Origin of the sequence: Undibacterium sp. Di26W, assembly GCF_049340265.1 — a bacterium.
In the GTDB taxonomy this organism is placed as follows: Bacteria; Pseudomonadota; Gammaproteobacteria; order Burkholderiales; family Burkholderiaceae_D; genus Undibacterium.
The window spans coordinates 1-115,343 of record NZ_JBMPOR010000019.1 but is presented as its reverse complement, the minus strand read 5'-3'; the positions used below and the strand labels follow the sequence as shown (position 1 = coordinate 115,343).

Below are 115,343 nucleotides of genomic sequence, written 5' to 3'. Positions count from 1 at the left end.
GGTGACGCCAGCTTCATCCACCAGTCTGGCACCCATGCCGACTTTTTGTACCGAGTCACCGATCAGTTCCTTGATTTCCTTGGCGGCCGATGCCGAGCGCTGTGCCAGGTTGCGCACTTCGGAGGCGACCACGGCAAAGCCACGACCCTGCTCACCGGCACGGGCGGCCTCTACAGCGGCGTTCAGCGCCAGGATATTGGTCTGGAAGGCGATGCCATCGATGACGCCGATGATGTCGACAATTTTCTTCGATGATTCATTGATCGACCCCATGGTTTCAACCACCTGTTGCACCACGCTGCCGCCTTTGACCGCCACATCTGATGCTGAATTGGCCAGCACATTGGCCTGGCGTGCATTGTCTGCGTTTTGCTTGACGGTGGAGGTCAGTTCTTCCATCGACGATGCGGTTTCTTCCAGCGAGCTAGCCTGTTCTTCGGTACGCGATGACAAATCCTGGTTACCCGCAGCGATCTGTTTTGATGCCGTGCTGATGGTGTCGGTGCCGGCACGCACTTCGCTGACGATGGTAGCCAGGCTGGTCGTCATGGCCTTGAGTGCCTCCAGCAATTGACTGACTTCATCCTTGCCCTGCACTTCAATATGACGCGTCAAATCACCGGCGGCAACGGTCTGGGCGATGCTGACCGCTTCATTGATGGGGCGGGTAATCGAGCGTGTGATCGACCATGCCAACGCCGCTGCTGCCATACAGGCAAACAGGGTGGATAGCAACAGGAAGTTGACTGCGAAATTATATTCGGCATGCATTTTCTCAATCAATTCCTGGTTCTGTTTTTCCAGCAATTGAATCATTTCGTTCAGCACGGAAAATGTGCCATCCTGCTGTTTTTGTACCGTATTCTGTAAAAAAATCGTTGCTTCGTCCAGCTTGTCGGCGCTGGCCAGTTCAAGCACCTGATTCGACAGCCGCAAGATATCAGGTACCTTGGTTTTTATCTCTGCATGAAGTTGTTTGGCCTTTTCGCTACGTACCATGCCGCCAAGGCGTTCTACATCAGCGATCAGGTTTTTGGAAGCGTCATTGATGCGCCCGCGCAGGGTAGCCTGCAAATCCTTGTCTTTGTAGATGATGTAACTGCGCACCGAACGGGCAACCAGACTCACATCTGTCAGCATGCGATTCGACAACGCCATCTTGACATTGTTTTCGCTGACGACAATATCCATGCGCGTCTTGGTGGCAGACAATGAAGACCAGCCTATAAAAGCGATCACCATCAGCATCAGCAACATGGTGCCAAACGCCAGATTAAGACGAAAGCCGATTTTTAATTTGTTCATATGATACTCCTCGACTGCAGGTACGTTTGAAGTAAAGTCAATCTGACTATGAAGCGACCTGGCGATGCCGCGGGTGGCGGCATTCTGTCATGGTGAGAATTCAGCGCTCTGCTTTGTGCAGGCCGTCCGGCAAGAAACCGTAGACTGGTACGAGAACGGCACCAGCCATCAGAAAGCAGCATGCCTTCGAAATAATAGTACAGGAGCGCAATAAAGCAATGTGTTAACATCAGTTAAATAAACTGGTGAAAATCCGGGGTAAAAATCCGGGATGACAGGCGGAGTGCAATACCGCTCATGACAGGATTGCGCTGGCAAGTGCACATGTTTAACAATCACGGCCTGAACAATCACGGCTTGATCTGCACTACCCTGACACAAGATGGTACGAAGACAGGGTAAAGAGAGTACGCCACGCCCCCTCTTTACCCGCAACACCACCCTTTACTTCGCTATTCCCCATTGCTTCAAAATCGGCATCCAGCGCTGCGCCACAATTTTGTCAAAGCCGGATGAGGTGGGATGCAGTTCATTCGCCCAGTCTTTCTTATAGTCAGCACCACTGCTGAGTGTGCCAAGCGAATCGATGTAGACCACGTTATTGGGCCAGTCGTCAAAGGTTTTGAACAGTGCATTCAGGCGGGCTATCAGTTCATGCACGACTGCCAGACGAAAGATCGGGTCATTTTTTACCTTGGCCGCATCCAGGGCGGGTTTTAACCAGGGGCCGGTGATGAGAATGTCGAGTATGTCAAAACCGCGCCCATCAGGTGTTGGATAGTCATAGCCGTGAATAAAGATGGGGCGTACCTGCTTGGCGGCATCTTTGTATGCCCAGCGTATTTCATGTATCAGCCCGCCCATGGCAGTGGCGACCTTGCGTAAAAAATCGTCGATACCAACCGGGTCCAGACAGGCTTTGGGGTCTGTCACACCGCTGCAGTCTGGCTTCAGGGCCAGCTTGTAATCGACAGCATCATTGCCGGCACCGCTGATCATGAAGACGTTATAGTATTTTCTGGCATCCGGTGTCAGGTTGCGCTCGACCGCTGCTGCATACTTGCCGGCACCTACATATTCCTGCAACAGCGCGCCATTATTGCCCACAGCCTGGATATTCGAATAGTCGGTGCGCAAGGACTTGTTGCGGATCAGGGCTTGCAGAATATTATTGCCCGGATACCAGAACCATGAATCACCTATCGCCAGGATGGCGGGGTATTCCCCTTCTATCCATTTATCACTTTTCTGATACACATGCATATCGTATTCCTTTGCAAAAAAAGCAGAGAAAAGTAGCGCGCCTGCCTGCCTTGTCAGGCAGGTGGGCCGTGCTGGCATTGAAGTCAAGGTTCAATGTCGCGGTTCAATCTCGCAGTGGGCCTGGTGACATCGTTTCGATTATAAATTAATTATTAAAATAACCACCAAAAAAATGATTAATTGATTTTGGATGTGCATTTATTTCTGTGAGTCAATATGGAAATAAAAAACTTCAAACGACAAAAATCCACCTCGGCGTCATTTGAAAAAAGTATGCGCCGGTTCAATTTCAGGGTGATGAAAAAATAATTCTTTATGTGTGTTATCGAACCGAAACATGAGGAAGTTCCAGACATACTGAAGTCTCGACTCAACGTGAAGGATTTAAAATGATTAACGAAAATTTGGATGGTTACGGCAGCAATGGCAGCAGTGGTGCCACCCCTGACAAGGGTCCGGGTCCTGAACTGATGGGTGCACAAACCTTGACTGGCGACAATGTCGTCAATCATGCAGATGAACATCTGGGTGACATCAAGGAAATCATGCTGGACATGCGTACTGGTCGTGTAGCGTATGCCGTGGTAGCGCATGGCGGCTTGCTCACCATCGGTGAAAAACTGTTTGCCGTGCCTTGGTCTGCACTTACCCTGGACACTGTCAACAAACGCTTCGTGCTGAATATCGACAAAGAACATTTCGAAAATGCGCCTGGCTTTGACAGTGACCGTTGGCCAGACATGGCTGACCAGACCTGGGTCAATGAAGTGCATGGGTATTACAACCCAAAAAACTGAACAGGGATGTGATTCAGGCCTGGTGAAAGCCTGCTTGAAACCCCATCAGGTAGCACAGATGTATAGCAAGGCAGAGTGAAGCTGCGGCCAGAACGACTGACTGTAATGGCCGCAACATCAACCGCAAGCAATAACCAGTTACGGAGTGAATCATCATGGACTATACCGAAATGCATTTCGCCTTTGAAGTATATGAAAAGGCTTTAGCAAAACGTAGCAGGCATTTGTTCAAGACACCAGAACCCCTGCGCAATGCCGAAGAACAAGTGTACACGCTGGAAGTAGCAGTCAATGAAGTGTTGGCCGATACCCGCAAAGTCGCCATGATGATACGGTCCAGCCCGCAAAAATCTTTACCAAGCTATGTTCACAGCGTGGCCAGCAAATAGTCCGATGGTTCTCAGGGGCAGTGTGCAGGCCTGTTCCTGATACCCCATCTGCCGTCACCGGCTTTTGAACCGATCACAGGAAGAACATCATGCATGAAGTCAACAAGGCACAGGCCCAGCACAACGGTCTGGATATAGCCGCCATTCGCGAAGCAGCCAAAAATATGGGCGAAGGTGCCGTCACCGCTGGTTACCAGGGCAGCCGCGAAGAAGTCATCGCCATGCTGAATGGTGCACTGGCAACCGAACTGGTCTGCATACTGCGTTACAAGCGCCACTACTACACCGCGTCGGGCATACATAACAGCCCCATCAAGGCTGAATTTTTACAGCATGCGGCAGAAGAACAGGCGCATGCCGATTTGCTGGCAGAGCGCATCGTGCAATTGAACGGAAAACCTGATTTCAACCCGGCCACCTTGATGGCACGCAGCCACGCTGAATATAACGACGCCGACGACATCAGGGGCATGCTGACCGCCAATCTGATCGCAGAAAGAGTGGCTATCGAATCGTATCGACAGATGCTGGAAAAGATAGGTGAAAGTGATCCGACCACGCGGCATATGCTGGTGGGAATTATGGCGAAGGAAGAAGAACATGCGGATGATATGCGGGATTTGTTGGCGTAGCGTTTAGCGCTGCGCTTGGCTGGGGTGTTGGTGAACCGTGCGCTGGCGGAGTTGAAACAGGTTGCTTAAGCATGGTTTTACTCCTTCCCTTTCAAGGGGAAGGTTGGGATGGGGATGGGTTTCGATCGATAAGCAGTAATCATGTTTACGTCGCTGCAGCGAAGGCGGGAGCCTAGTGTCTTTCGTGGCATATCGTGTTGTTAATTAAAACGATTGCCCTTCGTAGAGACAAGCCGGGTCTCGGCCCGGCGGCCGAATTCCTTTCTTTGCTTCGCCAAAGAACGGAATCAAAGAAAGGCGACCGCAGACTCGCCATGCGGGTGCTTACGCTGCGCTTCAGCATAATTTGTGCATCACAAAAAATGGGAAGAGCCGCAACTCGCCTGCGGCTCAAACATCGGATCTTCTTTTTCCATTTTCTGTGACGCACAAATTACATCATCCCAAGCGGATTAAGGTCAAAAGCAACTTCAAAAACAACAGCAACACAGATCAAAACCAACAGCAACGTCAACACCAAAAACAAAAGCAGCACCAGCTCCAAATTTAATAGTTCCCTAACCAACCCAAAGGAAGACCATCATGCTCGAATCCAACATCAAAGCTGTCAACAAAGATATCAAGGTATTACTCAAAGATGCGCAGGCGCTGTTTAGTGCGGCCGCTACGTTGAGTGGTGAAAAAGCCGACGAGGCGCGGGCGCGGGGGATGAAATTGCTGGATACGGCCATGGTCGCGGCACAGGATGCGCAGGCGTCGGCGTTGGCTGCCGGCAAGCAGATGGCCGATTGCACCGATACCTATGTCAGGGAAAACCCATGGAGCACCATCGGCGTGGCCGCCACGGCGGGCTTGCTGGTGGGTTTGCTGTGCTGTCGCAAATCATGAACCGGTAAGGTAAACCGGTAGGCAGGCATCAAAAAAAAGCAGCCCGGTTTTCCAGGCTGCTTTTTTCTTCTTAAAACTGCCCAGCTTACTTGACCGGCCCTACCTGTTCCGCACAAAATGCCGTCAGTTGCTGCAGGGCCTGGGTAACGGCCTGGTTGCTGGCCAGGACGCCGCCATAGGCGTCTTCGGTAGGGGTGGCAAGGTTGACTTCGAATTCACGCCAGGCGGTGATTTGCTGGTTTTTGGTGTCAGACAAATGCGCGCGCAGGACGAAGTGGACACGGCTGGGTGTGCTGGTGAAGTCTTGTTGCAGGCTGCGTATTTCCAGGTCCAGCCGGTAGGTGGTCTGCAGGGCAGTGGGTGCCTGCAACACCACCTTGAACAAGCCGCTGGATTCCAGCGCGCTGGTGACCAGCGGCATGAGCATGGCTGCCGGTGGTTTTTGCCACTGGCTTTGCTGAAACTCTTCAATCTGATGTGGCTGGCGCATGAATAGCATGTGGTTGCTGTCAAAACCGGCAGCAGCACGGATGTTGCCTATCAGGATACTGGCCGCCGGAGTACCAGTTGCCCTGGCAGGCGCAGTGATGTTGGGCACCGTAGCCACCGTAGCCACAGTATCCAGCCGGTACACCGCCGCCACTGGCACATTGGCCGGTTGCAGGGCGGAACAACCGGCCATCGACAAGGCCAGCACCGGCAGTAGTTGGGCTAAGTGGACAGGCTTCATGGCGTTACTCCTTTTGATTCCCCTGGCCCCGGTGGGGCTGCCTGTCGACCTCTGATCAGGCTGCTGGGATTATGTTCGGTCTGTTCAATCAGGCGGGTCAGGGATGCCGACAAGGTCGCCAGTTCAGCCATCAGTCTTTGTATTTCTGGCAGCGTGTCAGTACTGATCTGACGCACACCGCCACCCAGTTGATCCACGGCAGTTTTTGCACTGTCACTGGCCTTGCCTGCCTTGTCTGCCATGGCGGCAACGGCATCCGCACTCTTGCCTATGCGCTGGAACAAGGCATCCATTTTAGCGCTGGCCTGGGCAGTGTTATTGGTGGTGATGGCGGCATTGGCGATCGCGGCACGCATGGTGGCCTTTTGCGACGCCAGTGCATCCATCACGGCAGACGTGTCCTGCAAGATCTTGCTGAAGGCTGCGCGATTATCTTCATTCAGTATAGCATTCAGGTTGGCGGCGGTGCGGTCCAGATTGGCCAGTACGGCGCTCAGGACATTTTCCAGCCGCGCGCTTAACGACGGCTTGGTGCGTATCTGTGGATAGCTTTGTCCGGGCAAGGCCTGCAATGCCGATGCTGCGGGTGAGCCGCCGCTCAGTTCCACATAGGCGATGCCGGTCAGGCCCTGGGTTTTCAAGACGGCCTGGGTATCGGTCTTGATGGGGGTGCCGGTGGCAATCGCAAACAGCAGTTGCACCTGTTGCGGATTGGCCGGGTCCAGGCTGATCGCATGGACCTTGCCGACATTCACCCCCTGGTATTTGACTGGCGCATCCAGATTCAGGCCCGCTACCGATTCATTCACCACGGATTGATACAGGACCGTCTGCGTGCGCTTGCCCAGACCGACTGACAGCCACAGCACGGCAGCCACAAACATGGCCCCAAGCATCAATACAAAGGCACCGACAGCGGCGTAATTTACTTTGGTTTCCATGGGCTGTCCTTGGTTTTCAATTGTTCTTGTTGTCCGGCTGCTTGTGCTTGTGCCTGTATTTGTGTCTGCGCCTGTTCCTGTGCCGCCCTGCCCCGCGCGCCATCAAAATAATCACGGACGACGGGGTGCGGCAGGTGTGACAGTTCTTCCATGGAACCAATCGCCAGCACCTTGCCCTCGCCCAGTACCGCCACCCTGTGGGTGACTTGCCACAACAGATCAAGGTCATGGGTAATCATCACGATGGTAGGCTGATACAGCGCGTGCAAATGCCGCACCAGGGCATCGATACCCCCGGCGCCGGCCGGGTCCAGGCCAGCGGTGGGTTCATCAAGAAACAACAGTTCCGGGTCCAGCGCCAGCGCCCTGGCCAGTGCGGCACGCTTTAACATGCCACCGCTGAGTTCAGCCGGGTACAGGGTGGCCGCTTCTGGCTTGAGGCCACTCAAAGCCAGTTTCCAGGCGGCGATGTCGTTGATGCTGTCCTCATCCAATTCACTATGCTCACGCAGCGGCAAGCCTATGTTTTCGCTAACGGTCAGCGTGCCGAACAAGCCGCCTTTTTGAAACATCACACCACAACGCTGGCGCAATGCGGCGGCGTCTTCATCGCTGATGCCTGCCAGTTCCTGCCCCAGGATACTGACCGAACCTGAATCTGGCGTATGCAGCAAAATCATTTCACGCAGCAGCGTCGATTTGCCAGAACCGCTGCCGCCAACGATGGCAAATATCTCGCCACGCCGGATATCCAGATCCAGGTTCTCATGCACGACCTTGTCGCCAAAACGGGTACAGACCTGGCGCATTTGAATCACGAAGTCATCGCTAGCTGAAGCGGGCGTAGGTGCGGGCGTAGGAACGGGTGCGGTTGCGGGCTCGGCTGCTGTCATTACAATCCCAATAAATTAAAAATGACAGAAAAACCGCCATCCAGCACGATCACGATAAAAATTGCCTGCACCACACTGCGCGTGGTCTGGCGACCGACACTGTCGGCATTACCCTTGGTACGAAAACCCTGATAGCAACCTATGGTGGCAATCACCACTGCAAATACGAGCGACTTGCCAATACCGATCAACAAGGTCTTGAGTGGAATTTCAGTCGCAAAACGGGTCATGAATTCATGCGGGCCGACACCCAGTTGATTGCTGGCCATCAGCATCCCACCCATGATGCCCAGCAAATCAGCAAACAGGGTCAGCAATGGCAAGGCCAGTATCAGCGCCAGCAGCTTGGGGATCACCAGCAAATCAACCGGTGGAATGCCGACGGTCTGCAAGGCATCAATTTCTTCCGTCACCACCATGGTGCCTATCTGGGCCGCATAGGCTGAACCAGAACGGCCAGCGATGATGATGGCCGTAATCAGTGGTGCAAATTCACGCAGCATGGCGTAACCCACCAGCTCCACCACAAAGATATTCGCGCCATAGTGCTTGAGCTGGTCTGCCCCCTGATAGGCAATCACGATGCCGAGTAAAAAAGAGGTGACGCCAACGATAGGTAGAGCTTCAAAACCAGCTATCTGGATATTGTGCAAAATGGCGCGGCCACGCCAGCGCCGCGGGTGTCGTAGCAAACCCAGCATGCTGACCGCGATGGTCCCGACAAAACTCAGCCAGGCCAGATTGTCATGCCAGACATTGACAGTCGCCTTACCAATTTTTTCCAGCAAGCCGGTGGGCTTAAGCACCGGCACCGCAACAGTGGGAATATCACCCAGGCCATCCAGCATATGCTGGTAAGCATCAGGCCAGCCCTGCATGCTGATCTGGGTACCGCTGTCACGCAGTTTTTGCAGACGTGTATGCATGACCCAGGCTACGATGCTGTCTATCTTTTGGATTTGCTGGCCGTCCAACTGCACTACCGCCGGGTGGCGCAGCAGCAAGGCATCCAGTTGACGCATGACATTACCCAACTGACGGATAGTCCAGTTGCCTGACAGTTGCAAGACGCCTGGTGCGGTTTGCTGGATGCGCGCAGGCATGCGGGTAACGTGGAAAGCGGATTTAGCAATATCGGCAGCAGTGCTGTCGGCAGGCTTATTGGTAACGTCAGATGTGGCGGTGGGGCTAGCTGGCATAGTGGTTTATCATGAGAAACTGATGACATGTAGCTTGCCATTTTGCGGGCGTTTTATCTGTACGCTAGCGTACTCAATCCGCCACCTTACCTGGTGCCGGATTGCGCCCCCTGCCATCCCCCACCCAAGGCCTTAAACAAGCCGATTTGCGCCTGCAATCTGCTCAAGCGTATTTGTGTCAACTGGTCTTGCGCCTGAAAGCGGCTGCGCTGGGCATCCAATAAAACCAGTAAATCGTCAGCACCGGCGCGATAGCGAATTTCAGATAAATGCAAGGCTTGTTCGGTTTCTTGCAGATAGGCTTGCAACAAACTTTCCTGCAACTGCATGCGGTGGCTGGCGGCCAGGGCGGTATCGACATCGGCCAATGCTGCCAGCACGGCTTTGCGATAGGCCAGCAATAGCTCGCGCTGGCGTGATTCGGCGATGTTGACCTGGGCGCGCAGGCGACCACCGTCGAAGATAGTCTGCGTCAACCCTGCAGCCAGGTTAAAGCTGGTGACTGGTGCATTCAGCAAGCCATGCAGGCTGTCGCTGGCAATGCCCAGCGATGTACTGAGACTGATGCTGGGGAACAAGGCGGCACGGGCGGCGCTGATATTGGCATTGGCGGCGGCCAGTTGCGCTTCGGCGCTGGCCAGATCAGGGCGACGGTGTAACAGACTGGCAGGCAAACCCGCAGCAGCAGCAGGCAAGCTGACTTGCCGGAGTTGGTCACCCGCCACCTGAAAGCCAGGCGGCACCTGCCCCAGCAAGATCGCCAGTGCGTACAAACCTTGCTGCTCTTGCAATTGCAATGGGGGAATGGTGGCTTCTTGCGTCAAGACGGCGGCCCGCTGGCGCGCCAGGTCCAACTGGCCAGAGGCACCATAACGGACGCGCGCGTCCACCACTTGCAAGACACGACGGGCGATAGCCAGATTGTCTTGCGCCACGGCCAGCCGTTCACGTACGGCCAGAATTTGAAAATAAGCTGTGGCAATACCACCCACCAGCGTCAGGCGCAGCGTGTCGCGATCATAACTGCTGGCTTGTTGCAGGCTGTCAGCGGCACGGCGGGTGGCGGCATTTTTGCCCCAAAAATCGAATTCATAACTGGCAGCCAAACCCAGACTCAGGCTGGTGTTACCGCCATCAGTGCCACTGGTTCCAGTAACTCCATTAGTACCATTGGTGCCGGTATCCCCCGTGGTGGTACTTGTCTGGCTAGTTGATTGTTTGCTGTTGCCATGGGTTTCACGCCGCGATGCACCGGCATTGGCTTCCAATACCGGAAACAGCGACGCCCCCGCGATGCGGGCCTGTGCCTCTGCCTGTACGATGTGTTCAGCTGCCATGCTCAGGTCGGGATTATTCTTTAAGCCCTGTAACATCAAGCTGTCCAGTTCGGCAGAACCAAAGCCTTGCCACCAGGTCGCAGTCGCCTGATTGGCGACTGCGGTACTTTCTACATCTACTGCTGCCCACTGGCTGGGCATATCAGTCAGCACAGTAGCGTTATCCGGGGTGGCAGTCTGACTGGCGCAGCCAGCAAGCAGGATGACCGCTATCAACATCGACAGGGATGAGATGGGCAGGTGCTTCATCATTTTCCCAATGCAACCACAGGATCAACCTGGGCCGCCTTGCGTGCCGGGAAGTACCCAAATACCAAACCAATTGCCAGCGCACAGCCAAATGCCAGCACCACGGGTGCAATGGAAAACTGTATCGGCGTGCCAAACACGCTGATGACGACTGCCGCCAGCATACCCAGTGCAATGCCCAGCACACCGCCCAGCACCGACACCACCAGCGCTTCAATCAGGAACTGTTGCAAGATATTGCGCATGCGTGCACCCGTGGCCATGCGTATGCCGATTTCACGCGTGCGTTCTGTCACGCTGACGAGCATGATATTCATCACCCCTATGCCTCCCACCAGCAAGGAAATAGCAGCCACCGACGCCAGCAACACCGTCAGGGTGTTTTGGGTGTCGGTGGCGGTTTCCAGTATGCTGGCCATATTGCGTATTTGGAAGTCGATACTGCGATGGCGCGCTTGCAGCAGACCAGTAACTGCATCCTGAGTAAGGTCGATGCCATCCACATCATCCACAGCCACTGTGATGGTGCGCAAAAACCGCTGACCAAACAGGCGCAGGCTGCCAGTGCTCAGGGGGAGCAGCATGACATCGTCCTGGTCTTGCCCACCTGGTGCCGCGCCACGTACTGCCATCACACCGATGACCTGAAACAGCACATTATTCAACACGATATATTCGCCCACTGGTTTGCTGTCATGGCCAAAAAGGTTGTCAACCACGGTCTGCCCCAACACCACCACGGCGGTATAGCTGCTGACATCTTCTGCCGAAAAGAAAATACCCTGGCTGACACTCCAGTTGTGTGCCAAGGGATAATTGGCCGAGGTTCCGGTGGCCTGGGTCTGGTAGTCGGCACTGCCAAAACGGGCGGTGACACTGCCCCCCAGTTCTGGTACGGCGGCCTGCACATTTGGCAGGGCTGCGATGACTTCAGCATCCTCTGGTATCAAGGTCGCCACGCTGCCGCCAACGCCGCGCCGGTTGGGCGCACCGGGGCGTACCACCAGCAAATTGCTGCCCATGGCACTGATACGTGTCAGCACTGCCTGTTTGGCACCATCACCAATCGCCAGCATGGCCACCACCGAACCGACACCTATGACGATACCCAGCAAGGTCAGCACGGTGCGAAACAGGTTGGACCGCAACGCCCTGAGCGCCGTTTTGGCGGCTGCCAGCAAGCCACTGGCAAAGGCTTCGCCACGGTCATTGGTGGTGGCGGCATCCGTAGTAACGGTACTGTCCAGCGTGGGGTTATCTGCCTTGGCTGCCTTAGTCACTACTTGCGCGGCGTCGGCGGCGAGATCGGTTTTCTTGCTGGATTCGGTCGCAAAATCGGCCACGATCATGCCATCCTTGATCTGCAAAATGCGCTGTGCCTGTTCGGCCACTTCACGTGCATGGGTAATCAGGATGATGGTATGTCCACGACGTGACAAGTCTTTCATCAGCGCCATGACCTCGATACCGCTTTGGGTATCCAGCGCGCCCGTTGGTTCATCCGCCAGTACGATACGCCCACCATTCATCAATGCGCGGGCAATAGACACCCTTTGCTGCTGACCGCCCGACAACTGACTGGGGCGATAACGCAAGCGTTCGCCCAGCCCCAGGGTGGACAGCAATGCACGGGCACGCTGATGTCGTTCTGACGGGGGAACACCGGAATAAATGGCCGGCACCTCCACATTTTCGGTAGCGCTGGCGGTGGCGATCAGGTTATAACTCTGAAACACAAAACCAAAAGCTTCACGTCTGAGCCTGGCTAATTCATCACGCTCAAAGTCAGATACGTCCAAACCTTCAAACAGATATTTACCCGATGTGGCCCGGTCCAGACAGCCAAGTATATTCATCAGCGTGGTCTTGCCCGAACCAGACGCCCCCATGATGGCAACAAATTCACCCGCATAAATGGTCAGGCTGATGCCATGCAAAATCTCTACCTGCAGATCACCGCTCTCATACGATTTTTTGATATCGCGCAATTCGATCAGCGGCTGGCGTTCGGCACTCATCTCGGGCCACCGCTGCGCTGATTGCCCGTCAGTGCGCCACCGCTTTGCTGTGCTGGTGCGACCGCTGCCTGCACCGCAGATTTGCTACCGGTCACTACCGTTTCCCCAGGCTGCAGGCCAGACAATATCTGCGCCGATACCCGGGTCATGACACCAACCTGCACCGCACGTTCTGTCAGCTTGCCATTCTTGTCCATGACAGTGACCATGGCCTTGCCATCTTTAAACTGCCCACGCGGGTCTTGCGCTGTGCCAGTGTGCTTACTCGTTTGCTTACTTCCCTTACCGGCTTTTGCCTCATCGCTAGCCGGGTGCAAGGCCGTCAACGGTACAAACACGGCGTCTTTGGCGCTGGCCAGTACAAAGAACACCTGGGCTGTCATTTGCGGCAACAAATTCTGGCGGCTATTGGGTACCTCGAACAGGGCGTCATACAAAACCACATTATTGATGACTGTGGGCGTAGGCGAAATTTGTCTGAGCTTGCCATAATAACGGCGTGCACTGCCACCCAGGGTGGTGAAGTACACATCCATGCCCAGTTTCAATTTACCGACATCTGCCTCTGACACTTGCGCCTGTACCGTCATGATGGATAAATCAGCGATGCGCATGACGATAGGTGCCTGCTGATTGGCGTTCAGGGTCTGGCCTTGCCTGGCAGTTTGGGACACCACGGTACCAGCTATTGGTGCATAGATTTTGGTATAACTGAGATTGGCATCATCACCACGCAGAGTCGATTCAGTCTGCTCCATTTGTGCTTTTAGGGAAGCGACCTGGGCCAGGGCCGAGCGTTGCACTGCCTGCGCCATCTGCAAGGCCTCGGTAGTACTGGCCTCTTCGTGCATGAGCTGGTTTTGCCTGGTCAACTGCAGTTCTGCAAGTTGCAGTTGCGCTTGCTTGTCGGCCAGTTGCGCGGTCTGGTTGCGCAGTTGTGCGCGGTCAGCATCAGCTTTCGACAGGTACACGGTAGGATCAATTTCTGCCAGCAAATCTTTGGCCTTGACGATGGCCCCGACTTCTACCAGCAAGTGCTTCAATTGACCGGACACCTGGGTGCCGACATCGACATAATCTTTCGGCTGCAGACTGCCTGTGGCAGTGATCACGTCTTCAATATCCGCTTTTTGCACGGTGGCGGTCAACCACTGATTCTTGCTGTCTGCACTGTCCATCACCAGCTTGCGTATATAAAAACCACCCGCCACAAACAGCATCAGGCCGACGATGATCGCTGTCAAGATGACGGGACGAGTCCAGCGGTTATGCGGTTTGATTGGCGGTTTGAGTGGCGGCTGGTTGGTATTGTTGTTGGTATTGCTGCTGGTGTTGGCGCTGTTACTGCTTGTGGTCGTGGCGTCCGCATGTTCCGTCGTGCCGGTACTACCTGCGGTTTCAGTTGATGGCTTAGCAGATGGTTCAGTCAATGGCTCAATTCGCGGCACTCCATCTGTTTCCGGCGCTGGCGTCTGGCCGGGCGGGGTGGTACCTGTCAGCATGGCTAGAACTCATTTCATCATTAAGGGCGAGATGCGTTTGCCTCATCACGTGGACCAGCAAGACGGGCCAGGTAATCAATAGCAAGTTCGAAGCGTCAGCGCCTGCAGTCCGGCACTGGGCATGAGACAAACTCTGCAGGAACTGACTATTTGGGTGTACTTCCCTTAACAAATTTCAATCCAGAAAAATACTTACGCAAAACCGCTCCAGCAACGACACAAAAACTGTAACTACACTGTATGGATGCCGCTGCCGAAACATGCTGGAGCGATTTTGCGTAAATATTCTGTCAATCCAGGCACTGACAAACTTGCGCACCGTTTCCACGGTAGCCACGATGCCGCAATTGCCCTACCCAATGTCGCCAGCATGACAGAAATAGCAGGCACGCTCTGTGCGCTAGCTAACAGACCGCAACAAGCTTTTCTTTCAAGCTAAGGCCATCGTCAAAGCAGTAAGCCGGTCCAGTTTTACCGGCCTGCCGGGCGTGTTGACTTAACCCACTTCAAGAAAGAAACATCATGCTTTATACCATTGCTGTCATACTGATTATTTTGTGGTTGTTGGGTATGGTGTCGGCCTACACCATAGGTGGCTTTATCCATGTCTTGCTGGTGATCGCCGTCATCATGATCTTGCTGCGTTTGATCAGCGGCAGAGGCGTTTGACGCTGCTGTATCGCGTACTAAGACCATGGCTGACTAAACAGCGGGCCATCCCTGGCCTGCTGGTAGCACTGGCCGGCATGATCGGTCGTGCCGTGCTGGAATGGATACGCCATCGTGCTGCCAGCAAAGGCGCTGCGCTGGCATTTTATACGCTGTTTTCCATGGTGCCGGTCCTGATATTGGTGTTGGCGATTGCCGGTTTCTTTTATGGCGAACAAGCCGCCCGTGGGCAATTATTCAATCAGTTGCATGGCCTGGTAGGTCAAAGCGGGGCGGCAGCGATACAACTGTTGCTAGCCGGTGCCCACAATGACGATGCAGGGCGTATCGCTACCCTGATTGCCAGCGTGTTGCTGTTGATTGGTGCAACCAGCGTGTTTGCCGAGTTAAAAGAAAGCCTGGATGAAATCTGGCAAGTGCCGCCCAGCCGCAGCAACAGTCTGTGGCAGTTTTTACGCACGCGCCTGCTGTCGTTTGGCTTGATACTGGTGCTGGCATTTTTGATGCTGGTGTCACTGGTCGTCAGTGCCGTGCTGGCGGCACTGGAACATTACTGGCAAGGCAGCCGCACTGCCGTGGCACTGATACTGCTGCCGCTGTCGTCAGGCATAGGCTTCGCGGTGATTGCGTCCCTGTTTGCCGTCATCTTCAAGATGCTGCCGCAGGTGCGGCTTTCGTGGGGCGATGTCTGGGTTGGCGCGGCGGGCACGGCAAGTTTGTTCTATGTGGGCAAATTGCTGATCGGCGTGTATATCGGCAATAGCGGTGTCGCCAGCAGTTTTGGTGCGGCGGGCTCCATTATCGCCTTGCTGTTATGGGTGTACTACTCTGCCCAGATCTTTTTGCTGGGTGCAGAATTCACCCGCCAGTATGCCTACAGCCTGGGCAGCTTGCGCACCACCGGACTTGCTTCCCATGCCCAGGCCCTCCCTTAGAACCTGTTTACGATCTGTAGCGAGCGAGCGTCAGTGGGAGTAAGGGTAACAAAAAATGCAGCGCAAAAAGCGGAATGGTCTTAAGACCATGAGCATTTTGAGCAGCGCATGAGCCCCGCGTGGACTCCGATTGCGCTCGCGCAGTAAGATCGTAAACAGGTTCTTAGACGGAACGACACGGGTAGTATATTTACGGCAGCAGTGCGCCTTCAACGGCTTCAAGCTTGCCGTCGGATGGCAAGGCCGGAACATGGATCAGCTTCATGATCAATGGATAGACATGCACATTGTCGAACGGCGGCAGCACTGTCGCCTGCCTGAAGGACGGGCCGTTGGCAATAAACAGTGCCTGCATTTCTTTACTCAGATTATCGTAGCCGTGCCCTCCCTTGCCGGCCTTTGCTGCAGCCTTGGCATCGGGTTCCACCAGCCAACTCACTTCCGCCAGGCAGATAAAATGCGGCACACGCTGGTTTTGTCCATATTCAAAACGCGCTGGCAGGTTTTCTTTTTTCCAGCACTGCATATGTTCGTGGGCTTGCAGCAGCGCTTTGGCCACTGCTTCTTCTTGTCCCTCTTCAGGATTGATACCGGCATAGCTGCCATAGGTCACCACATTGGTGAGCGAGGGATTGACGATCTGGTCCAGTTGCACAGTACGTTCAGGACTGGTCGCAGCCATGCCGTGATCGGACACGATAATCAGGTCGGCGTCAATATGTCGCGCACGCAATCCCTCTGCCAGGCGGGCGATAGCGGTGTCGGCACTGGCTACCGCAGCTGTCACTTCTGCAGTATCAGGTCCAAATTCATGACCGGCGTGATCAACATGGTCAAAATACAGCGTCAAAAACTGTGGGCGGCTGGCACCTGGTTTGTCTATCCAGCCCAGCACGGTATCGACACGGTCAGACGGGCTCAGCTTGTCATCGAAGGGGCGGTATTCCGACGGACGCACGCCGTGTATGGCAGCTTCGGAACCTGGCCAGAACATGATGGCAGAGCGGACATGATTCTTTTCTGCGGTAACCCAGATTGGCTCTGCCTGATCCCACCAGCGGCGGTCACGCACCGCGCTGCTGTTGCTTAATTTAAAGCGCACGCCAGCAATCCTGGCGTCATCCATGGTATTGGCGACGATGCCGTGATGGTCCGGACGCAGGCCTGTCACCAGAGTGTAATGATTGGGAAAGGTAATCGATGGAAAGGACGGGCGCATGGCCTCTGCCCGCACACCACTGGCGGCCAGTGCATTCAGCCGCGGTGTCACGCCCCGGTTCAGGTAATCGGGCTTGAAGCCGTCTATCGATATCAGGATGACGGGATGGTAGGCGCGGTTGTCGCTGCTGGTACCAGCAGCAGTTTTTTGCGCCACTGGCGCACAGGCGGTTAGCAAAACCACTGTCCAGGCCATTGAGCAAGCCATTAAGGCACAAGCGAAAGTCTTTACGGGCAATGATTTCATAATGTATTGACAAGAAGACGAATGACATTCAAGTGAATGGAATAATTGGCAAGCGCGCCTGGTGCCTATTATGCGGCGAATAATAATGCTTATGAGAAAGATATTTGTATCTGAAATGTTAAGCCAAGTGACTTCCACGTGACCGGATAGTCAATTGTGACATTGGTGCCGATGGCTGGTGATAATATGGACAATAAATCCAACCCCACCTGCTGCTGCCTGGCACGCCCCGATCTTTGCGCAAGACCGGCAGTGCCATCCGCAGGTCTGGATAGCCCGGTTCCAGTTGTAAAGGATTGCAAAACATGCAAAATGGACGCAGACAAAGGCTTGCATACCGTTTATGATAAAAATTGCCTTGAAGCATGATTTATTTATAGGACTTACGCAAAATTGTCCCAGCAAGGCTATCGCTTTTAGGAAACCGCCCTTGCAGGGGAGGTTCGTTTCGTCGGCAGACAGCATGCTGTCTGAAACCCCGACTACACCGTAGCGACGAAGACAGTACGAATAGTACGCGGCTCCTAGGAGAGGAGCTGCAACGCAGCTGGGGCGGTTTTGCGTAAGTCCTCATTTAAAAGCTTGCCAAGGAAATGCAATGCACGGGTACTCCCCCGGCTATCTGAAAACAAGGCTTGTGTTCCCATCGGGACTACGGAAAAAGCACCATGACAGCGCACCGTGAAGAGACTGTAAGCAATTTACCACCCGTGCCGGCAAGGTCTATCCGCAGCTATTTGCTGATGCTGGTGTTGCTGGTATCGATGCCGCTGATGGCGGCGGTCGGCTTTGGCATCTATCATGATTTCCAGCAATCCACGGCCAATACCAAGACAGCCCTCAAGACCATGGCCAGTGTCATGATCAAAAATACCAAGGGCAAGCTGGCACAGGCACACCAGGTCATGGCGGGCATCGCCAGTTTGCCAGCGGTACGCCAACTGGCCCTGGCAGACTGCCCGGTGAAACTGGGCAACCTGGCCAACCTTGACCCTGCCTTTGCCCGCATCACCCTGGCCGATTTGCAGGGCAATATTCTTTGCGCCATATCGGGCAAAGACCAGGCGCAGGATGCCGCCACCCCTGAACTGATCAAGTCAGAATACATACAGGGTGCCATCCGCAACCGTGGCCTGAACATTTCCGCGCCGCACCGTAACCATAGCAACCATAGCAACCACAGTGACGACGGCAGTAGCAGCCCCTGGTCTACCACACTGAGCCTGCCGATCTGGAGCATGGAACAGCAAATAGTCGGCGTGGTCATGCTGTCGGTGGATGTCGGGTTTTATAACCCCAACATCCCGGGGGAGTTTTTGCCGGAATCCAGCCGTTACGGTTTTTTCCGTGATGACGGCATCCTGATCTGGCGTAACCTGGACCCGGACAAGATCATCGGTACCCGCCCCACTTCAGAAGCAGCAAAACATATCGTCGCATTGAAAAGTGGTGAGTTTGAAAGCCAGGCCGTGGACGGTGTGGTGCGCTTCATTTCGGTGGTCGCGCTGCCGGAATATGGAATGGTGGCCTTTGTCGGCGTACCGGCGCACACCGTCTTTGCTGAATCCAGGGCCAGGGCCGTCGAGTCCATCCTGCTGGTGTTATTGATGATCGCCCTGCTGTTGCTGGTTGCGTTTAGTTTTAGCCAACGGATTACCGACCCGATGATCGCGCTGGCCGACGTAGCGCGTGCCGCCAACAAGGGGGACCTGGGTGTCAGGGCACGCGCTGACGGCCCCAGTGAACTGCTGGCAGTGGCGCATGAATTCAATCGCATGCTGATCGCGCAACAGCATAGCGACGAACAGTTTCGCGCCTTCCTGGGCAATAGCGCCATCGTTGCCTGGGTCAAGGATTTCGACGGGCGCTACCAGTTTGTCAGTGACAATTTCTTGCGTCGTTTCAATACATCCATGCAAGATGTCCTCGGCAAGACCGATCATGAACTCTGGCCTGCCAGCGTCGCCGATGGGTATCACGATAATGACCTGCTCTTGCTGGAAAGCCGTCAACACAACGAAGCTGTCTGGCCATCCACCAATATCGATGGCAGCCTCAGCTGGTGGCTGGTGAATAAATTCGTGTTCACCGGTTTTGATGGCACGCCACAACTGGGCGGGCTGGCGGTGGATATTACCGAACGCAAGCGCGTCACGGATCTGGATGAACTGATCCTGCAAACCGCAATGGATGCCTTCTGGCTCATCAACAAAGACGGCGACCTGAAAGCCGTCAACCAAACCGCCTGTACCATGATGGGTTATACCCGTGAAGAAATGCTCGCCCTCAATATCAGCGATATCGATGTACTGGAAGGCACCAGCGGCATGACCTTGCATGAACGCGTCGACATCCTGCGCAAAGAAGGCAGCCAGCAGTTTGAAGCCCGGCAAAGGTGCAAGGATGGCCGCATCATCGATGTCGAAGTGTCGATACGTTATCTGCCCGGCCAGGAACTGTTTCCTGCCTTTGTGCGCGACATCACCGCGCGCAAGCAGGCAGAACAGAGCCTGCATCTGGCCGCCACCGTGTTTGAATCCCATGAAGGCATGTTCGTCACCAATGCCCAGAGGGTGATACAGCAGGTCAACCGCGCCTTTACCGAAATCACCGGCTACTCGCGCGAAGATGCCATTGGCCAGACCCAGGATTTATTGAAATCCGGCCAGCATGATGACGTTTTTTTTGCTGGCATGAGCCGCCGTCTGGAAGCCGAAGGTAGTTGGCAAGGCGAAATCTGGAACCGCCACAAAAATGGCCAGATCAGCCCGCAATGGCTGACCATCACTGCCGTGTATGGCAGTAACCATGAATTGCTGCACTATGTCGGCACCCTGACCGATATCACCACCCGCAAAGCTGCAGAAGATGAAATCAAGAACCTGGCCTTTTACGACCCGCTGACCAGGTTGCCCAACCGCCGTCTGCTGACAGACCGCCTGCAACAGGCACTGGCATCTTGCGCCCGCAGTGGCCGCAAAGGCGCGCTGATGTATATCGACCTGGACAATTTCAAGACCCTCAATGATACCCAGGGCCACCACAAAGGTGACCTGTTATTGCAACAGGTATCGGCACGCCTGATTCATTGCGTGCGCGAAGATGATACCGTGGCGCGCATAGGCGGCGATGAATTTGTGCTCTTGCTGGAAAATTTGAGCGAGGCCCCCAACGAAGCCGCCACCCAGATCGAAATGGTCGGCAAGAAAATCCTCGTTGCCCTGAACCAGGCGTATGACCTTGCTGGTTATGAATGTCACAGCACGCCCAGTGTAGGCATCACCCTGATTAGCGACCATGACACCAGTTCTGATGAATTGATGAAACAGGCTGACCTGGCCATGTATGCCGCCAAGACCGCCGGTCGCAACACCCTGCGCTTTTTTGATCCGGGCATGCAGGCCGTCGTCACCTCCCGCGCCGCCATGGAAAAAGAATTGCGCGAAGGCCTGCGCAATGAACAACTGCAGTTGTACTACCAGGCACAAGTCAACCATACAGGTGAGCTGATCGGTGTCGAAGCCCTGGCACGCTGGCAGCATCCGCAACGCGGCATGATTTCCCCGGCTGAATTCATCCCCCTGGCAGAATCCACCGGCCTGATACTGCCCCTCGGTTATTGGGTCTTGCAGACCGCCTGCAGGCAACTGGTCAGCTGGTCGCAGCAAGACCAGCGCGCCCACCTGACGATAGCCGTCAATGTCAGCGCCCGCCAGTTCCGGCAGGCAGATGTGGTCGAGCAGGTATTGGCCATCATCCACCAGACCGGTGCCAATCCGCACCTGCTGAAACTGGAACTGACCGAAAGCCTGCTGGTGGATGACGTTGAAGACATTATCCGCAAAATGGAATTACTGAAAGCAGCAGGCCTGTGCTTTTCGCTCGATGATTTTGGTACCGGCTATTCATCGCTGACGTATCTGAAACGCCTGCCGCTGGATCAGTTGAAGATCGACCAATCCTTTGTGCGTGACGTACTCAGCGACCCCAACGACGCCGCCATCGCCCGCACCATTGTCGCCCTCAGCCAGAGCATGGGCTTGTCCGTCATTGCCGAAGGCGTGGAAAGCGCCGAGCAACGCGACTACCTCGCCAGCCAGGGCTGCCTTGCCTACCAGGGTTATTATTTTGGCCGCCCCATGCCTATCGCCGATTTTGAAGCAGCACACCCGATCCGGCATCACTGAATAGGACTTACGCAAAATTGTCCCGGCAAGGCGCTGCAACGCAGCAGAGGCGGTTTTGCGTAAGTCCTATCGAACAATCATTCGCATGACAAAAACTATAATCTAAAGTAAATTATCATCTCCCGACGCCCCTCTGATTTGAAAGCGCCACAAGATGAAATCTGGATTAACGTTATTGTTATCTGTCCTGTTTTGCCAGTTGCTGGCGCATGCCGAGGTTGGCATGGCAGCGGTAGCCAAAGAAGCCAAACCCACCGCCCCCACTTCGGCCTCCTTGTCCAGCTTTGGCTACCGTGTCGGCGAACGCCTGGCCGATGTCAAGTTCAAGGACGTCAATGGGCGCGAGGGTGTGCTGTCGCAACTGGCTGGCACGCGTGGTGCCGTCATCGTCATGCGCGATGCGGAATGCCCGGTATCGCAACGCTATGCACCACGCCTTGCAGAATTTGAAAAAGAATACACCTCGCAAGGTTTTAATTTCGTGTATGTCGATGTCAGCCCCTATTCAGCCGCCGAAGCAAAACAAAGTGCTGCCAGCAGCAACTTGCAGGGCCGTGTGGTGCTCGACACCAATCACACCATCAGCAATGCCTTGCGGGCAGCATCCACTTCGGAAGTATTTTTAGCCGACCAGCACGGCACCCTGCTGTTTCGTGGTGCCATCGATGACCAGTACGGCATCAGCGTACACAAAGACGCTCCCGGGCAAACCTGGCTGCGCAAAGCCATCGCCGAACACCAGTCAGGTAAAGATATCGTCACCACACAAAGTGAAGCCAGCGGTTGCCTGTTGCCCGACCATGCAGGCGACATAATGCAGAACCGGCCCGTCACCTACCACAACCGCATCAGCCGCCTGCTCGCACAAAAATGCGAGATGTGCCACCGTGCTGGCGGTGTTGCGCCCATGCCCCTGCAGACCTATGCGCAAGTCACCGCCCGTAAAACCATTATCGACTACATGACCAGCAAGCGCCTCATGCCACCCTGGAATGCCGACCCCAGCGTGGGTCACTGGGCCAATGACAGGAGCCTGTCAGAACAGGAACTGGCCGATCTGTCCAACTGGTTTAAAGCCGGCAGCCCGGCTGGCAACGCCAAAGAAGCCCCTGCCCCACGCACCTATGTGGCTGGCTGGGACATGCTCAAGCCAGACGCCGTACTGCAAATTGCCGAGCCGCATACGGTACCGGCGCAAGGCGTGGTCGAATATCAGTACAGCTACCTGAAAACCGATTTTGACACAGACAAATGGGTCACCGCGATGGAAATACGGGCATCTGCCCCCAAGGTGGTGCACCACATACTGGTGTTTCTGGAAGAACCCGGTGCCAAGCGGCGGGCTGGTGGCATTGATGGTTTTTTTGGCGCGCTGGTACCCGGCACGCCATTGACGACCTTTCCCGAAGGTGCCGCCAAGAAAATCCCCAAAGGAGCCTGGCTGAAATTCCAGATCCATTACCAGCCGAATGGAACCGAGCAAATCGACCAGGCCAAAATCGCCTTCCAGTTTGCTAACGATGCGACCAATACCGACGCCAGATTAAAAGAAGTCAAAAGTGAATCTGCCTTCAACGCCAAGTTTGAAATACCACCCGGTGCCGCCAACCACCCAATAGAAGCCAGCTACCTGTTTCGCAAGCCAGGCAAACTGACCGCCTTGATGCCGCATGCACATCTGCGCGGCAAGGCCTGGAAGATAGAACTGGTAGACCCGGATGGCAAGCGCAGCCTGTTGCTGAATATTCCCAAATACGACTTCAACTGGCAAACCGCCTATCAGTTAAAAGAAGCCATTCTTGTGCAGCCTGGCATGCGCATTGCGGCCACGGCCTGGTATGACAATTCCAGCGACAACCCGGCCAACCCCAATCCCAAAGCCGCCGTGCACTTTGGTGAACAGACCTTTGAAGAAATGATGATCGCTTATTTCGACTGGATACCAGATTAAGCGCCATTGGGCCTGACCTGTCATCGCGGCTGCGGCAAAGCCAAAGCCCCTTTGACACCCAGGCCCAGCAAGACAAAATTCAATACCCCTATCAACAACGCAAAAAACACAAAGGCCAGCCAGGGCAAGGCTTGCGCATCAAAGGGCAAGAACAGCGAGGCAAATACCCGCGCATCAGAATACATGCCATTGCCCAAGGCTGCATATTGAAAGATATAGCTGGTGTCACTAAAGGCTGAATAACACATGATGATGCCCAGCACTTGCAAGGCCAGCCTTTGCCAGGCATCCGCAGCGCGCAATAAAAACAGACAGGCCATCATCATCAACACTGGCAATAGTAAAGCCAGCAAATGTGTCGTATGCCATTGTGCCAGCAAGGGGTAATCGGCAGTGCTCATCCATACCGGCTTGATCATGTAATAGCCGCCACAGGCAAAAAACAGCAACAAGACCAAGTAAGGAATCCACAATTTCGACGCCCTGGTCGATACCATCAGCAACACGCTGCCACACACCGCCGGCCCCAGCAAACCACCCAGCAAGACCAGGCTTTGCCAGCCACCACCGGTGATCGCCACACCACCATCCGCATCCATCTGGAACCAGTAAAACGATCCCCCGGGTCAGCAAGCTGGCCAGGCCATGCCCCATCTCATGCACGAACACCCCCACATAGCGCAGCGGTGCCGTCAACAAATACACTAGGTAGGCCAGATTGGGAAACAGCAAGGGCAAGACCACCCACAGCAAGAAAAACCCCACCATCAAAGACAGCAACATCCGCCGGTGACCAAGACCGTGATTGCTGCTTGTGCTGTGTGAATAAACCGATGGATGATTGACAGGCATGTGGTTTCCCGGGGTAGAAAATTACTGGCATAGTGTAAACCAGCTAACTGGGGAGTGTATATGTCGAACCCGATGAAGAAGAAAATTGGTGCGCACAGCGCACCCTACGCGGCGTCAAAATATTGACCGGCCATGCCCCAATTCATGATCATTTTGTAGGGTGCGCCGCGCGCACCAAATGTCTGGAAGTGGAAAACTTCCTGCTAACAAAGAGATATTGGTGCGTATGGTGCCCCTTATCTTGAGCCTGGACGCAGGTGAGTGCTATGCTAGCCCCTACCAACTCAAACACACCGAGGTCAATTTGCAGATCGCTTTCATCCAGGAAAACCACTACGTATCGGCGGTAGACTTGCTGCACGATATGAGCGTTCACTATAACGGTGAAAATGCTGTGCCCAGACAGATCATCCAACAACATTTTATGCAACACCTGCTTGGGCCTGATTCATCAATACGTATTGTGGTCGCCACGCGGGATGATGGCGTGGTTGTCGGGCTGGTGGCGATCACGATATTTCATTCGCTGGTCAACGCGACGGTCGGTGAAACGGGACAGCTTTTTGTGAAAGAACTGTATGTCTTGCGTACAGAACGTCGCACTGGTGTTGGTGAGGCACTGATGCAATGGGTGGCAACGTATGCACTGAGCAAAAATTGTGTGCGGGTTGACTGGCATGTCAGGGCAGATAATCAAGCCGGGCTGCGTTTCTACCAACACCTGGGGGGCGTACCTGTCGATGATAGATTGTGCTACCGCCTGTCTGGCAATGCCCTCACCCAGGCGGCAAAAACCGGCAGGGAATGAAGCATCCTCTGCCGGCAGCGCACCGGGTATTACTGAGCGGTTACCCGCCAGATGATATTGCCGACATCATCGGCCACCAGCAAGGCACCTTTGCTGTCGACGGCAACCCCGACGGGGCGCCCTTTGGCCTTGCCGTCTGCGGTTAAAAATCCGGTAAGTATGTCTTGCGGTGCGCCGGCTGGCTTGCCGTTTGCAAAGGGCACAAAAATCACCTTGTAACCACTGTGGGGCTTGCGATTCCATGAACCATGCTGGCCAACAAAGGCACCGCCGGCATAACTGGCTGGCAGCATCTTGCCATCATAAAACGTCAAGCCCAATGACGCCGTGTGCGCGCCCAGCGCATAATCCGGCACCAGGGCAGTGGCAACCAGATCAGGCCGTTGCGGCTTTACCCGCACATCCACATGCTGACCAAAATAACTATAGGGCCAGCCATAAAACCCGCCGTCGCGTACCGATGTCATATAGTCTGGCACCAGGTCGTTACCCAGTTCATCTCTTTCATTCACGGCAGCCCACAACTGTCCGCTTTGGGGTTGCCACGCCAGGCCATTGGCATTGCGCAAGCCACTGGCAAACAGTCGCATGCGGCCTGTCGCGATATCAATTTCATGAATGGCGGCGCGGTCTTTTTCATTCTCCATGCCGTTTTCTGCGACATTGCTGTTCGATCCCACTGACACGTACAGGCGCAAGCCATCGCGGCTGGCCACCAGGTCCTTGGTCCAGTGATGATCGATTTTTCCTGCCGGTAAATCCACGACCTTCACACCAGGCTCGGTAATGCTGGTTTGCCCGCGCTTATAGGGGTAACGCATGATGGCATCGGTGTTGGCCACATATAAATAGTCTCCCACCTGGGCCATGCCAAAAGGTGAATGCAAGCCTTGCAAGAATATGCTGCGGGTGCTGGCCACGCCATGTTCATCCAGGCCACGCAATAAGATGATGCGGTCGGGGCTGGGCATGCTGGCACCGGCTGAACTTTTAACCTTACCTTCCACCCATTTGCGGACGGCTTTTAAACCACTGGTGGTATCGTGTATTGCTGGTGCATTGCTTTCTGCGACCAAAACATCGCCATTCGGCAAGACATGCAACATGCGTGGATGATCCAGCCCCACTGCAAATGCTGCCACCGCCAAACCATTGGCTGCCTGCGGTTTTTCGCCCTTGGCCCAACCAATGGCGGGCGCGATGTTTATCGTCGGCACGATGGATTTTTCGGGGTCAGGCAAATGGGGTTGCGCACCAAAGCCCTGGGCTGCTGGCAGGCTGCTTTGTGCGCTGCATGCCTGCATCGTTGTCAGCAACATGAAGACAGGCAAGCGTGCTCTGACAAGCACATGGCCGAGGGTATCTCTCAGGCTTCCCGTCAGGGTAGCGGACGCGACAGGTATCATTATTTCTCCAGGCAGTAACAGGAAAGTGTTCCCCCATTACATCCCCCTGCAACCGTCCAGTCTGTTCGTTAACGTACAATGTCAGGAATTTTTTCAGGCTGTCACGGCACCACGGTGGTGAACAAATACACCGCAAAGATCACGCAATGGATGGTGCCCTGCATGATGGTGGTACGGCCGGTACCCAATGACAGCGAGGTAATGATCAGCGACAGCAACAGCAGCACGCTGGATTTGGCATCAATACCCAGCGTCAGCGACCAGCCGGTTGCCAGTGAAATCACGGCGACCACCGGTATGGTCAGGCCGATGCTGGCAAGCGCCGACCCCAGAGCCAGGTTGATACTGGTCTGCAGGCGATTGGCACGGGCCGCACGAAAGGCAGCAACCCCTTCCGGCAATAACACCACCATCGCAATGATGATACCGACCAAGGCATTCGGTGCACCGGCGGCCAGCACGGCATGTTCCAGCGTCGGCGCCAGCGACTTGGCCAGCAAGACCACGGCCCCCAGGCACAACATCAGCAAGCCGGCACTCATCCAGCTCATGGTATTGGATGGTAAAGGTGCGTGTGCTTCTTCATCCGTGGATACATTTTCAGGCAAGAAATAATCGCGATGGCGCACCGTCTGCACCAGCACAAAGGTTCCATACAGTACCAGTGAAACGATGGCGATAAAAGTCAATTGGCTGGGGCTGTAATACGGGCCTGCCACGGTAGACGTAAAATTGGGCAAGACCAGGGTCAGTACCGCCAGTGCTGCCAGTGTCGCCAGCGAGGTGCTGGCACCATGCAGGCTGAAGCTTTGTTCCTTGTGCAGGCTGGCACCGGCCAGCAGACAGATGCCGACAATGCCATTAAGGATGATCATGATGGCCGCAAACACCGTATCCCGCGCCAGGCCGGATGTGGCTTCCCCGCCCGCCAGCATCAGGGACACGATCAGCGCGACTTCAATCAGCGTCACCGCCAGGGCCAGCAGCAGCGTACCAAACGGCTCACCGATGCGATGCGCCACCACTTCAGCGTGATACACCGCCGTCAACACACCGCCAAACAGCGCAGCAGTCAGCACGATGGCATACCAGGGACCAGATATCAACAATGACCCCGCCAGGATGATCCAGGCAGCAAAAGGCGTAATAACAGACCAGGGCGGTAAGCGTGTGGGAATTTTCATAGTAAGACATGGCGGATCACACCAGCAAGATGAGTCAGCACTAAGTGGGTCAGCACTAAGCATAGCCGAAAAATGCTGCTCACATTCAATGAATTACAAGCCAGCCCATTGACGACTGCGTATCGAAAGGTGAACGAGGAAAGTTTCGCAGGGCGCGCCGCACACATCGTCGTCAAACAATCCCCCAAATTTCAGAGGATGGTGCACGCGGCACACTCTACATGCTATCCGTCAAAGACCCAGCATCGCTCGCAACACATAGCCGGCAATACGCGGGTTCTCTTTCATGCGCCGGGTGCTGTACCCATACCAGTCTTCACCATACGGCACATAGATGCGCACGCAAAATCCCATCTCTCGTAGCCAGTCACGCAGCGGCTCGCAGACGCCTAGCAACATTTGAAATTCAAACTGTGTCGGCGCGATGTGGCGTTGTCGAATCATCGCAACAATTTGCCGGACCAGCACCTGGTCGTGCGTAGCAATGGCAATGAACGTCCCGGCGTCAAAGCAACGTGATACATGATGCAAAAAATGGGCGTTGATAGCACTTCTGTCCCGCCAGGCATCCTTCACCAGATGGGATTGATCTTCTGCATAAATGCCCTTGCATAGTCGCAAGCTGCTTTGTAGATGGATAAGCTGTTCAATATCTGCATAGCTGCGTTGCAGATAAGCCTGCAAGGCCAGACTCAGTTTGTTGCTGTATTGCTTCAAGCGAATGAACAATTCAATTTCCATCTGGGTGCAACTAACATCTTCCATATCCATACATACAGGCAATGCATGGCCTTCAGCGACGTCCACGATTTGCATCAACATTTGTTCACACTGCGCCGGGTGCAGTAACAACCCCAGAGCAGTAGGCTTGACTGAGATACCTGCGTTTAATCCATGCGCATGGATAGCGTGCAGCAGACGGATATATTCATTGGTCGTATCGGTTACCTGTGACAAATTGCCAGCCGATTCCCCAAGCACATCGACAGTGACTTGAAAACCAAGGGCGTTCAGTTCATGAATACGAACCAGGGCATCTGCCAGCTTGTTACCAGCGATATAGCGACGAGAGATGCTTTGTATCAGGGCGCGAGGAAGCCAGGGAATGGCATGCGCCACCAGGGTGTTAATTAATTGCATGTAAACTCCAAAACGAATAACTGAATGCCGCAGCCAATCCGATGCGCTGATCGAAAAGTCATGGGCAAAGCAAGAATGCCGACAAGTGGATTACCAGTCGGCGCAAGGCAGCATGCAGACGACACGCTTCTCAGCACGTGTCAGCGAAGTGCGTTCAGTTAAATGATGTTGGAGGCCAGGCAGCGCGTTGCATTAATTTTTCTCAGGTAAGCTGAAATTTTACGTTTTGCGTTCATCTTTCAGGTGAAAGCAAAACGGGAAGCCATAAAAGCGGCTTGCTAAGCATACCTTAAACAGGGCATTCTTTGTCAAGAAAATTCTTGTTTCCGACCACGTATCGGAAGATGGGCAAGGGATGTTTGGTAGGGCGCGTCGCGCGCACTTTTTTTAAACACGTCACACCCATATAACGAAGGCGGTGCGCATAGCGCACCCCACAGTTTCGCAGCTTTATCGACCACCATCACAAGGGCGTTTCTGCCACCGAATTCACTTGCTCAACAGTTGGAAAATTCTTGACCAGATAGCGTGCGGGATAGCCCTCCACTTCCTGCATCAGGTCGGCGGCAATGCTGATGGCGGCCTCCCAGGTAATGATCTTGGTTTGATGCTCACTCTCTGTGTCGCCGGGCATCAACAAAGCCACCAGGTCGGTTTTGGGTAATAGCGATACGACGCCACGGGTCCAGGTGCACAGCGAGGTCAGCAGGCCGGTTTGATTGTTCTTGAAGACGGTAAAGGTCGCCACAAAAACGTCTGTCTTGTTTTTTTCGTACAGGGCTTCCAGCAATTCTTTTTGCGAGCTATAGTCTTCTGCCATGAAAGACGTCTGCAAGGATTTCAAACTGGCCAGTACATCAGGATCTTCTGGTATATAGCTGACGATATGGCCATTCTTGATTTTATACATGCCGGCAGACACAACCCGACCTTCTTTTTCGCTGCATTCCTGCGAGTGGGCTATCATGCACAGTTGACCGGCGATATTCGCTGCGGCAGTCAGCAAGAAACGCCCACGTGTGGGCACCATCATGACCGGGTCGCTGCCGCAATTGGCGCGATAAGCCAGGTCTGGCATCAGAATGCGCGATGAGTCGTAGGCATCCTCCCACACGCCCGCCACCACGCCAACGCCTATGTCTACAAATTTATCGGTCGTGCGATCACGCAGGTTGGCCAATGCCACATCCATCGCATCCTGCACGCTGACACCCCAGGTTTCAAAATTGGAGCGATTGACCAGGGCCATCGAATGTTCGGTGTCATAAGCCAGCATCAGCACGGCGTCGTCGCTGAAGCTCAGTGACGCTTCATCATAGGACATGGGCTTATCCTGGATCAGGCTGGTCAGGCGTAAATATTCGCCCTGTCCGCGCGGTTTCACGCTGGGCATGAGATGGGCTTTGGCACTGGCAAAATCATCCGGTATGCCTTCCAGTTGCAGGCCGGCAGTATATTTCAGCAAGACCGTATCACGATGGCTTTTGGGCGAAGCACAGTAATCACGATAGGCATTGTGCAGATTCAGTACATGGGAACCAGCGTCCCCCACCAGCAGGCGGAACTCGGTTTCATCAAAACGGATGAGCTGATCCACCCCCTGCCGCCGCGCAAAATTGATGACGATCTGTCCAAATTTTTTGGCGGATGGCTTGCTGCTGAAAAAATCAAAAATGCCCATGGCTGTCCTGTGCGATTAGTAAGATTAATTACCGTTACTGTGCAATTCGTAGGTGGAGGTGACCTGCCAGCTTATTTTACCAAGCTTTATGACAAATTTAGGGCGTGTTGACCTACCCGTGCCATTTTCCCGGTTATTCAACAAAACAAACTCAACAAAACAAACAATCACCCCCTTGAGCAACAGCGACCATCGTATCCGATACCAATTTGCGTATCATCATTCACAGAAAATTGATTGGCTGTTTTCCTGCATACCTTTTAGCATGCACCACGCGGTCGTGAATAGCGCCCTTCCAACCAGCCGAATGCAGAGCGAATACAGAATGAGCACATTGTCCAGGATCACCCTCGGGGTATTGATCAGCAGCGCCTTGCAGGCACACGCCGCCGGATTGTCAACCCTGTCAACCCTGCCACCGCTGCCACCCATGCCTGCCATCCCCCCCGCGTTACCCATAGACAGCGTACCACTGGGTGACAGTAAAACCGCTGCCGAGGTCAAGCTGGGCATACCTATCACACCCGGCCCCTTCCAGCCCACCTGGGAATCAATCGAAAAAAACTACCCCGGCACGCCAGCCTGGCTGCGTGAAGCCAAATTTGGCATCTGGGTACATTTTGGCCCACAGGCGGCAGGCAAAAGTGGCGACTGGTATGCACGCAGGCTGTATAACCCCGACACCCCCGCATACAAAAACCACCTCAAGGACTATGGTCACCCGTCACAGACCGGCTACAAGGAAGTCTTGCGTGACTGGAACCCGGTGCAGTTGGACCCTGCCAAACTGACTGCCATATACAAGGATGCTGGTGCCCGCTTCCTGATCGTGCAAGGCGTGCATCATGACAATTTTGATTTGTGGGATTCGCGCTACCAGCCCTGGAACTCGGTACGGCTAGGGCCAAAACGTGACCTGGTCGGCGAATGGGCCAAGGCCGCCAAAGCGGCGGGCATCCGTTATGGGGTGGCGTTTCACCATGAATATTCATGGTGGTGGTGGCAAACTGCCTTTGGCAGCGACACCCAGGGTGAACGTGCCGGCATCCCTTACGACGGTCAGTTAAACCTGGCAGATGGCGTCGGCAAATGGTGGCAAGGACTGGACCCCAGGCTCTTGTATAACATCGATCTGCGCGAATACCAGGGTGTCAGCAAAGCTGCCTATTCGCCCTGGAACCCGCCACCCGATGGCCTGTTCAGCCGTCATCAGGATTTTGCCAAATGGTATGCCACACGCTGGGCCTTACGTATGATGGATGTGGTGGATCGTTACGACCCTGATTTCATCTACACCGATGGCACCGGCCCACAACCCTTCAGCGGCGACCATACCGGTACCGGCTTCAAGGCCGATGCCACCCAGACAGTCATCGCCGATTTTTATAACCATGCGCTGAAAACACGGGGCAAGATTGATACCTTCAGCATCATCAAGTTTCGGCCCAACACCAATGGCACGGTGAATACCGAAGAAGGCACCATCCCCCGCAACATCAAGACCGACCAGGCCTGGATAGCCGAAACCCCGGTCGGCGACTGGTACTACCAGCCGGGCTTTACCTATGATTCTGGCGCGATGATACGTTATCTGCTGGAAGAAGTGGCGCGTGACGGCAACGTCGCCATTTGCGTGTCGCCCCTGCCGGATGGATCACTGGATGAAGGCAGCACCCGCATGCTGCAAGAAGTCGGCAACTGGCTACGCCTGAACGGCCAGGGCATTTATGGCAGCAAAGCCTGGGTGCGTCTGGGGGAGGATGAAAAGGCGGGTGAAGGCGGAGGCGACAAACTGCGTACCCTGCCTGGCCATGCATTGGGCAAGAAGCAGGCTGAATTTGCGTTTGGCCCGCATGACTTCCGCTTCACCAGGGGCAAGGACGGGTCGCTGTATGCGTTCAGCATGGCGGTACCGACAGCCAGTACCGAAATCAGGATACGGTCATTGGGCAGTGCAGAAAACCTGCTGGGCAAGCCCGTCACGTCCGTCAGCCTGCTGGGTCATCAGGGTGCGCCGCTACAGTGGAAGCAACAGGCAGATGCGTTGGTCATTACCGCCCCATCTGCCATGCCGTATGCCACGGCGGTCGCCTTTAAAATCGATTAACGTTCTTTGACCACGCCACGGTAAATCAGGAAAGTCGCCAGCAAGCCAAAGCTGCCGGCCATCGCCATCCAGTAACCAGGCGATGCCTTGTCGCCAGTGGTTTCTATCAGCCAGGTAGAGACCAGCGGTGTCAGGCCACCAAACAAGGCCGTGGCCAAACTATACGCCAGCGAAAAACCGGTGGTACGAATACGCACGGGGATAATCTCTGTCAGCGCAACGATCGTCGCACCGTTATAGCTGCCGTACAGGAAAGACAGCCACAACTCCACCACCAGCATATGTTGAAAGCTGGGGTTGGCGATCAGCCATGACAGCAAGGGATAAGCCGTCACCGCAGTCAGGCCAGAAAACAGTGCCATGATGGGCCATCTGCCGATGCGGTCAGACAATGCACCCATGACCGGCAGCCAGATAAAGTTGGATACACCCACGCACAGCGTCACCAGCAGGCTTTCCACCGTAGTCAGTTTCAGCACGGTTTTGCCAAAGGTCGGTGTGTACACCGTGATCAGGTAAAAGGATACCGTGGTCATCACGATCAGCATGGTGCCGGTGACGACCAGTGGCCAGTTGAGGGAAATGGTTTTCAGCATTTCCTTGAAACTGGGGTGGGTTTTTTGCGCCAGGTATTCTTCTGTCTCTTGCAGCGAGCGGCGGATGTAAAACACCACCGGGATGATGGAACAGCCGATGAAGAAAGGAATGCGCCAGCCCCAGTCAGCGATGAATTCCTTGCTCAGGGTTTCATTCAAAAAGTAACCCAGGCCCGCCGAAAAGATGATGGCCACCTGTTGGCTGGCTGATTGCCAGCTGACATAAAAACCTTTGTGGCCCGGCGTCGCCATTTCTGACAGATACACCGATACGCCACCCAGTTCCACCCCGGCAGAAAAACCCTGCAACAGGCGGCCAACCAGTACCAGGAAAGGTGCCAGCAAACCGATGGTGGCATAACCTGGGATGAAGGCAATCATCGCGGTACCCGACGCCATGATGCCCAGCGTCAGCACCAGCCCCTTGCGACGACCGATGCGGTCAATATAACTACCCAGGATAATCGCCCCCAGCGGTCGCATGAAGAAACCGGCGCCAAAGGTGGCAAAGGTCATCATCAGGGCGGCATATTCACTGCTGGCCGGAAAGAATGCCTTGGCGATATAGGTGGCATAAAATCCAAACAGGAAAAAGTCATACATTTCAATGAAATTACCGCTCGTGACACGGATCACGGTAAAGAATTTCGATTGGCGTGGTGCAGGTGCACTGCTGCCCTGTTCAACACCGCGGGCGGCTATGGTGGTTGCGCTAGACATATTATTCGACCTTTGTACTTGGTGGCTGACTTTCCAGCCAGCGGGGTCTGTGAGAATTGAATCTGGATGAAAACAGATGAATCGGGATAAAACTATATCAATTACTTTTTGCCTGCCACTGGTTCAAGCCCAGTCTCTGCAATCACGCCGGCATTTTTTTCTGAGGACAAAAAATTCAACAAGGCCTGCGCCTGGGCCGGCACCTTGCTGCCGGTGACGATGGCGGCAGAAAAAGCTGTCGTCAATTGCACTTCCTGTGGCAGCAGGCCGACGATGTCTATGCCCTCTACCGGCAATAGTTCACTGCGCTGCTGGCAACCAAAATCGGCTTCGCCATGGGCGATGATTTCACCAACTGGCGTGGCGGGGATTTGTGCTGCCTTGCCCTGCATCTGGTCGGCGATATCGAGTTTTTTCATCAACTGGTGTTTGATGTATTCGCCACTGGCGCTGTCAGAATAAGCGACCTTGCGGGCTTGCAAGAAGGCACGTTTCAAACCGTCAATGGTACTGATGTCCGGTTTGGCATTGCCTTTTTTTACTGCACAGGCAATCGGTGAATTGGCCAGCACCACCTTGCTGCCAGCGACCAGCTTGCCTTCTTTCATCAGGGTGTCGAGCGAATCGCCGACCATGATGACGACATCAATTTCTTCGCCGCGCGCCATGCGCACCGGGATGGCATTGGTGGTCGTCCCCATCGACGGGCCCCAGCCGGATACCAGCTTGTCGCCGCTGGCCTGCTCATAGGCAGGTGCCAGGTTTTTGTAAGCCTGGGCAAAACCGCCCGAACTGACCACCTTGATGTCGGCCGCCATCGCCTGGCTGCCAGCACACAGTGTGGCGACGGCGAGGGTGATGCCGACGGCACAGTGGGATATACGTTGGGACATGCGCTGCATACTCTGTGACCTGCGGTGGGACGTAAATAGGGACATGATTTTTGCTTCCTTGATGAAATCAGAATTTGTGCATCAGGCCCAGCGTCAGCCCAAGGCCGTTGCTGTTGTTGGCCTGGCCGCCGGTGACACCGGCGGCATTGCCTTTCCAGTTGGTATAGTCAGTTTCGATATACACGGTGCTGCGTTTTGACAGGGCTTTTTCCAGGTAAGCAAAGCTGCGGTCAAAGCCGTCATCGACAAAGCCGCTGGCGTCACGACGCACGCGGTAATAGGCCGTGGTCAGGGCCAGGTCAGGGCTGACAGTGAATGCTGCGCCAGCAGAAGCGATGCGCTGCCGGGTTTGTTTGGTGGTGCTGGTATCGGCACGATTGCTGCCAAAATTGGCTTTCAATTGCACGCTACCCACCTGGTAAGCGGCACCCAGAGTATAGGCTTGCAGGCCAAAGTCGGTACTGTTCTTGAACTTCATGTAGGCACCAGAAATACTCAGGCCATCTTGCTGATACGCCAGGCCCGCCCCCATGGTAGACAAGGCACTGCTATTGCCCGCCACTTCGCCAAAAGAATAAGACACACGCGCCACCAGCGGACCAAAATCACCGGTGTATTTCAGCATATTATCCAGGCGATAATAATTATCGGCATAGCCGCTGGTGCCATATTGCACGCCAAACGCATGGGTGCCAAAAGCGGTATTGCTGAGTGCGGTGACATTGATGTTGGGGTTGAAGCCGGCATACCGCATGCCCAGCGGGTCTACCGGCGAAATAGCGTCAGACAGGATCGTTGCCTGACGACCGGCAGTCAGGCTGCCATAGCCGGATTTGATGCCGACAAAGGCCAGGCGATCAAACAGCTTGTCTGATTTTGCTGATGCACCGGTATCGATATTCAGGCCACCTTCGAGCTGGAACACGGCTTCCATGCCATCGCCCAGGGCCTCTTGCCCTTTGATGCCCCAACGGCTGGTATTATTGATGCCGCTGTTGAGCGCCATGCTGGACCCGGACACAAGCGGGGCATTGTTGGCATTGATGCCGGTACTATAATGCACGCCCAAATCGGCGATGCCATACAGGGTAACGGCGGATTGGGCAAAGGCGCTGCCGCTGGCAGCCAGCAGGACGGCGAGATAAGTAGGCTTGAACATGGTGTCTCCAAAGTTTTTTGCCTTCTTGATGAGGCATTTTGATTGCAATAATGCTATTTGATGAACGGGTCAATATTGGTTAGGACTTACGCAAAATTGTCCCAGCAAGTCGCTGCAACACAACTGAGGCGATTTTGCGTAAGTCCAGGCGTATTGCCCGTTTTTCTTAGTTCTGCATCATCCTTCACGTGGCATAATTTGTGAATTGCAATATTTCTTAAGATTAATGCATGGGACGCATCAATTTCGATTTACAGGAGCTACAGGCTTTTGTTGCTGTGGCCGACCGCAGCAGCTTCAAGCAGGCTGCCGAAGACCTGTTCTTGTCGCAGCCGGCACTGAGCCGCCGCATAGAAAAGCTGGAAGACACGCTGGGCGTCAAATTATTTGAACGTACTACCCGGCGCGTACAACTGACCAATATAGGCCGGGGGTTTCTGGCCAATGTGCGTACCGCGCTGGATGAGCTGGAGGGCGCCATTTTGGGTGTGTCTGACCTGGCCGCCCACCGCACCGGCATTGTCACCCTGGCCTGCGTGCCGTCAGCCGTGCATTATTTTTTACCGGCGGTGCTGAAAAACTTTACCGAACGTTTTCCCAAGATACGCGTGCGCATCCATGATGAAAGCGCGCAAGACGTGCTGAACCTGATACTGGCCGGCGAAGCCGATTTCGGCATCAATTTTGCCGGGGCCGAAGACCCGGAAATCGACTTCAAGCCCATCTACAAAGAGACCTATGTGCTGGCCATGCGTCGTGACCACCCACTGGCCAAGCGCAAAAAACTGTCGTGGAAAGAAACCGCCAACGAGCGGCATATTGCCGTGTCCAAATCCAGCGGCAACCGCAGCCTGATCGACAATGCCCTGTCTGGCGTGGAAAAACACCCGACCATCTTTTACGAAGTCAATCATGTAGCCGGCATCCTGGCGCTGGTGGAAGCCGGCATGGGCGTGGCGGCCGTACCGCGCTTGTCCCTGCCACCACACATCCAGGCGACGCTGGTCGGTGTGCCTTTGGTCAACCCGCCCATACACCGGACACTGGGCCTGATCTGCAAGCGCGGGCGCATCATGCCGCCTGCCGCACAAACCCTGTTCGATATGCTGGACCAGAGCATCACTGATAAAAAATCCCTGCCCTGATGAAACTGTCTTTTGCTTTTGCGTTTTCTTTCCTGAAACGGGGCCTGTATGTGCAGGTCATCTGCGCCGTCATCCTTGGCATAGGCGTTGGCTACCTGTGGCCAGCACTGGGGACAGAACTGAAACCGCTGGGCGATGCCTTCATCAAACTGGTAAAAATGATGCTGGCACCGCTGGTGTTTTGCACCATTGCCGGTGGCATTGCCAGCCTGAATGAACGACGCGGCATTGCCCGGACCCTGCTCAAGGCGATGGCAATTTTTTATCTGCTGACCTTGCTGGCCCTGTTGCTGGGCTGGCTGGCCGCCGCCATCATGCAGCCAGGTGCAGGCTGGCATTTTCATCCGGCAGCGGCAGACCAGAATGTCATGTTAGCCATGTCTACCTTATCCAGCACCACGGAAAACCAGGGCCTGGCGCGCTTTGTCCTGCACATCATCCCGGCCACCTATGTCGGTGCCTTTGCCGAACCCGAAGTCTTGCCAGTATTGCTGCTGGCCCTGCTGACTGGCTTTGCCATGGCCCGCACGCGCCAGGCCGGTGACCGCATGCTGACTGTCGTGGATGAATTAAGCCGGCTGTGTTTCAGCATTTTTGGCAGCATCATGAAGCTGGCCCCCATCGCTGCCTTTGCCTCGATGGCGTATACCGTGGGACGCCATGGCATACAATCCATCGCCGGTTTCAGTTACCTGATACTGAATTTTTACCTGGCCTGCGCGGTGTTTGTGGTCGTCATCCTGGGTGGCCTGGCCAGGCTGCATGGTTTCAGCCTGTGGAAACTGCTGCGCTATATACGTGAAGAATTATTTGTGGTGCTGGGCACCTCATCGTCCGAGCCGGTGTTGCCACCGCTGATGCAAAAACTGCAAGCCCTGGGCTGCAAGAAAGATGTCGCCGGGCTGGTACTGCCGATGGCGTATTCCTTCAACCTGGATGGCACCGCGATTTACCTGACGCTGGCTTCGCTGTTCATCGCCCAGGCCTGTGACATACCACTCAGCAACGGGCAAATTCTTGGCTTGATTGCCACCATGCTGCTGACATCCAAAGGTGCCGCCGGTGTCAGCGGCAGTGGCTTCGTGGCGCTGGTGGCAACGCTGACCGTCATCCCCGATTTGCCGCTGGCAGGTGCTACCCTGCTGCTGGGCATAGACCGCTTCATGTCAGAAGCCCGCGCCCTGACGAGCACCATCAGCAATGTCGTGGTGTGCCTGGTGGTGGCGATGTGGGAAGGTGCCTGTGACAGGCAAACCCTGAAGCAGCAACTGGATCAGCAAGACTAAAACATTCCCTACACAGACCTGGACTTTTCTACAAAAAGGAAAGCATCATCCGCCAGTTTGCGCAACAGGCGTGCCAGTTCGATCACGTCCTGTTTATCCCAGTCGGCCAGCAGTGAAGTCATGATTTTTTCCCTGGCACCATCCAGCGCGGTCGTCATCACCCTGCCCTTTTCGGTAATCACCGCTTCCTTGATGCGGGCATCTTGCGCATTGACCTGGCGCGTAACCAGGCCCGCCCCTTCCAGTTTCGTGATTTGCCGGCTGACGGTGGTGTAGTCACGGCCACACAGTTCAGCCAGTTCACCTATGCCCAGCGGCCCGCGGCGCTCTACCCGCACCAGTAAGGGGAACAGTGCACGATCAAGATCAACACCGGCTACCGCGATCAGCGCCGCGTCCGGCTGGGGCCGGTTAAGTACGCCGGTCAGGTCCAGCAGCGCCTCACGCAATTGCATTATTTCTTGCTTCATGCTTTTCTTTCTGATTAAATATGTGCATAATACACTCAATTATCTAGCCACCGTTATCCAGCAACCGTCGCCCTCGCTACAGGGCAAACTTACTTTTCAGGAGTGAACAATGAAAGCAGCAATTATAGTTGAGGCAGGCCAGCCACCCGTGTACGGTGACTTTACCGATCCGCAATCCGCACCTGGCAAAAGCCTGATCCGGGTAACCGCTTCGTCCATCAGCCATGTCACCCGGGGCCGTGCATCCGGGCAGCATTACAGTGCTGACAATACTACTGGTTTCATACCGGGCATCGACGGCACCGGTATTGATGAAGACCATCAGCGCGTCTATTTTCTGTTGCCCGATAAACCTTATGGGGCCATGGCTGAATGCTGTGTCGTTGACAAGACGCACTGTGTCGTCATACCCGACAGCTTGAGTGATGCGGAAGCCGCCGCGATGGCAATCACCGGCATGTCGTCATGGGCTGCGCTGGTGGAACGTGCCGACCTGCGCGCCGGTGAAACCGTCCTCATCAATGGCGCGACCGGCGCATCTGGCCGACTGGCGATACAGATTGCCAAGCATCTCGGGGCAAAAAAAGTCATTGCAACCGGGCGCAATAGCGGCGTCTTTGACGATCTGCGGCTGCTGGGAGCAGACGTCACCATCGACCTGAGCCAGGACAAAGACGCCCTGGAACAAGCCTTCAAGAATGAAATCGAGCAAGGGGTCCATATCGTCCTGGATTATTTGTGGGGCCTGAGCGCAGAGCTGCTGCTGGTTACCGCCGCCAGGGCCAGCCCGGATGGAATGCCAGTCCGCTTCGTGCAGATCGGTTCGGTCGGCGGTGCCGACATCAAGCTGCCGGGCGCGGTGTTGCGCTCGTCCGCCTTGCAGCTCATGGGTAGCGGCATAGGCAGCGTCGCTTTTCCCAAGCTGTTCAAGGCGATCAAGTCGGTATTAAACACGGCCCCGCTGGCCGGCTTCAAGATAGCGGTCAATACCATGCCGCTGGCAGATGTCAGTCGGGCATGGGCTATAGATAATGCTGACGCACGCATAGTCTTGCTGCCCTGATCAGGACGCATAGGTCAGAGCTAAGGTCAGCACCAAGGTCAGAGGTCAGAACTGAGGTTAATTTAGCAAATTATTAACAACGATATTTCACGGACTGGAATCTGTGGAAGTGCACTGCAATCGGGATACACTGAGGCTTTCAAGCCTACATCGCGATGCATGAAACACAGGTTCCTCTCATTCCTGCCTGCCCTTGCAGCGGCTAGCCTGATCAGCTTGCCGCTGTTCGTGCTGGCTGGCGAAAAGATCATTGTCGTCACTGAAGAATATCCCCCTTATAACTATACCGAACAGGGCAAGCTACGGGGGTATTCGGTACAACTGGCAGAGACCTTGCTGACACGCGCTCATTTTGACTATCAGATGCAAGCCTACCCCTGGGCACGTGCCTACCAGATGGCGCAGACCCAGCCGAATGTACTGATTTTCAGCATCGTCCGCCAGCCCGAACGTGAATCGCAATTCCAGTGGATAGGCACGATCGCCAAACGTGAAGCCTATCTGTACAAGCTGGCAAGCCGCACAGATATACGCGTCAAAACCATAGAAGACGTGAAGCGCTACAAGGTGGGTGTCAACAAGGCAGATATCACCGAAGACATCCTCAAGCAACATGGTTTTGAAGTGGGCAGGAATATCGATATATCACCGCAGGACAAATCGAATATCAGCAAACTGCTACTGGGCCGCGTCGATTTCATCATAGGCACGGAATTATCAATCGCCTATTTATGCAGGCAAGCCGGCATCAGCCCGGACAAACTGGAACGCAGCATTTTGCTGGCCGATCATGGTGACTATTACCTGGCCATGAGCCGGCAAACCCCGGCCACCATCGTCAACACTCTGCGCGCCGAACTGACCACCATGAAAAAGAATGGCGAGCTGAAACGCATCGCCAGTCAATACCTGTCTGCCAGGTAGATTTTCCTCAACCGTGACCAGATATAAATACGGCACAACACAGTTATTCTATTGGCATTCAATTTGCAATCCTTTACTTGCAAATTGACAAGGATTGGCCGATAGTTAATAAAAGAGACGGATTACAACACCCACTGTCGCCCCATAAGTTAAGCAAAAAAAAGCGGGCAGGACCAGGGCGTGTTGACCTAGTGAACTGTAACAGTTGAAACAGAAGTGAAAGACGCTTGCCCGGCGATCAGGGCAAGACAAGGTTAACACTTATGCACAGCGATAGTGAACTATCGCGAGCATTTGCAACGCAGCCATGGTCGTCGCGCAAGCGGAAGGCACTCTGTTTTCAATTGTTACAGTCCACTAGATGCAGGACACTGCTTCACCCGAAGCGGCATGCGTTTGATTTTGTTGTGCCTTTCCCTTTGCTGGCGTCAATGAGGACATCATGAAAATTAAAAATCTGCCTATCGGTACACGGCTTGGTATTGGTTTTGGCCTGGTGTTGTTACTGGCGACCATTTCTTCCTGCATAGGCCTGTGGCGTCTGAATGAAGTTGCCAGCAATACCCGCGCCATGATGCAGGAACCCCTTAAAGAAGAACGCATGACCGCCGAATGGTACCGCATCACCGTGGCGGGCCTGAAACGCACACTGGCGATAGTCAAAAGCAGCGATGATTCATTGACTGATTTTTTTGCCAGCGATGCCAAGTCATCCACTGCCCGCAATAACGAAATCCAGAAATACATGGAAGAGCATATCAGCTCACCTGAAGAAAAAAAGCTGCTGGACAATATCATCAGCGTGCGCAAACAATATATCGCTGTGCGTGACGCCATTTACAAGGCAAAAAAAGACGGCCAGGCAGATGAAGTCGCCAAGCTGTTTGAAAAATTTCAACCATTGTCAGATGCTTACCAAAAAAGCGAACTCGACTATCTTGATTTTCAACAGCAAAAAGTCGATAGCCTGAGCCATGACGTCGACAAGATTGCCGAAAACAGCCGCATCCTGATCAGCATCATGATCGTGACCTTCGTCCTGTTTGGCAGTTTGTGCGCCTGGTATCTGACCCGTGGCATCACGCGGCCCATGAACAGTGCTGTCACGCTGGCACGCAGTGTTGCCGACGGTGACCTGACCAGCCATATCGAAGTCAACTCCACCGACGAAACCGGCCAGCTCATGCAAGCCCTGAAAGACATGAATGATGGCCTGCAAAAAATTGTCAGTGAAGTACGCGACAGTACCGACACCATCGTCACCGCATCGACAGAAATTGCCGCTGGCAATATGGATTTGTCATCACGTACAGAAAGCCAGGCTGGCTCGCTGGAAGAAACTGCTTCGTCGATGGAAGAACTGACCAGCACCATGCAACAGAATTCGCAAAATGCCAAAGAAGCCAACAACCTGGCCAACGCGGCATCCGAAGCCGCCGTCAAGGGTGGTTCAGTGGTGTCACAGGTGGTAGACACCATGGGCTCCATCAGCGCTTCATCGAAGAAGATCGTTGACATCATTGCCGTGATTGATGGCATCGCCTTCCAGACCAATATCCTGGCATTGAATGCTGCCGTCGAAGCCGCCCGTGCCGGTGAACAGGGCCGTGGCTTTGCCGTGGTGGCGTCAGAAGTGCGTAACCTGGCCCAGCGTTCTGCCAGCGCCGCCAAGGAGATCAAGGAACTGATCGCCGACTCGGTAGAAAAAGTCGATGAAGGCGCACGCCTGGTCGACCAGGCCGGTGCCACCATGACAGAAATCGTCCAGAGAGTGGCCCACGTCACCAACATCATGAGCGAAATCAACAATGCCAGCAATGAACAGTCTGCCGGCATCAACCAGATCAACCAGGCCATCATCCAGATGGACAATGTCACCCAGCAAAATGCCGCGCTGGTGGAAGAAGCCGCCGCCGCCGCACAAAGCCTGCAAGACCAGGCTTCCAACCTGTCGAACGTGGTCAGCATTTTCAAGATCAATCGCCAGGCCAGCTATGCGGCCCCGGCAGCGGCGCGCCCGGTCAAGGCAGCAGCCGTATCCCGCAACAGGGTGACTTATCAGCGTTAACGATGGCTACATGATGGACGTCCAGAAAACCACGGCTACAGGTGCAGGTATACCATGAAACTCTTGCCTGTCCTGTCTGCCTTACTCTTATTCCTCTGCCAGCCTGACGGCATGGCCAGCACTATCATACGCACTGCCGCACAAGAGGCATCCGAACCCAAGTTCATCACCATCAACCAGCAAGGCAAACCTGCTATCGGCGGTATTTGCGTTGACATCATGCGGGCGCTGGAAAAAGTGGACCCTGACTTAAAATTCGTCGGCGACCAGACCTGGCAACCGCGCATCCGCATTGATGCGGGCATGAAGGCTGGCAATATCGATGCCTTCTGCGGAGCGCAACGCATAGAACGCAATACTTCGCAATATCACTTTCTCGATACCGTGCTGTTTACGGTCAGCTACCTGCTGGCGGTACGCGCCGATGACGACATCGACATCCAGAACTGGGACGACATACGCCAGTTGGGCAACAAGGGCGTGATCCTGGCGCTGCATGGCTTTGGCATCGTCGACATCCTGGAAAAAATAGGGGGCTTGAAGATCGATTCCGGTGCCACCTCTTCCCTGTCCAACCTGAACAAGCTCCTGGCCGGACGCGGGCGCTTTTATTGCCACCGTTCCCCCGGCATCAAACTGTCGATACAGCAAGCCGGGCTGGAAAGCAAAATCCGCCTGCTGGCCAGACCGCAGTTGTCAGAAAAATTCTATATGGGCCTGTCCAAAACCCTGCCCGCCGACCAGACCAGAAAAATCAACAACGCCCTGGTGTCACTGGAAAACAGTGGTGAGCTAAGAAGGATATTTGAAAAGTACCAGGAATAGTCATTGACGTTTCAGCACTCATTTCACAAACAGGGGTGAGATGAGTGCTGGTTCAGTTCCTCCACAAGCCTCCAGGTAAAATAGTGCGCCAACATTCTTTTCGAAGTATTACTACAAATTTACAAAACTCACTGCGCCTGGCAACTTGCACCGCTATCCCCATTCTCTCATTAACAACTATGAAAATGAAGGATACGTGTAGCTACCCCTCCCTCCTGAAAATCAGTTTCAAGCCCATGTTGACTGCGTAATTTTATTACTCGCATTGATCATTTTCATAATTGTGACCCCTCGGTATCCCGCCTAGAGTGGACTAGAACTCATTTCATCAATAGGGATGCGTTCTAAATAAAAAAACCAGGGAGACGCTGTAATGAAAATCAAATGTGGACGCATTTCCGCATCCATTCGTCCTGCGCGACGTACTGCATGCCGACCTCCAGTGGATTAGCCACTAGCACCCGATTATCAGCAACTACGATGTCTGTTCAATACTGTCCCAACAAAACAGGGAGGCAGTTTGTCGCCTGCTGCATCGACAAGTGAACCCCCGCCAATCAGTGAAAGACCAATATCATGAAACGCTTTTTTTCTTTGCTTCCTACTACAGTGGTAAAAAAAGATGTGACAATGGATCGCTCGGGACTGGCATTGCCACCTTCGGCCTATGTCACCAAAGGCAATAATGGTCGCAACATCCCTGCACGTAACGTCAACGTCCGCCGCATTCTCGCCCATGTTGTGCTGGCCGTGCCCTTGTTGGTGACAATCGGGGCGACAATCGGGGCCACTACACTTCCAGCACAGGCCGCACCGGCCTATACGTGGAACAACGTAAAAATCATTGCAGGCGGCTTCGTTGACGGTATCGTTGCCCATCCTGCACAACAGGGGCTGTTCTATGCCCGCACCGACATCGGCGGTGCCTATCGCTACAACTCAGCAACCAGCACCTGGATTCCGCTCAATGACTGGACAAGTCCATCCAATTGGCACCAGATGGGTATCGAGACCATCGCCATCGATCCTAACAATGCCAACATGCTTTACATGGTGGCAGGCATGTATACCCAAAACTGGGATGGCAACGCATCCGTGCTGGTGTCGTCGAATCAGGGTGCAAGTTTCACCTCGTATCCCTTGAGCTTCCGTACAGGCGGCAATGACGATGGCCGCAATGCTGGCGAAAAACTCCAGGTTGACCCGAACCTTGGCTCTACCCTGTTCTATGGCACCTTCAACGATTCGGCGCAGAGTGCCACTAACGGGCTGTGGAAAAGCACCAACAGCGGCAAGAACTGGACAAAAGTGAGCGGCTTCCCTGCACTCTCTAACGATGGTACCGGCGCAGGCGTGGCTTTCGTCGCCGCCTACAAGGCATCCAGCACCAAGGGCAGCGCGACCAAGACTGTCTTTGCAGGCGTCTCTACTTCGGGCGCGGCCTCAAGCGGCACGACCATTTATAAAAGTGCGGACAACGGCACCACCTGGACGGCGGTGACAGGTGGGCCCACCGGCCTGTATCCAACGCACGGCCAAATCGGGCCAGACGGCAATTTGTATATCACCTTTGCCAACGCCATAGGCCCCAACGGGATGACGGCAGGCCAGGTGTGGAAGTACGGCATAGGACCAGGCAGCTGGCAAAACATCACACCGCCTAACCCCAACAGCTACCAGTTCGGTTATGGCGGTCTGGCGCTTGACCCGCAGAAATCGGGAACGCTGGTCGTCATGACCATGGATCGCTGGTATCCGGGCGATACCATGTTCCGCAGTACCAACGGCGGCTCCAGCTGGGTCGATGTCGGTGCCGCCTCAACCCGCAATTCCAGCCTGTCGCCGTGGGTAAATTTTGGCAGCGCGACGGCTGGTTTCGGCAACTGGGGGCAGGTGGCGATTGATCCATTCAATTCGGCCCATGCCTTTTACGGTACCGGAGCAACCGTGTGGAGTACCACCAACCTGACCGCCGCAGACAGCGGTAAGGCAACGAGTTGGAGCATCGGTGCCAACGGTATCGAAGAAACAGCAACGTTAGCGTTGATCTCGCCCACCTCAGGTGCACCGTTGATCAGTGGCGTGGGCGACATCTGCGGCTTCGTACACACCAGCCTGACGGCCTCTCCGGCCACGGGCATGATGTCCAACCCGATCTGCTGGAACGGCACCGGCCTCGACTACGCCAAGTCCGTTCCGGGCAAGATTGTGCGTGTCGGTACCGGGTCGTCGGTATTCGGCGCAGTCTCCACTAACGGTGGCAGCAGCTGGACGCCATTCGCCAACCAGGCAGGCTCTGCCACCGGCGATGGCACGGTAGCCATTTCAGCGGACGGCAATACCATCGTCTGGGGGCCGAAAGACGTGGCTCCGGCGTATTCCGTCAACAACGGCTCCAGTTGGACGTCAACAGGCCTGCCAGTGAGCTCATCCTGGCAAATGTTGTCTGACGGTGCCAACGGCAATCTGTTCTATGCCTACAATTCGTCTACTGGCACTTTCTATGCCAGCGCCAATAAAGGCGTGAGCTGGTACACGGCGTCTAGCCTGGCGATGGGTGGCAAGGTGACGGCGGTAACCGGCAACCAGGGGGATATCTGGCTGGCCTCTTCGTCCGGTCTGTATCGCAGCACCAGTTCTGGTTCGGGCTGGACCAGGATATCCTCTGTGACGTCAGCCATCTCGGCAGGCTTTGGCAAGCCAGCAAGCGGCGCGACTTACCCGACCATCTATATGGCGGGGACGGTCAATGGCGTGACTGCCCTGTTCCGTTCGACGGACACAGGCAACACCTGGGTGCAAATCAACGACAGCCAGCATCAGTGGGGCGGCTACAGTATCGTGATTGGCGATCCCAAGACCTTCGGTACCGTCTATGTAGCACCGAATAGTGGTCGGGGCATTATCTACGGCACCTCGCCAAACTGAACTTTGTACATTCTGGAAGCGGGAACAGCAAACTCTCGCTTCCAATTTTTTATCATGTCAATGAAAATGACAACGGCGCATGCAGTCACTGCGGTACAACTATTTCCGTTTGAGTAACCTGGATAGGACTTACGCAAAATTGTCCCAACAAGGCGCAGCGACGAAGACAGTACTTTAGTACGGCTAGGAGCTGCAACGCAGTTGGGGCGGTTTTGCGTAAATCCTATTGGAAAATGAATCAATGAAAACAATATCCCGGTCGCAGTCTTCCACAGTCACATTTTCTGTCACCTTGTTGATCTGCTCCGCATTCTTCATGGGTGCTGTGCCAAGCCTGGCTGCAAGCCCAACATTGCCGACACCAGCTGATGACCGCAATGAAACCATCGTGTATTCAACGCGTCCGCTGGAATCGTGGCATGTCACGGTTGCTGATTTTGAATCGCAGACAATATTGAACGGTACATCCGCAGTGGTCCCCAGACCTGACAATCCCAAGGTGCCCAACAGCATTGTCAGCGTGAATATATCCGGCAAAGACGCGTCTGCTGATGCGCTGGCACTGCATTGGAAAGATGCATGGTATGCCAGCTTGCGCATTGACGGTGGAACGCCACTCGATTTGCGCCCCTACCTTCTCCAGGGAGTGCTGGCATTCGACGTTAACGTGGAAAATATGGCGCAAGGTGGCCTGGCGTTCAAGATAAGCTGCGGGAAAAATTGCGAACGCAAGATCCCTTATCTGATACAGGCGCGTGCACTGGCTGGTAAAGGCTGGCAGCACCTGGTTTTTTCCATGCGCTGCTTTGCGCGCGAGAGCGATGATTTCAGCGCAGTGACGCAAGCCTTTGCGCTGGATGCCAGCGGCACCGGCGACGTGACCGTTGCCAATATCAAATTTCAAAAATCGGGCATACCCAATACGGCGTGCCCCGATTACAAAACTGAGTCGGTCACGCCAGATATGCTGAACGAATCCTGGTCTATCGACTGGTGGCTGTTGCGGCATCAACAGAAACTGGAAGAAATCAGGAATCTCAAGGCGCAGCATGAAAACAGTGAACTGGTGTTCATTGGCGACTCCATCACGCATAACTGGGAAAAAGATGGCATCGACGTATGGAATCGCCATTACAGACAATACCATGCGCTGGATTTGGGTTTTGGCGGCGATCGCACAGAAAATGTGTTGTGGCGATTGCAGCATGGCGAAGTGGATGGCATAGCCCCCAAGGTCGCGGTATTGATGTTCGGCACGAACAATACCGGCGCGCGTCAGGAAAACCCCATGACCACTGCAGCGGGAATCAAACGCAATATCAAAGAACTGCAGCAGCGCTTGCCCAACACCAAAATCCTGTTGCTGGCGATTTTTCCGCGTGACGAAAAGCCGGGCAGCCAGTTGCGTCGAATCAACGAAGACATCAATGCGATCATCTCTGGCATCGCAGATAACAAGAAAATATTCTTCCTGAATATCAATAAAGCCTTTTTGACTGATGACGGCATCCTGTCAAAAGACATCATGCCGGATTTGTTGCACCCCAATGCAACAGGTTACGCTATCTGGGCGAAGGCAATGGAGCCGGAATTGCGAAAATTGATGCAGCCGTAATGTTCATTTGAAAATCAGACATCCGGAAAATGCATGCGGGGTGACGCATCTGTGTCGCGACCGGGCAAACTATGCGTCTTATAGTTTTAAACTCACCAGAGAACGTTTCGTGGAAACTTTCGCCGTTGCGAGAACAGGGGGCGACTGAGACGTATAACAGCTAATCAGAAGTCCAGCCAAAACTCCCTGGCAACCAAAACCGTGCTTCCGCACTAAGTGGCCCGACACCGCGAAAGCCTCCCTCAACCTCTAGTTCAACTTCAAGACAATCATTCTCAGGATGCCCTAACTTGAGCAATAATTCAGCCAATCGAATATTCGCCAGTGGCCCGCCCGAAAGTACAAGCCAATCCCGGTCTTCCCAATCTTTTTTGCTATAACAATAGTCAGATTCATTGCCACGATTTAATATCGGCAAACTATACACATCTATATCCTTATCAAGCCAAGGATGCTTCTTTAAATCTTTTGGATTAATTTCAAGCGCAAACGCGCTTTGTTCAAATTTCCCTTCAAGTGGCCAATAGCTACTGCCAATAATACGGATAGTTCTTATTTTGGAATTTCGATTGGTAAGATGAATAAGTCGATCCTTACCATCGGAAGCTATTGTCGCAGCTAGTAAAAATAAGCCTAGCTCAAAATACTGCTGCGGTAGAGAAAAAAACTCTAAGGATTCAACGAAATGAACTGAACCATAGGCATGTATAGATTGCGTGATTTTTAGTCCGCTCACCTCAACCTCAAATGGTATTGAACCCAGTTTTTCCCTTACGAAATCAACTTTTTGAGGTGTAGTCGTAATGCCGCCAGTAAATATCAGTTGTTCAATGAGAGATGGTAATTCAACGTGATTTTTCATTACAATCCTATTGGGGAAAAAGCTTGACCGGCTCTGACTTCAATGCCTACCCTTATTCCATTCGGAAGCTTTAAGCGCGTCAATATTTTGTATGCTAATTGATAAAACTGTTCCGATGCCGTTAAATGATTTAATAGCAGGCCCATTGATCACACGACGGGAAAAGCCTGCCTTGAAGTTAGTTAGCGTACCAATTAGTCTTGGTAGCATTTTTTTGTAATTCGCATAGAAAAATCGCCCCATTCCAGCGAAATATATTCAGTCAAGTCAATCGAACTTATGCGTCCTATAGTTTTAAACTCACCAGAGAACGTTTCGCGGGAACTTTCGCCTTTGCGAGGACAAAGGAGGACTCAGACGTATAATATAACCGATCCAAGCCAACCCCGGAATGCTCAAAGACCACCAATAGCTGTCGGTAAACCAGAATGCTATCGCACATATAAGCGTACCAATTAGAGTGCCTATAAGCGATCCGGCTACACCGCCTCGTGTCCCATAATCGAGAGGCCCTTTTTCCCTATTTGGAAGAATGAATTGCGCCATAACCGTCTCTTCCTGGAATTAAATAATCAAAGTTGAATTTTTCCAGTACTCGATATTTTTTGTGTAGAACTCAAAGCCGCGATCTGTGAATTCTGATTTTTTGTATTCGCCATAGAGTGAAAGAAAATAAGCAATACAGGAACGTTGGTCAGGATTCATACTCTTGTAAAACTCAATAGGACTTTCCGAATCTTGTGTCAACAAAGATTCAAGCGATAGCTCAAATTCGATATCAGCGAGTAAGTCCATATCCTTGGATGGAGGCAAAATTAATGCTTCCATTAAATCAAAAGGATAATTGGATACAGCCCCGTAGGAGAGCATTATCGAAGCGAGAATCAAGTGGCTCGGTAGGTAATATTTGACGACATCCAAGGGTAAAGAACTCATCCAGGTCGTGAAGTGGATATCCATGCTGCCAAAATTTAGTCGCCGCCCAATAACCTCACTCCACGGTCTGCCGTTCAACAAGCTTCTTGCTTCACGGTTAAAATCTGTTTTGTTATTTTCAGGTACCGCAGGAATGGGTGCCATTGGGAAGACGCGGTAAACAGCTTCTTCAAAATAGCTAGTTATACGAAGCGGCTTACTAAAAATCATGTTGTCTTATTTTTTTATATTGAGTTTACCAAATCAGACGTTCAACGCGGAATTTCTCCAGTACTCGATATTTTTTGTGTAGAACTCAAAGCCGCGATCTGTGAATTCTGATCTATTGTATTCTCCATAGAGCGAAAGAAAATCAGCGATACAAGCGCGTTGCTCTGGATTCATTGTTTTATAAAGTTCAAGGCGCTCAGTTCCCTCGCTAATCAATGATGAGTCAAGGCACAGCTCAAAATCCATCTCAGCAAGGACTTTTGGATCTTCAGAGGAAGGCAAAATTAAGACATCCATAACACTAAATGCGTAATTAGAATCTGCATTGTAGGAAGTTACCATCGAAGCAAGAATTAAGTGACTTGGGAGGTAATATTTGACCATGTCTAATGGCAAATATCTCAACCACGTCATTAAATATACATTCAAACCGCCAAAATTTAACCGGTTTCCTATAACCTCACTCCACGTTCTACCGCTCAACAATCTTTTTGCTTCATAGTTAAATTCTGTATTGGCGTTTTCAGTAAATATTGGAATAGGTCGCATCGGAAAGACCTTGTAAACGCACTCCTCAAAATAAACATTTTTATCCACTGGTTTAATGAACATGGAATTTTCCTTCTCTATTTCTTACATTGACGAGCCAACAAATTAGCTACGCATTCTTGACATTTGACCAAGCCTTGCATTCGGCCCCCGACTTCCTTCCAGTGAGTTCCGTCTCCACCACCAAAACACATCATCATTACATCAATTCGTTTTTGAATGCAGTCATTTTGTTTTGCTACGTTGTCCTCAAGCACAGTCATATCACACTCGTTGCCTTTGCATTTTTGTGGCTTTTCGCAGGATTCTTTCACTAAATTTTTGTGCACATCCAGTTCAGCACGTGTGCAATTACTGGTCTCAGGTGTAATTCCATCACCAGGATAGTTCGGGCCGCTCGGAAATCGGCCATACACTTTACCGAAGGAGTTTTCCCAAATTTTTGTTGCTTCTGGTGAAATACTGGGCGGTGCTGGTGCTGAATTTGCTGTACTTGTTACGAGCATACCAGCGCCAAAAAGCGCCAATACCACTGCCCCGCCGAAAATAATTGCGGCTGCCAGAACGGCAATAACCGCGAACGCAATCAGATCGTAAGCACTGTAATGTGGTGCAGTTACCACTGAGGTCACTGGAGCCGTCGCCGTTCCATCATCGCAGCCCGGTTCATCAACACCACCGTTGTAGCCACCATTGATCATAAATGCGCCAGCACCCGTTACAGGGTCGCTGAGGATATACCCAAGCCCTTGCCAAGTGCCATCGTTCATTGCGCTTTCGGGTACGATTGCTTCTTTTCCTGCAGCAATTGCATTTTGGATATCAGCTTTTACGTCTACAGGGATTGTCAATGTTTGTAATACAGCCTGATTATCTGACGTAATCCTTAAAATAGCCAATCCACTATCTCTTGCACGGTTAATCAGACGTGTTGCTGATGACCCTGAACCAATTTCTCGATTAAAACTAATATCAAACGCAAGCCCCTCAAAATCTGAGCCTTGTAGTCCGCTTTGTTTCATGAAAGAGACAGGGACCTGCCCATCATTAGTGGTAGCTGCAATCAATACCCTTTTCACATCGGCGTAGCGCCCTTTATAGGCGGCCGATCTGGGGATACCAAAGAAGTAGCTTGTCACGAGAGGTGACCCAAATGCACCTACCGATGGCAATCGGAAAGCCGCCGCATTTTGAGCCGTGGCAACAAATTGATCATTCGTATCATGCAAAAACCAATACACTAAGCCTACAGTCTGCAAATTCTCTGATGCATTATTGGATGCAAATTTTGCAGAACGGTCGTCCAGCATAGCTTGAGTAACGCCAGCAGAGTTAACCACAAATACGGTTTCGTCTCCAGCAGTGATTTGGTAGCTGACAGGTTGTCCATTTATTCCTGTTGGATCTGTCATCGTCAATACTACGGTTTGTTTAGTACCAAATTGAACGGCATTGCCTACCGCTACAGACGTGTTATCCAGTGTTAATTTAGGTTTGCCGTTGATAAGGTAAGCTGGCAAGCTGTTTGCGTTATCCATACGCAAGCTTTGCAATAAGGTCGCATCTGCATTGGTCGCAGGGTCGAAGGTCAAACCGAGCTTTTGATTTCCTAGTTGGGGGAGTGAGATCGTTTTCGAAAATGCTGCGCTTTGCAAACTATCGTTTTCTCCCGCAAAATACTCTACGGTAATTCCCCATCTCAAATTGGCTGGTAAATTTTGAAACTCACTTGCCTGCACTACTATTTGGTATGGCAGGGAACCATACAAAATAGGCGAGGAAATTGCTTGAATTGTTTTCTTACCCTGCAATTTATCTAATGCTTCGGAAGCTCCAACGGATTGTCTCCATGCTATTACCTTGTGTTGCAATTCCTCTATTTGATTCGCGACAGCATAACTGTCACCGCCAGAAATCCTATTCCCATTTGAGTCAATCACTGCTGTTTTAAGAAAGGCTTGTTCATACGCAGTAAGATCAAATTGCATGGCATTCAACAAATCAACATGCGGCGTAAAATCATATTGCTTAAAACTGGCATCCATCGGCACCCAGGTGTTCGGGTTTTTGTTGATGGCTCCTCTGCTTGGTGCGTAATCAACAAAGGCTTCTACCCACACGTGTTCCATGCGGATGGTGCTGATCTTGCCACCGCTGGAAAGACCGATGTTGGGGATGCCGCCTTGCCCTAAGAGGCTTTGTGCTGCTTCGGCTCTGGTGACACCACCAACCCAGTTCATGACTTTGTCGGCAGGTACGTCAATTGTGCCATATACGTATCTGGCTGGAATGCCAGCCGCCCTATACAAAGCGATGAGCAGGCTGGCTGTGTCAAAGGCATTGCCGCGTTTGTTTTGCAGGGTCAGTTCACTGCCTTGTATGCTGCCGTAACTGGGAATGAAGCTGATGTTGTTTCTGACCCAGTTGTAAATCTGTACGGGGTTGTTGTTCAATGCCGCTGCTTGTGCTTTGATGGCGGGTGTCAGTTGAATGTCTTCTGTCTCTGCCGTGTCTTGTGCTACGGGTATATCGGGAAGTGTCGCTTGCGCCAGTTTCAAGCCATCCGGTATTTGCCCGGCCAGCATGACTTTGTCGTACTTGGGCGGGAACAGGCTGGCCTGATATTGGGCCTTGGTTTCGTTGGGTTTTCTGACTTTGTTGCTGGGGCTGCCAAAGGGCAGTTTGTTGGGGTCGGTATATTGATGCGGCTTGGCATTGGGATACTTGTCCATGAAACTGCTCAGGTCTGCCAATGCGGTCTGGCGATCACTGGTCTGGCGTTTGTCATCGGCGTCGCCGACTCTGTCCATGATTTTGTCGAACTCGGCCTGGCGGCTTTGATACAGTGCAACTGCCTTGCTATGACGCGCCAATATGTCAGATGAGAGCTTGGCATCTTTAAGATGCTGCTCTGTATCTTTAAAGCTTTGGTCAATATCACTGTAGAGTGCTTTGATCTGGCTGTTTGCTGTACGGATGGTGCTGACATGCTGATTGACCAAGTCGGTTTTGTTGCTGGTCGTAGCGGTCAGGGCGAGTAAGCTGGTTTTGGCTGGAGTGCTGGTTGCAGTACTAGTTGCTGTGCTGGCTGCCGGCGCAACAGCTTTGACTTCATCCTGGATTTGCTTGAGCAACTGGCTCAGTCGTTCTTCTGCGCTGCTGGGTTTTGTGGCCACTGTGGTATTGGCACTTGCTGCAAGCGCAGGGAATTTGCTCGATATTCCACTCGACGCTATGTCACTCTTTGCCTGGCGGATGTTGTTTGCCATATCCGCAGCAGCGCGTGTTTGGGCTGATACAGCGCAAGGATACAGCGTCAGACTGCTGAAGGTGGTCAATACGACGCAGGAGATAATACGTTGGAAATTATAGTGGCGGAACATAGGATTATCAAAATCGCAATCAGGCAAATATTGCATAGTATCAATGGTTTGAAACTATTACAAGAAACTCCGATTACCAAAACAAAAGCCCTCAACGAATGAACTACGAAAATAACCTAATCAGGTGCTTGAGAAATTGGTCCTGACTTGCATTGATAAATATGCCAGCGGCAAAAATTATATTTATGCTGTTAAATCAAAGAGTGCCGCGTCAGACATGCACGGGCAGCTTCGCGTAAATCCTAATTTTGTTCATCACAACCGCCACCCACTCATGCATCAGCCTTCTGTGCAATATCACCATACCGCTGCACCCAGGTCCAGGCGACTGCGGTCGTCAGCAGTGCACAGATTGCGATGCCATCGACCATGCCTTCGCGGCCCGCTGGCAAGCTGGCTTTCAGGATTTCGCCCAGCAGGATGGCCACCGCCGTTATCAGGAAACCACATAGCGAAGATGCCGTCGCGGCCAGTTTGCTGAACGGTGCCGACACGGCCGACTGGCCACATGACTGATGGATGGCATGCGCAAACAAGAATAAGGACTGGGGCAGCAGGATGGCCCAGATCGATTGCCAGCCCATCTGGTTCAGCATGATGATGGCGCCACCACCGGCCAGCGTAATCATGCCCGCTATTTTCAAGGTCTTGCGTATGCCATGTTCGGCCAGCCATTGGCGGCAGGCAAAGGTACCGGCCAGGTGCACGAGGGAACTGATGGAAAACAGGTAGCCCAGTTCCAGCGCATCCAGCCCGTACAGATCAGTGAAAACAAAGGGGGACAGCGACAGGAAAAAATAATGTCCGGCATAGCTGAATGCCGTCAACGCCGCATAGCTTAAAAACAGGGGGTGTCGCAAAATTTGGCTGAACTGTTTCAGGACACCGGCGATACTCACCTGCTCTGATTCATGGGCGGGTACGGTTTCTGGTAACTTGAAGGCGATGAAGATCAATGCCAGGGCACTGCAAAGTATCAATGTCCCCAATGCGGCACGAAAGCCCCCGATATAAATCAGACTGGCCCCCAGTAGCGGGCCGGCCAGCGAAATCAGGCCCAGCCAGGAAAACGCCAGCGACAGCATACGTATGCCATCCACTGGCTGGAAACAGTCACGCACGATGGCACGCGCACAGACACCAGCAGCAGCGATCCCCAGCCCCTGAAAAACACGCCCCACCAGCAATACAGCAAGCTGGCTGGTAAAGGTGACGAATAGGCTGGCCACCAATAACATGCCCAGGCCAAGCAACAAGACCCGCCTGCGCCCCAGCCTGTCGGCCACCGGCCCCCAGAGAATCTGGCCAAAGCCAAAACTGATGACCAGTACCGATAAAGTCAGTTGCGCCTGGGCGTCAGAGATACCGAGTTTTTCTTTGAGTAATGGCAGCGCTGGCAAATACAGGTAGCTGGCGACGGGATGCAGGCCCAGCAATAAAACCAGCGCGCATAACAAAGCTGCCTGCCCCATCTGCCTGGTTTCGCTGGTTTCGCTGGCTTGCATCACTATTCACTACTTTCTTTTACCAAGTCTTAGAAGCTGATGACGATCTTACAGAGGAAATTCATCCCGCATGGTAGCAGCCAGCCCCCGCAAGGGTCATGACAGTTTCGTGACAGGTGCAGGCAATCCAGTCCGTCAAAAGAAAAAATGCTGTTTCAAGGGTAATGATGCGGCACCGATTGCGGTCGCGTCACCACTGATTTCTGAAGCGACAATCACCGCCTGTGGGCGCTGCACGCCGCGCCTGGGGATATTATCGATGACCAGTCTGGCGATCAGGCGTTCTGCCAGTGCCTTTGGCAAACGCCCGCCCAGCACAATGCGTTCCGTATCGAGTATGCCGACTATCGCTGACACCACCAGTGTCAGCGCTGGCAGGCAACGCTCTATCCAGCGTTCCACGCAAGGCCAGGTCAGGTCCAGGTGTTCCAGCATGTCGTGGATGGTGGTGAAAGACTGGCCATCTTCATTGCACATCAGGCGCAGCATTTCCAGGGTTGGGCGTTCCAGCCCCTGCCCCGGCAAGAAACCGGCAAATTCACCGGCATTGCCGTGGGCACCGCGCATGCACTGGCCCTGATACACGATGCCACCGCCAAAACCATGGCTAAAAAACAGGTAGGCAAAATTCTGGCAATGCATGCCCACGCCCAACAGGCTTTCGCCTATGGCGGCGGCATTGCCATCATTATCCAGCCAGACCGGGTAGCCGATTTCTTTTTCCAGCAACAGATCAAGATCGATCAAGGCCAGGTCATCCAGGGGTGCGGGCGGGTTCAGCCTGGAACCCTGGCCAACAAAAAACCCCGTCATGCCCACACCCACACCAAACAGGCGATTGCGTGCCATGGGGTGCAGGTCCAGCAACTGGTCGATGGCGATACGCAGATAGCTGCACAAATCCAGCCGCGTGATGGGGGCCATGCGCTTGGTGGACTGGCCGATCAGGTTGCCAGCAAAATCAATCAGCACCAGGTTGATTTCATCGGTAGCGATCGAGGCACCGATGCAAAACGCAAAGTCAGCCACCAGGGCAATCTGCGGGCTGGGCTTGCCCCTGGCCTTGCTCGGCAGGGCATCAGTAAATACCAGCAGCCCCCGGGCTGCCAGGTCATCCACCAGCCGCATCACCGACTGTGCCGCCAGACCGGTGACCCTGGCCAGGTCTGCCCGGGTCACTGCCACCTTGCGGCGTATCAGGTCCAGCAGTTGCCTTTCATTGGCGGTCACCGTGACAGGCGCGCGGACTTCCCGCGAAAATTTGCTATGAAACCGCAGGTTGGCATGAGGATTATTTTGCAGTGGCAACAGTGGCATACAGTGGCAAATTCAGGATGGATACAAGGATAAGGGGCGCGCTGCAATAACAGTAACAGCAGCAACAGTAGCAACGCGGCACAAGTTTGAATTAATTATATAAAAATTAAATCACTTACGCTGAGTAAATATGCCTACCTGGCATTTGAAGGCCTTCTTCCTGCCATTGCAAGCCGGCATCCCCGTCTATCAAGGCATCTTTCCCCTTTAAAATGAGTAATAAAACAAGCATTCTCACAAAAACCACAAAATTTTCCATTTTCAGCGTTTCATGTAATAATTAAGTCACAGGAAGTGAATAAAATAAAAAAGGATGCACTGACCCATTTCCAGGGGCAGACAAACTAACCAAGAGGATGACAAATGAAACCAGCACCCCATTCCGGCAATAGCCACAATAGCCGCACCAGCCAACATCGCAAGCCTCAGTCCAGCCTGCTGCCACATGTCTGTGGCATGAGCCTGATTGCCATGGCCGTCAGCAGTGCTTATGCACAAACTACACCAACAACAGATACCAGCAAGAAAACCGAAGACGAGGTCAACACCATTGTTGTCACCGGCAAGGCATTGGCACTGAACAAGGCCATTTCACTGAAGCGTGATGGCAATACCATTGCGGATGGCATTTCTTCCGATGAAATCGGCTCCATCCCTGATTTTGGCCTGGGTGAAGCGGTACAGCGGGTGGCGGGGGTGTCGATGATCTTGAACAATGGCCGCGGTGAAGCCCAGTTCATGACCCTGCGCGGCCTGAACCCGGATTACAATTCACTGACCATAGACGGCATCACTTTCCCCGGCACAGAAACCACCAGAAGAACGGTGTCCCTGGACGTATTGCCTTCTTCATTTTCAAAACAGGTGAATATCTATAAAAGCCTGAATGCCGACATGGACGGCAATGCCATCGGCGGCACCACCAACCTGGTGACCCGCAGCGGCCTGGATAAACGCGGCTTTCACATCTCTGGCAGGGCCGATGTCTCGCAATGGCGGGCGCTGGAAAAGAGCAATTCCAAACCATCGGGGCAAGCTGAAATGACTATCAGCAATACCTTTGGCGAAGACAATCAGTTAGGCGTACTGGTGTCTACCGGTTACTACAAACGGCAATCCTCGTCCTTGCTGACTTCGCTGGACAGTTATAGCTATTTCCCGACGACGGGCAACCAGACCAATGCGGCAAAAATCAACCAGACCACGGGCAGCGTGGATGGCAGCATCGCTTTCCCTGACCGCGAAAGATGGCTGACCTATGACAATAACCGCGAGCGCAAAAGCCTGTTCGCCCGCTTTGATTTTGATAATCACGAAAACCTCAGCGCCCATCTGAGCGCAGGCGCGTTTGAGCATGTCAACACCGAAGACCGGCGCTCGCAATGGCTGCAAAATGCGACGGCAGCGACCTCACCAGTGAATATCATCTCTGCCACCGAAGGCAGCGTCGGCGTGGGGCAATCACAAACTGATTATTCTGCCTTCACGCAAACCCGGCGCATCAGTTATGTCGAAGGTGGTTTCTCTTACATGCCAGCCAAAGACAGCGTGATTGAAGCCGTCGTCAACAGCGCCCTGGGCAGCTACCGGCAAGAATCACAGTTATATACCTTCGTCAGCGCCAATTCTGCCAGCCTGGCGTACAACTACAGTTTTATACCCGGCCAGATGCCGGTACTGACACCAGTCAACCGCGCTTACCTGCAAGATGCCAAAAATTTTACGCAGACTGAAAACACGCGCAATGATGAACAAAGTAAAAACCGTTCCGTGGTCGCCAAAATCAGTTTTTCAAAAAACCTGGATGAAGGTTCCAGCGGCTGGGGTTTCAAGACCGGGCTGCAATCCCGCAAGCTGACGCAAAACTATAACTTCGACGAGATATCCAAATACATCCCGGCGACCGGTGTCAGCATCCCCCTGTCTGCCGTGGGTGCCAGCACGGTGGCGATCACGCCGTATAGCAGCAATGGCCAGACCCTGCTGTTGCCTGATCCGGCCAATGGCCAGGCTTACCTGGGTGCCAATCCGGGTAAATACATCCTGTCCAGCGCCACCATGATCACCAACAGCACGCAAAAAGACTTCAACATCAAGGAAGACGTGAATGCGGCCTATGCCATGACAGCCTACCGCGCCAGGAACTGGTCAGCCACGGCTGGCCTGCGCTATGAAGAAACCAGGCTGGATATTGACACCTATGTGCCAGCGCCGCTGAACCAGACTGCCGTGTTTGCGCCAAGCGCATTGCATTCTTCTTATGCCAAGGCACTGCCTTCGCTGAACCTGATCTATGATTTCAGCGACAGTCTCAAATTAAGGACTGCCTACAATAAATCACTGGGCCGCCCTACCTATGCGGACCTGGCACAAAATTCCAACAGCGTCAGCGGCACTACCATCAGCATCACCCAGGCCAACCCCAACCTGGTGGCACGCTCGGCCAACAATTTCAATGCCTCGCTGGAATGGTATCCATCCAACACCAGCATGATTTCGGCAGGCGTATTCCGCAAAGACATAGACAATGAAATTGCCAAGCTCACCCGTACTGAAAACGTAACGATTGCCGGCACCATCTACCAAAGCAATATCACGCAGGCGCAAAATGTAGGCAGTGCCAGTGTCACCGGGCTGGAACTGCAGTTGGTGAATACCAGATTCAGCAGCCTGCCGGCCCCTTTCAACCAGTTTGGTGCCAGCGTCAACTACACGATCATGGACATGAACCCCTCTGCTGTCACCATGCAAAACAAGACGCAAAGGCAAATGCCGGCACTACTGGAATCGGCAAAATCCACCGCCAATGCGTCGCTGTTGTGGGGTAATGGTGCCATCAGCGCACAACTGAGCTATAACTGGACCGGCCCTACCCTGATCACCCTGTCCACCACCAATGCCGCGCAAGATGTGTATTACAAAGCCTTTGGCACCTTTGACAGCCAGATCAAATATGCGTATTCCAAACAGTTGGCCATTGTGATGCAGGCAAAAAATCTGTTGAATGCACGCCCTGGTCGCACCACCGGCTTGCAACAACAATTATTGCAACAGGAATTTGACAATGGCCGAGCGCTCTTCCTGGGCCTGACCTACGCCATGTAATACAAGCCGCCAGAAAAATTGAACGCCCGTGGCAGCCAGTATGCTGTCACGGGCAATACGGAGAACACCACATGCAAATCAGCAGAAGACAATTATTGTTGGGGCTGGGCAGCGCCGTCAGTGCCAACCTGCTCACACCTGGCTGGGCCGGTGCGGCTGAAGCAGCGGCTTGCGATGGGGCATCCCCTACCTCTGCCCCTGCCACCAAACCGGCGGATACGGGGCCGGGTAAAAAATTTGGCGCAGCAGGGGAAGTGCAATTTTTCCCTGGCAATACCATCATCTGCCACCTGCCCCCAGCCAGCACTACGCACACAGAAGTCGCCGTCGTCTGGCAGCAGTTGCAAAACCTGACGGCCAAGACGCATATCACCTGGCTGCCCTCCACCTCTTATCATGTAACGATTTTTGAAGGGGTGGTGGATGCCATCAGGCGGCCCGGCAATTGGCCGCACGGCCTGCCACTGGATGCACCGCTGGAAGAATGCTATCGCTACCTGTCTGAACGCCTGCGTCAGTTTGATCTTGGTATCACACTGCCGCTACGCTTCGTGATTGATGACACGCCCCGGCAAAAAATCACGACCGCCATCCCGCTCAAATGCATCGATGATGCCGAAGCCAGAAAGCTGAGTGACTTGCGCAACCGCCTGTCGCTGGCGACGGGCATCAGGCAAGCCAATCATGACAACTATGAATTTCATACTACGGGGGGCTATTACGTGAAGCAGTTCAGTGACTGTGAAGCAATCACTTACCAAAAGAATTTCCAGGCGATGGTCAGCAAGCTGAAGAAAAAACTGCCTGTCATCGAATTAGGTAACCCTGAATTTACCCTGTTCAGTGACATGAGCCATTTTGAAAGGCAGTTTTACTTATCCAGCCGCAGCTAGCTGAATTGGCTGCGTAAGGGTAATTGACGATTTAGCGATTTAGCGACTTGGCGACCTACGATTTTTCCATGCCAGACATACAAATCTGGTTGCGTCCCTGCGCCTTTGCGGCATACAGTGCTTCATCGGCGCGGGTGACGGTTTTTTCAAATGCTTCGCCGATCTTGTATTGGGCGACACCGATCGACACCGTAAAGCTGATCTGTGACCCGGCAAAGAGGATGACGTCAGCAGCAACGGCAGCACGTACCCTTTCCAGGCAAATCAGGCCGACATTGAGTTCCGTTTCAGTCAGCAGCACCAGAAATTCTTCGCCGCCCCAGCGCGCCAGCGTGTCCGTGGCACGGATATTCGCCTGTACCGTCTGGGTGAATTTTTGCAGGGCCAGATCACCGGCCTGATGGCCATAGGCATCATTGACGCGCTTGAAATAATCAATATCCAGCATCGCGACCAGCAAGGGATTCGATGCGCGGTTACTACGCTGGGTTTCGCGCTGTATCAGTTCCAGCATATAGCGGCGGTTGGCGGTGCCGGTTAATTCATCATGGTTGGCGGTGAGCTGGATTTTTTCCAGCGCCTGTGTCAGTTGCTGTTTCTGGTGACGCATATGCTCGCGCATTTCGCGCAGACGCCAGGTCAGGAAGGTGGAACTGGCAAGTACAATCACCACCATGAAAAAATAGGCACCGTACAAGGAAGCCGCATCCCTGCCGCCTTCCTGCCGAAGCGCAAACAGGATGGCGATGCCAAACAAGAGCATGCCATACAGCGCAACACTGACCACCTGGCGTATCGACAAACCAAACATGCCAAACATCAGTATCACCGCCAGCAGCGGCAAGGTAACGCCACGGCCATCGCCAGCCAGTGCAAAGGCAGCCGCGTTGCAGGCAATCGCACTCAGCATTTGCACAAAGGCCATCGACGGATCAGCCCAGCGCATGGAATAGCCGCTGCGTATCAACGCATACACAATCACCAGCATTGTCGTGCAACAGGCGGCCCAGATCTTGACATTGCCCATGCCGGCAATACCGACTGCCTCCATGAAAAACAACACACCCATGCTGGCCACCATCAACAAGGCAGCCAACACAAACTGACTGGTACGGATGCGCATCGCCTTTCCGGTGCCTAACACCAGATCCAGACTACGCCTGACCCCTGTCCTTTTAGTGGGCATACCTCAGACTCCGACAATGACTTCTGAAAGCAATCTTTCCTACCAACAATAGTACAGGAAGTGAACTTGCGTATATGTCAAAAAACGTGTATTCCGCTTGCGGTGTGTACTTATGGCTTCATCATACCTTGACGCCTGCCTGCATCAAGCTCAAAAACCTGATTGGCATCAGATCCGGTGAGCCTGGCCATCCAGACAGGCCATGCCACTGCTATTGGCATTGTCGCTATGCCGATGTTGTATAAACATAGCGAACCGCGGCCATGCTCAGGGCAAACAGATAAGCACAGCTAAAACGGTGCCAGGCTGAACCAGATGTGCTATCAGAGCGCCAACTGGCCACCAATGCCAGCAAGAACCCAATACCAACCGGCATCAGCACCAGATTCAACAGACGTGCTACTGCCGTATGGATAAAGTGGTGAGGAAAAATCAGCAAGCTAATGCCACCAGCAATCAGGCCAAAAATGGTATAGCCAAAGGCGGCTAACCAGGGATTGACCGGTTCATCCTGACGCCGGTTCCAGGCCTGGCCACCAACATTGGCCAGGATTTCAGCAATCAGCTGCAGCAGCACTTCGCCAAAGATTTCAAAGATAAATTCAATCATGGGCAGGGCATCAACAAACTTGATTAACTGAAAAGCGAGGCATCATGCCCCGGCCACATGCTGCACACCTACAGCTCATATACCACACCTGCCGTAAGCCTTAATGCAGCAACAATTGCACAGCCACCATGGCCTGTGCCACGAAACCGCTGAGAAAGCCCAGGGTACGTATCCATGGTATGCCCAGGGTATAAGTAACAGCATGCACCAGGCGCGCCCAAAAATACAACATACTGGCCGTGGCGATCATTGGGTTCGATACCCCCATGGCATTGGCCAGCAAGATCAGCGTGGCAAACACCACCAGGTTTTCGACCGCATTGTTATGCGCTTTCATCAACCTTTGTGCCCATTTGGATTGGGGCTTGGCCTCTTCGTCATAACCGACTGTCGACACCAGTCCACGGGTCAGCAAGCGGTCCAGCGTATACGGCAGCCACAAAATACCGGTCAGCGCCGTGGCATAGCAAAGGTAAAGCAGTTCTGGCTTCATGGTTGTCTCCCTTATTGATCACGTCATCTTTTCGCAACGCCCGGAGATTATGATGCCAAGATTTACTTTTGTACAACTATTTACAGTGTTTCTGTGTATTTTTTTGGAATAAAGGCATACAAAACACTGAAAAGCGCATGCTCGCGCGGCGCGCTTTTAGCAAATAAGTATTCAGCAACATCAGGGATTGTCGAAAATATATTTTTTGCCCTTTTTAAAAAATTTCCCCTGCTTGGTTTATGCTTCTGCACGGCAAGTCCTGTTGCCCTGGTCAAAAAATTGCCTTAGATAAACCAAGATGTGATCTGAAAAGCTTTGAATATATTGCGCACTCATGAAAAAGAAAATCACTCCATGTCTAGCCTTTGCCTACATCTTGCTCTTAATGTCAGCATGCAATAGCTCTGATACGCGATATGTGTGGGATGGTGCGGTGGTAGAAAGCAAGTATCAGGATTTCCAAAGAAAAATAAAAGACCAGGATGCTTTGAAAGAACTTGAATTCAGAAACTCACCTGGCGCACCTGCAAAAGCGGGCATCCTGACTAATGCCATTGAAACGCAGATTGATAAAAAGGGAATACACACCTTCGCCCGTGGCCAATGCGCATCGGCATGCGCCAACATCTTCCTGTTAAGCCCACAGCGAACTTTATTACCCTCCCTGAATAAAGTTCGTACGCACTTGATGATACATGTATCCAGAGCGAGTGATAATGGAGAAATAGATTACGGCGGCTCTGAGAAAATGAACAAAAGAATTGTTTCAAAGAACGCGGGGAAGATCCCCTTAGAATTGCTCGATAAAATTTTTGATGCAAAAAATAAACAGGGCGGCATCTATATTTTCCGCGAACCCATAGTGACCGATCAGGGCGAAGCCTATGTTCTTTTTTGTGCAGGAGACGAAGTACCATTTCTTCGTACCTGCAAGCCGATGAAAGGAATCAAGCCGCAAGACTTGGGTATTTCGATTGGTGTATGAAATGCAGATTTTGTGCCATCAATTTTCCACTCGCCGCGATGACGTCGCGCAGATACAAAGACCTGGTAATCTAGCTAAAGCGTTGAACCATGAATAACGCCGGTACTGATCACACCCGCCATTATTTCTTGCAAAAGAAATGAAAAGGATATTGATTGGAAAAAAGAACTTTCTCAGATTGGTCCTATGGGCGAGGCGTATATGAGGATGGCCAGAAAGGATTGTCTTGGCAAGTGTCAGTGGACGAGGTTATCTAAAAATACAATGAAATTTGAAGGCTATATTGCGCATGAATCATATGATGAGTTCATGCAAAAAATTGATGGCGATGTAAGTGAGATCGTTTTGCATTCCGCGGGCGGATACGTTTCCTCCGCTCTCAAAATTGCTACCGAAATACAAAATAGAAATATAAATGTCACAGTAAAAGGATTTTGCGTTTCCTCATGTGCAAATTACTTGTTTTTGTCAGGACGTAGAAAAGAAATTGATGGAATCCTCGGTTTTCATGGAAATGCGAGCGCTTTGAATAAGAAGATATGCAAAGAAAAAGATGAAACGCTACTGTGTAAAAATAATGTGAAAGAAAAAATTTTCCTGGAATCTATCGGCATGTCTAATTTACTTTTTGATGTTACCCAAAGTTTAGACAAAGGTATGCAGACAGGGGGGGTCTATTCATACTACGCACCAAGTGCAAATACGTTAAGAGAACTGGGGGTAAAAGGAATAGTTGGTGATCAAAGAAAAGACTATTTAAAGAAAATAAAAGATTACTATGATGAATTTGAATCAGCAGATTTCTCAGTCGCTACTGATCCAAACCCGACAATCATCGCGAAACTCAAAGAATCAAGCAGGATTTACAGTCACTGAGGAATAACACATGCGTTGGAAAATTTCAAAATTCAAGCTGCCAATATTATGTGGTTTTATAACTTTTTTGGTCAACCTTTTAGTGGCAGTACTAAAAGAAATAGTAACGTCTTTTGACATTGTATTCATCTTGAAGATATTCGGCTATTCTTTTCTATTAGGCTTCGCGATTGCTTGGTTTGGCTCTCTGTTTAAAAGAGATGTCGATTAGTACTAATTTTTAACCGATTTTAAAACTTTAGAAAACTATATAAATTGGAGTCACATAATGAAACCTATGACGGCAATAGTATTAACAATTAGCGTCTTTACGCTAATTCTTAATTTGGCTCTCGGATATTTTCTTTTTTTTGTCGTTCAGGGAGAGAATGATCCTGTTGTAGTGGGGATGAAGCTCTCGTTCCTGGCGATTGTCTCGGTACTTGGCGTTTGGTTTTTGTGGTCACACAGGACAGCAAGAGGCATCTCGTACCGCATCTGGTAGGGTAGCAGGCCATATAGTCACTGAGGAATAATACATGAGTTGGAAAACTTCAAAATTCAAGCAGCCAATATTATGTGGTCTCATAAGTTTTTCGGTCGGCCTTTTGGGAAGCATATTAAAAGGGGAGCTAACGTCTTTTGATATTACAATCATCTTGAAGATATTTGGCTATTATTTTCTATTGGGCTTCGCGGTTGGTTGGTTTGGCTCTCTGTTTAAAAGAGATGTCGATTAGGATTAATCTTTAACTGATTTGAAAACATATGCACGTCTGGTGAGTGAATAAGGAAGTATTTCTGCAATTCACATTTTTATGAACGAAATAGTCATGTCAATCTCCCTCAAGGATGTTCTACGCTTGGTCATCCCGATATCTATCGCATCGATAGTTACGAATTTTATTTTCCATGAACTGGAAATTAAACACAGTGTCTTAATTTTTTCTGAGAATTTCGATTTAAGGCTTGCGCTAGCCTACAGTTTTTCATTTTTCATTGTGCTGTTCGGAATTCATTGGCTGTTGGGAAAACACCCGTTTTTTAAGAAGAAATAATTCTGGCATCTGCGTGCTGTCTTGCTGCCTGTCTGTGATGAATCGAGGTTTGCAGTTTCTGGTTTTCTGAACGTAGTAAAGCAAAGTGTGCATCGGGTTTTAAAAAAAATACACGAAGAAAGTTTCATATGAACTCAACAAAATCAAACAATCTTGGTAGCGAAAGCATGATGCTTTACGCACTGATCGTCTGTAACATTGCCGGGGTATCTTTTTACGTTGTCAACGCCATTCTCAACCAGGCACCACTTCTGAAGTTCTGGTTACCAGCCTTCGCCTTCCTTGCCCTGTATGGCTACGTCAGTGCTGACGAGTACAAAAAACTGGATGCACACACAATGACCAAAGGGCGAAATTCTTTGAAGTCTGGCATATTTTTCCTCGTAGTCTTGATATTGATAATCGCGATCAAGGATTGGAAGGCATCTCCGCTGGGCTTCCCGGACGCACTTATTTTGGCTCTCTTTTTGAGCAACACAAAAGATTACATTGTAGCTGTGTTAGCGATACGTAAATTTGCAAGTCCAACTGATCCGCAATGAGCATGCATTCTTCCTGTTTTTATTTCGTTGGAACAAACGAGCTAATCAAGCGGACCTGCTGACAACCGGCCCAAAGCACCTCCACCCGGCTCAACTCGCCATTCTTATGCAGCCTGAACCGGGAAAAATCTTCTGCCAGGAACAGCTGGCCGTGGTAATGGGCTTGCGCTTCGGCGCGGATGTCGGCAATCGACGGTGATTGTGTCGCATCAAACTGGTAACGCGGGCTGAAGTGTGTCAGCACCAGGTTGGGCAAATCTATGTCTGCCGCAAATGTTGCCACGTCGGCGGCGGAACTGTGTTGTACCCGTGGTCCGACTTTTTCTGCGATGTCGGTGGTATAGGTCGCCTCGTGCACCAGCACCTGGGCTGTTGTGCATACCTCGCGTAGCAGGGCTGGTGTGTCGTTGTCACCACCTACCACGATGCGGCGGACAGCATGCGGGTAGGTCAGGTAAGCGCTGCTGTGCAGGGTTTGCCCTTCATGGGCTACATTTTCACCATTCTTCAACTTGCCCCACAAGGGGCCTTGCGGTATGCCTTCGGCGCGTAATTTTGCAATATCCAGTACGGATTCTGTGTGTGCTTCGGTAAAGCTGTAGGCGAACGAAGGCACGCGGTGCGACAGCTTTGTGGCTTGCACGTGCAGCTTGCCATCGGTCCAGTCTTGCATGCTTTCTACAGCGATAAATTCCAGTTCAAATGGCAAAAACAATTCCGTCAATTCTTGCGTCGCTTTCAGCCAGTCAGCAATACCTGCCGGGGCAATAATCGGCAAGGGCGCTTTGCGGCCCGACATGCCCGCCCCTGCCAGCAAACCCGGCAAGCCATAACAATGGTCGCCATGAATATGGGTAATAAAAATCGCCTGCAAGCCATGCACTGACAAAGGTGTGCGCTGCAACTGATGCTGCGTGGCTTCGCCACAATCGACCAGATACCAGTCACCGCCCTGCTCTGCCAGAACAGCCAAGCCTGTCACATTCCGCTGCCGCGTCGGTGCGCCGGCAGAGGTGCCTAAAAATAGAATATCCACAAAATCCTTTTATACTTTAACGTCTGTTTGGTCCTTGACACAGTGCGCCGCAAATAAGTCAACGCGCAGCGTGATACGCCACATTAGCACAAAGCGCCGGTGCAGAAACCATGTCCATGTTTCGACTGGATATACAATACACAAAATCCAGATTCTTAAACCAGACCACGCCCATGAAAATTCCTGCCGCCCTGCACTCGCTGACCAGCTCACTCATAGAACGTAACAAGGAAAGAAAACGCCTGCGGGGCCCGGCGGATTTGCATTATGCGCTGGCCGATTCCATCAGCCTGCTGGATGCAGCGGCATGGCAAGAGGTGACGGCGCAGGCTGGTTTTTTTATGTCGCTGGATTATCTCAGCACGCTGGAACAGGTGTTGCCCGTCAACCTGTCGGCCCGCTATGCCCTTATTTTTAGTGGCCTGGGTGCCGGGCGCCAATTGCTGGCTGCGGTGTATATGCAGATTGCCGACATCAGCCTGGCGCAGGCGCGGCCAGAAAAACCAGACAAACCCCTAGATGCCGATAAAAAATGGGGCTTGCCGATAGACCAGTTGGCGCAGGCGGCTAAGCAGCGCGTGCTGACTTGCGGTAACTTGCTGATCTATGGGCAGCACGGCATTGCCTTTGCGCCGGATGTGGATAGCAAACTGGCCTGGCATGGTGTGGTGGAAGTGCTGTACCGCGTGCGTCAGGCAGAAAAGCTGGCGGGCAAGACCCATTTTGTGATGATCAAGGATTTGCATGATCCTTACATCAAACAGGCAGCACATCTGGAAAACCTCAGCTATCGCTATATCGAAACCGAACCCAATATGATGTTGACGCTGGCGCCGGAATGGAAGAATTATGACGATTACCTGGCCAGCCTGGCATCCAAATACCGCGCCAATATCCGCAATGCGATTTTAAAACCGGTGGATGAAGCGGGCTGCACGATAGAACACTTGCCGGACCTGGCCCCGCATATCGATAGCATTTTTGCGCTGTACAAGGCAGTGCAGGTGAATGCGGGTTTTCGTCCGTTTGAACTGCTGCCGGATTATTTTTTGGCGCTGCAACAAGTGGCTGGCGATCGCTTCCGTTGCAGTGTCATCAAACGCGATGGCAATTTGCTGGGTTTTTTGATTTCGGTGGCGGATGGTGATACGGCGATTGCTTACCACATTGGTTTTGACCGCGCTGCCGCAGCCGATTTGCCGATTTACCTGCGCTTGCTACATGCCGGTATTGCCGACGCACTGGTGCTGGGGTGCAAGCAAATATCGTATGGCCGTACGGCGCTGGAACCCAAGGCCGCCCTGGGTGCCAAGCCGCAGACCTTTGGTATTTTCGTGCGCCACCGCCAGCCGGTATTGAACAAGCTGATGAAGCGTCTGCTGCTGGGCATAGAACATGAAGACGCGCCGGAACGCAATCCCTTCAAGAAGGCCAAGGATGGCAAGGACACGGCAGAGGCAGTATAAAAAGCCTCAGCCGCAGCTTGCTACCCTGCGTTTAAGAAACGCCGCAGACCACGCGCGCACCGCCGCCACCCAATACTGCCGGATGGTCAGAGTGGTTGTCGCCACCGATATGTATCATCAATGCGCGGCCTTTCATGTCTGACATCTTCAGGCGTGGGGCCAGCACCGGCTGGTTGGCATTGCCACTGGCATCGACGTACAGTGGTGGCAAATCGCCCAGGTGGCCATCGCCCCATGGGGTGCCGTGGTGGTTGCTGTTTTCTGGGTCATAATGGCCGCCAGCCGCGACGGCGGGGACCAACTTGCCGTCTTTTTCCTTGGTGCTGCAATCGGCATTCTGGTGCACGTGGAAGCCATGCAGGCCGGGTGTCAGGCCAGTCAGCGCCGGGGTAAACACCAGGCCATATTTACTTTCAGAAACAACGACCTGCCCCAGTTTGCTGCCGACGCCAGCTTCGCTGACCTGGTTCATGGGAATGGTAACGTCAGCCATTGCCAACAGGGGAAAGGCGGCGGCGAGACAGAAAAACAGACGTGATTTCATGTGAGGTTCTCCTGGTATGATGCATAGAATGCAAGTGATGGTTCATTTTTCAGCGCAAGCAGCAGGTGGCTGCCGCGCAATGCCCTTGACTATAGGTGACAATCGGCGTCTTGGCAATTTGAAATGCCATTAAGGAAGTGCAGCAGTTTGAACAAATCCGGTGCTGACTGGTGGACAAAAGTCTGGCGCTGCTCGCATAATCTGCATACAGCTGCGACGCGACTCTAGACACTACTCTACGACGCCACCCCAGCAGGCCGATTGACTACCAGAGACAGATCGTGTTCGCCTTCAACTTTACCGCTAAAAACCGCGATCAGCAGGCCGTCACTGACCGGGTGGTCGCTGCCAGCTATGAAGATGCGCTGGTGGTACTGAAAAAAGCCGGTTATACCGATATCCACATGATCAGCAGCCAGGATACGGCCATCAACCTTGATGATGTCAATTCCAGGAACCGGCTGGAACTGAGCGCAGCAGAAGAACAGCAGTTGCAACGCCAGCCGCGCCTGCTGCTGCAGTTGGCCATGCTGTTTGCCCGCAATGCCAGTTGGTGGGGGCCGCTGCTGGTGTGGTGGGCGATTGCCACCGCCCTGTATGGTAAAGGCAGCACTGCCGCCCTGATCCCCGCTGTCTTGCTGGTGTTACATGTGCTGGGTTTTATTTGGTCCAAGGTGCCGATGATCCTGTACAACCGGGCGCTGCAAGCCTGCACCTGGAACCGCTGGACAGAGGCAGAACGACTGATGCGCGCCATCGCCAGCTGGAAATCATGGTTCAAGACCCCCATGCCAGAACATGAAATCATCTTTCGCCTGGCCACTGTCGAAGCTGGCCAGGGCCGTCTGGCTGATGGCCTGAAACGGGCTGCGGTATTAAAGCATAGCCGCTCGCTAAAGCCCGGCTTTTATGAATCCAGGTTGTCGTCCATTTATTTTGCCGCCAGGGATTTCCAGCAGGTTGCCGTGGCCCAGCACGCCGCGCGCAAACTGAACCCCGGCATCAGCTCCACCATCGACCTGGCCACCACCCTGGCACGCCGCCTGGGCAATGACAAAGGGGCAGAATTGCTGTTGGCTGATATTAACATCGCCAATCTGTCACAGATGGAACGTCTGTATTACCAGTATTGCCAGGGCATCATCAGCCTGCATACCGGACGTCCAGAGCAAGCCATCACCCAACTCAGCGACGCGCATGAACTGACCAGTGCCTATGCCAGCATGCCGCTGATGCAGGCCACCGTCACAGAAATCCGCGCCCATCTGGCGCTGGCCTTGTGCGCCTGCGGCCGCCAGGTGGAAGCCAACCCCCACGCACTGGCAGCCCGCTCCCTGCTACTGGCATGGCAAGACGTGGCGATGCTGCAACGCCTGATGCTAGCCTTGCAGGAGTGAGGTACGGTTGCTGATGCGGGTTGTGTTGGTTGACGTGGGGGGAACAGCGTCTTGCTGCTGGTGACATAGTACGATACGGTTTTTTTACAGGCTCGACATTGCCGCTATCGAAGTCACAAGCATATACACAAAGGGGATGGGCGTCGCTACTAATACTTACCCAACGCGGTCAAAAACTTCGCGTAATCCGTCGCGTGCGCCTTCAGAGCGGCTTCTATGACTGCTTTAGACACTTTTTTATCCTTTGGGTAACAGCTATCGATAGAGAAAGTTTTTCCATCAATGTCGGTACAGATCATTTCGATATCGCCATGCCTGCCCCGCTTCTGACCCCGGTCTTTATGCTGCCAAGTGTACTCTGCAACAGCAGCGCATTCTTTCGCAATAATGGCTTTGAGTGCTTCGAGGCTTATGTCGCCAAACATTGCAACATTGTCACCAACATATGCTGTGTTACTTGCTTTTGCAGCAAAAATACCTGCCGGTGTATGGCATTCCCAACTATGCAGGGCTGCTCCTTCTGAACATTTCACGGATGTTGGTTCAATTTTCTCAGGTTTTTTTTCATCAACGGCCACGACCAGTTTTTCCAGAGATCCTCTAAGGTCTCCGTAAATGATGGTGACACCGGCCTGAAGCGTCCATTCATAAGAGACCTCGTCACCATCTTTACAGTTTGGGTCATCCCATCTCGCGTCGACATTGATTTTTCGATCCGACCCGGCGCCAGTCAAAACGATAGTTTTATTTCCTTTCAATTTGCCTTGTAATTTCACCTATTGAAACACCGGTCGCCCCGATACCGCCATTGCCTGTCTGATCTCACCATTCTGCCCACCATCCTGCCCGTCGCCACTCATCACCGCAGTCGTACCCGCACTCAACGCCCTCCCCCCCATAACATCGGCTTCTGATTCCAGCCCGACGTCATCATTGATGCTGGTACCTGATTTCATCTGGAAAGTTGGCCTGACGCGGCCCTGCTTTTGCTGCACCACGTGCCAGGCTTCGTGTGGCAAATGCTGTTCTTGCCCGGGTGCGATATGAATGTCCGTGCCTTGTGCGTAGGCATGTGCCTGCATGGCTGCCGGTTGTGCCGAGTTGTAATGCACCTTGACATCATCCATCGCCATGCCGGACAGGTTTTCTACCCCGGCTTTTAAATTATCAGGCATGCCGGTGTTATTCGATACGGGTGCGCGGTTTTCTGCCGCTTGGCCAGCCTGCCGCTGAACCGGGGTCTGCCGTACTGAATGCTGCTGCATGCGCTGGGCCGTGGCCCGCATTTGCTGTGCTTGCGGGCTGCTGTTCATGGTGGCCTGCAGGTTGCTCAGCCGCTGCGACTGCTGACTATGGTCGGCCATTTCCTGAAAACGCCCTTGCAGCATCGCCTCTGGTCGATGGTCAACAAAGGTTGAAGCCACATCCGCAGCCAATTGACTGACAGGCGCAGTCTTCAGCAGCTGCGCGTGCTGTGTCTGCGGCGTCTGTTGTACCTGTTTTGTTTGGCCGGGTGGTGCCGGAACTTGCGTCTTCATGGGGGTCTGCCGCTTGTCGTTTTAAGGTGATGTCAATCCAATTTTGCTTTACATCAGCATCTATTTTTGTTCAACACGGGTCACAAAGCAAACCCGAATTTCCTTATGGCAATGCCAAATAAATAGCATATCGCAAAGATTATTGCACAAGACGGGGGAAGATAAACAAGGATTTGCATGCACAAGCCAGACCGACATGGGGCATGGGCATAGGACATGGGCAGCCCCATTACTCGTATGCCAAATCCATCTAGCAAAATTGAAAAAAGACATTGGTCATTTCCAGGATACTCAAGGATGCTGCTTGTCGGATGAGCAATATCTGTATTGCGCATCCAGATTCAAATTTCCACAAATCAAACTAAAAATCACAATAACGGAGACAAAAATGAACATGAAATCCACATGGGGATTATCGGGCGTATGGAGCATATCGGGCATATGGAGCAGATGCGGCCGATGTGGCCGATGGGCCAGCTTGTTACTGATGAGTGCCTATGCCTTTGCGGCCTTGCCCTCTTACGCAGCCAGCCAGGTGATACAAAATGACGTGTTTTGGAAAGACACTGCCGGCAACACCATCTATTCCCAGGGCGGTGGCATATTGAAGGTGGGCAGCACCTATTATTGGTATGGGGTTAAATATAATGGTGCTGTGACTTATGCAGCCAATCCTGCATCTAAAAATTCAGACACCAGTTTCAATGCGGTGACGGTTTATTCATCGACCGATCTGGCACACTGGAAATTTGAAGGCAATGCAATTTCAGTGGCACCGGCAGGGCAAGTGTTTGAATCAGCCACATGGCTGGGCCGCCTGGGTGTGGTGTACAACAGCACGACGCACAAGTATGTGCTGATCACGCAATATTCCAGCACCGCCACGGGCGGCGGCGTATTGTTCGCTACCAGCAGTTCACCCACTGGCCCGTTTGTGTATGATCACATGCAGGCACAAATTACCAATGTGGTGACGCCTGCTACGGGTGATCAGACGGTATTCATCGACGATGATGGAAAAGCATATTTGGTCTTCAGTAATTCAAATGGCCGCTCGCATTTATATGTCGCCCCTATCCGTACATCTGATTCATTGAACATCGAGGCAGCCACCAATGTCTACAACAGCGGATCAGGCGGTCGCGAAGGCAATGCCATGTTTAAATACAATGGCACCTATTATTTCTGTTCATCTGATCTGCATGGATGGAACGCCTCGCATACCTACTGCATCACGGCCAATAATATTACCGGCCCTTATTCTGCTGAATTTGTGATGGCGGGCACGGATGCCGATTTTTCACATGTGACGCAGACCGGATTTTTTATTCCTGTGCATGGCAGTGCCGGTACGACGATTTTGTTTGCCGGTGACCGCTGGAGTGATTTTGCCGGAAACGGTATCGGCTATAACCAATGGACGCCGCTATCGTTTAGCGGGACCACGCCCAAATTCAATTCACTGAGCCAATTCAATCTGGATGCAGCGACTGGTGGCTGGACTGTGGGCAGCGGCAACAACGCTATCCTCAACCCCAGTTTTGAAGCGGACCGGGTAGGACAAAACGTCCTGGCTGGCTGGTCGAACTGGAGCAATTTGTCAGGCGTTGATCCCAACAGCAATGTGGCTGGTGGCCATAGCGGTCGCTGGGCGATGACGCAAAGCTATTCTGCCGCCTATAGCGCCAGCATGTATCAAAACGTCACCCTGCCAAATGGTACCTATACCCTGACTGCCTGGGTGAGAAGCAGCGGCGGCCAAAGCATTGCGAGGGTGTTTATCAAAAACTTTGGCAGTGCTGAAATAGACTATTCCATCAACACCACCATCGCTAGCTGGACTAAGATTTCCATTCCCAACATCGTCGTCAGCAATGGCACGGCGCAAGTGGGCGTGTACTCGGTGGCAAATGCCAACAACTGGGTCCGGGTGGATGATTTTACTTTGATCAAAAACTAAGCACAGAAGCAGGAACTGCCCACCCGCCATGGCGTCCATGCGGGTGGGCACAACAAGCTTATTTTCTTCCTGTGTCTAACCAGCCCGTGTCACCAGCTCATATCATGCTGCAGCCAAGCGGGCATTTTGTGGATACATCGCCGCCAGGGTTTCAGCATCCATTGCTGTCTTGAAGGCATGCGCCGTCTTTAAATTGTCTGCACGCTGGGCGGCAGGTCGGGCATTGATATCGTCGAACAAGCGTTTCACGTTGGGTAACTGGCGCCAGGCATCGTCACCAAGGATGAAGGGTATGGCACGCGCCCATCCCCAAAAAGCCATATCAACGATGCTGTAGGTATTGTCCACCAGATACTGGTGCTGCGCCAGACGTGCATCCAGAATGCGCCAGTGCCGCCACGCTTCAAAATCATACCGGTTCAAGGCATAGGTTTTGGGTTCAGGTGCAAAATGCCTGAAGTGCACCGCCTGCCCAGAAAACGGCCCGATACCCGTAGCAATAAACATCAGCCATGACAGCATGTCGGCACGGCTGGCCGGGTCAGCCCCAGGCAAAAACTGACCGGATTTTTCAGCCAAATAAAGCAGGATGGCATTGCTGTCAAACACCACGGACCCCGTCTCGTCATCAAAGATGGCCGGTGTTTTTCCGTTAGGGTTAATCGCCAAAAAATCCGCGCCATGCTGTTCGCCTTTTTGCGTATCGACAGGCACCAGTTCATACGGCAAGCCAGACTCTTCCAGAAACAGCGCTATCTTGGCTGGATTGGGGGAGGGGTGATAATAAAATTTGATCATAGCCAGACCTCTTTAAGAATTTTCCATTCACTTCAAACTTCAGGAAACTATTGCATCTGCGTAAAATTGACTGGTATCCATTGATACGACGAACCCGTCTTTTTCAAATGCCCCAGCCCGGGAAACTGTATGTGCGATGCCCCTATCAGCGTGCCGTCTTTTGCTGCCTGCGTAAATATTTTCTGGCGCATGGCAGCGGCTTCTTTGGCGTGGCTGTCAAAGGTGACAGTGACTTCCGGCTTATCCAGTTGCACGGCTGCGACGTGGATCAAATCGCCAGCCAATAACAGCTTTTGGCCCTGGCTTTCAATCAGGTAAGACGTGTGCCCTTCGGTATGCCCGTGGGTGGAATACGCTGTCAGGCCCGGCAGCAATTCACCATCCCTGGCAAAGGTCTGCAATTTGTTGGCTGTCTTGTAGGGGTTCACCGACGCCATCGCGCCCTGGAAAAATCCCTTGGCGTCAGCAGGTGCCTGCTCCATATTCTTTTGACTCAGCCAGTAATCAGCCTCGGCCTGCTCCACATGAATGTTGGCGTTGGCAAATACAATTTCATTGTTGAGCATCAAACCGCCTGCATGGTCAGGGTGCAAGTGGGTCAGGTAGATATCATCAATTTGTCCGGGTTCATAGCCAGACGCCTTCAGATTGGTGATCAGCTTGCCCAGACTGGGGCCAAACAGGCTGCCAGTGCCAGCATCAATCAAGATCAGTTTGCTGCCGGTGTTGATCAGGTAGACGTTCACCGAGGTTTCCAGCGGTGCCTGCAAAAATGATTTCGACAGCGCGGCAGTGGTTTTTTCTACCGGCTCCATCAAGATTTTATCGACCGGCAGCTTGATCGTGCCGTCGCTGAGGGCGGTCACCTCAAACGCGCCCAGCATCAGGCGGTGATAGGCGGGTGCCGAGGTTTTCACCATCGGTGCAGCAGCCAATGCAGGTGTGCTGCCCACACCCATCGTACCGACAACAGACAGGAATAAGGCGGCGCGGGTAAATTGCAGCAAGGTGTTCTTCATCATGATTCTTCCTTCGGGCGTTGATCGCCATGGGTTACGGGGTTACGGGGTAATGTGGGTTATTGCGTTGTTGGGTGCGTCGTTGGGTAGTAACGAGACAGATTCTATTTCTTTGCAAAAATCGGTACAATCACCGGCAATGCAAACCATCTTTGCGTTTTACGCAAACAAAAGCCCAGGTGCCCCATGTTTGATGCAATACAGATTTTTTTGGAAGTCCATGCGGCAGGAAGCCTGTCTGGTGTCGCTAAAAAGCGCAATGTGGCGGTGTCATCCATCTCTAGAAAGATCGATGCGCTGGAGGCAGAACTGGGCATTAAATTATTCCACCGCAGTTCAAGACGCTTGCTGCTGACTGATTCTGGCGAACAATTTTTGCCCAGGGCAAAAACCATCGCCGCCGAACTTGACGACGCCCGGCAAGCCATGTCTGCACTGAACGCCGACCCGCGCGGCTTGCTGACAGTGACCGCCCCGGCAGCCTTTGGCCGCCGTCACGTGGCACCGGCAGTCGCCAGTTTTTTAAACCGTTACCCTTTGATGGAAGTCGACCTGCATGTCAGCGACCAGATCGTTGACCTGTCCACCCAGCGGGTAGACGTTGCCATCCGTATCGGCGTATTACCGGATAGCGACCTGGTGGCAAGCACGCTGGCACCGCTGTACAGGCTGACCTGCGCCAGCCCCGCCTATCTGGCACGCCATGGCCGCCCTGCCGGCCCACAAGACCTGCTGCAGCACAACTGCCTGACCGTGGCCACACCACCCCTGCCCGCCGGCTGGTGGACCTATCCCGGCGTCAACAAGGAAATAACACTGCCAGTGCACGGCAGCCTGCGTTCTGACGATACCGAAACCCTGCTACTGGCCGCCCTTGCCAACATCGGCATCGTCCACCTGGCCAGTTGGATGGTGTGTGACTATATCGAATCCGGACAACTGATCTCACTCTTCCCCGGCACCAGTAGCATCCCCACCAAAATCCGCCCCGGCATCCACGCCGTCCGCATGCCCGGCCGCTCCCACGCCGCCAAAGCCCAACTCTTCATCACCCACCTGCGCAGTGCGTTTGGGGAGCCAGTGTATTGGGACAGGGTGTTGAGGGATTGAAGTGTAAAACATGTAAGAAAAGCTGTATAAATTGGCTGGAATGAATACAAATAGATGTATATTCGCTACCGAAAGCGATTTTTTCCACTAGAACTTTTTCGTTAATCGCTAACACAACATTGTCGCAGCCAAGACAAGAGCGTTTATGCTCATAGTAGATTTCAGCATCCGTTCGCCAATATTTGAAGCTAACACCCCAAAAACTATTTATGACCAGCAAACAAGTCAAACAACAATTACAGCAAGACCTCGCGCTCTGGCATGCCGATGGTTTGATTGAAAAATCTGCCTATGAACTCTTGTCCCAGCGCTATGAGGTAAGCCAGTTCGGCCTGGTCGGGGTGGTGAAGTATTGCGGCATTTTTGGCGGCTTTTGTGCTTTTCTTGGATTGATGGGCTTGATCAGTGTCATCTCGCAATCGGTGGCGTTAGCAGCGCTGATTGGCGCTGCTATCAGCATAGCGTTAACCTGGGGCGGTTTACGGCTGGCTGACGATGTGCAGCAGCGCTATGCAGCCTCGTCGAAGTTTATCGTCACCCTGGGTATAGCCTTGTGGGCCAGTGCGGTGGGGGGATTTTTGAGCGAAGTGCTGCATCTGGACCACAGTGTGGTGCTGATATTCACCGGATTGCTGACCATTCCGCTGGCTTTTTACCTTGCTTACCAGCGCCACAATACTTATTTGCTGATTCTGGCCTTGCTTGTGCTGTTTCACTGGGTAGGCTCGTGGTCGGCCATGTTTGGTCGTTCCAGTTATGCGCTGTCGATCCAGGACCCGAAAATGATGAGCGTGGTCGCCCTCATCGCCGTCGCCATAGGTTATGGGCATGAACGCATGGCCTACCCCGCCACGGGACGGTTTTATCAGGCCTGGCAGTCAGTCGGGCTGGTGTACCTGAACATGTCGCTGCTGATTTTATCGGTCTGGCATCACTATCAGGAAGAGACTGTCTTCTGGGTCTTTGCGTTCAGCATCGCTACCGTTGTGCAGATAGTGGCAGGTGCCCGTCTGCACACTGGTTTGTTGCGTGGCTTTGGCATCACTTTTTTCGGCATCAATCTGTTTACCCGTTTTCATGAGCATTTCTGGAACCAGCTTGATTTGGGTAGTTATCTGGCCGCTGGCGGGCTACTACTGCTAGTCACCGGTGCGTTGATGGAAGTCATTTCACGTAGTCTGAACCAGGCTGGCAACAGTGTTCAAAACACCGGCGGAGGTGCAGCATGAACCAGCGCAGCCTCAACCGTGCCGTGCACAATGAACTGGACGATCTGGTCGCACTCAAGATCATTGAGGTAAAACAAGTAGAGCAAATCAAACTGCGCTATCCGACCGAAGCATGGAATATGTTGGCGCTGGTACGCTCGTTCACGGTATTGGGTGTGCTGACCTGCGTGGCAGGCATACTCATTTTGCTGCGCGAACATATGAACTGGTGGCTGATGGGTGAGGCCACCCTGGCTGGCTCTTTTTTAGGTGGCCTGGCTTTGGCGCATTGGTTGAAGACCCATCGCAACATGCCCATCCTGGCCGAAGCGCTGGAACTGGCAAGCGGTATGGCCTTGCAGGGTCTGAGTATCGTGCTGGCCCTGCATCATTCCAGCGGCAGCAAAAACTGGCCTGCACTGGTGGGCGTCGATGCGGCCCTGCTGCTGGCACTGGCTTATGCGCTGGCCAATCGCCTGTTGTTATGGTATTCGCTGGCGCTGTTCTTTTTCTTCTGCGGTGCAGAAACAGGCTATATCTCTGGCTGGGGAGCATATTACCTGGGCATGACTTATCCGGCCCGTTTTCTAGCCATAGGGGCCGGGGTACTTTGCCTGGCTTGGGTGCATGTAGAATTTTTGCGCGGCCGCCTGGCACCGTTTGCGCGGGTATATTTTCATTATGGCTTGCTGTTGATCAATCTGTCGCTATGGTTTCTAAGTGTGTTTGGTTATTACGAGAACCAAGATGTACGCTGGGATGATACCGAGGGCGAACGCCTGGCGTTTTCGATCTTGTGGGCAGCGGTGGCCGGCGGCTCGGTGTGGGCAAGCGTGCATTTCAATCTGCAACTGTTGCGTGGCTACGCCTACACTTTCTTAATGATTAATTTATATACCTTCTACTTCCAGTTTCTGGTCAGTAAAAGTCCATCACTGTGGTTTATCCATTTATTGCTGGTGGGTGGCAGCCTGCTTGGTTTGGGCATCTATGTCGATGGGCAGCGCAAGAAAGAGCCCGCACAGAATGAGTAGTGTGCTTGCCCGCTAGCTAATTTTGGCTTGTCAGCAATTGTATCTGGCTGCATTAGTGATTTTTCTGTTCCTCAGCAGCAGCCAGTCACTGGCACGCTTGGCTGCTCGCATGCCGCCAATCTTGCGCATGTACATGTAGATTTAAAAATTAAAAGAAGCGGTAACAATGTTTATTCTCAGCACATTGCAACTACAACTAGAAGGCATTATTGAAAATTCGACTTCAAGCGACAAGGGACCACTTTTACTGACTTTCCTTGAACCATTTAACGAATTTGACCGCGAAGAAAGATGCGAAATACTATTTCGCGATATAGATCCTAATAATCGTGAACATTTTGGTGAATTGCTCAAAAAAGAGTTTTTCGAAGAAAAAGGATACAAGAATATTTCAGTCCCAAATAAGTGCCTTTTGTCGTTCGCATTAATTGAAGCGTTATGCAATCGGGATTTCAACTTCAAGTGGTTAGTACAAGAATCGAATGGAACGTTTGGCTTGCCATCAATATGGGATATAGAAAATTTCAGGCAATTGTTTGAAGAAATCTATAGACAGGCGTATAGCGCGTGGAAATTGGAACTGGCTGGTACTGGATTTACAATGCCTGAACCAAATGAGCTTGGTATCCGCCGTCGATAAAGAATGAAACCAAAAATCGTATTGCAATATATCCAGTCACTTATCAATATTTTCCTTTGACAGCCATACGATATGAATCCGGGAAAATCTCAATGAACAACGTCCCACACCATGCAGAAACTCCGGTAAATTTTGACCATGCATTGGCATCCCTGCAAACATGTCTATCTGCAAGCGGCTGGCCAGGAAAAATTGTCTGGCTGAATAAAACCCAATTTATCAAGCTACCAGCTGCAACAATTGGCTCGAAGGGGGACGAGCGGCTGATTTTGTATCGACCACCAATAGCAATGCAGGATGGCTTGGTCAGATCAGAATTCGATCATTCAAGGGCCAAGGACTGGATTGTGCGCTTGGAAGCACTGGGAAAGCTGGGCGACCAGCTTACGTATGCGTGTCTGAATTCCAGTGCTGAATCAGAACAAGGGGAAATGGGTATTGCGAACGGCGTCAAAGTCCTTGTCGCTGCATACTCTCCAAAAATCATCATTACACGTTCCAGATTGATCTGGCTCGCCATGCGATACTATCTTCGCAACTGGGAAGAACGGCGAGATCGGGCATTTTGTCGCTAATCCCATTTATCGAAGCCTATACGGAACTATCATTGCAAGGCGTAGTCATGCACACTTTACATTTTTTAGTGGATTGTAACAGTTGAAACAGAAGTGAAAGACGTCTGCCCGGCGAAATCACTGTGACTGGAATTGCATGCGACGACAAGGAAATCTTCTGCATCAACTTCTGCTGCAACATAAAAAATCAATGATTGATCCTTAGCGCTATCAATCCCCACGACTATGTATCGCCGCAATTTTCTGCAGATCCAGATCACGTTCCAGCGTATGCAGCATCTCGTCATTGAGTTGTCTGCTTCTATGCAGTTTCAACAGGGCTTCCCTGCCAGCAGCGATGGCTGCCAATATGATGTCGTAATGTGCGGCGTGGGCGTCTACCGGCAATTCGGGGGCGTTTCTATGCAGGTCCGAAATGCGGGCGCGGTATCCATATTGTTCCAGCAGGCGCGGGTGCAGCAGCTTGCCGTCGCTGTCATAGGCGCGCGCCTCTACGGCTGAAAACTGGGCGGCTTCCAGCAGGGCCCAGCATTGTGGCTCAGTCAGATAAGCATGTTCACCAAGCGCGTCTTTTTTCATTTTCAAAAGCGCGATAAGCCACCCTATGCTGGTACCTTGAATCAACACCGTGACCAGTATGACGACAAACGAGGTGACCAGAATGAAGTCGCGACCTGGCAGGGATGTTGGCAGAGCCAGTGCAGCTGCCAGCGTGACGACGCCACGCATGCCGGCCCAGCTTTTGATGATTGCGGCACGCCAGTCAAGCTGAAAGCCGCCTTTTTTAAAGAATGTTGCGATCAGTAACGTAGGTTGGGCTACGTCTCACCAGCCCAACACTTGGCCTAAATAAACGCATACGTTATTTAAACGCCGAGTGTTGGGCTGATGAGGCGTAGCCCAGCGAGGCCCGGCCCAACCTACTTTTTTGCGCTTTCACTTTAGCAGACAGCCATTACTTGGCATATTTCCAAAAACGCCCCTTACCCTCTGCAATCCAGGCTATCGCCTCTTCAATGCGCTTGTCGCGTGTTGCTTCAGTTTTTGCGTCACCAATCCAGAGCTTGTATTCCTTTTGAAAGGATGCCGACTGGCTCTCGAAAATTTTTGCGATCTTCGGATTGACCTGGAGTTTTTCGGCGAATGCTGCAGGCATTTCAACCTCTTTGGGCGTCTTGGATTCTCGCGCCGGGAGTTTCAGGCCTTGCTCATTGAGCAGCATTGATTCCTTGATCCAGGATTTAAGTTCCTTGTCTGACGGTAAATCAGCAATGGTAGTCAGCTTGCCCATAAAACGTTTCGCAGCCGGGACGCCAGCATTGGCCTTGAGACGCGCGTCCCCCATCAGTGCATCCTTATAGAACGTGAAGGAGCAGTGCTTCTTGTAAGCTGCGAAAATACACATCATGTCGCCTTGGTAGTCGAAATGTGGATTCCCCCATTTGAGCTCCTCAATCACCTCTGGGCAGGTTGCATGGATAAGGGCACGCAGGTGAGCGAGGATGGGTTTCGCAAAGTCTTCGACCGTTTCGGCATAAGCATCAAGCTTGGGATTGTGTTTTGGTGTGCGCATCGCAAGGGGTCTTTCAATGCTTAATTGAGGATCAAAAGTAGCTCGTCCAGACGTTCCAAAGTCGAAGTCAGCCCCTCTTTCATTCCCATGTTCATCACTTGCTGAAGCGCTTCAGCAGACGTGTAGGAAACGATCGTCTCTACCAGGGTATGCCTGGCACCATCAGAGAAGGTGACACTCCATTTGGCTCTGGGCAAATCAGGGTTCAGTGCACCGGTGTCATCGCAAAAGCCGTCAAGCGCGGTGTAATGATCGATAGCTTGGATAGTTTGATAGTCCGAACGGCCCCAGTATTCTGTCCCATTGGGTTCAACCATCGCGTAATGCCAATGCCCACCTTCACTGAAATCCATAAACTTGGTTTTCGTTGTTAAGGGCTTAGGAGCAAACCATCGATTAAGCAATTCACTTTTTGTGTAGCAGTCCCACACCATTTGTCGTTTGGCTGCAAATTCTCTTTTGATCGTGATGGTGTTTTTTTCCTTGTCAACAAGGAAGTCAAATTGAAGATCAGCTTTCATTTTCTTCACCTTTCAGGGTGGTTAATAAATTATCGAGATTGTTGTACCGGCTTTCCCAAACCGTGCGCTGCTGGTCGAACCATTTTTCGGCGGCAGTCAAATTTGCACGTCTTAGCTTGCAAGTTCGAACTCGTCCCACTTTCTCTGATGCAATGAGGCCGCTGCTTTCGAGAACCTTGATGTGCTTCAAGAACGTAGGCAAACCCAAACCGAATGGTTCTGCAAGCTCCTTGATCGATGCAGAGCCGCCGCCAAGCTTCGCAATCACTGCCCGCCTGGTAGGGTCGGCCAATGCGTGAAATACGTTATTGAGTGATGCAGAATAGTTTTCCATGTGGCGAACTATATCATGACAGTTTTCCATTTGGCAAACTATTTGAGAAATATTATTCTGACGGGCTTAGGCATCGTCCACCTGGCCAGCTGGATGAAATCGCTCGGTCTGGAATCGCATGCGACGGCGAAGAAATCTTCTGTCATGAGTTGTGCAGGTGGCGAGGTGGCCATGCAGCGGTGCCAATGACTGCCTTGCGCAAGTCCGAACACTCTCTCCGAACTAGCTACTTTGCCCTTCGAGCCTGGCCAACAAGGCTATGCAGGCTTCGTGGCCTTTGTCCTTGCCCATGCGCAGAAAATACTTTGCCTTTTCCACATCAAGCGGCCAGCTCTCGTCTTTTGTACCGTCACGGGCATAACGCTGGCCCAGTGCGTACATGGCCTTGTCGTTTCCCAATGAGGCGGACTGCACAAAATATGCTTCGCTACGCACGCAGTCACGCGGGCATCCGGGTCGCGTGCTATCCAGCATAAACGCCAGCGTACACAGGCTGCTGGCGTTACCACTTTGCGCTTCTGCTGCAAGATCCTCATAGAGCGTTTGCCAATAATACGCGCCGATATGACATGGCGGGGCGATAAATATATGCGCACGCTCTACGGCATCCATCTTTTTTGCCCAAGGCAGCCGGTTCATGATCAGCTTGAAATGGCTATCCGATATTTCCGCTTCGATGGCGATATCTTTTACCGCCCATTCAAACCCCGAAAAATCTGATTGCCGGGGATCGTTTAAAAATTCAATCGCTAAAGAAGTAAGGCTGCCTTGTATCAGCGCAGGTTCCATCTCTACAAAATACCAGTCAATGCGAATAATCTCTTCCGTCTCGCTGCGCCAAAAAGACATTTCCAGAGGACCGTTACGGTAACTGGCACCCGTGTGCACAGGCTGCTTTTTTAATTCTGAAAACAATTGGCTGAAGCTGGTATCCAGGATTTTTTCAGATGACAAGGTCGCCACGAATTGTTTGACCTTGCCACCGCATCCGTTTTCAATCGCCTCTACCAAGAACCCGAACGGGCTTTGCAAGAATTGCTTATTTTCTTTGGCCTGACGTTTTTTCTGTTTCTCGTCCGCCTTGGGATCAATCACCTGGCCTTCACAAAGCGGTACATAATCCTTGATGCTGACGATGCCGTCATGGCAAACCCATTTGGCTTTCCAGGTAAATCCCTGACCCGCTGCATTCAGCTCACTAATGCCCAGGCTATTCAGCCACAGCAAAAACAAACTACCGACATCCGTCCCCTGATCTGCACCATTGAATTTGACGGTCAGCTTTTTTTGTGAGCCAGAAACAAGCAGATAAGGGCGACTCTCTTCCAGCACGCCCAGCAATTTTTCCAGCATGCTGGCATCGATACCGATAGTTTCAGAATCAGGCCCAAAAGCCAGCGCGACTTGATCACCCAACGTCGCGCTATGCGCAGCAAAGGCAGATTCATTCACCAAAACGCGCAGGGCTGCGCTATCGTCTTCTTCCAGCGCATCCGCCATACGTGCCAGAAAACCGCGCACTTCTTTGTTGGCCGGAATGAATGACGCCTTGATGGAAAATTCTTCTGACATGTCAATTTATTGGATAGTGTTCTGGTGAATCAAAACCCCAGATTCAGTCTGCATGAAATCTTTGACCAGGGCAATAGGGTGTCGCAATAATCGAATGGACTGTAACAGTGAAAGCAAGCAGGCCTGAGTCAATTCATTAGGCCCTGATCAAAGTGCAGCACTACACTAGATCAACGCTGGCCTGATCAGCGCTATTGTTTGTGGTTAGCGTCGTAAAGCGTGCATCGTTAATATAACGTATGCATTACCTAGATTATTTCGGATGGCGCAAAATCAAAAACCCTATTTGAAGTTTTTGACGCCAGCGGCTACAATGAGGCGACACACACCAAATTCATGACACTTACCCCATCCCACAGAAAATCCATCATTTCCGCAGCTAACGCCAGTGTCAATCTCGAAGGATTTGAGATCAGCAGCACACTTGCCAGTCAATTCTTTGACTACGTCGCCGACAAGCTGTCACTCAGCGTCATCGCAAGTCAGGCAAATCTGCACTACAGCAAGATGTTATCTGCACCAAACCAAAACCGCAAACAGGCGCTAGCTCAGGCAGAAAGTGACTTTACGCGCATACGCATTGCACAAGTCATAGAAACTACTCAGTACCATCCCAGTGCAGTATCCGTCTTTGATGCAGAACATTTAAAGAACATCAATGCTAGCATTTTGCAGGATATGCCGATGTACCGGGGTGGGCTGTTGCGGCTGAACAAAAGCGAGCACATCCGTAGCCGAACTTGCAATGGCGGACAAGATAGCTATGTCGTTCACTATAAGAATAGTGGTGTCAATGCATCAGATATCAATCAGGCCATAGCTAAACTGGGAGATATCACCATGCTTCAATCGCAGCCAAGGACTGTGTTCGTCGATAAACTTGCCATGCTCTATGCAGACCTTGACTATATTCATGCATTCAATGAAGCGAATAGTCGCACACTCAGATTATTCACAAGCCAAATTGCCACAATGACGCACCATACATTAGACTGGTCAAAGGTATTTGACTATGAAAATCCTCGCGAGGTGTTATACCAGGCCAGAGACATCGCCGTCAGTAAGCGCAGCTTTCCTGCGCTCGATATCGCCAGCATGCGCGATGCCAGCCAATCAGAATTTGAAGCGTATGAAACACAAAAGAAATTGGCTAACGCGAAAACACTGGCGGCTGTCATGCATGAAATTATCTATTGATTACCTGTGCCAGGCAATGATGCTTAAGCCAGGCAAGGTATAGCGAATCATGGAGAAAACTTTGAATAGAAAAATATTATTTCTTGATTTCGACGGTGTACTTCATCCCGATGGCTATCCCCATTTTTCCAGGCTCGACTTATTCACCGCATGCTTATTACAAATGCCGGATATCGACATCGTAATCAGCTCTACCTGGCGATACGAAAAATCGCTGGCCGAGTTAAGGAATCTATTCCCGGCAGAATTGCGAGCAAGAATAATTGGCATGACACCGATATTGGATATTGGCCTTGACTTGCGTGGCAGGCAAAGAGAAATCGAATCGTTTCTGCAAACAAATACATCCAATCCTGTGTGGGCAGCTCTCGATGATATGCGAGAATTCTTCGATGATGGCTGCCCAAACTTGATATGGGTTGATCCAGAATTTGGTTTTAGCGAAGATGACGGGATGCGCTTAAAAAATTGGTATGACCAGGCTTAACGGGAGGAAAAACACCCATGAGTAAGCAAGAGAATTATCCATCCTAAACGCGCACAAAGAATTCTTGGATGCCACACCCCAGGATGTCAGTCTGGGGCCTGCAGCTGTATTCCTTGTTGACACTCCGATGCATTGCTTAATGTTAACGGGGGTAACGGGTGTTGACTGGGGGTGACGGGGATTGACAACAATCCATTAGTGCCCCGGTCATTTCAGGACTTTATCAACCTCTTTCTGAGACAACACGCCCGCATATTTCGGAATCCCATTTTTATCCAATTTGGCGACATGAATCGACCAGGTGATTTTATTGTCTGCAGAAAAAATCAACTCCAATGCCCAGCCTGTTTGTGATTCTTCGGTATGAAAGCCGTTGAAGACGAAATTACCCAAGCTGTAGAAAATTGGCTTGCCTTTGTAGATGTCAATATTTTGTGTCACATGCGGGTGGCCACCTACGACTGCATCTGCGCCCGCATCGATCATGATGCGCGCTAGTTCTTCCTGGTGTTTGGATGCATGCGGTTCATGTTCCCAGCCCCAGTGTGGATAGGTGATGACGATATCAGCACCCAGTTTTTCCCTGGCATTACGGATATCAAATGCGACCTGATCAGCATCGGCCCAGGCGACACCGGGTCTATCTTCCAGGGCTTCAAAGCTACGTGGAAAAAAATTGTCATAGCCTAATATGGCAATTTTGCGCCCGTTCTTTTCCACCACATACGGCGCATGCGCGGAATGCAGGTCGCGGCCGCCGCCAAAGTAGGGGATTTTTTCTTTTTCCAATAAACCCAGCATCGCCGCAAAACTGTCCGGGCCATAATCACCCGTATGATTATTCGCCAAAGACACGGCTGAGAAATGTGCTTTGACGGTTTTTAATACCCGTGGATGGGCTAAAAAAGTAAATGGCTTGTCTTCTTTTTTTCCATTTGTACCCACCACACATTCAAGATTGCCGAAGCTTAGGTCGGCTTGCTTGAATTGCTGTTGAAAAGCAGCAAACGGGTCTTTTCCCTGCTGTATCACTTTGCCTGGTAATTCGTCGAGCATTAAATCCCCGACAAACAGCATGCGTACATCCTGCTTTTGTGCATACACATTGCTGCACAAGCTTGCCATGCAAAGAAGGCCCAGGGACAGATGTTTTAGTGTGACTGTTAAGATTTTCATTGGGACGTCCCTGTTGCGCATACCGCTTTACAGCTAAAGCTGAGTTCACGTTCGAATTTATGGGAATACACACGCTGCAAGCCAAAACCATTTTTCTCTGCGTGGCAACTGGCTGTATTGATGCTGGATTCGCTGGCATGGATTAACACATAGCGATTCTTCGATTGATGATAGGTAAACGTCTTTAACTTGCTTTGCCCATTTTTTGGATCAAGTAATACCTGCGCACTGAAGCGGAAGCCCCCTTCCAGATCGTGGGTATCAAATGCAAATGGATCGCTGGTATTTTTTATGTTAAAACTGTTTTCTGTACCGGATACTTTGACTTCACAAAGTGCATCCTGAGCAAGAGCAGGAAAAGAACAGAAGAAAAGTACTGCGCAAATACCAGTACTTAGCAGCGTTAAACTGGGCGAAGGCTTTGACATGATTTCCTTTGTAAAATGCATCGGTGATGTACTGATCATCTGCGCGACAGCAGCTAATTGCGTGTGCCAGAAGTATAGCGGTTTAACGATCTTCTAAAAACCATCATGCCCCTTGGCCTTGTTACGTTGACGATTATTTGACACAGCCATCAACAATACCAGATAAATGCCCTCTTTCCGGAGTCAACCTAGTCATTTCAACAGTTGTAGGCAGAATGCAAGTACCAGCGGCAGCGATTACCAAAGTCAAGATTTCTAGAGAGGCATCATCAGGCAAATAAAGCGGTGAGGTTCAGGTATCTTCCCGCAAAAACTCCTCCAACAATTCCACCGCCAGTTGCCCCCAGCTCTTGCCAACACCTTTCAGATGGACGCTGACCACGATCTGGTCGGATACGTCGGTAACAGATTCTATTTCCATGATCTCGTTTTTACTGGTATCAATGACGCCGTTCATTGCATAAAACCGCGTAGCCGTGGTTAACCAGGATGCATAAGCAAACGCTTCATTGCTCCCACAAGGTATTGACACATACGACAGTAAAATGCCTTGCGCAGGATGCAGTCCGGCGTGGGTCAACAATTCAATTACCCACTTGTATTCTTTCTGACCTGGCTGCCTGTTACGAAACGCGTGTGCGGTATTCGCCATGCCTTGTTTAAGCAGGGCATTTTTCTGCTGCACATTCAATTGTCGCTGGCGCGCTGTAGAGGGTAATCCATCTACTGGTTTGCGGGGCGTTAACTGGGGACTCCCCACATCTCGCGGCCCATTACTCGCTGCACCCCCTCCCCGTTCATCCTTCACTGTCGCCGCATTCAGCAAGGCCGAAACATTTATCTTTGCCATCTGGATATTCTCGGCAATATCTTCCGTGTAGCCTTCCCGCGCCAGAAAAACAATGGCACCCAGAATTCTTTCTCTTTGGGTCGCTTCTTCATCGGCCAGGGTTTTCTCATAGCGCATCAATTGCGCCAACAATGCACTGGCCTGCTGACCGTCAAATTTCCGTATCAGTTCGGCTTCCCTGTCCTGAGTTGTTAGTCCATATTGCTGCTCTGGTCGTGTCATGTAAGTAGGACTCATTTAATAAATAATGCCGCACGGCAATAGCCTTGCAGGCAGTCTGGACTGCGTTTATAGTGCTGGCTTATCAGCATAGGCATAGCGCCACCAGAGCGCATGAAAATTATCAAGGGAAGCCATGTCCGTCACACCTCAAATCAAAGTTTATCAAGACGATATCACACCTTTTTTGCAGCGCCTGCCTGCATTTCTTTTGTTCCCTTTCCGGCCTGCGCCCTTGTTCATGATGGCTGGCTTATCCGCCGTCAGCGTGGTGACGGTGTTCACGTCTGGCCTGTTCCGTGGCGTGCTGATGCTGTTCTTTTTACGCTATGCGTATGCTGTGATGGAAATGGCGGCCATGGGCAAGCTGGACCCCAAATGGGATGACATTACGGTATTTGGCAACAAGGACAAGCGCCCTTACAAGCAGAACCTGGTGTTTCTTCTGTACTTTGTACTGGTGTTTATCACGGCCAGTTATGCGATACGGGTCGATACCCCCAAAGATGCACCGGCAGTGTCGGCAAGCGCAGCATCGCCGACAACGACAACATCATTGACAACATCAAGGGCAAGCACGTTACCTGGCCAGGCAGAACAGCGACACAATACCCAGGGTGATGAGGATGACGACGCTGAAACACCGCAGGCGACTGGCCAGTATGATATGAATGCCACCAAGGCCGATGATGCCACGTCACGCAAGATCGCCATGCAGGAACAGGCCCTCACGTATGGCACCACCAATACCGTCACCGAAGAAGCTCCCCGCGATATCCCTGGCAGAAAATGGGATCGTTTTCTGGACCGGGATGTGCATTTTGCCAAATGGTTTTACGTGCTTGCGGTGCTGTTTGCCATACCGATACCAGCCGCAGTGATGGTGCTGGCGCTTGAGGACGATACCTTGCGCGCACTGAACCCGCTCACGTCCCTGTTCTTCATTCGCGCCATGGGCATGTCGTATTTTATCGTGTGGGCGCTCTTCGGGCTGGCCATGCTGGCCATTGCAAGTGTGCGCCACCTGCTACCGGCGGGCTTGTCACCGTTTGCCAGTATACCGCTGGTCACGTTTATCAATTTTTACCTGATCCTGGCCACGTATTCGATGATGGGCTATGTGCTGTACCAGTACCACCAGCAACTGGGCATGGCCGTCGAGGTGGATTTTGATGCACAGCGCACACACGAAGAGGCCAGTGCAGCACCGGTGTCATCCGACCCCTTCATGCAGCGTATTGATGCGCTGTTATTGAAGGGGGAAGTGGATGCCGCCATCCGCCTGCTGGAAGATGAAATGCGCTATGACCGCAATCACCTCGGCATGAATGAAAGGTTGTACCTGTTATTGCAACGCAAGGATGATGCAAAACGCATCCTGGATCAGGGGCGGCGCTATATGCTGGCGCTGAGCCAAGCCAGCTACCATGAAAAAGCCCTGCATCTGCTGGAAGACCTGAAACAACGCGACCCGGCCTTTGACATCCAGGCAGACCATGTATTGCAAATGGCAGGCACCGCCTTTGCGGCGCGTGATTTTAAAGGAGCGATGACCCTGATACAGGGTTTCGATAAAAAATACCCCGGCCATGCAGATATACCGGCGGTGTACATGCTGGCAGCACGCCTGTCTGGCGACCAATTCCGCAAATATGCACAAGCCATCAGCATACTGAACGTGATCTTGCAGCGGTATCCGGATGCCGCTGCAGCTAAAGACGCTGCCAGCTATCTTGAAACCATGCAGAAAGCGATGACGGCGCAGGCAGCGGCAACTACAACAGCCGGCGCATCGTCATCAAAAACATCCTGATCAGCGGCTGATCACATACAAAAAAACAGAGGTCATCACTGGCCTCTGTTTTTGTTTGTATGCTGGTATTTTGAAGCTCACGCCAGCAAGCTTGAAATAGAATTTTTCTTTTTAATCTTCGACGATTCTTTGAATCGCCCCCAAGCTTAATCGTATTCAAGAACATGCAATCCAGATTTTTCTGCTAATCGTAAAACTGGTTCAGCTCTTTGGCGGTCGTTAAAATATAGGTGATGGGTGTCGTCCCACGATGCCATATAGAGACAATCAAAATCAGGAAAAATAAGAAATTGAAATGGACTGTTGGACATTTTAGATCAGCATTGCGTCAGATGGCCAGCTTTGTCGGTATATTGCTTGATGACCAGCTTCTCTTTGTGCGGCCATTGTCCACGGTAACGAACTGTGAACACCTCGGCAGCATCAAACAAGGCAGCCCAATGTGACAGAAATTTTTTATTCCGGTTTTCTTGTTCAATCACATCTATGTTATCCAATAGATGATATTCGTTCTCGCAAGTTATCCAGTGGTCAAAAACAGAGATGGCAGCGCGCCCCATTTCGCCGTGATCGATGTTTTCTTTCACATTCTGCAAAAATGGGAATTGCAGCTTGATGCTGTTTTCTACGTCGGAGCTGACTTTGGATAATTTTTTCACAGTGTGTATATCGTTCAATGAACAGTCTTAAGTAGCAAAGGACTTGTTAGATGAATTCCAACGAATATACTAATATTCAAGTGAAATTTTTTCGTATCTTGTTTTATTTCGAGACGCAACATGCGTGCGATTGCGCTGCGCTAATCGCACCTACCTGACCTATTTTATTATATGGCGGTATATCGAAACTCAAGCCAGCAAGGCCGAAATAAAATCCTTCTTGTCACTCTTCACCACTTCCTTGAATTGCAGTGCTGATTCAACATGGTGCAAGTGATGCACCATCAGTTCCACAGCTTTTTCTACATCCCCGGCTTTGGCGGCGCGGATAAATTCTACATGTTCATCGGATGAGCAACTGGCGTCGCGGCTGGATTGGTATAGCATGGTGATGAGCGAACTGCGGCCCGCCAGCTTCATCAGGATATCGGTCAGCACCTGATTGCCCACGGTCTTTGCCAGCAGGATATGAAAATCGCTGAGCAGGGTTGAACGTTCCTGCACGTTGTTGTCGATGATGGCCTGGCGTTCCTGGATCAGGTGCTGCTCTATGCTGGCGTAATCTTCTGCGGTGGCTTTGGCGATAAATTCGCGCACCAGTGCGGCTTCCAGTATGCGGCGGACGGAAAATATTTCATGCGCTTCCTGCTCGCTGGGCTTGCTGACAAAGGCACCTTTTTCTGGCACCAGGTCAATCAGCTTGTCTTTGGCCAGCATGACCAGGGCAGCACGGATCTTGGTGCGGCTGACGGAATACATGCGCGCCAGGGCCTCTTCGCGCAGCTTGGTGCCGGGCGGCAGCCTTTGCTCGGCAATGGCGGTGGTGATATCGCTGGCAATGGCTTCAGAACTGTCTGCCTGGTCTGAATGGGTCGTTGCTGTCATATTATTTACCTGTTACTGCATGAAGAGTCAGGCCGGAATTGTAACCCTATACGCAAAACGCCCAAAGATTTCCATCCATGGGCGTTATTTTTATTTCACATACATTGACTTAGCTCAGTCAGTCAATGAAAACAACATCATGCTACTGCCAGTTCTGCTTGACTGGCAGCCAGATCATAACTGGCAATCGCTGCCGTGTCGCCATTCAACACTGCATGGGCGCGGGTTTTGTCGATGTCTTTTTCCCACGTTGCCACCACCACGGTTGCAACGCAGTTACCGATCAGGTTGCCCAGCGCACGGGCAATGCCGATAAACCAGTCCACTGACAACACCAGCACCAGGCCCACCACCGGTATCGCCGGTATGGCGGACAAGGTGGCGGCCAGGATCACTATCGCCGAGCCTGGTACGCCATGCGCACCTTTGGAGGTCACCAGGGCAATCGCCAGTATCGCCAGCAAATCAGACAACGCCAGCGGGGTATTGGTGGCCTGGGCAATAAATACCGCTGCCAGTGTCAGGTAAATCGAAAAGGCATCCAGGTTGAAGGAATAGCCGGTAGGTATCACCAGGCCCACCGTGGTGTCCTTGATGCCCATGTATTCCAGCTTTTTCATGACCTGTGGCAAAACAGAATCAGACGAAGCCGTTGCCAGCACCACCAGCAATTCTTCACGCAGGTATTTGATGAACTTGAAGATATTGAAGCCGGCAGCTTTCAATATGCCACCCAGAATGCCGAATACAAAAATGATAACGGCCCCATAAAACAGGATCACCAGGAAGCCCAGTTGCTTCAATGAACCCACCCCATATTTGCCCACGGTAAAGGCAATTGCACCAAATACACCCAAAGGGGCCAGCTTGATGATGAAGGACATGCACTTGAAAAACACTTCCGACAAGCTGCTGATCAGGTTGGCGATGGGACGGGCTTTTTCACCCACCAGTGACAGCGCACAGCCAAAGATCAGCGAAAACAGCAATACCTGCAACACATCGCCCGACGTGAAGGCACTGACCACTGTGGTCGGGATCAGTTTCATCACAAATTCGGCGAACCCGGCGCTTTTAACCTTATTGGCATTGTCGACATAGGTACTCAGGGTGCTGGCATCAAGCGAGGCAGGGACGATGTTCATGCCCTCACCCGGATGAAATATAAACGCCAGCGCCAGGCCCAATACCAGTGCAACGGTGGTGACCACTTCAAAGTACACCAGGGCTTTCAGGCCGACCCGCCCTACTTTCTTGAGTTCGCCTGCACCATAAATGCCATGCACGACCACGCAAAAGACGATCATGGGGATAATCATCTTGATCAGCTTGATAAAACCATCGCCTATGGGTTTCAGGCTGACGCCAAAACTGGGATACAAGACGCCGATTAGTATCCCCAGTACCAGTGCAATAAGCACCTGGCCGAATAGTGATTTGTATACACGCTGCACGATTACCTCCTGATAAGGGTTAGCACTACTATGGTTGGTATTAATGATTGGCAATACAGTGACTGTACGAAGTGAGCTGACTGCAACTCCTTGATAAATAACAGAAAAACGGGATAGATCTCACCGTCAAGCCAACTTGTCAGGAAGCGATCTGAAACCCAATATACTGCATCCAATTATTGTATGCAATAAATGAATTCAATAGTAGAATCCAAAAAAACACAAAAAAAATGGCATCATCCTGATCGGGCCCGTAAGCAAGCGATAAGCAATACGTCACAAACCTGGCCAGGACATCCGCAAGCCACTATGAAGCTTGTAAGTAGCACCTAAGCAGCACCTGAGTTGCACCTAAGTTGCACCTAAAAAGAAGGAGACCAGCATGTCGAGCAAGATGCATTCCTACGCAGATTGTGGCGCGCAAATCATGAGCAGGGCTGATGTATTGGCGCAACATACTGAAACGCCGGACATGTTGACGCGCACTTACCTGAGCCCGTCACACCACAGTGCCGCCGCCCAGTTGGCCGAATGGATGTGCGCCGCTGGCATGCGCGTGCGGCGCGACGTCGCCGGTAATGTCATAGGCCGTTATGAAGGCCTGGAGCCAGATGCCCCCGCCCTGCTGACCGGCTCGCACTTTGATACCGTGCGCAATGCCGGCAAATATGACGGCAACCTGGGCATCCTGCTGCCGCTGGCCTGCATCGCGCAATGGCATGTCGCTGGCAGGCGCTTTCCGTTTGCGATAGAGGTCATCGGTTTTGCGGAAGAAGAAGGCGTGCGCTTCAAGGCCACCCTGCTTGGCAGCCGCGCCGCCGCCGGCACTTTCGACATGGCTGTGCTGGACAATCTGGATGACAACGGCCTCAGCATGCGTGAGGTGATGACGGCTTCCGGCTTTCACCCGGCCGGGCTGGCCAGGGCTGCATATGACCCGGCGCAGGTACTGGCCTTTGTCGAAGTGCATATAGAACAAGGCCCGGTCTTGCTGAATGAAGACCTGGCACTGGGTGTGGTCACCGCCATTTCAGGTGCCACCCGCTATATGGTGGAAGTGGAAGGCCTGGCAGGACACGCAGGCACCGCCCCCATGGGCATGCGCCGCGATGCCGCCATGGCAGCAGCAGAAACCGGCCTGTATATAGAACAGCGCTGCCAGGACATCCCTGGCCTGGTCGGCACGGTCGGCCTGTTCCAGGTACCGAATGGTGCCGCCAATGTGGTGCCGGGCAAGGCGGTATTTTCTGTCGACATTCGCGCTGAACAAGATGCCATACGTGAACAGGCGGTGGCCGATGTGCTGGCGCAGATAGAGCGCATAGCCGCAAGACGCAAGGTGCAGTTCAATCTGCGTAAAACCCATGAAGCCCGCAGCGTACCTTGTGCACCATGGCTGCAACAACAGCTTGCACAGTCGATTGCCCATTGCGACCAGCGCCTGCGCTACCTGCCTTCAGGTGCCGGGCATGATGCCATGGCGATGGCAGCACTGTGCGATGTTGCCATGCTGTTTGTACGTTGTGGCAATGGTGGTATCAGCCATCACCCGGATGAAATCATGACGACAGAAGACGCCACACTCGCCGCACAAGCCTTTAGCCATTTTGTTGAACACTTTGTATTGAACCGTTAACGTCGAGGCGTGAACCATAACACGCCCAATCATACTCACCAAGATCACTAAGAAAGCTCTCCACCCATGAACCACTACCAACAACTCGACGCCTGGATCGATAGCCACTTTGATGAACAGGTCAGCTTCCTGCAAGAACTGGTACGCGTGCCCACCGATACCCCACCCGGCAACAATGCCCCGCATGCAGACCGCACTGCCGATCTGTTGCAGCACATGGGTATCACCGCAGAAAAACACGCCGTCCCCGACAATGAAGTCCAAGCCGCTGGCCTGCAAAGCATCACCAACCTGCTGGTACGCCGCGTGTATGGCCCCGGCAAGACGATCTTGCTGAATGCCCATGGTGATGTAGTGCCCCCCGGCGAAGGCTGGACCAAGGCCCCGTATGGTGGCGAAATAGAAAACGGCCATATCTATGGTCGTGCCACGGCTGTCAGCAAATCTGACTTTTCTACCTACACCTTTGCCCTGCGCGCACTGGAAGCCGTCGCCAAACCTAAAACTGGCACGCTGGAATTGTTATTTACCTATGATGAAGAATTTGGTGGTGAAGTCGGCCCCGGCTGGATGTTGAAGCATAATCTGATCAAGCCAGACCTGATGATAGCCGCCGGTTTCTCTTACCAGGTCATCACCGCCCATAATGGTTGCCTGCAGATGGAAGTGACGGTGCATGGCAAGATGGCACATGCGGCAATCCCGGATTCTGGTGTGGATGCCCTGCAGGCTGCCGTCAAGATCCTGAATGCCCTGTATGCGCAAAACACGCTGTATAAACAAATTACCTCGAAAGTGGAAGGGATTACCCACCCTTATCTGAATGTGGGCACGATAGAAGGCGGCACCAATACCAATGTCATCCCTGGACGTGTCACTTTCAAGCTGGACCGCCGCATGATCCCGGAAGAAAATCCGGCAGAAGTCGAAGCCACCCTGCGCCAGCTGATCAATGACACTGCCACCAGCCTGCCCGGCATCAGCGTCGATATCAAACGCCTGCTGCTGGCCAATTCCATGCGCCCCCTGCCTGGCAATACACCTTTGGTGGATGCCATACAAAAGCATGGTGAAACCGTATTTGGTGAAGCGATACCGGCATTGGGCACGCCTTTGTATACCGATGTGCGACTGTTTTCAGAAGTGGGTATTCCTGGTGTCATCTATGGTGCGGGGCCACGCACGGTGCTGGAATCGCATGCCAAGCGGGCTGATGAAAGATTGAACCTGGAGGATTTGAGGAAGGCGACCAAGGTGGTGGCGCGCAGTTTGCAAGATCTGCTGCAAGACCGGCTGCAATAAAAATAACAAAACCACACATGGAATTTTTCTGTTTCATCCTCTAACATGAAGACGCATTCAAAGCTGTTTTTATCGTGAGTATTTTTTGAAAGATCGCTATGAATAAGAAAACTCTTTTACAGTTCTGCACAATGGCCATGCTGGCCGCCACTGCCAGCAGCCAGGCTCAGGCCCAGGCTGACAACAAGATTGTCCTCAACTACAATGTGCGCCCACCGTATATCGTCGAAGAGCCTGACGGTTCTGCATCCGGCTTGACGGCAGGCCCGGCAGCCAACGCCTTCAAAACAGCCGGCGTCGCCTTCACCTGGGCCAAGGCGGCCCCCAATCGGCAACTGGCCATGGTGCAGGAAAACACGCAAAAAACCTGTGCCATAGGCTGGTATAAAACCGAAGAACGCGAGGGCTTTGCCAAGTTCAGCAAGGCCCTGTACCGCGACAAACCCACTGTCATGATCGTCAGCAGCGGCTCCAAGATCAAGGACAATGCCAAGCTGGAAGAAATATTGACCACGCCCGGTATCAAGGTGCTGATCAAGGAAAAATTTTCATATGGCCATCATATCGATGCCGCACTGGCCAAGCTCAAACCCCAGACCGTGGTCTCCAACGGCACCAACACCCAAATGCTGCAACTGATCGCCGCCAAATCCGCCGACCTGATGTTCGCCGCACCTGAAGAAGCCAATTACCTGATTGAGCAATCCAATATGGCCAAGGACAAGTTCAGCCTGTTCAAGGCGAGTGACATGCCGGATGGAGGGGAAAGGTATCTTATTTGCAGCAAGAATGTGCCGGATGAGGTGATGGCGAAATTGAATAAGGGGATCAGTTTTAAATAGAGGTTTCCTGCATATTCATGGCGGTCATTGTGAGGCGGTCAAACTTCTATCGATAAACGGCGATCATAGTATCGTCGCTCCAGCGTAGGCTGGAACCCAGCGGCGTTCGTTGCATGCTTATGTCATTTGTAAAGCGATTGCCCTTCGTGGAACCAAGCCGGGTCTCGGCCCGGCTTGGTCCCACGAAGGGCATTCGTTTCAATCAAAGTACGGCATGCAGCGACGTAAACATGATTGCCGCGCATCGGCCGAAACCCATCCCCTCCCTAACCCTCTCCTTGAAGGAGAGGGAATTTCAATCAACAGAACTGGCAGATAATTGAACTGCGCATGTTGCCTCCTGTGGCATATACGCCGCCCCATACCGGTTGTCATACAACCGTCACACCCGTCCTCTATCATTCCCCCCGGTCGCAATTCTTTATTCAATTATTTATTCCAATACGCTTTCTTCAAGCTTATTCCAACGGGTTTTATTATCATGCAAAATTTATCTGTATTCCGCCGCCTGCCGCTGGCGATGATGGTCAGCACCGCCTTGTTGCTGGTGGCTTGTGGTGGGTCAAGCACACCCGCTGCGGTGGATGCACCACTGGTCATTCCTTCTCCACCGGCTGACCCTGGTGTTGTGGATACAGCACCGGTCGCTGCCAATGTACCTGCCTTTGTTGACAATGTCGCCACCAATCAGCGTGGTGATGCGCGTTATGCCACACTGGACACCAATGCCGGTGTGCGCGTGCTGGCGGGTTTCAGGGATATCTGGAAACCATTGACAGAAATCGTTGATGCTGGCCAGACTGCACCTGCGGTAGATAATTTCCCGGCAGTCGTGGCGTCCAAATGGACAGGCTTGCCGAATGATGGCACAGCAGGCGGCACTATCCTCAATCAGGCTGTGCATGATGCGAATATCCAGTTTGTCATCGACACCACCAGCAAGCGTACAGCCGACCAGGAACTGGCTGCCTATCTGGATGACCGTCGCGGCAAGGGCTATAGCGTGACAGATGGCATGGGCCCGCTGACAACGGCCTGGCGTCAGGCGGCGCAGCAGACCACTACCATTACCGCCATTGCCGCTGATTCCGGCACGGTTTTATACAATGATGCGGGCAACAATACCGGCGTGGGCAGTACCACCAATACCAGCTTTGGCAACGTGGTTGACCTGGTCAACCTGGTGGGCAACAACGGTTCTACCGAACCGGCCAAACGCTTCTACAAATATGCACGCCCTTACCGCTGGAGCAACAAGGTGATCGTCGCCCCGTCCCTGATACCGGCAGAAAGCACCACCCCGGCCACCGATGGTGGCTTTACCAGCGGCCATTCAGCCGAAGCCGTGCGTGATGCGCTGGCCATGGCCTATGCCGTGCCAGAGCGTTACCAGGAAATTCTGGCGCGTGGCCTGGAACTGGGTGAAAACCGCATCGTTGCCGGCATGCATTCCCCACTGGATGTGATCAGTGGCCGCGTGCTGGGGCAAGCCGTGGTCGCCGCCAACCTGGTGGACCCGACCAATGCCAGCAAAAAAGCTGCCGCCGTCACCCAGGCGCATACAGCACTGATGGCCCTGACCAATACCACAGCGGACACATTCAATGCTTATGCACATTCTGGCACGGCAACGACGGACCGCTTTGCCGACTACGCCACCAACAAGGCTGCTTACCTGCGTCGCCTGACGTTTAACTTTGCGCCTGTCGCCAGCACCACGGCAGTGGCCGTGGTTCCAAAAGGCGCCGAAGTCTTGCTGGAAACCCGCCTGCCTTACCTGAGCGATGCGCAAAGACGTGTGGTACTGAAAACCACGGCCATCGCGTCCGGCTATCCTATCCTGGATGATGCCGAAGGCTGGGGTCGTCTGAACCTGTTTGCTGCGGCTGATGGGTATGGCAGTTTCTTTGGCAATGTCGTGGTCACCATGGATGCCAGCAAAGGTAACTTTAATGCACAAGACACCTGGCGCAATAATATTTCTGGTGCTGGCAAATTGACCAAACTGGGTAGCGGCAGCCTGAAACTGGCTGGCAATAATAGCTGGACTGGAGGCACGCAACTGGATGCCGGTGCACTGGAAGCGAATTCGGCAACAGCCTTCGGCACAGGTGATGTGTATAACAGCGCTGGCACCCTGGTCTGCAACAGCACCAGCAATGTGAATATCACCAGCAAATATACACAACTGACTACCGGCACACTGGAACTGAACCTGCGCAGCGCCCAAAGCCAACTGGTGGTCAGCAGCACCGTCACCATCGCTGGTGGCACCCTGCGTATCAAGTTCCAGAATGGCTACAAGCCTGCTGTTGGCGACACCCTGACAGTGATCACCGCAGGCAGCCTGAAAGGTAAATTCACCACCATCACGGTAGATGGTTTCACCGCCACACCTACCTATACCGACACAGGCCTGCAATTGCGTCTGGCTGCATAATCTGACCATTGCAGACAAAAAGAAACGCTGCCCCGGTTTAACGGGGCAGCGTTTCTTTTTGATGGACTGTCAGTGGACTGTAACAATTGAAAACAGAGTGCCTTCCGCTTGCGCGACGACCATGGCTGCGTTGCAAATGCTCGCGATAGGTCACTATCGCTGTGCTTTGCGCCTTGCCCTGATCGCCGGGCAAGCGTCTTTCACTTCTGTTTCAACTGTTACAGTCCACTAGATCAGCACATCAATAAGCAAGCCGTCCGTTCAGGCTGATCACGGCAATATCCAGGAACGAAGAACCACGACGATTGGTATCACCAAAATCAATCGGAAACCCGCCGATACGATAATTGCGCATGCCCTTCAGCGCCTGCGTGATTTTTTCTGGAGTCGGTTTGGCACCTGCGGTTTTCAGCGCCTCTATCATCAGGCGCATATTCATGTAGTTTTCAAAATTAAGCGGACTGGCATTCGTACCCTTGCCATACGGCGATGCCAGCAAGGCCTGATAGTCTTTCGCCAGCGGCAATGAACCACCGACTGGATTGGGCACGACTTGGGTAATGGCCATGCCACGCACCCGGCTTTCACCGGCAAAATCAAGCAAGAGCTTGGGCGGCACAAATGACAGGGTATAAATCTGCGATGCGCCGGTAGGTGCGTCATAGACTTTCATGAAATGCATGACGGCTTCTGGCAGCCCCATCAACAAAATCGCCTGCGGCTGGACGGCAATAATTTCTTTGGCTTGTTTAGTGAAATTGGTTTCGCCAGGCTTGTAGGCCGTTTTCAAGATAATGTCAAACTTGTGCTCTTGCGCTGCCTTGGTAATGCTGTCATTGATACTGGCACCAAAGCCATCATCCTGATAAAAGACAGCGACTTTTTTCAAGCCCAGTGTGGACACGATGCGGGCGATCTTGAATACCTCGTCGTTATAGCTGGGGCGGGTATGAAAAATCTGCTCAGAACCAGCACCGCGTATCGCTTCCGAACCACTAAACACACCCAGCAAAGGTACCTTGTATTTGTTCAAGATGCCAGACTTGATGATGGCCATGGTATTGGCGGTACCGGCCGTATTGACGAAAGCCACCACGCCATCTTTGGTGATGGCTTCTTCGACCAGCCCGGCGGTTTTCTTGGCGTCATAATGATCATCTTTGGCGACCAGGGTAATTTTATTGCCGTTGATGCCGCCCTGGGCATTCACCTGCTCGATGTAACCGCGCGCCATGTTCAAGCCTTCATTGGAGGTCATCGCGATGGGGCCGGTCAGGCCAGTGACGTAGCCGATTTTGACTTCTTCAGCGTGGGCAAGGCCTGTCCCGCAAGCAAGTGCCAACAGGCCTGCCTGCCATTTTTTTAAAAGCATTTTGTCTCCATTATTTTATCAATCGACCGCCCTCCTTTTGATCCGGGGGCAATTCAGAAACCCATTCTGTATGCATTAATCTGTTTTGGCAACAGACGCAATGACAGGCTGACATGAAATAATCCAGCGCCTGCTTGTTAAGCTAAACAGAAAGCGCTTGTTAAGCGGTTGTTAAATAGAGACAGGCCGGGGCGATCACCCTGGCAGGCAAGACAGATGGATGTAAAAAAGGCAGCGATTGCTGCCTTTTTGTTCACATCAACAGCTTACCAATTCTTACAACTTAAGCGCTGTCTTTGTTACATTCCACTAATTGCTATTAATAGCACGACGCCCCAACGCGCTGTCATCAGAGAAAAAGCCATCGATGCCGGCAGCGATATAACGCTGCATTTCTGCCACTGAACCTTTTTCATTTCTGGCATCGTCGCCTTTATCATCACGAAAATCTGCGGCCAGAAAACGATTTTCAGGGCGGAAGGTCCAGGTGTGCACCAGCAAGCCTGCCTCATGCGCATCCGCGATCAGGCTGGTGGGTTGCCCTAGTTTGCCATCGGCCAGCAAGGGGATAAGGGCACGGGTAGGCGGTGCCACCACGTCCGCATAACTGGCGATGTCACGCAAACCCTGTTTGCTGCACATTTTGCCAAACGTCAGCTCACCACCGGCGGCAACCACATCCGCCGGGCGGACATCGCCACGTTCTACCAACTGCATAAGCCGGACATTGTGGCGCTTGCCCAGCACACTGCGGACATACTTGAGGTTGGCGACTTCAAACGACTGTATTTCCAGCGGGCAGCGGCGCGTGTATTCATGCGCGGCGATGATGTTCAAAAAGCGGTCTTCCAGCGGCAAGCCTATGCTTTTGAAATAGGTTGAATGTTTTAACTCTGGTATCAGGCCTATCACCTGCCCTGTTGTCGCTGCATGGGCAGCAGCGAAATCGATAATTTCTTCCCACGTCAAAATCTGGAACATACCGTCATACGCGGTATTTTGTGGGCGTACCTTGGGCAGGCGTTCCACCGCACGCAGGGTCTTCAGTTCTGCCAGGGTAAAGTCTTCGACAAACCAGCCATTTTGCGGCTTGCCATCAATGCTTTTGCTGGCACGTTTGCCCGCAAATTCTGGCCTGCTGGCGACGTCGGTGGTTTCACTCAGGAAGGCTTCATGACGCGCTACCAGCACACCATCTTTGGTGATGACCAGATCAGGTTCAATATAATCAGCGCCATCGGCAATCGCCTTGGCATATGCGGCTAATGTGTGTTCTGGCCGCAAGGCAGATGCGCCACGGTGGGCAAACAACTCTACCCTGCCCTTGCCTGCTGCCAGCGCGGTGGATGTCAGGCCAAATTGCGCGCCACCCAACAGCACGGCAGATGTGGCGGCTGTTTTCATAAAATGTCTGCGTTGCATGCTCATCTCGTTTTTCCTTTATTAAGCTTACGCAAAATTGTCCCAGCAAGGCGTCGCGACGAAGACAGTACTTTAGTACGGCTAGGAGCGGCAACGCAGTTGGGGCGGTTTTTCGTAAGTCTTACTTTAAAAACTGCCACCAAAAGTGACGAAAACCTGGCGTGGCGCAATCGGAAAGGTATTGTAAGTGCCATTCGCTGCGCCGACCACCACCACTGACGTGCCGGTGACCTGGTTGAGATTGGTGACATTCAAACGCAGCCTGGCATTTTTCAAAAAGCCATTCGGTTCCAGCGGGATTTTTGCCGTCACGCCCAGGTTCAGCATGAAGTAACTATCCACTGCCAGGTCATTGGTATAAGTCGCATAGCGCTTGCCGACATAGTCACCGCTCAATTGTGCTTCGATGTCACCAAAGGTGGCAGTGGCGACGAACTTGTTCATCCATTCCGGGCTGCCGGGTACACGCTTGCCCGCGGTTGCCACCAGTGCCTTGCCATTGCTATAGTCGTCAGCATACACTGAACGATTGTAAGACAAGGCATTATAGAAGCTGAAGTTTTTTCCAAAGAACAGCGTACCGGCGATATCAATACCGTCAGTGCTGACGCTACCAACGTTGGCCAATACAGGGTTGCCACCAACGATGGAAGAAATCACTGGTGTCGGGCTGATCTGCAACAGGCGGTTGCTGAAATCGACATGATAAATATTGACCTGGCCATCGACCTTGTCCAGCACACCCAGATCGATGTTGCGCTTGCCGCGCCAGCCCATTTCATAGGTAACCGATGTTTCTGGCTGGGCCGTGTTCTTGAACAAATCAAAGGCCGACTGGCTGGCCAGGCTCCAAGGCGATGCACCACCGCCGCCATAGGTTACAAACTGGCGCAGGTTTTTTTGTGCGTTGATAAAGAACTGATCACGCGGGCTGATTTCCCACAGCAAACCCAGTTGTGGCAAGAACCATTTTTTGGTATCGATCTCACCCACCGGTAAAGCCAGCGAGCCACCAGATATTGCGCCCGGTAAAGGCTGCACCGGGAAATCACCTTTTGCATATTGCAGGCTGGATTTAAAACCGGCCTGTACCACGATGTCAGGGCGCACACGCCATTCATCCTGCAAATGCAACTGGATGATGTTATTGCGTATCTCGCTGCCATATTGGGTAATCAGCGGGTTGGATGGGCGATCATACGGAGAGCTTGGATGATTCACATCCAGTGCATACCAGCGGCGATAGGCGGATGATTCATTATGTTCCCACCAGCCGCCGAATTCGATCTGATGATCACCCCAGGTGGTGCGCAGATTGGAAATCAGGCCAGAACGATGGATATCATATTCCGTCGTGCGGGTGGCATAGCCAGAATTGCCAAATACCTGCTTCAGGTTCTGGTTAGGAAAATACACGCTGAACAAGGCTGGCAAACCAGCCGCACCGATAGGCCCGGCAACCACGCCGACACCATCATCACGGTGGAAATACACCTGGTTAGACCAGACCGTATCGTTATTCAGGTTCCAGTCATATTTGGCATAGCTCAGCACGTCTTTGCGCTGGGCATCGCTATAGTAATTGTGGTAGTTGGAGCCATCGGCTGCAGGCGTGGCACCGGTTGGTGACAGGTAGTTTACTGCCGCAGCAAAATCAGGATACAAGAACGGACGTGTATACGGTGCACTGGTTTCACCAGTCACATGCACCGTGCTGTCTTCGTTTGGTTCTATCTTGTCGTTGTAATTGAAATACAGGGTCAGCTTGCCGGCGTTTTGGGTATTGATGTACTTGGCATTAAGTTGCTTGCCGCCCTGCTTGCCGTCAAAATCCCAGGCGCGGGCATCTTGCCGCATGACTGCTATGTATGCCGCATTGCCGTCACCAAAATTGCCGGTATCAAAACGGGCAAAGCTACGCGAGGTACGGTAACTACCAAAGGTCTGTTCTATGTTGGTTCTTTGTGTCGCCAATGGGTCACTGGAAAACACTTCTATGGTGCCGCCCAGGTTGCTGGTGGAGGCTGTCGCCAGATTACCTGCACCGGATGACAGGATCACATTCCTGACGTTTTCGCTGATAACGGCGCGCTGTGGCGACAGGCCATTGTAATTGCCATACTGCTGGTCACCCAGCGGCACGCCATCCAGCGTGTAACCCAGTTGCTGACCATTGAAGCCATGCACGAACAGGCTCAGGTTCTGTTCATTATTACCCCATGGGTCGGCAGTGGCAAAGGTCACGCCTGGCAGTGTTTGCAAACCCTTCACAGGATTGGTACCCGGCAGGATTTTCTGCAATTCGGCACCACGCATGGACACCGCAGAACGGGTAGTCTGCGAAGAAATTTCTACCGTGGCGATACCGGCATCGGTCTTCTCATTTTTATTCTCGTCTTTGACTGGCACCGTCTGTGCGCTGGCCAATTGACTGAAGGCCATCAGACAGGCTGCCGACATGGCGAGCATACGGAATGGAGACGGCTGGGCGTGTGTTTTTTGCTTGGCGGATGTCATGAAATTCTCAGAAAAAAATCGGTAACAGCACAGGATCTGTCGCAAAAAAATGTTCGCAGAAACCCCTTTCCGGGCAACGATGCTGTCGCCAGAAAAAACTGAACCACGTTAAAAAAATTTGGCTTAAAACGCTGAAGTAATTTGGAAAACCGCCGAAGTGTAGTGCTCTTATATGACCTTGCAGTGACAGTAACTATTTATGAAATGAGTTCTAGTGTAGGATTTTATTCACACTTGTTTTGTAACAGCTTTTTTATCGTGTGAATCAGGTTTGACTGTGATGGCCTGTCACCAGACAGGCCATCAAGAAATTGGAGGGGGTATAGAAATAAAGGGAAGCTTAAGGCTGCAAAAACTCAGCCACTGCTGCTTTGCCCGCAGGCGTCAGGAAAGGCATCATTTTTTTGTAGGGAATGGTGATTGTGTCTTCACACAAGCCCATGGGATTTAAATGAGACAAGCGGAACACCATGCCACTCTTGCCTGCATAGGGGTCGTCTATATCGAAAGCATCGCCGCCCATCATGCACTGTTCCGGTTTCTGGTTCTTGAGTTTTTTCAATAGCGTTGTCAGAGGCGTTCTTTGTTTATTTTCACCACCCTTATTCTTATCGCCTTGTTTGACCCACGTCCAGGTATTGATCATTTTGCCGGTACGAAGATCGAACGTTCTATATGTCTCATAAGCCAGCCCATGTGAGCCGTCACAAACAACGTCTGACATCCATTCTTTTACCCCGAGTTTGCTGACAGTCCAGTCCAATAGTTCAAAACCCCGGCCCCAGTCTGATTCTTTGCCGCCATTGCGCAGACAAATATAGAATTCATCCGCAGCGTCCTTTAAAAAATTGCGTGTACGTTCATTGATGTTCTTGCTACCGAGCACACTGGCTGGCAATTCAAATACTGTGGCGGCTGGGGTGGAAATGCTGCGGTATTCCCTGCCTTCAAACTTCAGATCTTTGCTGGTATGCGGCAGGTCATCTTCCAGGGGCTTGTAATAGGTAGCTCCACAAATATCGGATTTGGGAATCCCGGGACGAGTCACGACAGGCGCTTTCGTCAGCTTGAATGGTATTTGTGTCTTGCCGTCCGGGCTGGTCCAGGTAAGGTCCAGCGTCTTGACGGCAACACCTGGCTTTATGCCTGCAACGTCCCAGAAGCCTGTGATCTTTTCATCATCACCATAGAGCCCGTTGGTTTCTTTCCAACGAGTGGTGTCTTTTTGAGGTGTCATGTCCAGCGGCTCGAGCAATATCCCCCGCAGATTTCGTAAATAATAATATTCCGCAGCTACAGAGGAAGTAAAACACACCATGATCTTGTTGTCACCGATGCTACCTTTCCATACACCGGAATAGGATAATTCCGCTGCCTGCACTGTCATGCCAAACAATAAGAGAAACAAGGCGTAAAGCAATTTCATCATGCATTCCTGTAAAGATAAATTTGATTTTCTACTATATACCGGCGTTCTTAAATTGGCAATTTGCCAATTTAAGAACCGTGGAAATAAATGATCCGCCTGCCATTGCTAGAAACGCAGTCGCCTGCCAAACGCGGATGCAGGCCGCTGAATGCGCAGGCTGATAAAAATAAAGGAGGGAGTCCTGATCAAAATTAAGGCCTCAGAAATTCTGCCACGGCGGCCTTACCGGCAGGCGTCAGGTAAGGGGCGATTGATTTGTAAGGGATGGTGATGTCGTCTTCACACATGCGCATGGCATGAAAATAATACAGCCGGAACACCATGCCATCCTTGCCTGCATAGGGTTTTCCGGTAGTGAAAACATCGTTGACTTCACGACACTCTTCCTGGTCTACCTTCTTTTCCAGCATCGCTCTCAGGCCTGGTTTCTGTTCGTTCTTGTCCTTGCTTTCCACGCTTTTTTCACCTTGTTTAATCCACGACCAGGTGTTGATTTTTTTGCCTGTATGCAGGTCAAACGAGGCATATTCCAGATAGGTATTGCCACGACCACCACTGCAAAAAACTTCTGGCATCCAGTCTTTTACCACCAGTTTGCTATCTGTCCAGACCAGTGGTTCCAGACTTCTTTCCCAATCCACACCACCACCATTGCGCACGCATTCGTAGTGATCAATCGCGATTTGCTTCAGCCAGTTGCGGGTAGTGTCATTGAAAGCTTTGCTGCCCGGCACACTGGCTGGCAATTCGAATGCAGCACCGGTCTGGGTGGTAACGCCACGGTATTCCTTGCCGTCCATTTTCAGGTCATTGGTGGTATATCGCATGCCCTCTTCTATGGGCCGATAAAACTCGGGACCGCAATCAGAATACGTCCGCTTGGGAGCAGCCAGGGTCGGCACTTTTGTCAGCCTGACTGGTATTTTCTTTTTGCCGTCCGGGCTGGACCAGGTCAGGTCCAGCGTATTGCCAACGCTGCCGTTGACTGCTTCAGGCACAGTCCAGATGCCGGTGGTATTGTCGTCATCGTTACTGTAGTCCAGTGTTTCTCGCCAACGGGTAAATGCAGGTAATTTTTCATCCGCTACCAGCCCAATGCCACGTAAATGCCGCAGATAATAATACTGCGCATCAGAGGCAGAAAAACACACCATCACCTTATTGTCGCCTATGCTGCCTTTCCAGGTACCGGCAAACGGCAGATCCGCAGCCTGCACGCTGACGCTGAGCAACAAAGAAAATAAAGCAAATAGCAGTTTCATTATGTAATCCTGACAAGGCAACGTAGCTGGGCTTAACACGCTGGGCTCAACAATATATACCTGTATTTTTAGCTTGGCAATTTATCAATTTCATGATGCCGAAATCCCTGCGCGGTCCGCAATTGTTGGAAAACCGCCTACCTGCCAGCCTTGTATGAAAGCTTTTGCTTGATTATGTGAATGACCGTACGCTATTTACTCGCCTTTTCGTGACATTTCGCAGAAAATGCGTGATAGGCAAAATGCAGTGAGGAAATAAATGGATTTGGTTCTGGGTTTGGGGGCGACATTCATCGCCATTGTGCTATTAGTGCAAGTAGTCACACTGGTGATCTCTACCAATCGCTTATTGAAGTTGCAACTGTGGTCGCCGCTAAAGACCCCATGTTTGCGTAGCGCCCTCGGTGAACTCACGCCGGTGCTGGATGCCGCACGTCCCGAACTGGAACAGGCTGGCTTTCGCTACATGCACAGCTGGCGTGAACGGTCCATGATCTGCGCCGGCGATATGCCCTACAGTTACGTGGATGTGTACCACCACCTGGCGCAAGATGTGCATGCTGAAGTCTATCCTGCCGAATCAAGCAGCGGCGGCAGGCTGTACAACGTTTATCTGTGGAATACCTATATCGACGGCAATGCCCTGCTGACTGTCAACAAGCTGCTGCACAGCATGATCCCCTATCCGGACCGGGTCTGGGTGCAGGATGCCAATGCAGACGATTTTGCCGGGCAACTGGCGGCCCACCTGCACACGCGTGAAGCCGTCTTGCAACAACGCACTGACGATATGGATGCACCGGCCATTGCACAAAACCTGGCCGGACGCTGGATGGTCAGGCTGGAAAGAGAAGGAAAAACCTATCAGCGCGGCACCGTGCATGAAGAAGCCGTCTACGGCTTTCGCTTTTTACCCGCCCTGGCCCTGGCCTGGCGCATGCGACTCAACAGTTGGCGCATCAAGAAAAAAACCGCTGCCGTCACCACGCTGGACCCGGCACTGGATGCCGCTAGCCTGGCGCGTGACCGCTTTGCCTTTGTACGTACATTGTGCACCCTGCGTTCATTACGCGCGCCGCGCTGGTATCAGTACATCAGCTTTACCCTGTCGGCGCTGGTCTTCCTGGGTGTGGGTGCCTGGTGGTGGGGGCTGGATGGCGCGCTGGTCGTGGCGGCGGTCATCGCCCTGCATGAAGGCGGCCACTGGCTGGCCATGAAGCTGGCCGGTTTCCGCGACGTACAGGTATTTTTTGTACCGGGCATGGGCGGTGTCACCAGCGGCGAGAAACATGAAGCCAGACCACTCACGCATTTGCTGGTCTATCTGGCCGGCCCCATGCCGGGCCTGCTGTTATCGGTGGGGGCACTGGCGGCGATTACCTTCATACCTTCACTGCTGACGATGGAATGGGCACCGTACTTGATGACGGCCATCATGGCATCGTTTTTTATCAATGGTTTTAATCTCTTGCCGGTCTTGCCACTGGATGGTGGGCGCGTGATTGAATTGCTGATCGTGGGCCGCCTGCCGTGGCTGCGCTTCATCTTCTCGGTCGCCAGCGGCGGCCTGCTGCTGCTGGCGGGCCTGAACACCGGTGACAATATCCTGCGCGGCCTGGGCATCTTGATGCTGCTGGGTTCACCCTTGCATTTCCGCGTTGCCAAAGCGTCTTCACTGTTACTGAAGCAGGACCAGGCCAGACCGGCACCTGGCGAACGCTTCAGCAAGGCCGCACGACGCCTGTATGATTTCATGGGCCAGGCCAGTTTCAGCAAATGGAATTATGCGACCAAGCTCGATGTCGGCCTGACCCTCTTGCCACGTTACCTGGGACGCCTGCCGGGCTGGAAAGAAAGCACCGCCGGCCTGGTACTGTACCTGAGCTGCATTATCCTGCCCCTGGTTGCTCTGGGTGGCCTGATGTATGCCGCACCGGGTGCCATGCTGAGTGTTGCGGGACAAGGTGCCAGCACGTTCATCGACACCGACAAATCAGCCAGGACAACAAAAACCGATCGCAAGGCGGCCGTGCATAATTCAGAAGCCGACATACAGCTACAAAGAAAACAGCGCGCAGAAAAAATAGACGCAGCACAAGGCCCGGGACGTATCGACGTCATCAAGGCAGCGCTGGAAGAATCGCAGGAAATCGATCCCGAAGACGCATTGCGCATCGCCAGGCTGTATTACGCTGAAAACAATAATTCGATACAACCCACCTATGCCCATGCCGATGCCGCGTTTTCTGTCGCAACGGCATTGATGAACTGGTCAGGCCCGGATGATAATGCAGATTCCAAAAAGAATGAGGCAGAAATAGCCCAGTACCAGCTGGAAGCAGAAGCCATTTTGCGAGCGCGCCTGCATGCGCAGGAAGATAAGAAAGATAGCCGTTTGCTGGCTCAGATATTGCAGGCACGCGATATCTCCGCCAATAATCCGGGCAAGATCGTGCTGCTGGAAGAAGTAGTCACTTTGCTTTCCAGTGACAAACAGAAGGAAGATGTGCAATTGCTGCAGGCGCGCCAGGTGCTGGCGCGCAGCCTGTATGCAGCAGGACGCCGCGCAGATGCAGAAACACAATTGCAAGCCGCCGAAACCGACTTTGACTGTTCACCCGAAGTGAGCGACAGGACTAATGACAAAATAAGCGACAAGCTCAGTGACAAACTTAGTGACAAGCTTGGTGATAAGCTTGGTGACAATTACCACTGCAATTTATTGAAGACAGACCGGGCCTGGCTGATGGTCAGCACCAACCGGCTGGATGAAGCAAGACAATTGGTGGCCCCGTTTTTGAAAGAGGCCACCGACGATAAAGGGATGAATGATTTTGCCAGGCGCGAAAGCCACCAGATCAACTGGATGATCGCGACCCTGCAAAAGGATTATAAAACCGCCAAACAGGAAGCTCAGGCTGCCAACAACAGCTACCAGGTATCGTCAGGCAACTGGCTGATTGATCTGTTCATCAAACGCGGGCAACCGGCCAGCAATTTCCAGGCAGACCTGATGCTGGTACATAGCCAGCGTGCCTTGGGTGAAACAGAAGAAGCCGGCAAAACCGCCGACAAACTCAGCAACGCCGTCCAGCAGGCACGCAACCGCCTGCCGCAGACGGCCAAACCAGCATCCGACGAACTGGTATGCCGCAGCATCGTGTTTGACAACGGCTGGAAAAAATTCTTCCAGCAAACCCTGCTCGATATTGAACAACGCGAAATCAAATGCACACCAAGCCTGGTTGCCGCAGTTGGATAAGTGATAAGAACCTGTTTACGATCTGTAGCGAGCGAGCGTCAGCGGGGAGAAGAGCAGCGCAAAAAGCGGAATGTACTCTAAGTACATGAGCATTTTGAGCAGCGCATGAGCCCCGATCACGCTCGCGCAGTAAGATCGGTGGCAGCAGGTGGCTTCACCGCCCTGCTGCGTCCATCGATATCAGGACAGGCTTATCGGTGACGCTGTCGCGTGCTTAACCATGTTTGTACCGTCCGGGTTTCAAATATGCGGATGCAAGTCCACACCAGCGAAGCCAGCGCCGCCATGGCGGGAAACCAGCCCGCCAACGTCGCCAGCACCGTGCCTATGGACAAGGTATTAATGAACGACACGCATGCCGTTTCTGTTCAACACCAGTTGAACAGACGCACAACACAGACAAGCGCATGCTGAGAAAAACCTTGCATAATGGCTTCGATTGCTTCGATTGCCTCACTCGCAATAAGGCTAAATACCTTCCAGCGTCACCAGCTTTTTTGCAATCGATTCACGGTTGACCAGGGCAAAGGCTTTGGCATACGCCAGATTACTGAAAGAAAACCCGATGGCAGTCACTGCGCCAGAAACAAATTCCTGCTTCAGGCGCGGTATGCGCACTGGCTGAAAATAACTGGTCTGCTTGCCCTTGGGCCGTGTCAGCGCCACCATGCCGGCACAGGCCAGGGCGGCCAGGGCCAAAGCAAACGGCAGCAGGTAACGGGCGATCAATGGGCTATTCAAGACCATGTCGCCAATGACGATCAGTGCCAGTGCCGATACCGCAAAGGCGGCAATAAAAATCAGTAGCCAGTTCAAGACGCTTTTCGGGCGACGGCTTGCCGTTGGCGTACAGTCTGTGCAGAAAGGTAAAGGTAGCTGGAAGGTGATTTCCGTCCCTGCCCCGACCATGTAAGCGGTGCGCCTGGTATCTTGCTCTATGGTCGTCAGGTCGGTGGTCTTGCCGCAATTGCAGCACAGGTGATTGGGAAACAGAAAAACGACGCCGTCACGAAACGGCAAGGTACCCAGAGAATATTCTATCATCGGCAGATTTCCGCTAAATCGAGGGTGAACACATCTCACCAACAGGAAGGTAATGCGTTCTACAGTTTTTACTGCTGGCAGCATAACCGAGCACCGCCGGAAAGACAATTTTCACCTCATTGCCCGACACATCCCTGCAACACCCCGCGCCTCTTGATAAGACAGAGAATCTGAAATTCCCGGCACAAATCCCAACATTACAACACTGTATAAAAATATAGTTATTCCATACCAACCAATGCTATTACAACAATGGCATAATTTAAATGCAAGACACTACAACCACATGCCAACCCATCAATTCAATCACCGCCGATAGAGAAAAAAACATGTCCAAACCAAAACCAACGCAGTGGGAAAAAATCGCCGGATTTATTTTTGGCGTGGTATTTGTGATCGCCCTGCTAGTGCTGAATGTGTTCATCCCCAATCCCACACCGACGCAATATGACACTTTCAAGGTCGTGCTGGCCCTGGCTGCTGCAGGCGTCGGTGGCATATTGGCCGGTTTTCTTCATGTGGAAGGTGGCATCGATAAATTCAAATTGCGGGCCGGTGGCGCTTTGGCGGTGTTTGCCACCGTATTTTTGGTGACGCCCGCTGCACCTGGCGCGCCAAAGGAGTCGCCTGTCATTCAAACCAACAGTGGCAACAATGGCACCCAGGTTGGGGTTAACCAGGGCACCCTGAATATCGATAACGCATCTGCCAGCCAAGCAACGGCCAGTCAATCAACTGCCAGCCAAGCGGCGGCCAGCAAATAGCCATGAAAGCAATTGCCCTGCTGTACTTTTGCCTGATCATTTCTGCAAATGCACAGGCAATTGAACAAAGCTGCCAGGGTGACGATTGCGTCCAGGTGGCGACCAACATAGGCACCATCAATGTGGTCGGCGGCACCCTTCAGATTGCCGTCAATAACGGTATTGTCAGTGTCTTTGGCGACCCTGAAGACGAATTAAAGATCAACGACTACGACATCAAAGTCAAGAATCTGGAGGTGCAAATCCAGAAAAGTCTAGACACCATTACTACGCAAGAAAAACGCCATATATCTGATCAGGAAAAATTAGTCAAAGGCTGGGAATACGCAAAGAACCTTGTCAAAGAACTGGGAAAACTGAATAAACGCATCGCCTATCTGGATGAAAAAAATACACTCACAAAACAAATCCAGGCAGCACGCAAACGCTTTGATCTCCCCAGGGCAAAAGCATTATTGAAGCAAAAACAAGAGCAGGACGATGACACCGCTGCCGAAACCGCTTACCAACTGGCAGAACTGCAACGCCATGACCTTGAATACCTCGACGCCGATACCAACTACAAAAAAGCAATTTACCTGGACCCTGACAACGCAGTGTATCTCTCTGCCGCCGGAAACAATGCCTATACGCTAGGGGATTTTCCAGATGCAAAAAAATTGCATGAGCGGGCGCTGGCGATTGACCTCAAAACCTTTGGAGAAGCCCACCCGGACGTGGCCAGAGATCGCAATAATCTGGGGACAGCATGCTACGTACTGGGTGAATATCGCAAGGCCATCACCTACTATGAACTGGCTCTGGCCAGTGACATCAAAAACTATGGCGAAGCGCACCCGGATGTAGCAATAGACCGCAATAACCTGGGCGGTGCCTGGTACTCACTCGGCGAATATCGCAAAGCAGTCACCTACTATGAACTGGCCCTGGCCAGTGACATCAAAACCTATGGCGACGCCCACCCGGACGTAGCAACGGACCGCAACAACCTGGCCCTGGTGTGGGAAGCCCTGGGAGAACATTACCAGGCCATCGACCTCTTTGAACAGGCCCTGGCCAGCGACCTCGCGACCTATGGCGAAACGCACCCGGATGTGGCGATAAGGCGCAATAATCTGGGGACGGCGTGGTCAGCATTAGGCGAATACCGTAAAGCCATCGACCTCTTTGAACTGGCCCTGGCCAGTGACCTCAAAACCTTTGGTGAAGCACATCCGAATGTGGCGACAGATCGCAACAACCTGGCGGGTGCGTGGCAAGCATTAGGTGAATATCGCAAGGCTATTGACCTCTTTGAACTCACCCTGGCCAGCAACATCAAAACCTATGGCGAAGACCATCCGGAAGTAGCGATAAAACGCAATAACCTGGGCGCAGCGTGGCAGGCATTGGGCGAATACCGCAAAGCCATCGACCTCTTTGAACTTACCCTGGCCAGCGACATCAATCCCTTTGGGAACACCCACCCGAATGTAGCAATAGACCGCAATAACCTGGGGTCCGCCTGGACCGCATTGGGAGAATACATCAAAGCCATCTCTTATTTTGAACTGGCCTATGACACATTGAATGCCAACCCCAACTACGGCCCCGAACATCCGTCCACAAAAACATTGCTTGCCAATCTGAGCGATGCCAAAAGCCAGTTAGGCAGTCAAGGCAAGTCGCCATGAAGCGTAGATTTCAAGCAGTGAGCGTACAAACTTATTCTTAAAGTCCCTTAGAACCTGTTCGAGATCTTTTTGATCACCCCCGCCGCAATAGCAAAGCGAGGAATGCCAAATTGACGAATTGCAAGCTGGTATTCAATTGTCGCTCACAGTTTTTCCAAAGGCGATGGCATTTCTCA

General features: G+C 52.4%; 96 protein-coding genes and 1 pseudogene (1 of these 97 running past the window's edge). 42 read left to right on the top strand and 55 right to left on the bottom strand.

From position 1 onward, the window contains the following. Both ACO0LM_RS20330 and ACO0LM_RS20325 read right to left on the bottom strand, forming a co-directional pair. Nucleotides 1-1,305: the 5' portion of a methyl-accepting chemotaxis protein gene (locus tag ACO0LM_RS20330; RefSeq protein WP_423039357.1), read on the bottom strand. It extends 423 nt beyond the left edge of the window; the window shows 1,305 of its 1,728 coding nt (coding positions 1-1,305); it begins with the start codon at nucleotides 1,303-1,305; the stop codon falls past the left edge of the window. A 444-nt stretch (nucleotides 1,306-1,749) separates the two neighbouring features. Beyond that, nucleotides 1,750-2,568: a hypothetical protein gene (locus tag ACO0LM_RS20325; protein ID WP_423039355.1), complete on the bottom strand. Its 819-nt coding sequence runs from the start codon at nucleotides 2,566-2,568 to the stop codon at nucleotides 1,750-1,752. A 389-nt stretch (nucleotides 2,569-2,957) separates the two neighbouring features. Between ACO0LM_RS20325 and ACO0LM_RS20320 the strand changes: the two genes are divergently transcribed. From ACO0LM_RS20320 to ACO0LM_RS20305, 4 genes are all read left to right on the top strand, one after another. Next, a complete protein-coding gene (locus ACO0LM_RS20320) occupies nucleotides 2,958-3,365 on the top strand; it encodes a PRC-barrel domain-containing protein (RefSeq protein WP_423039353.1) in 408 nt (135 codons plus the stop codon). Nucleotides 3,366-3,520: 155 nt separating this feature from the next. Then, entirely contained in the window at nucleotides 3,521-3,754 is a 234-nt protein-coding gene (locus tag ACO0LM_RS20315; RefSeq protein WP_422989288.1) for a hypothetical protein, read from the top strand. 89 nt (nucleotides 3,755-3,843) lie between these two features. Further along, nucleotides 3,844-4,386, top strand: a complete 543-nt coding sequence (locus ACO0LM_RS20310) for a ferritin-like domain-containing protein (protein WP_423039350.1) — start codon at nucleotides 3,844-3,846, stop codon at nucleotides 4,384-4,386. A gap of 582 nt (nucleotides 4,387-4,968) precedes the next feature. Further along, on the top strand, nucleotides 4,969-5,274 hold the full coding sequence (locus tag ACO0LM_RS20305; RefSeq protein ID WP_423039348.1) for a DUF883 family protein: 306 nt from the start codon (nucleotides 4,969-4,971) through the stop codon (nucleotides 5,272-5,274). A gap of 85 nt (nucleotides 5,275-5,359) precedes the next feature. Here ACO0LM_RS20305 and ACO0LM_RS20300 read toward each other — a convergent pair whose 3' ends face one another. The 7 genes from ACO0LM_RS20300 to ACO0LM_RS20270 form a co-directional block, all read right to left on the bottom strand. Next, a complete protein-coding gene (locus ACO0LM_RS20300) occupies nucleotides 5,360-6,004 on the bottom strand; it encodes an ABC-type transport auxiliary lipoprotein family protein (protein ID WP_423039346.1) in 645 nt (214 codons plus the stop codon). Continuing rightward, complete coding sequence (locus ACO0LM_RS20295) at nucleotides 6,001-6,945, bottom strand: MlaD family protein (RefSeq protein ID WP_423039344.1); 945 nt, start codon at nucleotides 6,943-6,945, stop codon at nucleotides 6,001-6,003. The genes ACO0LM_RS20300 and ACO0LM_RS20295 overlap by 4 nt, the downstream gene beginning before the upstream one ends. After that, nucleotides 6,930-7,838 (bottom strand): ABC transporter ATP-binding protein, encoded by a 909-nt coding sequence (locus ACO0LM_RS20290; RefSeq protein WP_423039342.1) that lies wholly within the window; start codon nucleotides 7,836-7,838, stop codon nucleotides 6,930-6,932. The genes ACO0LM_RS20295 and ACO0LM_RS20290 overlap by 16 nt, the downstream gene beginning before the upstream one ends. Next, nucleotides 7,838-9,037, bottom strand: a complete 1,200-nt coding sequence (locus tag ACO0LM_RS20285; RefSeq protein ID WP_423039340.1) for an ABC transporter permease — start codon at nucleotides 9,035-9,037, stop codon at nucleotides 7,838-7,840. The genes ACO0LM_RS20290 and ACO0LM_RS20285 overlap by 1 nt, the downstream gene beginning before the upstream one ends. An 86-nt stretch (nucleotides 9,038-9,123) precedes the next feature. Continuing rightward, on the bottom strand, nucleotides 9,124-10,626 hold the full coding sequence (locus ACO0LM_RS20280) for an efflux transporter outer membrane subunit (protein WP_423039338.1): 1,503 nt from the start codon (nucleotides 10,624-10,626) through the stop codon (nucleotides 9,124-9,126). Further along, nucleotides 10,623-12,641: a MacB family efflux pump subunit gene (locus ACO0LM_RS20275; protein WP_423039336.1), complete on the bottom strand. Its 2,019-nt coding sequence runs from the start codon at nucleotides 12,639-12,641 to the stop codon at nucleotides 10,623-10,625. The genes ACO0LM_RS20280 and ACO0LM_RS20275 overlap by 4 nt, the downstream gene beginning before the upstream one ends. After that, the gene (locus ACO0LM_RS20270; RefSeq protein WP_423039334.1) at nucleotides 12,638-14,143 is read right to left on the bottom strand and encodes an efflux RND transporter periplasmic adaptor subunit; all 1,506 of its coding nucleotides are present in this window, start codon (nucleotides 14,141-14,143) and stop codon (nucleotides 12,638-12,640) included. The genes ACO0LM_RS20275 and ACO0LM_RS20270 overlap by 4 nt, the downstream gene beginning before the upstream one ends. 522 nt (nucleotides 14,144-14,665) lie before the next feature. On the opposite strand from ACO0LM_RS20270, the gene ACO0LM_RS20265 reads away from it, so the two are divergent. Both ACO0LM_RS20265 and ACO0LM_RS20260 read left to right on the top strand, forming a co-directional pair. Beyond that, nucleotides 14,666-14,812: a lmo0937 family membrane protein gene (locus tag ACO0LM_RS20265; RefSeq protein WP_422989572.1), complete on the top strand. Its 147-nt coding sequence runs from the start codon at nucleotides 14,666-14,668 to the stop codon at nucleotides 14,810-14,812. A gap of 77 nt (nucleotides 14,813-14,889) precedes the next feature. Further along, on the top strand, nucleotides 14,890-15,747 hold the full coding sequence (locus ACO0LM_RS20260) for a YihY/virulence factor BrkB family protein (protein WP_423039384.1): 858 nt from the start codon (nucleotides 14,890-14,892) through the stop codon (nucleotides 15,745-15,747). Nucleotides 15,748-15,937: 190 nt separating this feature from the next. Here ACO0LM_RS20260 and ACO0LM_RS20255 read toward each other — a convergent pair whose 3' ends face one another. After that, complete coding sequence (locus ACO0LM_RS20255) at nucleotides 15,938-17,161, bottom strand: ectonucleotide pyrophosphatase/phosphodiesterase (RefSeq protein WP_423039332.1); 1,224 nt, start codon at nucleotides 17,159-17,161, stop codon at nucleotides 15,938-15,940. A 719-nt stretch (nucleotides 17,162-17,880) separates the two neighbouring features. On the opposite strand from ACO0LM_RS20255, the gene ACO0LM_RS20250 reads away from it, so the two are divergent. Together ACO0LM_RS20250 and ACO0LM_RS20245 are read left to right on the top strand one after the other, a co-directional pair. Further along, a complete protein-coding gene (locus ACO0LM_RS20250) occupies nucleotides 17,881-21,399 on the top strand; it encodes an EAL domain-containing protein (protein ID WP_423039330.1) in 3,519 nt (1,172 codons plus the stop codon). A gap of 154 nt (nucleotides 21,400-21,553) precedes the next feature. Further along, nucleotides 21,554-23,350 (top strand): redoxin domain-containing protein, encoded by a 1,797-nt coding sequence (locus ACO0LM_RS20245; protein WP_423039328.1) that lies wholly within the window; start codon nucleotides 21,554-21,556, stop codon nucleotides 23,348-23,350. Nucleotides 23,351-23,370: 20 nt separating this feature from the next. On the opposite strand, the gene ACO0LM_RS20240 is transcribed toward ACO0LM_RS20245, so the two are convergent. After that, entirely contained in the window at nucleotides 23,371-23,949 is a 579-nt protein-coding gene (locus ACO0LM_RS20240) for a hypothetical protein (protein ID WP_423039326.1), read from the bottom strand. A 479-nt stretch (nucleotides 23,950-24,428) separates the two neighbouring features. Here ACO0LM_RS20240 and ACO0LM_RS20235 point away from each other — a divergent pair, with 479 nt between their 5' ends. Next, nucleotides 24,429-25,010 (top strand): GNAT family N-acetyltransferase, encoded by a 582-nt coding sequence (locus ACO0LM_RS20235; protein ID WP_423039324.1) that lies wholly within the window; start codon nucleotides 24,429-24,431, stop codon nucleotides 25,008-25,010. A gap of 29 nt (nucleotides 25,011-25,039) precedes the next feature. On the opposite strand, the gene ACO0LM_RS20230 is transcribed toward ACO0LM_RS20235, so the two are convergent. The 4 genes from ACO0LM_RS20230 to ACO0LM_RS20215 form a co-directional block, all read right to left on the bottom strand. Next, nucleotides 25,040-26,329, bottom strand: a complete 1,290-nt coding sequence (locus ACO0LM_RS20230; protein WP_423039382.1) for a PQQ-dependent sugar dehydrogenase — start codon at nucleotides 26,327-26,329, stop codon at nucleotides 25,040-25,042. A 188-nt stretch (nucleotides 26,330-26,517) separates the two neighbouring features. Next, complete coding sequence (locus tag ACO0LM_RS20225) at nucleotides 26,518-27,600, bottom strand: calcium:proton antiporter (protein ID WP_423039322.1); 1,083 nt, start codon at nucleotides 27,598-27,600, stop codon at nucleotides 26,518-26,520. 231 nt (nucleotides 27,601-27,831) lie between these two features. Then, a complete protein-coding gene (locus ACO0LM_RS20220) occupies nucleotides 27,832-28,740 on the bottom strand; it encodes a proline dehydrogenase family protein (RefSeq protein WP_423039320.1) in 909 nt (302 codons plus the stop codon). A gap of 463 nt (nucleotides 28,741-29,203) precedes the next feature. Continuing rightward, on the bottom strand, nucleotides 29,204-30,421 hold the full coding sequence (locus tag ACO0LM_RS20215) for a hypothetical protein (protein WP_423039318.1): 1,218 nt from the start codon (nucleotides 30,419-30,421) through the stop codon (nucleotides 29,204-29,206). Between the two features lie 325 nt (nucleotides 30,422-30,746). Here ACO0LM_RS20215 and ACO0LM_RS20210 point away from each other — a divergent pair, with 325 nt between their 5' ends. Continuing rightward, nucleotides 30,747-32,528: an alpha-L-fucosidase gene (locus tag ACO0LM_RS20210; protein WP_423039316.1), complete on the top strand. Its 1,782-nt coding sequence runs from the start codon at nucleotides 30,747-30,749 to the stop codon at nucleotides 32,526-32,528. Here the strand turns inward: ACO0LM_RS20210 and ACO0LM_RS20205 are convergent. From ACO0LM_RS20205 to ACO0LM_RS20195, 3 genes are all read right to left on the bottom strand, one after another. Next, nucleotides 32,525-33,844, bottom strand: coding sequence for an MFS transporter (locus ACO0LM_RS20205; RefSeq protein WP_423039314.1), 1,320 nt, complete (start codon nucleotides 33,842-33,844; stop codon nucleotides 32,525-32,527). The genes ACO0LM_RS20210 and ACO0LM_RS20205 overlap by 4 nt on opposite strands. A 101-nt stretch (nucleotides 33,845-33,945) precedes the next feature. Then, nucleotides 33,946-34,737: a substrate-binding domain-containing protein gene (locus ACO0LM_RS20200; RefSeq protein WP_423039312.1), complete on the bottom strand. Its 792-nt coding sequence runs from the start codon at nucleotides 34,735-34,737 to the stop codon at nucleotides 33,946-33,948. A 67-nt stretch (nucleotides 34,738-34,804) separates the two neighbouring features. Beyond that, nucleotides 34,805-35,896, bottom strand: a complete 1,092-nt coding sequence (locus ACO0LM_RS20195) for a porin (RefSeq protein ID WP_423039310.1) — start codon at nucleotides 35,894-35,896, stop codon at nucleotides 34,805-34,807. Between the two features lie 230 nt (nucleotides 35,897-36,126). On the opposite strand from ACO0LM_RS20195, the gene ACO0LM_RS20190 reads away from it, so the two are divergent. Beyond that, nucleotides 36,127-37,041, top strand: coding sequence for a LysR substrate-binding domain-containing protein (locus tag ACO0LM_RS20190; RefSeq protein ID WP_423039308.1), 915 nt, complete (start codon nucleotides 36,127-36,129; stop codon nucleotides 37,039-37,041). Further along, complete coding sequence (locus tag ACO0LM_RS20185) at nucleotides 37,041-38,327, top strand: cation:dicarboxylate symporter family transporter (RefSeq protein WP_423039306.1); 1,287 nt, start codon at nucleotides 37,041-37,043, stop codon at nucleotides 38,325-38,327. The genes ACO0LM_RS20190 and ACO0LM_RS20185 overlap by 1 nt, the downstream gene beginning before the upstream one ends. 8 nt (nucleotides 38,328-38,335) lie before the next feature. Here the strand turns inward: ACO0LM_RS20185 and ACO0LM_RS20180 are convergent, their stop codons facing one another. Next, on the bottom strand, nucleotides 38,336-38,797 hold the full coding sequence (locus ACO0LM_RS20180) for a MarR family winged helix-turn-helix transcriptional regulator (protein ID WP_423039303.1): 462 nt from the start codon (nucleotides 38,795-38,797) through the stop codon (nucleotides 38,336-38,338). Between the two features lie 109 nt (nucleotides 38,798-38,906). Here ACO0LM_RS20180 and ACO0LM_RS20175 point away from each other — a divergent pair, with 109 nt between their 5' ends. The 6 genes from ACO0LM_RS20175 to ACO0LM_RS20150 all read left to right on the top strand — a co-directional run bounded on the left by ACO0LM_RS20175 (nucleotide 38,907) and on the right by ACO0LM_RS20150 (nucleotide 48,220). After that, nucleotides 38,907-39,860, top strand: coding sequence for a quinone oxidoreductase family protein (locus tag ACO0LM_RS20175; RefSeq protein ID WP_423039301.1), 954 nt, complete (start codon nucleotides 38,907-38,909; stop codon nucleotides 39,858-39,860). 159 nt (nucleotides 39,861-40,019) lie between these two features. Beyond that, a complete protein-coding gene (locus tag ACO0LM_RS20170) occupies nucleotides 40,020-40,784 on the top strand; it encodes a substrate-binding periplasmic protein (protein ID WP_423039299.1) in 765 nt (254 codons plus the stop codon). Between the two features lie 442 nt (nucleotides 40,785-41,226). Further along, the gene (locus ACO0LM_RS20165) at nucleotides 41,227-42,852 is read left to right on the top strand and encodes a methyl-accepting chemotaxis protein (RefSeq protein ID WP_423039297.1); all 1,626 of its coding nucleotides are present in this window, start codon (nucleotides 41,227-41,229) and stop codon (nucleotides 42,850-42,852) included. A 54-nt stretch (nucleotides 42,853-42,906) separates the two neighbouring features. After that, on the top strand, nucleotides 42,907-43,677 hold the full coding sequence (locus ACO0LM_RS20160; RefSeq protein WP_423039295.1) for a substrate-binding periplasmic protein: 771 nt from the start codon (nucleotides 42,907-42,909) through the stop codon (nucleotides 43,675-43,677). 576 nt (nucleotides 43,678-44,253) lie between these two features. Further along, on the top strand, nucleotides 44,254-46,605 hold the full coding sequence (locus tag ACO0LM_RS20155) for a hypothetical protein (RefSeq protein WP_423039293.1): 2,352 nt from the start codon (nucleotides 44,254-44,256) through the stop codon (nucleotides 46,603-46,605). Nucleotides 46,606-46,846: 241 nt separating this feature from the next. After that, a complete protein-coding gene (locus tag ACO0LM_RS20150) occupies nucleotides 46,847-48,220 on the top strand; it encodes a GDSL-type esterase/lipase family protein (RefSeq protein ID WP_423039291.1) in 1,374 nt (457 codons plus the stop codon). A 160-nt stretch (nucleotides 48,221-48,380) separates the two neighbouring features. Here ACO0LM_RS20150 and ACO0LM_RS20145 read toward each other — a convergent pair whose 3' ends face one another. The 7 genes from ACO0LM_RS20145 to ACO0LM_RS20115 form a co-directional block, all read right to left on the bottom strand. Next, nucleotides 48,381-49,082 carry a hypothetical protein gene (locus tag ACO0LM_RS20145; protein ID WP_423039289.1) on the bottom strand — a complete coding sequence of 234 codons (702 nt, stop codon included), beginning with the start codon at nucleotides 49,080-49,082 and terminating at the stop codon, nucleotides 48,381-48,383. A 564-nt stretch (nucleotides 49,083-49,646) separates the two neighbouring features. Next, on the bottom strand, nucleotides 49,647-50,228 hold the full coding sequence (locus ACO0LM_RS20140; RefSeq protein WP_423039287.1) for a hypothetical protein: 582 nt from the start codon (nucleotides 50,226-50,228) through the stop codon (nucleotides 49,647-49,649). Nucleotides 50,229-50,261: 33 nt separating this feature from the next. After that, nucleotides 50,262-50,840 (bottom strand): hypothetical protein, encoded by a 579-nt coding sequence (locus tag ACO0LM_RS20135; RefSeq protein WP_423039285.1) that lies wholly within the window; start codon nucleotides 50,838-50,840, stop codon nucleotides 50,262-50,264. A gap of 14 nt (nucleotides 50,841-50,854) precedes the next feature. Continuing rightward, nucleotides 50,855-54,196, bottom strand: coding sequence for a transglutaminase domain-containing protein (locus tag ACO0LM_RS20130; RefSeq protein WP_423039283.1), 3,342 nt, complete (start codon nucleotides 54,194-54,196; stop codon nucleotides 50,855-50,857). Between the two features lie 236 nt (nucleotides 54,197-54,432). Beyond that, nucleotides 54,433-55,665: an MFS transporter gene (locus ACO0LM_RS20125; protein WP_423039281.1), complete on the bottom strand. Its 1,233-nt coding sequence runs from the start codon at nucleotides 55,663-55,665 to the stop codon at nucleotides 54,433-54,435. A 135-nt stretch (nucleotides 55,666-55,800) separates the two neighbouring features. Next, nucleotides 55,801-56,982, bottom strand: a complete 1,182-nt coding sequence (locus ACO0LM_RS20120; RefSeq protein ID WP_423039279.1) for an ROK family transcriptional regulator — start codon at nucleotides 56,980-56,982, stop codon at nucleotides 55,801-55,803. Nucleotides 56,983-57,097: 115 nt separating this feature from the next. After that, nucleotides 57,098-57,241 carry a hypothetical protein gene (locus tag ACO0LM_RS20115; RefSeq protein WP_423039277.1) on the bottom strand — a complete coding sequence of 48 codons (144 nt, stop codon included), beginning with the start codon at nucleotides 57,239-57,241 and terminating at the stop codon, nucleotides 57,098-57,100. A 104-nt stretch (nucleotides 57,242-57,345) separates the two neighbouring features. On the opposite strand from ACO0LM_RS20115, the gene ACO0LM_RS20110 reads away from it, so the two are divergent. Beyond that, complete coding sequence (locus tag ACO0LM_RS20110) at nucleotides 57,346-60,087, top strand: TonB-dependent receptor (RefSeq protein WP_423039275.1); 2,742 nt, start codon at nucleotides 57,346-57,348, stop codon at nucleotides 60,085-60,087. Between the two features lie 71 nt (nucleotides 60,088-60,158). Further along, nucleotides 60,159-60,980 carry a DUF1868 domain-containing protein gene (locus ACO0LM_RS20105; RefSeq protein WP_423039273.1) on the top strand — a complete coding sequence of 274 codons (822 nt, stop codon included), beginning with the start codon at nucleotides 60,159-60,161 and terminating at the stop codon, nucleotides 60,978-60,980. Between the two features lie 55 nt (nucleotides 60,981-61,035). Here ACO0LM_RS20105 and ACO0LM_RS20100 read toward each other — a convergent pair whose 3' ends face one another. From ACO0LM_RS20100 to ACO0LM_RS20085, 4 genes are all read right to left on the bottom strand, one after another. After that, nucleotides 61,036-62,166 carry a GGDEF domain-containing protein gene (locus tag ACO0LM_RS20100; protein WP_423039271.1) on the bottom strand — a complete coding sequence of 377 codons (1,131 nt, stop codon included), beginning with the start codon at nucleotides 62,164-62,166 and terminating at the stop codon, nucleotides 61,036-61,038. Between the two features lie 226 nt (nucleotides 62,167-62,392). Further along, nucleotides 62,393-62,776, bottom strand: a complete 384-nt coding sequence (locus ACO0LM_RS20095) for a hypothetical protein (protein WP_423039269.1) — start codon at nucleotides 62,774-62,776, stop codon at nucleotides 62,393-62,395. A gap of 100 nt (nucleotides 62,777-62,876) precedes the next feature. Then, complete coding sequence (locus ACO0LM_RS20090) at nucleotides 62,877-63,269, bottom strand: MAPEG family protein (protein WP_423039267.1); 393 nt, start codon at nucleotides 63,267-63,269, stop codon at nucleotides 62,877-62,879. Nucleotides 63,270-63,349: 80 nt separating this feature from the next. After that, nucleotides 63,350-63,544, bottom strand: coding sequence for a hypothetical protein (locus tag ACO0LM_RS20085; protein WP_423039265.1), 195 nt, complete (start codon nucleotides 63,542-63,544; stop codon nucleotides 63,350-63,352). Nucleotides 63,545-63,603: 59 nt separating this feature from the next. Here ACO0LM_RS20085 and ACO0LM_RS20080 point away from each other — a divergent pair, with 59 nt between their 5' ends. The 3 genes from ACO0LM_RS20080 to ACO0LM_RS20070 all read left to right on the top strand — a co-directional run bounded on the left by ACO0LM_RS20080 (nucleotide 63,604) and on the right by ACO0LM_RS20070 (nucleotide 66,709). Continuing rightward, the gene (locus ACO0LM_RS20080) at nucleotides 63,604-64,254 is read left to right on the top strand and encodes a hypothetical protein (protein WP_423039263.1); all 651 of its coding nucleotides are present in this window, start codon (nucleotides 63,604-63,606) and stop codon (nucleotides 64,252-64,254) included. Nucleotides 64,255-64,518: 264 nt separating this feature from the next. Beyond that, a complete protein-coding gene (locus ACO0LM_RS20075) occupies nucleotides 64,519-65,130 on the top strand; it encodes a hypothetical protein (protein ID WP_423039261.1) in 612 nt (203 codons plus the stop codon). A 1,165-nt stretch (nucleotides 65,131-66,295) separates the two neighbouring features. Then, nucleotides 66,296-66,709: a hypothetical protein gene (locus ACO0LM_RS20070; protein WP_423039259.1), complete on the top strand. Its 414-nt coding sequence runs from the start codon at nucleotides 66,296-66,298 to the stop codon at nucleotides 66,707-66,709. A gap of 19 nt (nucleotides 66,710-66,728) precedes the next feature. Here ACO0LM_RS20070 and ACO0LM_RS20065 read toward each other — a convergent pair whose 3' ends face one another. Beyond that, entirely contained in the window at nucleotides 66,729-67,745 is a 1,017-nt protein-coding gene (locus ACO0LM_RS20065; RefSeq protein ID WP_423039257.1) for an MBL fold metallo-hydrolase, read from the bottom strand. 173 nt (nucleotides 67,746-67,918) lie between these two features. Between ACO0LM_RS20065 and ACO0LM_RS20060 the strand changes: the two genes are divergently transcribed. Next, nucleotides 67,919-69,211 carry a GNAT family N-acetyltransferase gene (locus ACO0LM_RS20060; RefSeq protein ID WP_423039255.1) on the top strand — a complete coding sequence of 431 codons (1,293 nt, stop codon included), beginning with the start codon at nucleotides 67,919-67,921 and terminating at the stop codon, nucleotides 69,209-69,211. Nucleotides 69,212-69,242: 31 nt separating this feature from the next. Here ACO0LM_RS20060 and sodC read toward each other — a convergent pair whose 3' ends face one another. After that, nucleotides 69,243-69,755 (bottom strand): superoxide dismutase [Cu-Zn] SodC, encoded by a 513-nt coding sequence (gene sodC / locus ACO0LM_RS20055; protein WP_423039253.1) that lies wholly within the window; start codon nucleotides 69,753-69,755, stop codon nucleotides 69,243-69,245. 281 nt (nucleotides 69,756-70,036) lie between these two features. Here sodC and ACO0LM_RS20050 point away from each other — a divergent pair, with 281 nt between their 5' ends. Then, entirely contained in the window at nucleotides 70,037-71,152 is a 1,116-nt protein-coding gene (locus ACO0LM_RS20050; protein WP_423039251.1) for a hypothetical protein, read from the top strand. Between the two features lie 149 nt (nucleotides 71,153-71,301). Here ACO0LM_RS20050 and ACO0LM_RS20045 read toward each other — a convergent pair whose 3' ends face one another. Together ACO0LM_RS20045 and ACO0LM_RS20040 are read right to left on the bottom strand one after the other, a co-directional pair. Further along, complete coding sequence (locus tag ACO0LM_RS20045) at nucleotides 71,302-71,928, bottom strand: hypothetical protein (RefSeq protein ID WP_423039249.1); 627 nt, start codon at nucleotides 71,926-71,928, stop codon at nucleotides 71,302-71,304. Next, nucleotides 71,929-72,690 carry a DUF4157 domain-containing protein gene (locus ACO0LM_RS20040; protein ID WP_423039247.1) on the bottom strand — a complete coding sequence of 254 codons (762 nt, stop codon included), beginning with the start codon at nucleotides 72,688-72,690 and terminating at the stop codon, nucleotides 71,929-71,931. A gap of 487 nt (nucleotides 72,691-73,177) precedes the next feature. Here ACO0LM_RS20040 and ACO0LM_RS20035 point away from each other — a divergent pair, with 487 nt between their 5' ends. Next, nucleotides 73,178-74,650: a family 43 glycosylhydrolase gene (locus ACO0LM_RS20035; protein WP_423039245.1), complete on the top strand. Its 1,473-nt coding sequence runs from the start codon at nucleotides 73,178-73,180 to the stop codon at nucleotides 74,648-74,650. A 102-nt stretch (nucleotides 74,651-74,752) separates the two neighbouring features. On the opposite strand, the gene ACO0LM_RS20030 is transcribed toward ACO0LM_RS20035, so the two are convergent. Continuing rightward, nucleotides 74,753-75,448, bottom strand: a complete 696-nt coding sequence (locus ACO0LM_RS20030) for a glutathione S-transferase family protein (RefSeq protein WP_423039243.1) — start codon at nucleotides 75,446-75,448, stop codon at nucleotides 74,753-74,755. Nucleotides 75,449-75,495: 47 nt separating this feature from the next. Further along, entirely contained in the window at nucleotides 75,496-76,470 is a 975-nt protein-coding gene (locus ACO0LM_RS20025) for an MBL fold metallo-hydrolase (RefSeq protein WP_423039241.1), read from the bottom strand. A gap of 183 nt (nucleotides 76,471-76,653) precedes the next feature. On the opposite strand from ACO0LM_RS20025, the gene ACO0LM_RS20020 reads away from it, so the two are divergent. The 5 genes from ACO0LM_RS20020 to ACO0LM_RS20000 all read left to right on the top strand — a co-directional run bounded on the left by ACO0LM_RS20020 (nucleotide 76,654) and on the right by ACO0LM_RS20000 (nucleotide 81,034). Further along, the gene (locus tag ACO0LM_RS20020) at nucleotides 76,654-77,577 is read left to right on the top strand and encodes a LysR family transcriptional regulator (protein WP_423039239.1); all 924 of its coding nucleotides are present in this window, start codon (nucleotides 76,654-76,656) and stop codon (nucleotides 77,575-77,577) included. A gap of 209 nt (nucleotides 77,578-77,786) precedes the next feature. Beyond that, nucleotides 77,787-78,806, top strand: a complete 1,020-nt coding sequence (locus ACO0LM_RS20015; protein ID WP_423039237.1) for a hypothetical protein — start codon at nucleotides 77,787-77,789, stop codon at nucleotides 78,804-78,806. Beyond that, nucleotides 78,803-79,819, top strand: coding sequence for a hypothetical protein (locus tag ACO0LM_RS20010; protein WP_423039235.1), 1,017 nt, complete (start codon nucleotides 78,803-78,805; stop codon nucleotides 79,817-79,819). Before ACO0LM_RS20015 ends, ACO0LM_RS20010 begins: the two co-directional genes overlap by 4 nt. 166 nt (nucleotides 79,820-79,985) lie before the next feature. Beyond that, nucleotides 79,986-80,459 (top strand): hypothetical protein, encoded by a 474-nt coding sequence (locus tag ACO0LM_RS20005; RefSeq protein ID WP_423039233.1) that lies wholly within the window; start codon nucleotides 79,986-79,988, stop codon nucleotides 80,457-80,459. 92 nt (nucleotides 80,460-80,551) lie between these two features. Next, a complete protein-coding gene (locus tag ACO0LM_RS20000) occupies nucleotides 80,552-81,034 on the top strand; it encodes a hypothetical protein (RefSeq protein ID WP_423039231.1) in 483 nt (160 codons plus the stop codon). 210 nt (nucleotides 81,035-81,244) lie between these two features. On the opposite strand, the gene ACO0LM_RS19995 is transcribed toward ACO0LM_RS20000, so the two are convergent. The 4 genes from ACO0LM_RS19995 to ACO0LM_RS19980 form a co-directional block, all read right to left on the bottom strand. Continuing rightward, nucleotides 81,245-81,835 (bottom strand): cation:proton antiporter, encoded by a 591-nt coding sequence (locus ACO0LM_RS19995; protein ID WP_423039380.1) that lies wholly within the window; start codon nucleotides 81,833-81,835, stop codon nucleotides 81,245-81,247. A gap of 154 nt (nucleotides 81,836-81,989) precedes the next feature. Beyond that, nucleotides 81,990-82,607, bottom strand: a complete 618-nt coding sequence (locus tag ACO0LM_RS19990; protein WP_423039229.1) for a YdeI/OmpD-associated family protein — start codon at nucleotides 82,605-82,607, stop codon at nucleotides 81,990-81,992. A 20-nt stretch (nucleotides 82,608-82,627) separates the two neighbouring features. Then, nucleotides 82,628-83,128 carry an SRPBCC family protein gene (locus ACO0LM_RS19985; protein WP_423039227.1) on the bottom strand — a complete coding sequence of 167 codons (501 nt, stop codon included), beginning with the start codon at nucleotides 83,126-83,128 and terminating at the stop codon, nucleotides 82,628-82,630. Continuing rightward, entirely contained in the window at nucleotides 83,118-83,462 is a 345-nt protein-coding gene (locus ACO0LM_RS19980; protein WP_423039225.1) for an ArsR/SmtB family transcription factor, read from the bottom strand. The genes ACO0LM_RS19985 and ACO0LM_RS19980 overlap by 11 nt, the downstream gene beginning before the upstream one ends. A gap of 42 nt (nucleotides 83,463-83,504) precedes the next feature. Here ACO0LM_RS19980 and ACO0LM_RS19975 point away from each other — a divergent pair, with 42 nt between their 5' ends. Continuing rightward, nucleotides 83,505-83,651 carry a hypothetical protein gene (locus tag ACO0LM_RS19975; protein ID WP_423039223.1) on the top strand — a complete coding sequence of 49 codons (147 nt, stop codon included), beginning with the start codon at nucleotides 83,505-83,507 and terminating at the stop codon, nucleotides 83,649-83,651. A gap of 33 nt (nucleotides 83,652-83,684) precedes the next feature. Here ACO0LM_RS19975 and ACO0LM_RS19970 read toward each other — a convergent pair whose 3' ends face one another. Continuing rightward, nucleotides 83,685-85,034, bottom strand: coding sequence for a tetratricopeptide repeat protein (locus ACO0LM_RS19970; RefSeq protein ID WP_423039221.1), 1,350 nt, complete (start codon nucleotides 85,032-85,034; stop codon nucleotides 83,685-83,687). 507 nt (nucleotides 85,035-85,541) lie between these two features. On the opposite strand from ACO0LM_RS19970, the gene ACO0LM_RS19965 reads away from it, so the two are divergent. Beyond that, a complete protein-coding gene (locus ACO0LM_RS19965; protein WP_423039219.1) occupies nucleotides 85,542-86,231 on the top strand; it encodes a Fic family protein in 690 nt (229 codons plus the stop codon). A 49-nt stretch (nucleotides 86,232-86,280) separates the two neighbouring features. Next, nucleotides 86,281-86,718 carry an HAD domain-containing protein gene (locus ACO0LM_RS19960; protein ID WP_423039217.1) on the top strand — a complete coding sequence of 146 codons (438 nt, stop codon included), beginning with the start codon at nucleotides 86,281-86,283 and terminating at the stop codon, nucleotides 86,716-86,718. A 207-nt stretch (nucleotides 86,719-86,925) separates the two neighbouring features. On the opposite strand, the gene ACO0LM_RS19955 is transcribed toward ACO0LM_RS19960, so the two are convergent. The 3 genes from ACO0LM_RS19955 to ACO0LM_RS19945 form a co-directional block, all read right to left on the bottom strand. Then, a complete protein-coding gene (locus ACO0LM_RS19955; RefSeq protein ID WP_423039215.1) occupies nucleotides 86,926-87,894 on the bottom strand; it encodes a CapA family protein in 969 nt (322 codons plus the stop codon). Next, nucleotides 87,891-88,322, bottom strand: coding sequence for a hypothetical protein (locus ACO0LM_RS19950; protein ID WP_423039213.1), 432 nt, complete (start codon nucleotides 88,320-88,322; stop codon nucleotides 87,891-87,893). The genes ACO0LM_RS19955 and ACO0LM_RS19950 overlap by 4 nt, the downstream gene beginning before the upstream one ends. Nucleotides 88,323-88,614: 292 nt before the next feature. Then, complete coding sequence (locus tag ACO0LM_RS19945) at nucleotides 88,615-89,394, bottom strand: hypothetical protein (protein WP_423039211.1); 780 nt, start codon at nucleotides 89,392-89,394, stop codon at nucleotides 88,615-88,617. Nucleotides 89,395-89,527: 133 nt separating this feature from the next. Here ACO0LM_RS19945 and ACO0LM_RS19940 point away from each other — a divergent pair, with 133 nt between their 5' ends. Then, entirely contained in the window at nucleotides 89,528-91,204 is a 1,677-nt protein-coding gene (locus tag ACO0LM_RS19940; RefSeq protein ID WP_423039209.1) for a tetratricopeptide repeat protein, read from the top strand. Between the two features lie 317 nt (nucleotides 91,205-91,521). Here ACO0LM_RS19940 and ACO0LM_RS19935 read toward each other — a convergent pair whose 3' ends face one another. The 3 genes from ACO0LM_RS19935 to ACO0LM_RS19925 all read right to left on the bottom strand — a co-directional run bounded on the left by ACO0LM_RS19935 (nucleotide 91,522) and on the right by ACO0LM_RS19925 (nucleotide 94,202). Then, nucleotides 91,522-91,863, bottom strand: a complete 342-nt coding sequence (locus ACO0LM_RS19935; RefSeq protein WP_423039207.1) for a hypothetical protein — start codon at nucleotides 91,861-91,863, stop codon at nucleotides 91,522-91,524. Between the two features lie 189 nt (nucleotides 91,864-92,052). Continuing rightward, on the bottom strand, nucleotides 92,053-92,748 hold the full coding sequence (locus ACO0LM_RS19930; protein WP_423039205.1) for a GntR family transcriptional regulator: 696 nt from the start codon (nucleotides 92,746-92,748) through the stop codon (nucleotides 92,053-92,055). Between the two features lie 137 nt (nucleotides 92,749-92,885). After that, nucleotides 92,886-94,202, bottom strand: a complete 1,317-nt coding sequence (locus ACO0LM_RS19925; protein WP_423039203.1) for a C4-dicarboxylate transporter DctA — start codon at nucleotides 94,200-94,202, stop codon at nucleotides 92,886-92,888. A gap of 382 nt (nucleotides 94,203-94,584) precedes the next feature. Between ACO0LM_RS19925 and ACO0LM_RS19920 the strand changes: the two genes are divergently transcribed. The 4 genes from ACO0LM_RS19920 (at nucleotide 94,585) to ACO0LM_RS19905 (ending at nucleotide 100,422) form a co-directional block, all read left to right on the top strand. Continuing rightward, nucleotides 94,585-95,838 (top strand): allantoate amidohydrolase, encoded by a 1,254-nt coding sequence (locus tag ACO0LM_RS19920; protein WP_423039201.1) that lies wholly within the window; start codon nucleotides 94,585-94,587, stop codon nucleotides 95,836-95,838. A gap of 66 nt (nucleotides 95,839-95,904) precedes the next feature. Next, a complete protein-coding gene (locus tag ACO0LM_RS19915; protein ID WP_423039199.1) occupies nucleotides 95,905-97,140 on the top strand; it encodes a M20 family metallopeptidase in 1,236 nt (411 codons plus the stop codon). Nucleotides 97,141-97,238: 98 nt separating this feature from the next. Further along, nucleotides 97,239-97,982 carry a transporter substrate-binding domain-containing protein gene (locus ACO0LM_RS19910; RefSeq protein WP_423039197.1) on the top strand — a complete coding sequence of 248 codons (744 nt, stop codon included), beginning with the start codon at nucleotides 97,239-97,241 and terminating at the stop codon, nucleotides 97,980-97,982. A 481-nt stretch (nucleotides 97,983-98,463) separates the two neighbouring features. Continuing rightward, entirely contained in the window at nucleotides 98,464-100,422 is a 1,959-nt protein-coding gene (locus ACO0LM_RS19905) for a phosphatase PAP2 family protein (protein ID WP_423039195.1), read from the top strand. 241 nt (nucleotides 100,423-100,663) lie between these two features. On the opposite strand, the gene ACO0LM_RS19900 is transcribed toward ACO0LM_RS19905, so the two are convergent. The 5 genes from ACO0LM_RS19900 to ACO0LM_RS19880 form a co-directional block, all read right to left on the bottom strand. After that, nucleotides 100,664-101,794, bottom strand: a complete 1,131-nt coding sequence (locus ACO0LM_RS19900; RefSeq protein ID WP_423039193.1) for an ABC transporter substrate-binding protein — start codon at nucleotides 101,792-101,794, stop codon at nucleotides 100,664-100,666. A 309-nt stretch (nucleotides 101,795-102,103) separates the two neighbouring features. Next, nucleotides 102,104-103,198 carry a glycerophosphodiester phosphodiesterase gene (locus ACO0LM_RS19895; RefSeq protein WP_423039191.1) on the bottom strand — a complete coding sequence of 365 codons (1,095 nt, stop codon included), beginning with the start codon at nucleotides 103,196-103,198 and terminating at the stop codon, nucleotides 102,104-102,106. A 144-nt stretch (nucleotides 103,199-103,342) separates the two neighbouring features. Then, nucleotides 103,343-105,733: a TonB-dependent receptor gene (locus ACO0LM_RS19890; protein WP_423039189.1), complete on the bottom strand. Its 2,391-nt coding sequence runs from the start codon at nucleotides 105,731-105,733 to the stop codon at nucleotides 103,343-103,345. 340 nt (nucleotides 105,734-106,073) lie between these two features. Next, a complete protein-coding gene (locus tag ACO0LM_RS19885) occupies nucleotides 106,074-107,162 on the bottom strand; it encodes a hypothetical protein (protein ID WP_423039187.1) in 1,089 nt (362 codons plus the stop codon). Nucleotides 107,163-107,353: 191 nt separating this feature from the next. After that, entirely contained in the window at nucleotides 107,354-108,424 is a 1,071-nt protein-coding gene (locus tag ACO0LM_RS19880; RefSeq protein ID WP_423039185.1) for a hypothetical protein, read from the bottom strand. 259 nt (nucleotides 108,425-108,683) lie between these two features. Here ACO0LM_RS19880 and ACO0LM_RS19875 point away from each other — a divergent pair, with 259 nt between their 5' ends. Then, a complete protein-coding gene (locus ACO0LM_RS19875) occupies nucleotides 108,684-111,686 on the top strand; it encodes a site-2 protease family protein (protein WP_423039183.1) in 3,003 nt (1,000 codons plus the stop codon). 191 nt (nucleotides 111,687-111,877) lie between these two features. Here ACO0LM_RS19875 and ACO0LM_RS19870 read toward each other — a convergent pair whose 3' ends face one another. Together ACO0LM_RS19870 and ACO0LM_RS19865 are read right to left on the bottom strand one after the other, a co-directional pair. Then, on the bottom strand, nucleotides 111,878-112,039 hold the full coding sequence (locus tag ACO0LM_RS19870; RefSeq protein ID WP_423039181.1) for a hypothetical protein: 162 nt from the start codon (nucleotides 112,037-112,039) through the stop codon (nucleotides 111,878-111,880). Between the two features lie 115 nt (nucleotides 112,040-112,154). Continuing rightward, entirely contained in the window at nucleotides 112,155-112,730 is a 576-nt protein-coding gene (locus ACO0LM_RS19865) for a hypothetical protein (protein ID WP_423039179.1), read from the bottom strand. 329 nt (nucleotides 112,731-113,059) lie between these two features. Here ACO0LM_RS19865 and ACO0LM_RS19860 point away from each other — a divergent pair, with 329 nt between their 5' ends. Continuing rightward, on the top strand, nucleotides 113,060-113,494 hold the full coding sequence (locus tag ACO0LM_RS19860; RefSeq protein WP_423039177.1) for a hypothetical protein: 435 nt from the start codon (nucleotides 113,060-113,062) through the stop codon (nucleotides 113,492-113,494). Nucleotides 113,495-113,496: 2 nt separating this feature from the next. Continuing rightward, nucleotides 113,497-115,167, top strand: a complete 1,671-nt coding sequence (locus tag ACO0LM_RS19855; RefSeq protein ID WP_423039175.1) for a tetratricopeptide repeat protein — start codon at nucleotides 113,497-113,499, stop codon at nucleotides 115,165-115,167. A gap of 73 nt (nucleotides 115,168-115,240) precedes the next feature. On the opposite strand, the pseudogene ACO0LM_RS19850 reads toward ACO0LM_RS19855, so the two are convergent. Continuing rightward, nucleotides 115,241-115,343 (bottom strand): annotated as a pseudogene (locus ACO0LM_RS19850) (IS5/IS1182 family transposase); the annotation flags it as partial.

Coding starts and splice junctions, on each gene's coding strand:
- ACO0LM_RS20110 (WP_423039275.1), top strand. CDS start 57,346: ATGAAACCAGCACCCCATTCCGGCAATAGCCACAATAGCCGCACCAGC.
- ACO0LM_RS20130 (WP_423039283.1), bottom strand. CDS start 54,196: ATGCAATATTTGCCTGATTGCGATTTTGATAATCCTATGTTCCGCCAC.
- ACO0LM_RS19965 (WP_423039219.1), top strand. CDS start 85,542: ATGTTATCTGCACCAAACCAAAACCGCAAACAGGCGCTAGCTCAGGCA.
- ACO0LM_RS19955 (WP_423039215.1), bottom strand. CDS start 87,894: ATGAAAATCTTAACAGTCACACTAAAACATCTGTCCCTGGGCCTTCTT.
- ACO0LM_RS19970 (WP_423039221.1), bottom strand. CDS start 85,034: ATGTCAGAAGAATTTTCCATCAAGGCGTCATTCATTCCGGCCAACAAA.
- ACO0LM_RS20310 (WP_423039350.1), top strand. CDS start 3,844: ATGCATGAAGTCAACAAGGCACAGGCCCAGCACAACGGTCTGGATATA.
- sodC (WP_423039253.1), bottom strand. CDS start 69,755: ATGAAATCACGTCTGTTTTTCTGTCTCGCCGCCGCCTTTCCCCTGTTG.
- ACO0LM_RS19885 (WP_423039187.1), bottom strand. CDS start 107,162: ATGATGAAATTGCTTTACGCCTTGTTTCTCTTATTGTTTGGCATGACA.
- ACO0LM_RS20125 (WP_423039281.1), bottom strand. CDS start 55,665: ATGCAAGCCAGCGAAACCAGCGAAACCAGGCAGATGGGGCAGGCAGCT.
- ACO0LM_RS20255 (WP_423039332.1), bottom strand. CDS start 17,161: ATGGCCTGGACAGTGGTTTTGCTAACCGCCTGTGCGCCAGTGGCGCAA.
- ACO0LM_RS19945 (WP_423039211.1), bottom strand. CDS start 89,394: ATGACACGACCAGAGCAGCAATATGGACTAACAACTCAGGACAGGGAA.
- ACO0LM_RS20020 (WP_423039239.1), top strand. CDS start 76,654: ATGTTTGATGCAATACAGATTTTTTTGGAAGTCCATGCGGCAGGAAGC.
- ACO0LM_RS20315 (WP_422989288.1), top strand. CDS start 3,521: ATGGACTATACCGAAATGCATTTCGCCTTTGAAGTATATGAAAAGGCT.
- ACO0LM_RS20070 (WP_423039259.1), top strand. CDS start 66,296: ATGAACTCAACAAAATCAAACAATCTTGGTAGCGAAAGCATGATGCTT.
- ACO0LM_RS19910 (WP_423039197.1), top strand. CDS start 97,239: ATGAATAAGAAAACTCTTTTACAGTTCTGCACAATGGCCATGCTGGCC.
- ACO0LM_RS20150 (WP_423039291.1), top strand. CDS start 46,847: ATGAAAACAATATCCCGGTCGCAGTCTTCCACAGTCACATTTTCTGTC.
- ACO0LM_RS20240 (WP_423039326.1), bottom strand. CDS start 23,949: ATGGATGCGGATGGTGGTGTGGCGATCACCGGTGGTGGCTGGCAAAGC.
- ACO0LM_RS19905 (WP_423039195.1), top strand. CDS start 98,464: ATGCAAAATTTATCTGTATTCCGCCGCCTGCCGCTGGCGATGATGGTC.
- ACO0LM_RS20035 (WP_423039245.1), top strand. CDS start 73,178: ATGAGTGCCTATGCCTTTGCGGCCTTGCCCTCTTACGCAGCCAGCCAG.
- ACO0LM_RS19930 (WP_423039205.1), bottom strand. CDS start 92,748: ATGACAGCAACGACCCATTCAGACCAGGCAGACAGTTCTGAAGCCATT.
- ACO0LM_RS20235 (WP_423039324.1), top strand. CDS start 24,429: ATGGTGCCCCTTATCTTGAGCCTGGACGCAGGTGAGTGCTATGCTAGC.
- ACO0LM_RS20215 (WP_423039318.1), bottom strand. CDS start 30,421: ATGGGCATTTTTGATTTTTTCAGCAGCAAGCCATCCGCCAAAAAATTT.
- ACO0LM_RS20155 (WP_423039293.1), top strand. CDS start 44,254: ATGAAACGCTTTTTTTCTTTGCTTCCTACTACAGTGGTAAAAAAAGAT.
- ACO0LM_RS20090 (WP_423039267.1), bottom strand. CDS start 63,269: ATGAAGCCAGAACTGCTTTACCTTTGCTATGCCACGGCGCTGACCGGT.
- ACO0LM_RS20105 (WP_423039273.1), top strand. CDS start 60,159: ATGCAAATCAGCAGAAGACAATTATTGTTGGGGCTGGGCAGCGCCGTC.
- ACO0LM_RS19990 (WP_423039229.1), bottom strand. CDS start 82,607: ATGCGCACACCAAAACACAATCCCAAGCTTGATGCTTATGCCGAAACG.
- ACO0LM_RS20030 (WP_423039243.1), bottom strand. CDS start 75,448: ATGATCAAATTTTATTATCACCCCTCCCCCAATCCAGCCAAGATAGCG.
- ACO0LM_RS20115 (WP_423039277.1), bottom strand. CDS start 57,241: ATGGAAAATTTTGTGGTTTTTGTGAGAATGCTTGTTTTATTACTCATT.
- ACO0LM_RS20100 (WP_423039271.1), bottom strand. CDS start 62,166: ATGCCCACTAAAAGGACAGGGGTCAGGCGTAGTCTGGATCTGGTGTTA.
- ACO0LM_RS20200 (WP_423039312.1), bottom strand. CDS start 34,737: ATGTCCCAACGTATATCCCACTGTGCCGTCGGCATCACCCTCGCCGTC.
- ACO0LM_RS19960 (WP_423039217.1), top strand. CDS start 86,281: ATGGAGAAAACTTTGAATAGAAAAATATTATTTCTTGATTTCGACGGT.
- ACO0LM_RS20135 (WP_423039285.1), bottom strand. CDS start 50,840: ATGTTCATTAAACCAGTGGATAAAAATGTTTATTTTGAGGAGTGCGTT.
- ACO0LM_RS20015 (WP_423039237.1), top strand. CDS start 77,787: ATGACCAGCAAACAAGTCAAACAACAATTACAGCAAGACCTCGCGCTC.
- ACO0LM_RS19890 (WP_423039189.1), bottom strand. CDS start 105,733: ATGACATCCGCCAAGCAAAAAACACACGCCCAGCCGTCTCCATTCCGT.
- ACO0LM_RS20220 (WP_423039320.1), bottom strand. CDS start 28,740: ATGCAATTAATTAACACCCTGGTGGCGCATGCCATTCCCTGGCTTCCT.
- ACO0LM_RS20305 (WP_423039348.1), top strand. CDS start 4,969: ATGCTCGAATCCAACATCAAAGCTGTCAACAAAGATATCAAGGTATTA.
- ACO0LM_RS20225 (WP_423039322.1), bottom strand. CDS start 27,600: ATGAAAATTCCCACACGCTTACCGCCCTGGTCTGTTATTACGCCTTTT.
- ACO0LM_RS20140 (WP_423039287.1), bottom strand. CDS start 50,228: ATGATTTTTAGTAAGCCGCTTCGTATAACTAGCTATTTTGAAGAAGCT.
- ACO0LM_RS20260 (WP_423039384.1), top strand. CDS start 14,890: ATGATCGGTCGTGCCGTGCTGGAATGGATACGCCATCGTGCTGCCAGC.
- ACO0LM_RS20180 (WP_423039303.1), bottom strand. CDS start 38,797: ATGAAGCAAGAAATAATGCAATTGCGTGAGGCGCTGCTGGACCTGACC.
- ACO0LM_RS19860 (WP_423039177.1), top strand. CDS start 113,060: ATGTCCAAACCAAAACCAACGCAGTGGGAAAAAATCGCCGGATTTATT.
- ACO0LM_RS20000 (WP_423039231.1), top strand. CDS start 80,552: ATGAACAACGTCCCACACCATGCAGAAACTCCGGTAAATTTTGACCAT.
- ACO0LM_RS20190 (WP_423039308.1), top strand. CDS start 36,127: ATGGGACGCATCAATTTCGATTTACAGGAGCTACAGGCTTTTGTTGCT.
- ACO0LM_RS20025 (WP_423039241.1), bottom strand. CDS start 76,470: ATGATGAAGAACACCTTGCTGCAATTTACCCGCGCCGCCTTATTCCTG.
- ACO0LM_RS20075 (WP_423039261.1), top strand. CDS start 64,519: ATGAAATTTGAAGGCTATATTGCGCATGAATCATATGATGAGTTCATG.
- ACO0LM_RS19875 (WP_423039183.1), top strand. CDS start 108,684: ATGGATTTGGTTCTGGGTTTGGGGGCGACATTCATCGCCATTGTGCTA.
- ACO0LM_RS20295 (WP_423039344.1), bottom strand. CDS start 6,945: ATGGAAACCAAAGTAAATTACGCCGCTGTCGGTGCCTTTGTATTGATG.
- ACO0LM_RS20160 (WP_423039295.1), top strand. CDS start 42,907: ATGAAACTCTTGCCTGTCCTGTCTGCCTTACTCTTATTCCTCTGCCAG.
- ACO0LM_RS20230 (WP_423039382.1), bottom strand. CDS start 26,329: ATGTTGCTGACAACGATGCAGGCATGCAGCGCACAAAGCAGCCTGCCA.
- ACO0LM_RS19920 (WP_423039201.1), top strand. CDS start 94,585: ATGTCGAGCAAGATGCATTCCTACGCAGATTGTGGCGCGCAAATCATG.
- ACO0LM_RS20175 (WP_423039301.1), top strand. CDS start 38,907: ATGAAAGCAGCAATTATAGTTGAGGCAGGCCAGCCACCCGTGTACGGT.
- ACO0LM_RS19950 (WP_423039213.1), bottom strand. CDS start 88,322: ATGTCAAAGCCTTCGCCCAGTTTAACGCTGCTAAGTACTGGTATTTGC.
- ACO0LM_RS20270 (WP_423039334.1), bottom strand. CDS start 14,143: ATGCTGACAGGTACCACCCCGCCCGGCCAGACGCCAGCGCCGGAAACA.
- ACO0LM_RS20290 (WP_423039342.1), bottom strand. CDS start 7,838: ATGACAGCAGCCGAGCCCGCAACCGCACCCGTTCCTACGCCCGCACCT.
- ACO0LM_RS20080 (WP_423039263.1), top strand. CDS start 63,604: ATGAAAAAGAAAATCACTCCATGTCTAGCCTTTGCCTACATCTTGCTC.
- ACO0LM_RS20005 (WP_423039233.1), top strand. CDS start 79,986: ATGTTTATTCTCAGCACATTGCAACTACAACTAGAAGGCATTATTGAA.
- ACO0LM_RS20245 (WP_423039328.1), top strand. CDS start 21,554: ATGAAATCTGGATTAACGTTATTGTTATCTGTCCTGTTTTGCCAGTTG.
- ACO0LM_RS20040 (WP_423039247.1), bottom strand. CDS start 72,690: ATGAAGACGCAAGTTCCGGCACCACCCGGCCAAACAAAACAGGTACAA.
- ACO0LM_RS19880 (WP_423039185.1), bottom strand. CDS start 108,424: ATGAAACTGCTATTTGCTTTATTTTCTTTGTTGCTCAGCGTCAGCGTG.
- ACO0LM_RS20300 (WP_423039346.1), bottom strand. CDS start 6,004: ATGAAGCCTGTCCACTTAGCCCAACTACTGCCGGTGCTGGCCTTGTCG.
- ACO0LM_RS20120 (WP_423039279.1), bottom strand. CDS start 56,982: ATGCCACTGTTGCCACTGCAAAATAATCCTCATGCCAACCTGCGGTTT.
- ACO0LM_RS20285 (WP_423039340.1), bottom strand. CDS start 9,037: ATGCCAGCTAGCCCCACCGCCACATCTGACGTTACCAATAAGCCTGCC.
- ACO0LM_RS19980 (WP_423039225.1), bottom strand. CDS start 83,462: ATGGAAAACTATTCTGCATCACTCAATAACGTATTTCACGCATTGGCC.
- ACO0LM_RS20195 (WP_423039310.1), bottom strand. CDS start 35,896: ATGTTCAAGCCTACTTATCTCGCCGTCCTGCTGGCTGCCAGCGGCAGC.
- ACO0LM_RS19900 (WP_423039193.1), bottom strand. CDS start 101,794: ATGCTTTTAAAAAAATGGCAGGCAGGCCTGTTGGCACTTGCTTGCGGG.
- ACO0LM_RS19940 (WP_423039209.1), top strand. CDS start 89,528: ATGTCCGTCACACCTCAAATCAAAGTTTATCAAGACGATATCACACCT.
- ACO0LM_RS20010 (WP_423039235.1), top strand. CDS start 78,803: ATGAACCAGCGCAGCCTCAACCGTGCCGTGCACAATGAACTGGACGAT.
- ACO0LM_RS20275 (WP_423039336.1), bottom strand. CDS start 12,641: ATGAGTGCCGAACGCCAGCCGCTGATCGAATTGCGCGATATCAAAAAA.
- ACO0LM_RS20280 (WP_423039338.1), bottom strand. CDS start 10,626: ATGATGAAGCACCTGCCCATCTCATCCCTGTCGATGTTGATAGCGGTC.
- ACO0LM_RS20165 (WP_423039297.1), top strand. CDS start 41,227: ATGAAAATTAAAAATCTGCCTATCGGTACACGGCTTGGTATTGGTTTT.
- ACO0LM_RS19915 (WP_423039199.1), top strand. CDS start 95,905: ATGAACCACTACCAACAACTCGACGCCTGGATCGATAGCCACTTTGAT.
- ACO0LM_RS19855 (WP_423039175.1), top strand. CDS start 113,497: ATGAAAGCAATTGCCCTGCTGTACTTTTGCCTGATCATTTCTGCAAAT.
- ACO0LM_RS20325 (WP_423039355.1), bottom strand. CDS start 2,568: ATGCATGTGTATCAGAAAAGTGATAAATGGATAGAAGGGGAATACCCC.
- ACO0LM_RS20250 (WP_423039330.1), top strand. CDS start 17,881: ATGACAGCGCACCGTGAAGAGACTGTAAGCAATTTACCACCCGTGCCG.
- ACO0LM_RS20060 (WP_423039255.1), top strand. CDS start 67,919: ATGAAAATTCCTGCCGCCCTGCACTCGCTGACCAGCTCACTCATAGAA.
- ACO0LM_RS20185 (WP_423039306.1), top strand. CDS start 37,041: ATGAAACTGTCTTTTGCTTTTGCGTTTTCTTTCCTGAAACGGGGCCTG.
- ACO0LM_RS20205 (WP_423039314.1), bottom strand. CDS start 33,844: ATGTCTAGCGCAACCACCATAGCCGCCCGCGGTGTTGAACAGGGCAGC.
- ACO0LM_RS19985 (WP_423039227.1), bottom strand. CDS start 83,128: ATGAAAGCTGATCTTCAATTTGACTTCCTTGTTGACAAGGAAAAAAAC.
- ACO0LM_RS19895 (WP_423039191.1), bottom strand. CDS start 103,198: ATGAAAACAGCCGCCACATCTGCCGTGCTGTTGGGTGGCGCGCAATTT.
- ACO0LM_RS20265 (WP_422989572.1), top strand. CDS start 14,666: ATGCTTTATACCATTGCTGTCATACTGATTATTTTGTGGTTGTTGGGT.
- ACO0LM_RS20145 (WP_423039289.1), bottom strand. CDS start 49,082: ATGAAAAATCACGTTGAATTACCATCTCTCATTGAACAACTGATATTT.
- ACO0LM_RS20210 (WP_423039316.1), top strand. CDS start 30,747: ATGAGCACATTGTCCAGGATCACCCTCGGGGTATTGATCAGCAGCGCC.
- ACO0LM_RS19865 (WP_423039179.1), bottom strand. CDS start 112,730: ATGATAGAATATTCTCTGGGTACCTTGCCGTTTCGTGACGGCGTCGTT.
- ACO0LM_RS20320 (WP_423039353.1), top strand. CDS start 2,958: ATGATTAACGAAAATTTGGATGGTTACGGCAGCAATGGCAGCAGTGGT.
- ACO0LM_RS20095 (WP_423039269.1), bottom strand. CDS start 62,776: ATGATTGAATTTATCTTTGAAATCTTTGGCGAAGTGCTGCTGCAGCTG.
- ACO0LM_RS20170 (WP_423039299.1), top strand. CDS start 40,020: ATGAAACACAGGTTCCTCTCATTCCTGCCTGCCCTTGCAGCGGCTAGC.